We start from the raw sequence: 115,343 nt of genomic DNA, 5'->3' as shown, positions 1-115,343 counted from the left end.
CCGGCAGATCTCCCTGCAAATGCCGTTTCTATAGCGTTATTGATATCTTCTACGTTCATACCATATTGTGCGATTTTATCGCGATTCATTTTGATATTGATCTGTGGTAGTCCGGTCACTTCCTCAACATACAAATCTGCAACTCCTTCTACAGATTTTATCTTGTTGCCCACATTGCTGGCCAGATCAGAAAGAATATCAAGGTCTTCGCCATAAATTTTAATTACAACATCCTGTTTTGCACCGGTCAATAGTTCATTGAAACGCATTTGTATGGGTTGTTGAAAGCTAAAAGTAGCATTAGGGATTATTGACAGGGATTCTTTCATCTCTGCTGCCAGCTCTTCTCTTCCGCCAGCTTTAATCCATTCCGATTTTGGACTCAAAATAACCATCATATCTCCTGCTTCGATAGGCATAGGGTCCGTTGGAATTTCTCCTGAACCGATTTTGTTCACAACCTGCATTACTTCATCTGGATATTCATTTAATAAAATGGTCTGCGCTTTTTGAGAAACATCAATCATCTGGTCGATGGAACTTCCAACAGGGACTCGTGTCTCTACTGCGAAATCCCCTTCGTCAAGCTGCGGAATAAATTCACCACCCATATTTGCAAACACTATCAGCGTAATAACAAATAAGCCTGCGGCCAAGCCAAGTACCAAAAGCTTTGCGCGAAGGGCGGCTTCTATAATGGGTTGATACACACGCTGAAAGAAATCCATCATTTTATCAGAAAAATTTCGTTTCTGTTCCGTCTTACGACTGAGTGCAAGGGCAGACATCATTGGAACATAGGTTAACGATAAAATTAATGCCCCTAGAATAGCAAACATTACCGTCTGAGCCATTGGGTGGAACATTTTCCCAGCTACCCCAGTCAATGCTAAAATAGGTAGGTACACAATAAGTATAATTATTTGTCCGAATGCTGCGGAATTCATCATTTTCCCGGCAGATAATTTTACCTCGGTATCCATTTGTTCAGAAGACAGCTTTTCAACGCCGACGTACTTTTTCCTGCTGGTATGAATCCCAAACATTACAGATTCAACAATAATTACCGCCCCATCTACGATAAGGCCAAAGTCTATCGCACCCAAACTCATAAGGTTCCCCGAGACCCCAAAGAGGTTCATCATTGCGATAGCAAAAAGCATCGAAAGGGGTATGACCGAAGCCACTATCAATCCACCTCTTAAATTCCCAAGAAATAGGATTAATACAAATATTACTATCAATGCGCCTTCCGTAAGGTTTGTTGTTACCGTACCAATGGCTCGATCCACTAATTTTTGTCTATCCAGATATGGCTCAATCGTGACTCCTTCAGGTAAAGTTTCCTTAATCTGTTCAATTTTATCCTTTACAGCATCGATAACGGCGGAAGAGTTTGCTCCTTTTAGCATCATAACAATCCCCGTAACAACCTCGCCTTCTCCATTTCGGGTTGCAGCTCCATAGCGTACCCCGTGACCAAATTGTACTTTGGCAACATCCCTAACAAGAACTGGTGTGCCATTACTCACTTTGACTACTATCTTCTCCAGCTCTTGCAAATTATTCACGAGGCCTTCACTACGTATAAAATATGCATTTGGTCCTTTATCTATATAAGCCCCACCAGTATTTTGATTGTTTTTTTCTAGCGCTGTAAAAATATCTTCAATAGTAACATTCATACTTTGAAGTTTATTGGGGTCTATAGCAATTTCATATTGTTTGACTAAACCGCCAAAACCACTAACTTCTGCAACACCAGGTGTACCCAAGAGTTGTCGTTTAATGATCCAATCCTGTATTGTACGCAATTCGGTAGCATCGTATTGATCCACATAACCCTCTTCGGGGTGGATCACGTATTGATATATTTCGCCCAACCCTGTGGTAACAGGAGCCATTTCAGGTCTTCCTACTCCTTGTGGGATTTGGTCAGCCGCAGATGAAAGTCGTTCCTGCACTTGCTGCCGTGCCCAATAGAGATCGGTATCTTCTTCAAATACTATGGTTACAATAGAAAGTCCAAAACGGGAAAAAGAGCGCATATCTTTTATTCCGGGTATGCTTACCATTGTCTGTTCAACTGGGAATGTTACAAGTTGTTCCACCTCCTGAGCAGCCAGGGTAGGGGAAACGGTTATGACCATTACCTGATTATCGGTAATATCTGGTACGGCATCAATAGGTAGTTGTGTTAGGGAATAAGTTCCCCAGCCTACTAGGAACAAGGTTAATATTCCGACAACAAGCTTATTGTTGATCGAAAACTGAATGATTTTATCTAACATTAGAGTAGAAGAATTTTTAAGATGGAAACGAAAATGTGAAACACCAAGAGCTGGCCCTATAAGTCCTTTAAATAAAGTGCTTGAGTTTTTTAATGCTAAAGATGAATAATGGAAAATAGTTATGACAAAAGATTATTGCATAACTAGACAGTGATATAGTTATTTTTGAGCTTAACTGAAACTTAAATAATAAATATCACTTTAAAAAAATTAACAAGAAGGAGGGCCCCGAGGGGTTTGGGAGGATAAAGTTGTAAAATATGGAATTATAGGATAATCCCTAAAGCGCTGCTTTTCAAAGTTTGCGTGCCAAATAAATTGATTGTCAATATCAACTATTAAAGCAGAATTTTGGAGAATTTTCGTCTTAACATTTAGGTTCTTAACATCTCCAGCTACATAATTTAAAGTCCTTTCATTAGAAGAATGCTGAAAGTGTTCAAATATGTGACCTAGCTCTGAATGCTCGTGGTCTATTTGTTGAGAACTTGATGTTGAAACAGTGGAAAAAGAAATATGTTCATCATCGGATGATATATCAGTATGAGGCACGATGTCGTGACCTATCATAATGAAGGCTGCCGTAAAGAACAGTATATTTCTAAATAATTTCAAAAAATAATAATTTGGTGCGAAAATAGTTGTTTTTTTTTAAAAAAACAAAATTTTTAATTGGTATGATTTGTAATAAACATATTACTGTACAATAGTAAAATGAATAATAGCAACACGAAAATGACAATCGCGACAATAAAAAAAGGTTAACGGAAATAGTTACGCATATTTTCCATAGTTCATTATTTTTAATTGTAGTAATTTGGAAGAAACTTGAACTTCACCATTGGGCGCAATGGTTCAGCATTTGAGCACTGCCACCTATTAATTCTTCTTACATTTTTCACATATGCCTTTCAATACCAAATTTACATCTATAGTTACATAGTTTTCCGGTAAGCTTTCCTTTGATATTTGATTAGGCAAACAGATTGTTTTCTTACAAGCGTTACAATGAAAGTGCATATGCAAATCTGTTCCATAACCGGCTGTGACGTTTTCATGAGTAACTGCATATTTCGCAATGGCAGTTCCATCGTCGATTTGGTGCATCATACGTTTTTCCTCAAAGAGTTTTATTGCCCTATAAAATGTGGTTTTATTCGCTGTTTTATTTACTTCGCTCTTGATGACAAAGACTTTTTGCATCTCTTTTAAGGTTACGGCATAGGTTTTCCTTTTGAGGTATTTGTATATCTTCAACCTCATTTTTGTGGGTCGAATTCCTTTCGCCAACAATGCTTTTTCTGTCTTTGTCATTTTACGTGTGTCTCAAAAAGTGAGTACTTCAATTTATATTATATGGCTTATTATTTTTTATATGCCAAAAGTCGCAGTGCGTTAAATACCACCAGCAGGGTAGAACCTTCGTGTATCACAACGGCAATACCTATATTGGCCCAACCGAATATGGTAGCTGGAATAAGCAGGGCAACAATGCCAAGGCTTACCCATAGATTCTGCTTTATGATAGCCTTTGCCTTTCTACTCAACCCGATGGCGAATGGCAAAGTTTCCAGTTTGTCCGCCATCAGCGCAATGTCCGCAGTTTCCAGAGCGACATCGCTGCCCGCTGCCCCCATTGCGATTCCCACGGTGCTGTTTGCCATTGCTGGCGCATCGTTCACACCATCGCCTACCATTGCTACTTTCGATTCTTCCTCCTTTAATTTTTTAATTGCATCCACTTTCTCCTCTGGCAGTAAACTTCCCCAGGCATCGGTCAATCCAATTTTTTTGGCTACGGCATCGGCAACCTTTTGATTATCGCCGGTAAGCATAATCATCCGTTTGATACCCATTTCTTTCAATTTCCCAAGAGTTTCCTTTGCAGCTTCTCGAGGCGTATCCATTAAGGCGATCATACCGATGTATTCTTGGTTTCTGCGAATAAGCATCGTGGTATTTCCGCCACTTTCAAGTTCCCTGACTTTCGATGTTATTTCTTCGGAAGGTTTGGCGTCGTCGAGATCTTCGTACAGGTCAAGATTACCGACGTAAATTTTATCACCTCCCAAGGATGCTTTGATACCTTTTCCCAGAACGGCTTCCAAATCGGATGCATCGGGAATTTCAGTAGCTTCCAAACGCTTCTTACCGTCACGAACCACCGCTTTGGCTAAGGGATGGTCGCTCAAGTTTTCTACAGCAACGGCTATTTTTAGTAGTTCGTTTTCTTCAATGTTTCCAAGCGGCACGACCTTGGTAAGTTTGGGTTTTCCTTCAGTTAGTGTGCCTGTTTTATCAAAAGCAATTGCGGTCAGTTCGCCTAGATCTTCGAGTGGTCGACCACCTTTGATAAGCACCCCGCCGCGTGCGGCTCGTGCCACTCCGCTCAATACAGCACTCGGCGTCGATATTGCCAAAGCACAGGGACTTGCTGCGACCAGCACGGCCATCGCTCTGTAAAAACTTGCGCTGAAAGGTTCATCTATTACCAGAAACGCAAGGAGTAGACCACCTACCAGAATAAGTACAGATGGCACAAAATATTTTTCAAATTTATCGGTAAGCAGCTGCGTAGGCGACTTTTGTGTCTGTGCTTCGTTGACCAGTTTGACCAGTCTTGACAGTGTAGAATCCTTGGCTTCTTTAATGACCTTTATTTCCAGCGTATTATTACCGTTGATAGTTCCGGCAAAAACACGGTTTTCATCATTAATCTCATCATCTGCGGAATACTCCTTACTTATATCGTCTACGGGAACTTTATCTACGGGTACGCTTTCCCCTGTAATCGGTGCTTGGTTAACACTACTTTTTCCATTTATAACCACACCATCGGCAGATATTTTGCTATTGGGCTTGACCACAATAATATCGCCAATACTCAGTTTTTCAATCCCCACTTCTTTGGTCTTGCCATCCTTTTTTAACAAAGCTGTTTTTGGTGCGAGATCGGCAAGTGCAGCAATGGACTTTCGAGCCTTGTTCATTGCATAGTGTTCCAAGGCGTGGCCAAGGCTAAATAAGAACAACAAGAGTGCACCTTCAGCCCATTCGCCCAAAATGGCAGCACCAATAGCGGCAACCAACATTAAAAAATCAATTTCAAAGCCCCCTTTTGCCACTGTCTCAACAGCTTCTTTAGCGGTAAAGTAGCCTCCAAAGAAATACGCTCCTATATAGAGGGAAAGGCTTACCCATTCGGGAATAGATTCTACATACGAGAGCCCAAAACCTATCCCGAGAAGCGCGCCGCAGATAATGGAAAAAATAAGCTCGGTCTTTTTGCCGAAAACACCACCGTGTGGGTGGTTGTGATCTTCACCTTTATCTTGTTCTTTTTTATTGGTTTCTTTAAGAGGCTCAGTATCTTCGGAAGTCTTTTTAAGATAGCGTTCCACATCAACTTCAGTTGTGATAATATTCAGCCCCTCTTTACGTAGAAATTTCAGTATTTTTTTTTCATCAATTTTTGCTGTTTCATATTCTAAACCGATCATACCTGAAACAGCAACTGACGATTGTAAAACGCCATCAAGTCTATTAAGTGATTCTTCAACTTTTCGGGCATGTCTGGCGTGGCGAAATCCTTCCACTTCTATCAGTTTATGATCATATTTATCCAGTATTGAAGCACCAGTGCGCATTGCGATTCTCTGAATACGATCGAGCGAAATAAACTCAGGATCATAGTGAAAGCAAAGCTGTTGTACACCATTATCGTTTTCATCAGTCACAAGTATCTTTTTTATGCCTTCTTTTTCTTGCAGCTTTTGAATGAGTTTTCGTACGCACTGGTCCTTTTCATTGGGTACTTGGGGAAGTATGATTGGTATTTTAATTTGTAGTTTTTTCATTTTTGTAAGAGTTTTCTAGCCATTTTTTGGCACTTTCTTTTTCTTCGGTCTTAAAAAATTTAATATATGCCTTGGAAAAAGGTATCAACACTTCTGTGAATTGCTCCTGCCATTTAACACTTCCTACCAATGCGACCCGTTTTAAACGTTCTTCATTAGTAAGTTCCAATTCAATTCCTTTCCAATAGACGTTTGCCGTCCAGCCTTCAAAATTTTCCATCTCGATGTACCAATACACCTGTGGATAGGTTTTTATATGGTTTGTCAATTCAAGGATTAGGTTTTCATAGTCTTTCGCGTCAAGTTTATGCTGCGCCACCATATATAACATGCTTTGTTTTTTAAAAATTGATATCATTTCGATTATATTTATAAATCAATATTTTGCTTTAAATTGCTACTACATTTCTCACAAACACCTTTTACCACCAAGTTTATATCTTCCGTTATATAGCCATCGGGCAGATTGATTTGCGGGATTTTATGTTCGGTTAGGCAGACGGTTTTCTCACAGTTATTGCAATGAAAATGTAAGTGCAGGTCGTTGCCTACCTCACATTCACAATATTCCTCACATAAGGCATATTTTATAACTCCGGTCCCATCTTCAATTTGATGCACAATACCTTTTTCCTCAAATGTTTTCATAGTCCTAAAAAGAGTACTCCTTTCAGAAACTTTAAAATCCTTTTCCAAATCCCCAAGGCTAATGGCCACCTTCAATTCTGCCAGACGCTTATAGGTCATCAGGCGCATTGCCGTGGGGCGTACCCCTTTACTTTCCAATAGTTGGACTATTTCTTCCATTTGCTAAAAAGCGTTTTATAGGTCGTATTTTTTTAAAGAATCGCCTGTTTTAATTTGAAATGCATCCTCTATATTAGACAGATAAATAATGCCGTCTGCAGGTTCGTTGGTTTTACCATTTTTTAAAATTATCTCAATTGCAGTTTGGGCTTCCTCGTTTTGACAGACCAGTTCTATTTTTACTACTGGACTGTCCGTTACGTGAAAGTCCAAGGATGGCCTTGCACCTTTTGCCTTAAATGCACCTGTGCCTTCACATTGTGAGAGGGTCATACTCTTAAAACCATTTTCGGTGAGGGCATCAATTACTTTTTGAATCCTGTTTGGTTTTATAAATGCTTTTATTTCTTTCATATTTAAAGACTTAAGATTGTTGATATGTATTTAAGTTTTGAACCGAGCTCGGATTGTAAATTTTAACTAATATAAGAACGTTGCCAAACTCGGCTTCAAAACCGCTATTGTTCATTAGTGGCCGTGTTCCAATTCTCCTTTTACCATTTCTGAAGAAAGGGTATATGCTCCTTTGGTAACCAATTTAACATCCTGATTGGCATCCGCAGGAAGATTAACTTCCACAAATCCCAAATCGGTAAGGCCAATTGTTACAGCTATCATTTTAAATTTCATTTTGTTCGCTTCCTTTTTTTTATCTTCATCCAAAATGAATATGAAGGACTGTTCGCCGTTTTGAAAAATGGCCGCTTCAGGAACTGCAAACGCAGATTTTTCTCCCTGAACGATTCTGCCTTCCACGTACATTCCGGGAAGTAGATTTTTATCCTTGTTCTCTATATCGGCAAGAACCTCTAACGCTTTTGGATCTGTCTCGAATGTTTTACCAACTGAACGCACAGTAGCCTTCAACAATTCATCTGTTCGGGAAGCGGTGGAAAAATAAATTTGCTGTCCTTTCTGGATTTTTCTGATGTCTTTTTCATATACTTTGAAGTTGAGATAAATCTTGGAATTGTCGCTAATTGAGAACATCTTTGATTGTGTACCCACATAATCTCCCAAGCTAATAGTTACTTCATCCACGTAACCACTTATGGGTGTTGTGATGGGTACTGCCGAAAACAGCTCTCCTTCTGCAACTTTGTTAGGGTTGATGCCCAATAAACGCAATTTGGCCTTTAAACCGTTGACGCTGGATGTGGTAGAACGGAATTTTGACTGTGCCATTTGGAAATCCTTTCCCGAAGAAACACCTTTGTCATACAAAGTCTGTTTACGCTCAAAATCCTGTTTCAAAAAGACAAGCTCATCGTTCTTTTCCTGAAATTCTTGTTGCATCGCAATAATATCAGGATGTTCTATATATGCCAAAACTTGTCCCTTACGCACATTGTCGCCCGGTATTACCTTGATTGAGCTAACGTTTCCACCTATAAAAGGACTGATGTTTGCTTTGTCCTGTGGAAAAAGTTCCAAAGTTCCTGTTACTTTGATACTGTTGCCCAAGTTTCGTTTTTCCAAAGCTTTCATTTCAAGACCTATAGTTTCGGCCTGCTGTTCTGTAATTTCCACAACATTTTCTTCCTCTTCGTGTCCACCTTCTTCTTCACTATGGCCCTCTTCGCCGTGAGAATCCTCGCCATTTTCCGTAATTTCGGAAGTTGTTTCCTTATGACCCAATTCTCCCTTCGCGTTTTCATTACAGGAAGTGGACACCAAAGTCAAGGCTAAAAATAATGTTACTGCTATTGCTTTATTTTTCATCTCTATATTTTTTTTATTATAAATTCCCCAATTGGTATTGCACCTCAATGGTCTGTTGGTTATATTGATTAATATATTGTAAATGTGTTTGTTTAATCCTGATGGCACTATTGAGGATTGTGATATAGGTTACATAATCTATTTCGCCTTCCTTGGAAGCCAATTGTGCCGTGGTTATTTGTTCCTCCGCCAAAAGCAAAGCGCCTTCTTCATAATACTGCAATATCTTTTGCGTTTTTTCAAGGGATTTTTGTAATTGGGAAACTGTACTTTCGGTAATTGCTTTCTGTTCCAAATATTGATTTTCTGCGACCATTGCATCTGCCTTGGCTGCCTTTACCCTTGATTTCTGTGGAAAAAACCACAACGGAATACTAATCCCTGCCTGATAGGTATTGAAGCTTGAAACATCATCTACCACTTGTCGTCCATACGAAAGACTGAATTTTGGCAGGAATTCCGATTTTTCAACGCCCACATTGGCTTTGCTAACTTCCACATTTTGAAGTGAATATTGCAACATCGGGTTGTTTGCCACGGAAGTTGAATCCAACAACGTGTTCAAATTCATCGGCTCGTATGAAACTGAAACCGTTTCAACAGGTCCATCCGTTCCCAAATATTGCTTTAAGGCACGTTTGGCAATTTCAATATCATCGTAGGCCTGTTGTCGCAATACCTGAATCTGTTGGTATTCCGAAGAAGCGGAAATAAATTCCAACTTGCCTGTTTCGCCTGTGTCATATCGCAACTGTGCCGCCGTTTTAAAATTGGCATAAACACTATCCAGTTGTTCCGCAAAAAGCAATTGTGCCTTGTTGTAATTTATTTGGTCGTAGGCCTGCATCACATTTCGCACTAGCTGTTGCTCGTTGACGGCATAGAATTTTTCGCCCAGAGCCACTCGCTGTTTGTAAAACTTCGATTTTGAAAAACCCGAAAGCAAATCAATATTGCCCTGCTGAACACCAATGGTGGTTTCAATTCCGGGTAGGTTATTACCATATTCTTCTTTTCCAGTAAAAACCTGTGTGCTTCCCATGTCGAAACTTGTTCCTTTCATAGCCTGGTCACGTTCAATAAAAGCCTGACTTTCTTTAAGGGACGGATAATTTTGCTTTGCCATTGCAATGGCTTCTTCCAAAGTAATGGTTTTTGGAATTGCCGAATCTTGATTCATTTCCTGCGCAAAGCTACTTCCAGAAGTGAAAACACCACCTAATAGTAAAAGGATTGTAATTACAGTAGTGCTTTTATTGATGTAGCTTACATCGCCATCATTCCCTTTTTTCTCTTTTCGTGCTTCGAGCCAATAATATAACACAGGGATAACCACCAAGGTTAGAAATGTTGCGGTAAGCAACCCGCCAATAACTACCGTTGCCAAAGGCCGTTGTACTTCGGCACCCCCAGAGTTGGAAACCGCCATTGGGATAAAGCCCATTATGGCCGCGGTAGCGGTAAGCAAAATTGGCCGTAAACGTTCGTGCGTAGCTTCATATATACGTTTTTTAATATCTGTCATTCCACTTTCTTTTAGTTCGTTGAATTTATTTATCAGCACCAGTCCGTTCAATACTGCAACCCCAAAGAGTACGATAAACCCTACGCCCGCAGAAATACTGAAAGGCATACCACGAATCCAAAGAGCAAATACACCACCAATGGCAGCCAATGGCACAGCCATATAAATCATAATGGATTGTGAAAATGAGTTTAGCGCAAAATAGAGCAGAATGAATATCAAGAACAATGCAATTGGTACTACGATCATTAATCGGTCTGTGGCACGTTGCAGATTTTCAAATGAACCACCGTAGGTTACGTAATAACCCGCTGGCAATTTAACTTCGGTTTCCAATTTCAGCTGAATTTCTTCCACCATTGACTTTACATCCCGACCGCGGACATTAACCCCAACCGAAATTCGACGGTAGGTATTATCCCTTGAAATTTGCATAGGTCCCGGTTTGTAACTGATGTCCGCTACTTCCTTTAAAGGAACTTGCGCGCCGTTTGGCAAATCGATGTATAGATTTTTAAGGCTGTTGATGTCCGTTCTAAATTCCTCTGCCAAACGAATGACGAGATCAAATCGCTTTTCGCCTTCAAAAATGACGCCTGCTTTTTCTCCCGCAAAAGCAGCACTCACATAATCGTTCAATTTATCAACGGTTACACCGTATTGCGCCATTTTTGCACGATTGTATACCACGGTCATTTGCGGTAAACCGCTGGTGGCTTCCACATTAAGATCTACGGCTCCGGGAACGGTTCTGATGACTGCTGCGATTTCCTGAATTTTATCTGCCAGAACTCCCAAATCCTCGCCATATAATTTTATGGCAACATCTTCCCTAACGCCCGTGAGCAGTTCATTAAAACGAAGTTCCACGGGTTGGGTAAACACAAAATTGACACCGGGAACCACAGACATTTTCTCTTGGATTTTTTCTATGAGTTCTTCCTTGCTATCTGCCGAAGTCCATTTGCTTTTATCTTTTTCAAGAATGATATAGCTGTCGGCAATGTCCATTGGCATTGGGTCGGTAGGAATTTCGGCAACACCAATTCTGGAAACTACTGTTTTTACTTCTGGAAACTGCTTAACGATATTTTGAAGTTTTTTTGAAGCCTCAATGGATTCCGTGAGGCTGCTTCCCGGTTTTATCAAAGCTTGAAAGGCGATATCGCCCTCATCAAATTTTGGGATAAATTCGCCTCCCATATTGCTAAAAATAAAGCCGGCAAACAATAATAATGCTACTGCTCCAATTACGACACCTGCCTTAAAACGAAGCGCAAAATTGAGCAAGGGAAGATAGGCACGGTTTAAGCCACTCATTATTTTATCGCTGAATCTGTCAATTCGGTTTTCGAATTTAGCGAACCAACTATTTTGGTTTTTAGCTGGTTTTAAAAAGAGTGCTGAAATCATCGGAACGTAAGTAAGACAAAGGATAATAGCACCCAAAACGGCAAAACCGAATGTAAACGCCATCGGGCGAAACATTTTTCCTTCAACGCCTGTTAAAAAGAGTATGGGTGTGAAAACAATTAGAATAATCAATTGTCCGAAAAAGGCAGAATTCATCATTTTACTTGCCGAATCGTATGCTATTTCATCCATTTCAGTTTGATTAATTGCTGCTGTAGTTTTTTTCATCCGTTGATGAATGTGGAATACCATTCCTTCCACTATAATCACTGCACCATCCACGATAATCCCAAAGTCAATTGCACCCAAAGACATTAGGTTCGCCCAAACACCAAATTGTTTCATCAAAATAAATGCGAACAATAAGGATAAAGGAATTACCGAAGCTGTTATCAATCCGCCACGGAAACTACCCAAAAGAAGTACCAAAACGAATATTACAATCAAGGACCCTTCAATAAGGTTTTTCTCAACGGTACTTGTGGTTCTTTCAATGAGGTCGCTTCTGCTCAAAAAAGCATCGATATAAATGCCTTCCGGTAAGGATTTTTGAATTTCGGTTATACGTTTTTCTACATTTTTAACCACGTCACTCGGACTTTCCCCTTTCAGCATCAAAATTTGTCCACCTACAGATTCGTGCCCGTCTTGCGTAAAAGCACCATACCGCACTTGATTGCCATAGCCTACTTTTTCGGCAACATCACGAATTAATACAGGACTGCCGTTTTGTGTAATAACAACCGTATTTTCTAGATCTTCAAGACTACGTGCAAGTCCTTCACCACGAATAAAATTGGCTTGACTGTTTTTCTCAATATAAGCTCCACCCGTATTGGCATTGTTCATTTTGAGAGCCTCAAAAACCTGATTCATAGTAATGCCAAAACTTTTGAGCTTATTAGGGTTTATGGCAACTTCATATTGTTTTACATATCCTCCAAAAGCATTGACCTCGACAACTCCTGGCACTAATGCCATTTGGCGTTTTACAATCCAATCTTGGATTGTTCGAAGCTCCATTGCATCATATTTATCTTCGTAGCCTTCCTTTACTTTTAGGCTGTATTGGTAAATTTCGCCCAAACCTGTAGTAATAGGTGCCATAAAGGGTTTGCCGAATCCGTCGGGAATTTCTTCGCTTACTTCTGCAAGTTTCTCCTGCACGAGCTGTCGCGGTAAATAAGTTCCAGCTTCGTCTTTAAAAACAATGGTAACTACGGAAAGACCAAAACGTGAAACGGAACGCAACTCTATGACATCGGGCAAATTGGCCATTGCCAATTCCACCGGATAGGTTATAAATTGTTCTATGTCTTCCGTTCCTAAATTTGGTGCGACTGTAATGACTTGTACTTGGTTGTTTGTAATATCGGGAACAGACCCCAAATTTATAGTGGCCATAGAGTAAATGCCCGTGCCCACAAGTGCCACTATAAATAGCCCAATAATAAATTTATTATTAATGGAAAATGAAATGATTTTGTTAATCATATAAAATGTATTAATTCAGTTTAAAAATTTACGTTACGAAATGGCATAACGCATTTATTTAGCGATGCATAATTTGAAAAAGCATCACGTTAGGATATAGCTATCCTTAAAAAAAACTGAATTAAACCCTTGGGGGTTGGAAAAGAGATTCCAGATATCTGGAATTTAATTGGAAAGAATGATAAGTAAATTGTTGTTTCTCTTCAAACTTTAATCGATTGAATAGAGCCGAATTGGTATTTGCTATAAATACTACGGGATGACAACATTGATGATGGGAATGAACAGGTATATTTTCATTCTCTGAATTGTTATGATGCCCTTCATTATTTGCATCTTTATCGATATAATCTTCCACCACATATTCAAAGAAAGAGTCGCCATAAACTTTATGGTCTTGATAATGGGTAATAACGTTTGAAATTTCCTGAATTGGTTCGCATAAGTCCATATCTGGGCTGATTCCTTGAAAAAAGAATAAAATAGACATAGATATGGTAACAAATACTTTCATAGAAGATTGCAAATATAATAAAAATTGAATGCACAGGTTGTGCAAATAATGAATTGGTGTTCTAGAAATTGACAACACTATCCAAAGCATCATCGGTTTCTTATTCTAGATTTTGGATTCTAGATTTTGGAAGATTAATTGTAAATAAACGGTTACATAAGGTCTAGTGTGTCTCAAAAAAATATATCTTTGTTTAGAACTGTTCTAAATAACAAATGATTTTACACTGTAAATGTTGTTACAGCCATATAGATTAAGAGTCATTATTGCCAATAAAAAAGAAGTCAAGCTTCTTAAAAAATCGTGATTTGATTAAAACAGTACATATCCTAAAATATTCGTTATGAAAAGATACACACTTCCCTTTTTTTTGATGTTGCTTTTGCTTGTGCTTTCTACGTTTTTTATTTCAAGTTATAAAAATAATTCAGAAATCGTGCAGGCGGGTGGACAGGAGAAAATTGACGAAGAAAAACCCGGAAAATTGGAATATCCCGCAGAGTGGATGTACAACCAGCGTGCCTACCCAAACAATTATATCAATAAGGAAGCCTATAAAAGAGCCATCATTCAAACAAAACAAATTCTTGCCAACAGATCGCCGGAAGTAGTTGGTGAGTGGGCATTCGTAGGGCCATTAAACACTGGCGGAAGAATTACGGATGTTGCAATAGCTCCAGATAACGATGACCATCTTTATGTAGCCACCGCCACAGGTGGGATTTTTAGAAGTTATGATCGTGGCGCCAACTGGATTCCGATTTTTGATGATGAAGCAAAAATGTCCATTGGTGACATTGCCATTGCATCTTCCAACCCGCAACGGATTTATGCAGGAACTGGTGAAGCAAATGGAAGTGCGACCGACGGTGCTTATTTTGGCGACGGAATTTACAGAAGCGACAACGCAGGCGATACTTGGACAAACATAGGTTTGCCCGAAAGCAGTCATATTGGTCGAATCGTAGTGGATCCCAAAAACCCAGACCGCGTTTTTGTGGCAGCCACAGGTCAATTATACGGTAAAAATAGCGATCGAGGAATTTATAGAACTCTAAACGGAGGTGGAAGTTGGGAACAGGTTTTGTTCGTAACTGATTCCACATCTGCAATAGATGTTGCTATGAATGTAGCAAATACAAACATTATTTACGCTGCAATGTGGGAACGCACCCGTAAACCTTGGGAACGTGATTACGGCGGGTTAAGTTCCGCGATCCATCGCTCACTGGACGGGGGATTTACTTGGACACAGTTGGGCGTGGCGAACGGATTGCCGGCTCCAAATGTGGATACAGGAAGAATTGGAATCGCTGTTTCGGAATCCGATCCTTCCACAGTTTATGCGCGTTACACAACCAATAAAGTTACTAACGAATTCAATGGCTTGTACAAAAGTACCGACAATGGGAATAATTGGACGCTGGTAACTCCGGCAGCTACTCTAAGTGGCATCGATGCCAATTTTGGTTGGTATTTTGGAAATCTTCGCGTAAACCCAACCAATTCATCAGAAGTATATATTGTAGGTTTTGAGATTGCAAAATCTATCGATAGCGGTGCCTCTTGGCAGACTTTGCAAGGTATGCACGTAGATCATCATGCACTAGAATTTTCAAGAACCAACAGTAATTTTATGTTTGCCGGTAACGATGGCGGCGCTTATATTTCCAATAATGGTGGCAGCAATTGGACTAAGTTCTTGAACCTCCCCTTAACCCAATTTTACAATATTGAAGTTGACAAAACCCAACCGGAAAGACTTTATGGCGGAACACAGGACAACAATACTATTAGAACAATTACAGGTGGAGCAAGTGACTGGAACTCCATTTGGGGTGGTGATGGTTTTCACGTAAACGTTGACCCTGTGGACAATAACTACATTTACGTGGAATCTCAATATGGAAATTTGGGCCGTAGCATCAATGGTGGAAACAGTTTTGATTACGCCACCAACGGAATTAGTGGAAGCGACAGGAACAACTGGAACACACCGGTAATCATTTCACCTTTTGACCACGAAATTCTTTATTATGGAACGAATAGATTATATACTTCCAATAAGGCTTCAAACTGGTCTGTAATCAGTCCTGACTTGACGGATGGTGTTCATCCCAGCGGTTCTTTGGCATTCGGAACACTTACTGCAATCGCTTCTTCCTATAACAATCTCGACGTAATTTATACCGGTAGCGATGATGGAAATGTAAACGTAACTTTTGATGGTGGCGCCACTTGGACAAACGTAAGCACTGGCCTGCCAGATCAATATATCACTTCCATCGCGATGAGTCCAAATGATGATATGATTGCTTATGTAACTGTTTCAGGTTTTAAAAATTTAGAGTATACTCCGCACGTTTTCAAAACCATGGATGGAGGAGAAAATTGGACGGACATTTCTTCGAATTTGCCAAGCATTCCCGTTAACGATATTATTACATATTCGGAGGAAAATATACTTCTTGTGGCGACGGATTTGAACGTATGGTTTTCTATAAATGAGGGCGCAAGTTGGGATATTCTTGGTAACGGCCTCCCCCTTACCGTCATTATGGACTTGAAATTGCACGAGCCAACACAAACACTTTATGCGGGAACTTTCGGAAGGGGGATGTTCAGTATTGACAATGTGGTTAACATTTGTCTTGGTATTGACGACAACGAACTTTCGGCGAGTTCCATCATACTGTACCCTAATCCCGCGACCTTGGAATTTACAATTTCGCAAACTTTATCCTTGGAAGGAAGTATCCAGCTTTTTAATATTTCGGGAAAAATGATAAAGGAGTTGTTCCATGGGAATTTTGGAACAAACAAAAACATCAAAATAAAAACTGACGGAATTGCCTCAGGAATTTATCTGATAAGGGTGAGTAGCGGGGAAAAATCTGTTACGACGAAGCTTGTGATAAGTAATTGAATAATGTTAGCAGAGGTTTTATACTGTTTTTGAAGTTTTAAAGGATAATAAATGTTTTCATACCACTCAGCCCATTCCGCTAAATTCCGCAGAAAAAGCTCCATTTCAAGAAATGCGCTTCACTTTAAAAATCTTGGACACAACTCCAAAGATTCCATTCTCCATTCCACTTGCCCGGTTATTCCGAAAAAAGTCCGGAAGCGGTCAAACGTCATTCCATCTCCATCTTTGAAGTTAAGTCCGCTCTAAATCCTACTAAGATTCAAATACACTTCATATAACCCGTTCAGCACTTTCCCCTCCATTCCGTGAAAAGCTCCATTTCGAGAAAAGAGCTTCACTACAAATATCTTGGACACAACTCCAAAGATTGCGATTATCATTCTACTTGTCCACTTATTCCTGAAAAATACGGGAAGCGTCCAAACTCCATTCCTATCTCCATCTTTGAAGTGAAGTCCGCTTTAAATCCTACTAAGAATAAAATATAATTGTTATAACCCGTTCAGCACTTTCCCCTACATTCCGCGAAAAGCTTCATTCCGAGAAAAGAGCTTCTCTCCAAAGATCTTGGACACCGTCCCCAATTTCTACTTTCTCTTCTGTGAACCCGAGCTGCCTTGCTGGAACGGGACGCTTCATTTCAATTCGAAATTGTGAACGAAGTCCGCTTTAAATCCTGCTGAAAATCAAGTTCAGTACTTATATCCCGTTCAGCACTTTCCCTGCGTTCCGCGAAAAGCTCCATTCTGAGAAAAGAGCTTCTCTAAAAAGGTCTTGGACACCGTCCTCAATTTCTACTTTCCATTCCGCTTGCCCTTCCCGTCCCGAAACGTCGAGGCTTGGAAGCGCACTCCATTCCAATCCGAAATCGTGAACGGAGTCCGCTCGTTCTGAATTAATATTTCTGCAATTGTTTCCACTTCCCTTGATTTAGTATTTCACATACGTCTTTTAGAAACCTCCTTTACCGGCGCTGTCCCAACCCTTTTTTTGTAAGCAAAATACCAACATTCGGAAGTTAAACGGACTGCATAACCGGTCGAAAACTCCCTTTTATAAGTCCTTATCAATTCCAAATATTGAAAATGTATCAGCAACAAAAAAAGGTAACAGCGAGGGCACTATGGGAAGTAAATCTAAAATGAATCTTATGAAATCCTACAAAAACATCAAAAAGGAAGCGGCACCAAAAAAAACAAAAAGGGAAAACGCTCAAGATATAATAAGTAAATCAATTCAAAAAAATATAACAATAAATTGTCTGAATAGTTCAGATAGCAATTTTAATTAATTCTTAAATATTTTATTATGAGCACTTTAAAAAACAAAGTACAGTTGATTGGAAACGTGGGGAATGCCCCAAAAACTAAGACCCTAGAGAGCGGCAAGAAAGTCGCAAATTTTTCACTTGCAACCAATGAGTTTTATAAAAATTCTGAGGGGGAAAAAGTGCAGAACACACAATGGCACAATATTGTTGCTTGGGGTAAGATTGCCGAAATCGTAGAGAAATACGTAGGCAAAGGAAAGGAAGTTGCCATAGAGGGCAAATTGACCTCCCGTTCCTATGAAACCGAAGCCGGGGAGAAACGATACGTTACCGAAGTGGTAGCCGATGAAATCCTATTACTTGGAACCAAGGACAACGGAAACGCTGAATAACAGCGGTAAAATTTAAGAGGGCGTTTCCGTGGAAAGTACCGCCCTCTTATTCATTATTCACTACATAAAATAGAAAATTATGAAAGCACAAGTTAACGAAATCAAAGAAGGATTGCAACATTTTCACGGAACGGAAATGTTCTATCAAATCCCATTGACACGAACCCGTTTTACCGATGGAATAAGATATCTAGTGGATGCTGCAGAATGTTTTTGGTTGGTTACGGACAATTCCATCATAGCCAAAAGCCTTATGCAAAAAAGCTATTTTATAACTATTGATTTTAAAAGACTCTCGGAAGAGGAGCAAGAGAAATTAGGATGTCAGGCGACCATTACCTATGGAGATGACAATGGTACGATATTCGAAACACATAAATACAGAGCAACCGATTTTCCCTTGGATGAACTCCGATTGTATTTTATAGATAATACATTGTTGTTACCTAGTGAATATTAATATTTTTAGTCTGTAGTTGTTATGACCAGAAAGACCTTTGAAAACCTCAAGGGTCTTTTTTTTTTTGAAAGCATTTCATTGAACAATCCGCAAATGAATTGATTATTACTTGATTAAAATTTGGGTTATTAAAATTGAATTTCACAAAAAATATCAATCAATTCTAAATTTCAGATGAGACTCTTAATTTTCTGTAAAAGGTTCTAAAATTTTGTCCGCGGGTGGACAAATTGGAGAAGCAAGAGGGTAACACGCTGCGCGATGTTATACATTTTTAATTCGCTTATTATCAGTTAGTTGTGTTGTTTTTAAATAATTGAAATCATAATTTTTGACGTAAATATGCTCTTAGCCCAATGAAACCAGTGATTTTTTTATCTAAATAAAATAATATTATGAAAAATATTGACACATTTGCGACCATTCGATTCAAAAAATCCACAGCGAAACGATTTCGTGAATATTCAAAATATGTAGGAAAATCTCATTCGGAATCTATGAATATTATATTGGACTTTTTTAAGAATAATGGAATATCACCACATGAGAATGTTGGACACTATTTTAAAAGATTGGAGGGAGCCATATTAAAGAAATTGGACTCGATCATTGCCATTATAAAGAATATAGAAAAATCACAACTTAAACCCACAACTGCAATGTTGAGCTTACTTACCGAAGAAGTTTTTATGCAGAAACAACCATTATTACTTGAAAATAAAACAGGTTTCAATAATGAACTTGGAGAGAGTATGGAAGATGCCACAATTAAAATCGACACCATTAGAAAACAGAATGGTACATTAATAAAAGAACTAGAATATCATCGAAAAATGACTTCAAGGCTTCTCGATAAAACTATTTTAATAAAACCTAAATTCGGCAAGGCCTATTTCAAACTGGAAATTTCACCAGAGAATTTTGAAAACTTAAAAGAACGGTTAACGGACAATTATTAATCTTATTTATTTGACACTTCTTTATCAAGTGTTTCTTCGTTTTTTCTCTTTTCAAAAAGTGAAATCAAATTTTGCATATCCTCACCAACCTTTTTCTCTAATACTCTTGCATAAACTTGAGTTGTACTTAAGTTTGAATGTCCCAACATTTTGGAAACTGTTTCAATCGGCACCCCATTCGATAAAGTTATAGTTGTTGCGAATGTATGACGTGCTGAATGAAACGTAATATTCTTATGAATACCGCACGCTTTAGTTATATGCTTTAAATAACTGTTCACTTTTTGATTACTAAAAACCGGAAGTAATTTGCCACTAATTTTTTGGTCTACCGTATTGGAGTATTTATCAATAATTAGCTTGGCTTTAGGCAGTAAAGGAATCTTTACTGTCTCCTTTGTCTTTTCTCGTTTGGTATGTAACCAGTAATTTCTGTCAATTCCACGTACTAATTGATAGGTTTGTAATTGTTTAACATCTATATAGGATAATCCCGTATAACAGGAAAATAAAAATACATTCCGCACTTTTTCATATCCTTCACCCATAAAGATTGTTTCTTCAATAAGTCGCAACTCTCTTTCAGATAGATAACTTCGCTCGCTTTTTTGATAGTTCAGTTTATAATTTCGAAAGGGATCTTTGTCCAACCATTCCAGTCTTACCGCCAGGTTGGTCATTTTCATCAATCGCTCCAAGTGTTTCATCGTTCCGTTGTTGGAACAGGTCCTTCTCGCTTTCTTTGGTGTATAATTTCGAATATATTGTTCGAAATCTACAATGAAACGATAGTTCAATTGTTTTAAATAGATGTCGGGTGTCTTGAATTTATCTCTTAAAAATTTGTGCAGATAACGCTCAGTGGAATAATAGTTTTTCATCGTGCCATATTTCAGAACCGTAACCATATTGGTGTTGTGGTATGTGACCAATTCTTTTAGGGACTGGTTTAGCTCATCCTGTCCTAAATATCGGGCTTTCACTGCTTGTGCTGTAATTAATTTACCCTCTTGGAGCAATTGCTTATGTGCATCCATAATTTGCACGTAAGCTTCATCTAAATAACTATTAAGTAATCTTACTTTTTGGGAAGTGCCACTGACCCTTCCTTTGGAAACGTCCCAAACATTCACCGCAGTGTAACGCTTCAAACTGATTTCCGCACGTTTTCCATCTACGGTAATACGCGCATAGATTGTAAGTTTATTAGGATTATAAGTAATGTCCCTGGTAAAGATTAATACGGTTAAAGTGCTGTTATTCCTCATTATTTCGTCTTTTTGATTAAACAAATCTTTAAGAAAAGACGATCTTAAAATAGCCACTCTGACTACTTAAATTTACAACAATAAATGTATAAATCCATTAACCGAACTCTACACCAGCTATATGATATTAAACGATATTGATTGATATCATAAAAAATTAAAAGCACTGAAAATCAATAGATTAACAGTGCTTTGATGACCACTAGATAGTGGTTCGTCGGGATGACAAGATTTGAACTTGCGACCCCACGCCCCCCAGACGTGTACGCTACCAGGCTGCGCTACATCCCGAATGATGTTTTTAATTTTGCACTTTTAAATTAAGTGCAATTCCCAGTTTTATATCGGAATCTTTTCTATGGTGCAATTTATACTTTAACAGCTTGTATTTAGCGAAGCTAAATTATAAAAAACTACCTCTAGAATTCCAAAAATTGAACGGCAAAAATAATCAAATTATAAAGTTTGACAAGTTGCTTTTTTAATAAATACTTAAATATTTAAGGAGTTATCATTTCAAAAAAAGTATTAATAATTCTTTAAGGACAAAACTTTATTTGATTGTTTAATTTTGAGTAAAATCTCGAAAAGATGACTGTAAATAAAACTATCGAAAAAGAATATGATTTAATCTGCGTAGGTGGAGGAATAATGAGCGCCACCTTAGCACTTATGCTAAAATTGATAGATAAAAATCAAAAAATACTTATTCTTGAAAGATTGGATAGAGTAGCCTTGGAAAGTTCCGCTGCTTGGAACAATGCGGGAACGGGTCATTCTGCATTTTGTGAATTAAATTATACTCCCGAAAAAGAAGATGGCTCCATAGATGTTTCAAAAGCTATTAAAGTTTGTTCACAGTTTGAAAAATCGAAACAATTTTGGTCTTTTTTGGTAAATAATAATTTGATTGATGATCCAAAAGAGTTTATACATGCTGTTCCGCACCACAGTTGGGTGGAAGGAGAAGATAATGTTGAGTTTTTAAAGAAGAGGGTGGCCGAGATGCAAAAACACCCCATGTTTGAAGAAATGAAAATTACAGTAAATTTTGAGGAAATGAAACAATGGTTTCCTTTGATGATGACTGATAGAAACGATTCTGAAAAATTAGCCGCTACCCGCATGGAACTTGGCACAGAGGTAAACTATGGCGTTCTTACCCGCACTTTTTTCAAAATTTTGGAAGAAAAATTTGATACCCCAGTTTTCACGATGCACGAAGTAGAAGATGTGGATCCCACGGAAGACGAAGAGTGGTTGGTAAAAATAAAAAATCTAAAAACAAAAGAAAATATCCACTGTGATGCCGAGCATGTTTTTATTGGTGCGGGTGGGGGAGCATTACCACTGCTTCAAAAAGTGGAAATTGACGAAAAGGAAGGCTACGGAGGCTTTCCTGTTAGTGGCGAATGGCTTATTTGCAACAGGCCCGAAGTAATAAAAAAACACCACGCAAAGGTTTATGGTAAAGCCGAAGTGGGAGCGCCGCCAATGTCCATGCCACATTTAGACACACGCTATATTGATGGAAAACAAGAACTTTTATTTGGTCCTTTCGCAGGTTTCAGCACTAAGTTTTTAAAGCAAGGATCGTTTTTTGATCTTTTCAAAAGTATTAGATGGGACAATATTCCGTCTATGTGGGGAGTTTTTTGGCATAACATTCCACTTACAAAATACCTGATAGAGCAAGTAAGAATGGGGCACGAGGATAGAATGGAAGAACTCCGAAAGTTTGTAAAAGATGCTAAAAGTGATGATTGGGATTTAAAAGTTGCAGGACAACGGGTTCAAATTATAAAACGCGACGATGAAGAGGGCGGTTCATTGGAATTTGGAACCGAAGTTGTGCACAGCAAAGATGGAAAGATTACAGCGCTCTTAGGTGCTTCTCCAGGAGCTTCGGTGGCAGTGGATATAATGATTGATTTGCTGCATTTTGCCTATCCTGAAAAAGCAAAATCTGAGGAGTGGAAGCAGAAGTTTTCTGAAATGGTTCCATTTTGGAATAAAGAAATAGAAAAGAATAAAGAGGAATTCAGGAATTTGCGGTTCACGTGTTCTGAAACACTTCAAATAAATCTTCCGAAGGAAATTGATAGGCTTGATTAATATATGGATAATAATTCTTCATAACTTTTAAAGGTACATTCCTTTGAAAGTTGTTATTTTTACAATTCGAAAAAATATTGAAGAAATATATCATGAGCGAAACTATTGAAAGAATAAAATGCCTTATCATTGGCTCTGGACCCGCAGGTTATACTGCGGCCATATATGCTGCGCGCGCAGATATGAAACCAGTTATGTATACAGGTATGGAGCCTGGCGGACAATTGACAACTACAACTGAAGTTGATAATTTTCCAGGCTATCCAGAAGGAATTGATGGCCCAACTATGATGGTACAATTGCAACAACAAGCTGAACGTTTTGGAACTCAAGTGAGAATTGGGATGGTTACAAACGTTGAGTTTAGTGATGAAGTGGGTGGAATTCATAAAATAACTGTTGATAACTCTACTCAAATTGAGGCTGAGACTGTTATTATTTCAACAGGAGCAACTGCAAAATATTTAGGATTGCCAAGTGAGCAAAAGTTACGGGGAGGTGGCGTTTCTGCCTGTGCGGTATGTGATGGCTTTTTCTATAAAAATCAAGAAGTAGCAATTGTTGGAGCAGGAGATACTGCAGCGGAGGAAGCTACGTATTTGTCAAATATTTGCAGTAAAGTTACAATGCTTGTTCGCAAAGATTATATGAAGGCTTCAAAAGCGATGCAACACCGAGTTAACAATACAAAAAACTTAGAAGTACGCTATAATACTGAAGTTGACGAAGTTTTGGGAGAGCAAGTGGTGGAAGGTCTACGAATGGTAAACAACGAAACCGGGGAAAAAGAAGAGATAAAAATTACGGGTCTTTTTATTGCAATCGGTCATAAACCCAACACCGATATCTTTAAAGGACAATTAGATATGGATGAAACGGGCTACCTAATTACTAAAGGGAAAACTACCAAAACCAATAAACCGGGTGTATTTGCAAGTGGTGACGTGCAGGACAAAGAATATCGTCAAGCAGTAACCGCCGCAGGGACAGGCTGTATGGCTGCATTGGATGCTGAACGTTATTTAGCAACAATTGAAACTGAGATTACAGCTTAAGATTTTTTAAAATATAAAAAAAATGCCGCTATTTAGCGGCATTTTAATTTTAAGAATTTTTTGAAATTATAATTTCGAAAATGTCAAAAGTTCAATATCGCCATTACCACCACTAATATGTGATAATTCTATTTTTGAACTGGAAACCGAAACAATATCCCAGTCTTCGTTAATTTCATCAAAAGGAGTTGTTTCACTAAATTGTAGTTTTAATTCTTCGCTACTACTGGAAGAGTTATCATAAGACCAAGTTCCATTTTCTGTGAAAAGATCATTTTGGGCTAATACTGTACCGTCTTCATTAAAGGTGAATATAAAACTTTCAAAATCCGCCGTGTGGTCTGATTGACCTTCAATAAGTTTGCTTATTTCCCATTGGGCTAATGGCAGTGTGGTTTCTATTTGTTCAAATTCGTTTGTATTCGCATCGCCTGAATCATCTTTTGAGCTACATGCTGCAAATGCTATTATTGTAAATACAATCAATATTTTTTTCATAATGTTTTATTTTTATTCAAAGATGATAGAAAAACGAAATAGTCCTCTTAAAATTATGATAAATGTGAAAAGGCCTAACAGTATTTTAAGAAACTGTTAAGCCTTTTTGGAAATTCGGGGTTGTTAAAAATAAAAGATGTCGATAGCTTTACATTTTGTGTACATTCCCAGAATGACTTTCGTTTGAGTTTACAGAAACGGGATTTCCATAATAATTTACATCACCGCCACTGCTTACCTTTGTTTCTAAATTATCTTTCACATTTACGGTAACTTCAGCACCGCTTGATGCTTCGGCGTTACAACTTATCACTAAAAGATCTCTTGCGTTCAGTTCACTTCCGCTGGAGGCATCTGCAATTAGCGAAGATGCTTTTCCGGAAACTTCTAAATCTGCACCGCTACTGGTTTTAGCGGTTAGATTTTTGGTGAAAACTTCTACTTTTAAATCTGCGCCACTACTGCTTTTCAGTGAAATATTTTCACTTTTAATTACAGAATTACCAGTTACATCTGCGCCGCTGCTGGCCTCCACAGTGTTGATTTCTTTATAAGTTACATAAACTTTCTTGGCTTTTGATCGACCAATATTTTCGGAAGTGGTAATGTGTAGCCTTCCATTTTCCACATCGGTTTCAATGTATTGTTGCAGATTTTCATCAGCCTCTACCACAATTTTATTTTCATCACCTTGGGTAAGATAGACATCCAATCCAGCGCTACCTTTAACTTCTGTGAAATTTTCGATAACGTTCCGTTCTTGGGTTACAACGTTTCCGTTGCCATTTTCACCTGTAATAATGTTTAAATTGCAGGAACTTAGAAGTATTGCAGCGCCAATTACTGCTATGATGTTTATTGTTTTCATATAATTTGGTTTTTTGGTTATTAATCAACTGTCACTGTTATTGTTTTGCTCTGTTTTTGTGTTGAAGCAGTAGTGTTTTTGAAATCATCTTTCACTTCTTCTTCCCAATTTTGGTTTTTGTTGGTTTTGATGGTGTCCAAAATCTGTTGGGAGTTTATTATCTCTAGTGAATCACCATTTTCAATTGCTTCCTCTTTTTCTTTACAATCCAGACATTCAAATTTATTTTTCAAAATTCTGAAGTAATGCGCATCGTTATCCCAATCCGTTAATTCTGTTAAATCTGAATTAAAGCCATAATAGGATGTTGCACTTTCTTCAGAATAAACTATCGTTCCCTCTGGCACATATATGGTTATTTCAATTTGCTGATCGCGATATTTATTTAAAGTTTCAGTAATGAAAAACCCGTCAAGTATTAAACTATTGTTTTCAAACGAATAGTTATATTCAATAGCTTCCGCCCGCTTTTTTGCATCGAGATGATTGTTACCTTCAGCAGATTTTTCGAAAATTATCTTACCAAGGGAATCTTTTGAGGATTTTATATTCAGCTGGATATCATTAGAATAAATAACTTTTTTATCGTCTGCTGTATATTTAATGTTTAAACCATTATCTCTGCTCACTTCATAACTGAATTGTTTATCTGCGCGCATTGAAATATGCAATGTATCTCCAGTTTTTACGGCCAAAGTCTGCTCTTCAATATAATTTCCATCGTAAGCTTGTTCGGTTGCTTGTTTGATTCCCAAAATAGTTAAGCCGATTATAGACAATGCCCAAACTACAATTAGAAGGATCTTCATTGTTGAGCCCATGGATTTGAGATTGCTTATTAAAAGTTTTAAACCCAATACAAATAAGGCGAAAAATGGAATCCCAATAGCAAATAGTGCCAATAGAGACAGAAGCCAGATTGGAACATTGGTTGTATCAACCATTGCAATTTTTTCCATTATTTCATTATTTCCCCAAAAGTCTATGGAGCCAAAAGTGAAAAAACCAACTACGAGACCAATTATGGTAAAGAGTGAAACAATAATTATTAATATCCCGATAAACTTGGCAAACACTCTAAATAAGGTAACTATCAAGCTACTTAAGCTGTCAAAAAAACCGGAAGCTCCCGTTTTTATTCTGTTGCCGTATTTGTCATAATCAACGTTTTTTACGCGGTCGGCAACATTATCAAAACCCTCTTTAAATTTTCGCTCTATGTTTGAAATATTTACGGGCTCGCCCGTCATTCTTAACTTTTCAGAAGTTGTAAGCGCTGGTGGCACCAAAATCCACAATAATATATAGACAACTATTGGAGAACCAAAGCCTGCAACAATTAGAAGTATCCACAAAAGACGGATCCAAATGGCGTCAACACCAATATAGTGTCCTAAACCTGAGGAAACCCCCGAGATATATTTGTTGTCTACATCTCTAAAAAGCTGTTTGTGTGTAGCACTTCCTCTTGATTTTGTATAAGTTTTTGAAGAAGGGGGAACGTCATCAAAAATTTCGTCATCTACTTCATAATCTTCAGGCTGTCCCATAACAGCAATCACTTCGTCAAGATTTTTCAAGTTTATTACTTGAGATGAACTTTCAATCTTTTCAGAAAAAAGTTCGCCAATACGGGATTCTATGTCCTGCATTATTTCTTCACTTCCGTCAGCACCCTTCAGTGATCTCCTGATGGCATCCAGGTAGCGCGAAAGCTTCCCAAAGGCATCTTCGTCTATATGAAAGGAAGTGCCTGCCAAATTTATGTTTACTGTCTTGTTCATTTTGTGTTTTTTTCGCTGGTTACTTTGTTCACGGCCTGTTCAAGTTCTGCCCAGGTATCGTTCAATTCGGTTAAAAATAGTTTACCGGTTTCGGTAAGTTCATAATACTTGCGTGGTGGTCCACCGGTAGATTCTTCCCAACGGTAGGAAAGCAATCCCGCATTTTTAAGCCTTGTGAGCAGCGGATAGATCGTGCCTTCCACGACAAGCATTTTTGCGTCTTTTAGGGTCTCAAGAATGTCTGAAGTGTAAGCTTCGCCGTCTTTAAGAACGGAAAGGATGCAGAACTCCAAAACCCCTTTTCGCATCTGTGCTTTTGTGTTTTCGATTTTCATTTGTCTTAATTGTTTGTTTTTTGAATGTCAAATGGATTGCGCCTATTATAAATCTCAAGTTTATTAATTAAGATTCGTTGTTGGCGCATTTCATAATTGTTCATTTCTTGTTTTTAATTCCTGTTCGTTATTGATGATGAATGAATAAGGAAGCACGCTGGCGGTTTCTTCGCATTGTTGATGATTCAATACGCTAACAGTTTTCTGTTCCTGAGGCATGCTTGCGCCTATAAACTGCAAAATGGCTGCCAATAAGTAACTAATGAATGTGCTCATTTTGAATAGGGTTTAGATTAGTTTTTATAAATGGAATGCTAAGTGGATATTTATATAATTGTCCTTTTGAGGCGTGAATAGAAGCATTGATTACTGCATAAAGTTCGAAAACGAACAATCCTAGTAATAATAGAATAGCCAAGCCAAACAACAATATGTAACCTGAAAGATTTCTAATATTGTTCACCGAAAATTCTCCTGCACTATGATCAATTGCATCAATTAATGAAACAAAGTCTGTGGCGAAAACGATAAAAAACGGAAGGCATATTAAACCTATAGATAAAGTATAAACTAAAATGCTCAATTGAAAATTGATTGCCTGCTTACCATGTTCGTCCACAAATGCTTTTTCTTTGTTGAATGTCCAAATTAATAAAGGAGCAATATAATTTGCAAACGGAAAAAAGTACTTTAAAAACGTTGACAGATGAATGAAAGTACTTGTGTTTTTTTGGTTTTCTGAGATTGTAGTTTCCATAACTTATTATTTTCTTATACAAATATATGTCTAAAAGACAGTAGTGTGTTACGCATAGTACTATAATTAACATAAATTTAACAAGTAGGAAGTCATCGATTTATTGAATATCTTCGTAAAATATTTCGAAGAAGATGAAACTCAGCCCTAGTAAAATCAATGCTTTCTTATTGTTTAATTTGCCTTCTGCATACTTCACAGGAGTTCGTGTAAAGTCTATTTCTGAAAATACGTGTACAACCACAGTAAAACACCGGTGGATTAATCAAAATCCCTTTAAATCTGTTTTTTGGGCAGTGCAGGGGATGGCAGCAGAACTTAGTACCGGAGCAATGGTAATGGCAGCAATTAAAGTGAGTAACAAAAATATATCAATGCTTGTAGCGAACAATAAAGGTACTTTTTCTAAAAAAGCCAGAGGTAGAATAATTTTTGAGTGCAAGGATGGTCAACTTATAAAAACTGCAATTGAAACTGCCATTAATTCGGGCGAAGGACAAACCTGCTGGATGAAATCTGAAGGAAGGGATTCTTCTGGAGATTTAGTTTCTACATTTGAATTTGAATGGACTGTAAAAGTTAAATAATTTAAGCTCTATTGTTTCAAAGGATTAGAGCCATTTTCGTTTTGTTAACAAATCTTTAACAGGACATTGCAAAGGCATAAGAGAATTTAATCCATAAATAATTGTTATATTTAAATCAGATTAATTAAAAAAAATACAATTGCCTATAGAATAAAGCTACTTAATTTTTACTAAATCTCAATTAGCTATGGCAAGAGCAATGTTTGATTATACAAAAGCTGTGCTTTCAAAAGTAAGTTTTGACGTCAATTTGTTTTGCAAGGAGTTGAAAAAAGCGTTAACCAGATTGCTTCCCTACGAAGTAGAAGAGCTTAAACTCTGGATTGATTCGCTTATCAAGCAGAACCCCCAATTAAATCAATGTCTAATCTATTTAAACCCATAAAAAAATCCCTCTGAGCGATCAGAGGGATTTTTTAGTTATTTTGTAATTGGGCGGTTATAGAGTTGTATCATTTCATTAAATAATTACTTCTTGGTTGGACTTATTATTTTTACATCCTGAAAAGCAATCGCACCTCTTATTACTCCTGAAATTATGTCGTGTAGTGCATTTATAATTTGCATTTTCAGCTCACTTTTACTGTAAATAATACTTACTTCACGAGCGGGAGATGGCTCCTTAAAATATTTTATATTTTTCACTTGTGAAGGTAGTATGTCCAAAGTGTGCAAATAGGGCAGAAGAGTCATTCCCAATCCTTCGTTTGCAAGCTTTATAAGTGTTTCAAAGCTGCCGCTTTCCAATTGGAATTTTTCGGTTCCTAAATTTTTTGATGTTTTGCAAAGGTTTATAATGCCGTCTCGGAAACAATGTCCATCTTCCAAAAGCAAAATATCTTCAATATCAAGATCATTCACCTCTAGTTTTTCTTTTGAAAACAATCTGTGGCTCTCAGGAATATAACCTACAAATGGTTCGTAATATAAAACTCTTTCTTTTATTTTTTCATTTCCCAAAGGGGTAGCTGCAATTGCTGCGTCTAAATAACCATCGTTAATTTTAGTAATTATTTCGTCTGTGTTTAGCTCTTCAATTTTCAAATGCACTTTTGGGTATCGATTTGAAAAATTCTTAAGAAACATCGGCAATAAAGTAGGCATCACCGTTGGAATTATACCCAGTTTAAAAGTTCCGCCAATAAATCCTTTTTCCTGATCTACAACATCCTGCATCCGCTCAGATTCATTGACGATATTTCTTGCCTGTTCCACAATTTTTTTTCCAACGCCGGTAAGTTCAATTGGCTTTTTGCTTCTATCAAAAATCTGGATTTCAAGTTCGTCTTCCAGTTTTTGAATTTGCATGCTTAATGTGGGCTGTGTTACGAAAGTCTTTTCTGCAGCTTTTGTAAAATTTTGATGTTCAGCAACAGCCAAAACATATTTAAGTTGGGTAATTGTCATTTCAAAAATATTTACGCAAAGATAGTTTTTATATCAATAAAAACTATGTGAATATCTAATAACGAAGTTTTTGTTTATAACAAAAAGGCCCACTATTTTACAGGGGTCCTTTTTCAAATTTTATTTAGAAAACCTTACATTCTTATTTCCATTGAAATAGGTTGATCGGCAACTTCAAATTTTGCATCACTCCATTCTGGTGGCCCATAACTCATTACATTATTGGAAACACCGTAGGGCTCCAAAGGGAATCCATTTATATCAAAATCCATTTGTTTGTTACTGTTTTTATCGTGGAAAAGTATAATTGCGTACTCGCCAGAAACTACATTGTTAAAAGTCACGGTTACTTTTCCATCCTTAATAATACCTTCAGCGCTTTGTAATCCTTTCTGCATAAAATGAGCTTCGTCATCTAGCGCGACCATAATGCTTCCTTCGCTACTATTTACAGCTACTGTTACCTTTATGGTTGTTCCTTCTGGTACTGAAGCAGTGTCGTTTTGAGCGTTCAAAAAGTGAGTGAAAAATGATAGACCGATTAATGCGATGATTGTTTTCATAATAGTGAGTTTTAGTGTTTGAATTATAGATCAAATGTCCTAAAACTTCACTTTGAAAAGAAAATGCATTTCCCCAACTGTCGAATTTTTATGCTGAAGTGTTATAAAAGCCCTCTCGCTTTTATTTCTAAATATTTATTTATGGTATTCACGGTAAGATTTTCCGGAGCTGTTAGTATAGATTGAATGCCGTATTTGTGCAATTCGTTTACAATCAATTTCTTTTCATAAATGAATTTTTCCGCAATCGTTTTCTCAAAAACTTGATGGGTCGTGGTTGCTTTTTTGTCCAAAAAGGATTTTAATTCAGTATTTTCGAAAAAGATAACTACCAAAAGATGGGTTTTATTGATTGCCTGCAAATATGCCAGCTGGCGGTGCAATGCGTCCATCGTTTCAAAATTAGTGAACAGCAATAACAAACTTCTTTGTTTAATATGGCGCTTCACATCTACATATAAACGTGAAAAATCACTTTCCGAAAAATCGGTTTCCACATTGTAAAGCGTTTCCAAAATAAGATGCATTTGTGCGCTTCTACGTTGCGCAATTACCCGATCGTCTACTTTCCGTGAAAAGGTGAACATTCCTGCTTTATCGTGTTTTTTCAAAACAATATTCGAAATTACAAGCGTTGCATTAATTGCGTAATCTAGTAGACTCAGATTATTGAAAGGCATTTTCATAACCCTTCCTTTATCGATTACAGAATAAACTGGCTGCGATTTTTCATCCTGAAATTGGTTTACCATCAAACCGCTTCGTTTTGCGGTAGCTTTCCAGTTTATGTTCCGAACGTCGTCGCCCGAAGTGTACTCTTTAATTTGCTCAAACTCCATCGTATTACCAATTCTTCGGATTTTCTTTAGTCCGAAAAGTTTTAATCTATTGGTAAAAGCAATAAAATCATACTTTTTAAGCTGAAGAAAAGACGGATAGTTCGGGACCATCGCTTCTGCAGAAAATTGCTGCTTTCGAGCAATCAATCCCAAAACGGAAGAAGAAAAAATATTTAGATTTCCAAAATGATATTCTCCCCTCTCTGTCGGACGTACCTGATATGTAAATTTCTTTTCTTCGGAAGTATTTAAAACAGCTTCAATTTTAAAATCCCGAATCTGCCATTGAATGGGCAATTCATCAATAATTTTCACGGAAGTCTTAAATTGAAATCTATTTACAATTTTAATTTCAATGCAATTATCATCGCCATTTGATAATTTTTCGGGTAAAATACGTTGCGCCTGTATTCCTGTTTTGTTTCTATACAGTAATAAAACATCAAAAATAAAAGCGGCTAAAAGCAGATAAAATAAAAGCCTAGCTATCCCGAAAAATTCCTGAAAGAAGTATGAAACCACAAACATGACCGCAAGTGAGAATAGAACGATGAAAAATCGTTTTTTTAAGTATAAACTTTTCAGAAATCTTTTCAATTTTAGTTTTTCAATTTAAAACCCTTCGATTGCGCTCAGGGTGTCATTATAATATTAATTTTCTTCTCAATTCTCATTATCTAGGAATTTCGATGGTTTCAATTATTTGTTGCACCACTTTATCGGCTGTTATTCCTTCCATTTCGCGCTCTGGCGTCAACATAATTCTATGTCTTAAAACTGAGGGAGCAATTTTTTTAATATCATCTGGCGTTACAAAATCGCGACCGTTCATAGCTGCCAAAGCTTTGGAAGCATTCATAATTGCTAGCGAAGCACGTGGCGAGGCGCCCAAAAATAAGTTTGCGTTTGTTCGTGTATTATCCACAATTGCCGCGATGTATTTCAATAAATTACTTTCAATAATTATCTGTTTTATTGTGTGTTGGTACTCTGCGATTTGCTTTGCGTTTAGAACCTGAACTACACTGTCTAAAACAAAAGCATCTTTTCGATTATGTTCGTTTTCAAGAATATGTATTTCTTCTTCTAGAGTTGGGTAAGGCACATTTATTTTGAAAAGAAAACGATCCAATTGCGCTTCCGGCAGCGCGTAAGTTCCTTCCTGTTCCACAGGGTTTTGGGTTGCAAAAACCAAAAATGGAGGCTGCATTTTATATTCCGTACCGTCCATTGTTACTTGGCGTTCCTCCATGATTTCAAAAAGTGCGGCCTGTGTTTTCGCCGGAGCTCGGTTTATTTCGTCAATCAAAACTATGTTTGAAAAAACAGGACCTTTTTTGAATTCGAACTCGCTATTTTTAACGTTGAAAATTGACGTTCCCAAAATATCGCTCGGCATTAAATCTGGCGTGAATTGGATTCTGCTAAAATCTACCGCCAACGTTTTTGCCAATAATTTTGCGGTTAAGGTTTTTGCAACGCCCGGTACGCCTTCAATCAAAGAATGGCCGTCGGTTAAAATCGAAATGATTAGCATTTCCAACATATCGTGTTGCCCAACAATTACTTTCCCCAATTCAGTTTTGATTTTCTCAACCGCTTCCTGTAGATTTTTTAAATCTAATCGCGAATTGAACGCTAACGGATTTTCCTGTGTTTCTTCCATAATTTTATAGTCTGAATGCTTCTATTTGTTTATTCAGTTCATGCAAATCGGCTTCGCTGTGAACAGATTTTTCTTTTAAATGTTTTATTAAATGCATTAATTTCTGGCTTTTTTCAAAAGTGTTTCCACTTTTCAAAGCTAGTCTTTTAATGAAATCGTCAGATATGTCATTTGTGTTCAAATAGTATTTTGAGCGAAGTGATTCCAAGAAATAGGTGATTTTCTTCGCAATAATATTACTGTAATCTTTATGTTGAAAATACAAATCGCCAATGGTTTTCGTAAATTCTACCGAAGTATTTTCCAATGGCTCCATAACTTCAACAATGCGCTGTTCGCGTTTTCCTTTGAAAAGTACAAAGATTAACAATCCTCCAAGCAAAACATAATATGCCCAAGTGAGCGGGGCTTGGTTCAAAATAAATCGCATTGGCGAAGTGACTACTTTTCTGCCAGATTTTAAATATTCATCCCAATATATTTTTTCTGAATCAATATAAGAAAGAACGTTTGCCGCGTATTGTGCGTTACCTTTCAGTAAATAATAATTTGAAAATGCTTCGGGTAAATTGTGAATCAAAAAATGTCCATTTCCAAAATTTACCTTTATATAATTAAGTTCCTCAAGTTTTGGTATTTCAGAATCGTAAAAACCCAAAGCTGTTGTTTTTAATGTGTCAATTTTATCAAAAGAAGCTCTGAAAACACCTTTTTTATATGCGGGAAGTGAATCTTGGTTTAACGATGGTGAGAAAAATTTTGGTTGAAGTTCTTCCTCGAGAATATTGTAATCTGTAGAGGAATCTATTTTTAAAGAATCGCGTAAAATATTGCCGATGCTTCGCGAAGAGATAAATACGGTGTTGCCGTTTTCAACATATTTTAAGATTTCATCTGTTTGCCTTTCATCAAAGGACAATTCGTCATTGATAAAAATATATGCAGAATTTTGAGCGTAAGCATTATTCGTTAAAAATACATAGGGATCTTTATCAACTTTTTCAATTTCGGTATTTTTGAATAGGGAAGAGGCTTCCTCAAAAAGTACAAATTCGCCAAATGGAATTTTATCTGTAGAAATATAACTGGCGCGCCAATCTATTGGTTTTGGACGCACGAGCTCTGTAATCACGATACCTAGTAACACAATCCCAAAAATCCAAAGCACTCTTTTTGAACGTTTATCTAGCATTTTTCAAATTTTTGTTTAAAAGTTCGAAATCTTTTTGGGCGTTTTCAAAACCTGCTTTGTTTAATGCATATTCTCCGTACCAAATATTATCATATAGATAGGATATCTTTTTGAAGTTTTCCTTCAAAGTGACACTTTCAATTTCGCGGTAATAATCGTTGTTGGTTTTTTCAAAATGCCAATCAATGATGTTTTTCAGCGAAAGTAATTTTAAAGATTTTAAATACATATACCGAATTGCCAACCGGTAATTTTCTTCATTTAAGGCATTTTTTATGTAGCTGTCCAAATTTACATTTTCAATATGCTCCTCTTGGATATTTAGCGGCGCGACCATCTTACTTTTTTTGCTGAAAAAAGACGAAGCATTATCGCCTACTAGCAGTTTCACCAAAATATAAATTGCAAAAACTATGAGCAGTCCATAAATAATGAATTTGATAATTTGATACATTTCGGGCGAAAGATTTATTCCAAAAATTTCTCCAAGTTTATTGAAAAACCAATTTATGGCGCGACCTAAAAAGTTTTCAGCCTCGCCTTCTACAGAGTCGTAATTAAATTCATTGCCAGAATATTTATCGAATAAGTTTTCAGAAAAATGTTTTTGCACAACTTTGCTACTATCCACGGTAACAGTCAAACTGTCCTTTGCCGAAGCGGTAGCGGCTAGTGTATTCAAAAGGAAAAACAATATCAATATGAAGAGAAATTTATTCACCCGTGCCAATGTTATCAATACGTTCGCGAGTGGCTTCATTATATGTTTCTTCGTGAAGGGAATAATACAGAATGCCGTTTACAAATTGTGAAAGCGATTGGTTAATGGTATAGAGAATTAAAACTAGCGCAATAGCAAGCGTCCACACAATATTAGCCATTGGTGAATTGGCAAGATCCACACCCGTATCTAAAGAATGGAAGGCGTAAATACCTACTAAAATCCCCGGAATCATTAAAACTACCATCATTAAAATTCCAAGAAGCAATCCAATAACTAGGTTTGTAAGAACACTTTTCCAAAAGAATTTTTTCATTAGTTTCCAGCCTTCACCGAAAGCGTCTGTTACTTCTTTGTTGTCATTTATCATAGTCATAAAAGAAAGCCCCATCCAACTCATGAAAGCCAAGATCATTATATAGTATGCAATGCTGCCCAAAAGCGGAATAAACGAGATAACTACACCAACAACCATTAGTGCGATATACATAAACACGGCTAAAATGACAAAGAGAACTATTTTTCCGAGGTTTTGTTTTATTGTTTCCCAGACCTTTCTTTTTTCTACAGCTGTACCTTTATTATGTTCATATTGAATCATATAAACTGCTGCTAGACTATAATTTAGTAATGCTGTGATTAGAAATAGAATTACAAAACCCACGGTTCCGGCAATAAAAAAAGCTATGTAATTAGATGGGTCATTTTCAATTCCAAAGCCCGATTGTGCTGAGAATATACCCACAAAACCAGTAACTAACAGATAACTCACCCCCAAAAAACCTAGAATAAAAATTCCGTTGTAACTGATGAAAATATTTAAAAATGGCTTGAAATTCTGTTTAAAGAACTCGAAGTAGGTTGTTATCATTTCGCCTACATCGCGTTGCTGTTTAAGCGGTATATATTTGTGTAGCATGCTTTTTGTTGAGGATGATTGGATAAATAACGTAATAAAAAATAATAAGTGCCAAGGAACTAAAAATAATGGTCATTGCCAACCAAACTGGCATATTGCTGTAGCGGGTTATAAATCCTTCAATAAATCCAGCAATAATAAAAAAAGGAATTGTGCTAACCACAATTTTGAGGCCGTCCTTTGCACCTTTCAGAAATGAAACTTTCCGTGAATATGTTTTTGGGAAAAGGATGCTGTTGCCCATTACCATTCCCGCGCAGCCTGCAATAACGATTACCGAAATTTCAATGGTTCCGTGAAGCCAAATACTTTTTGAAGCTTCAAAAAGTAAATCGCGGTTGTAAAAAAAGGTGAAAAATGCTCCGAGCATTACACCATTACTGAACAGTAAATAAGCCGTTCCCAAAGAAGTAATCACTCCGAAAGCATATGCTAAAAATGCCACGCGAATGTTGTTGATGGTTATTCCCAAAAATGTACCAATTTCACTGCCGCTCTTGTAAATGGCGGTAGGATCGCCTTTGTCAATATTGTTTAAAGTTTCGTTTACATAATTATCACCCAAAATGAGCCGAACGAAAGAATCATCGTTATATGCAGAAATAGCACCAATAGCGGTCGCGATGGCAAATATTAAAAACGAAAAAAGCAACATACGTTGATGTTGACGGAAAAACAGCGGAAACTCATATTTCCAAAAACTTACAATTCGGTTTTTAGATTCTTTTTTATTTTTATAAATTTTTTGATGGGCCTGCGAAGCCAAAGAATTTAAATACTGAAGTGCTTTACTTTCAGGATAATAGGTTTGTGCATAGGCGAGGTCATTTGTAAGTTGGATGTAATGGTCGGCAAGCTGATCTGGACTTATTTTTGAATTAAGTGTAATTGCCTCTTCAAAAGCAATCCATTTTTCCTTATTTTGCTTGACGAATGCAGCTTCGCGCATATCCTGAAATTTTCGATAAATATAACCACTTGCTTTTACATGGCAAACTTAGAAATCAATACAACTCAAAACGTAAACCTGGACTATAAAATAGTTAGTGTTGGTGAACGGATTCTAGCTTTTTTAATAGACATCTTCCTCTTTTTTATATATTTCTATGTTGTGGAATTAGCAACTGAAGCTATGAATATGGCGTTTATTGACCATTGGACCGTTTTTGGACTACAGCAATTGTTGCTTTTGCCTGTTATGTTTTATTCGCTTTATATGCACATACTTTTCAATGGAAGAACGGTAGGAAAGATTGCGATGAAAACCCGCGTGGTGAAAGTAGATGGAAGTCCAGCACGATGGAGCGATTATATGGTTTTGTGGATGCTTCGTTTGGTGGATATTTGGATATTTTTGGGTTCCATAGGTTTACTATCTATTATTTTTTCTGATAAAAGACAACGCGTAGGCGATCATGCAGCGGGAACAGTTGTAATAAGTACTAAACGCAAAGTGAAGATTAGTCATACTATTTTAGAAGAAATCGCGGAAGATTACCAACCCAAGTTTATGAACGTAACTAAGTTGACTGATAAAGACGCTCGGCTAATTAAGGAAACCTATCTAATCGCAATAAAATCGAACGACTTTAAAACGCTGAATATGCTTCGTAAGAAAGTGGAAACTGTTTTGGAAACCTCTTCAGATTTATACGACAAGCAATATATTGATACCGTGCTGCGCGATTATAACCATTTTACACAAAACATGTGAAGCTACTATTAGTAATAGATATACTAGGAACCATTGCGTTCGCCATTTCAGGGGTGTTAACAGCGCTCAATAAACGTTTGGATCCATTTGGGATTTTGATAATCGCTTTTGTAACAGCAGTTGGAGGTGGAACTTTACGTGATGTTCTTATTGATGCAAATGTGGCTTGGATGCGCGACCTAACGTTTGTTTACGTTATTTTATGTTCTACAATTTTCGCAGTTATTTTCAGAAAAAGACTTGGATACGTTCGTCGGTCACTGTTTTTGTTTGATACTATTGGAATTGCACTTTATACCATAGTTGGTGTTGAAAAAGGTATTGCCGCAGGTTTTCATCCAATAATTTGCATTGCTTTGGGAACAATTACGGCCTGTTTTGGCGGCGTGCTCCGCGATATTTTATGTAATGAAATTCCTGTTATTTTCAGAAAAGAAATTTATGCTACAGCCTGTATTTTAGGTGCTTTAGCATACTTCTTATTACATTATTCTCCAATTTCAGAAGATTTTATTGTTATTATTTCTGGCTCTATTGTATTTATCGTTCGGCTGCTCGCCACTTATTTCAAACTTTCTTTACCGAGTATTTATACGAAGGAGGAGATGGAGGGAAATTGATGAGGTATAGCATTCTTCGCGTTAAAATTTTAAAATCACTTTTGTAAGGTAAAAGTTTTACAAAGAAATTTATAAAAGAATAATTACTCCAAAACTTTCGCAGTAATATAAATATTATTCAAAGGCCAATCGCCATCATCTGCTTTCACTTTTGAAATTTGCTCCACTACGTCCATTCCTTTGGTTACTTTCCCGAAGATGGTGTATTTTCCATTTAAGTGTGTTGTTGAGGCTTTTGGGCCGAGGAAGATGAAAAACTCGTAAGGAGCAGTTCTATTATCTGGGTTTTCGCGATATTCCTTAGCGCCGGAAACGGTTCCATATTCGTGAACACGACCGGGAATAATTTCTGCAGGAAGCAAATACTCTTTACCTAAAGTAGCGCGTTTTTTTTGGGTTGAAACCAAATCACTATTTCCAGCTTGGATTATAAAATTTGGCACCACGCGATGGAAAAAGGTTTCATCAAAATAATGATGCTTTACCAAATAGATAAAATTGGCGCGGTGTAGCGGAGTGTCTTTATAAAGTTCAATTTCAATATCTCCAAAACGGGAACTTATCAAGACCTTAGTTTCAGGGTTTTTATTGCCGTATTCAGTTAAAAAAGAGACCACATTTTCATTGGTAATTTCTGGATAACTGATTGAATCTTTCTTTTCAGCTTCAACTTCGACTTCTTTTTTTGTTTCAGCTTTGCCTTCTATTTCAGTTTCGGTTTCGGTAGCCTTTTTCTTATCTTCACAGCTTCCTAAGAAAAGAACAATTCCAAAGCAATAAATAAATAATTTTCTCATAAATGGATTTTCGCGATTTTGAAAAACGGATTGTAAAAGTAACAAAAATGGAACTTCCCGGCGAAGCAGTTCAATTTAAAATGGCGCCGATTGAACGTTTGCAGGAATTGAAAAGCATAGCCAGAGAGAAAAATAATGCAAAACAGGCTGGTGTAATGTCGCTTTTTTATCCTTCTGAAAATTTTGATACTAAGTTGATTTTGATTCTTCGGAAAACATATAAAGGTGTACATTCCGCACAGGTTGGTTTTCCCGGTGGAAAGTTGGAGCCGGAAGATGATTCTATTCAAGATGCAGCCCTTCGTGAAACGGAAGAAGAAGTTGGGGTTTCGCGCAAAACAATTTCTGTTCTTAAAAAACTGACTGAAATTTACATACCCCCGAGCAATTTTTTTGTGCAACCTTTTTTAGGCATAACAACAGAAGCACCAAAATTTATACCTCAGGAAGAAGAAGTGGAAGCACTGATAGAAGTAACTTTAAAGGATTTTATGAATGATGCAAACATTATTAACCAAACACTTTCCACATCATACGCCAACAGCATTGAAGTACCCGCCTTTAAATTGAATGGCCACATAGTTTGGGGCGCTACCGCAATGATGCTCAACGAAGTGCGCGAATTGCTTAAAATGGTACTGTAATAGCTTATTTTAGTATATTTGTCAAGAATGAATAATGATTAAAGAAACCACTCTTGCCTAAAGCAACTGGTTACTGCAACTGAATATTGAACACTGAATACTGACCACTGAAAATGAGTCTCTTTAAAAAAAACCCATTTGGGCATTATCTTTTTTTAAAACTCTGGTTAATACGGATTGCGGGTCTTATGACTCACAGACGTTTTAAGGGTTTTAACGATCTACAAATTCACGGCAGTGAAATTTTAAAAAATCTTCCCGAAAAAAATGTGCTCTTTGTGAGCAACCACCAAACTTATTTTGCCGATGTTGCTGCAATGCTCCACGTCTTTAACGCAAGTTTAAGCGGCAGGGACGACAGTATAAAAAATGTTGGCTATTTATGGCGTCCGAAGCTTAATATTTATTTTGTGGCAGCAAAGGAAACTATGAAAGCGGGATTGCTTCCTAAAATTCTTGCTTATGCAGGCTCTGTAAGCATCGAACGTACTTGGCGCGAAAAAGGTAAGGAAGTGAATAAACAAGTGAAAATGAGTGATGTTAGCAATATTACGAAAGCACTGAACGATGGTTGGGTAATTACTTTTCCACAGGGAACAACCAAACCTTGGAGACCCATTCGCAGAGGAACTGCACACATTATTAAAAAGAATAAACCTGTAGTTGTCCCCATTGTAATTGATGGTTTTAGAAGATCTTTTGATAAAAAGGGAATCCGAATTAAAAAACGTGGCATTCTTCAATCCATGGAAATAAAACCACCGCTGGATATTGATTATGAAAATGATACTATGGATGAAATTGTTGAAAAATTGGAGTATGCAATTGAACAGCATCCGTCTTTTCTAAAAGTAATACCAACTTCCGCAATTCAAAGTGAGGAAGAACTTAATAAAGAGCGGGAGTGGCGCTATTAAAAAAATAGTTTCGGTGTTATTAGCATTTACGCAAAACAGAAATACTGAATTGTGTAACTATAAATCGATATCTTTTTCAGAATTCTATTTTCTCTAACTCTTTATAATTTTTCCGAAGTCTTCGCAATAAAATTCCATACACAATTCTGTAAAAGAGCAAGACAAAACCAATCATCACAATTCCAAAAAGAATCTGAATGGCAAAGAACATTTTCATGAATCTTGCCTGAGAAATATTTGAGATGCCGTAGTCTTCTGTCATAAACCTGAAGACCATATCTTGGTTTAAATAGTAAAAAATATTAATACCCACAATAATTAAAACTGAAGTGGTTACATTATAAACCACAAAATATTTTACTGTTTTTCGCGTGCGCAAAATATTTCCCATCAATTCTTTCACTGAATCTGTTGTTGAAATTTTTCGATAGTTTCTATAAAAAAGAATTATGAAAAATCCGAATACCAAATAGTTTATCACATTAGTAATTATCAAAATATTATGCAAACCAATGTCATCGCTAAATTTGGTGCTCGATTCTGGCACTAAGAGTGCGAGTAAAGTCCAAAAGCCAATTTCTGCAATACTGATGTAGAATATCCACTTCACGATAGATGAGGATTTTTTTAGCAGCATTTTATAAATATCTCCAAAACTCAGCTTGGGAAGTTCTTGTTCCCTGCTTTGCCATTGTTTTTTTAATAGTTCCAATTGATCCATATTGGGTTACGGATTTAAAATAGTTCGTAATTTTTCCTTTATTCTGTTCATCTTCACACGTGCATTTACTTCGGTAATACCTAGAGTTTCCGAAATTTCTCTATAATTCTTATCTTCCAAATAAAGAAATACAAGGGCTTTATCAATATCGTTTAAATCTTTAACGGCGCTGTACATGAGTTTTAATTGTTGCTCGGCTGTATCGTCATACGGAATAGCAGAAATCTTAAAACTTACCCCCTCATAATCCTGTGTTTTAATGGAGCGCTTGGATTTTCTATATAGCGTTATCGCGGTGTTTAGCGCCACCCTGTACATCCATGTACTAAACTTGGAGTCGCCCCGAAACTTAGGGTACGCTCGCCAAAGCTGTATGGTTATTTCTTGAAACAGATCGTTGTGAGCGTCACTGTCATTGGTATATAACCTACAGATTTTATGTACAATGTTTTGGTTCTCCTCAAGTTGGGCAACAAAACTATGTTCCAGTTCTTTATTCAATGGTTCGTTGTTGGCTTTTTAATTAGTGTTCTTTGGAATAGCTTTGTTACAAAAATCTTAAAAAATAAGATAACTCGATGAACTAATTGTACTTTTATACTATATAAAAAAACGATGAATATTCCTGAAACCAGTGTGCCGCGAATTGTTATAATAGGTGGCGGATTTGCTGGTATTTCCTTTATAAAAAAGCTTCAAAAAGAAAAGGTGCAAATTGTACTTTTTGATAGGCATAACTACCACACTTTTCAGCCATTATTATATCAGGTTTCAACTGCTGGTCTTGAACCAGACTCTATAGCATATCCACTGCGGAAAATTTTCAGAAAGAATATGGATTTTCACTTTAGAATGGCTGAAGTGGAAAATATTGATGCCGACACCAATACTATTTCTACATCCGTTGGAAGTTTGAAATATGATTATTTGATAATTGCGACGGGAACAAGGACCAATTTTTTCGGAAACGAAAGCATTGCAGAAAATAGTATGCCAATGAAAACCATTCCTCAAGCATTGAACATACGGAGTTTGATGCTTCAGAATATTGAAAAGGCTGATATTACTTCCGATGAAACAGAAAGAAAGCGATTACTCAATTTTGTAATAGCCGGTGCAGGACCTACGGGAGTGGAGCTTGCCGGAGCTTTGGCAGAATTTAGAAAAGGAATTTTAGAAAATGATTACCCAGAACTCGAGGAAGAGGAAATGAACGTTCATCTTATTGAAGGCTTGGATAGGGTTTTGCCACCAATGAGTGAAACGGTTTCTAAAAAAGCCCAAAAATTTCTTGAAAATCTAGGAGTACAGGTCCATCTTGAAACATTCATAAGCGATTATGACGGAAAAACAGTTACCACCAAAGATGGTAAAAAGTTTGAAACCGCCACTTTTATTTGGGCCGCTGGTGTTACGGGGGCTCCCATAAAAGGTATAAGTGGTGAAGCACTGGTAGAAAAGGCTAACCGTTATAGGGTTGATGAATTTAATAAAGTTAAGGGTTTTGAAAATATATATGCTTTGGGAGACATAGCACTTATGGAAAATAAGGAATATCCTAAAGGACATCCCCAAGTAGCACAACCAGCAATCCAACAAGGAAAGCATTTAGGGAAAAATTTCAGAAAAATACTAAAAGGCGCCCCTATAGAACCTTTTAAATATTTTGATAAAGGTACCATGGCCACAGTGGGTAGAAACAAAGCCGTAGTAGATATAGGCAAGTTACATTTTGGCGGTGCCATCGCTTGGTTTTTGTGGATGTTTGTTCACCTTTGGTTTTTGGTGGGTTTTAGAAACAGGGTTGTTACTTTTTTCAATTGGACGTACAGTTACATAAATTATGATCGCGCTGCTCGGTTGATTATTCGCCCTTTCAAAAAATAATCAGTGCACTTTTACGGGAATAGGGCCGCCGTTTGAAACCCAGCCACCTCCAATTTCATCCAGATTTACATCTAGCTTATCAGTAGTTTCAATTTTTTTGATATTTACTTTTAACTCATCGTAGGTATCCACGCTTTTTAAATTAACGTTAAGTTCGTCATAGGTGTTAATATCCACCAAACGAACGTCCATAACTTCGTTTGTTGGCTTGTATTCAATCTTTTCAGCGGCATAAGCAGAAGGGAAAATATCAAAATCCTTCAACACATTTATAGTTAAACAAATTGCAATAATGGTCAGGATTGTTTTGGTGTAAGTGTCTATTTTCATGTTTAAGAAGTTTTAAATTTAAATACTGAATGCAAATTACAGTTACTTCTTTATGTAAGTAACTAACTCAATTTCTTCACTTTTACCGCGAAGTTTTTCTTTTCCCAATTCTTTTTTAGCAACTCCTTTTGGTAAAATATAGGCAATATCGGCAAATGGTTTTGATGCTAAAATTTCAACATCAAGCTCATTGCACATAGCCTGAATACGTGAGCTTGTATTTAAAACATCACCAGAAAAAGCAATATCACGCTTTATTTGTCCAATTTCACCAACCATCACAGTGCCATAGTGAAGGCCTACTTTAAATTCAGGCACAACGCCGTATTTTTTTAAATATTTGGGAGCTTTGTATTTTATGATTTTTTTCATGCTATAAAAACATTGGATTGCATTTCCTCGTTTTAGCCCCCACTTCATTTTCCATGAAACAACAACTTCATCACCTACATACTGATAAACTTCGCCTCGGGTTTGCACAATTGCTGGAGCAATATGCCTGAAGAAATCCTTCAGGAAGTTAAAGTATTTTTCTTCACCTAAACTTTCAGCAATTCCAGTTGCGTTTTTAATATCGGCAAACATAAAAATACGCCGTTCGTGCTTTGGTCTAAAATATCTTCCTATTAAATAATCTGGAAAGACTCCAGGCCCGTATTTATCATTCACCATCAAAACAATTAGTGTAACCAAAACGATAAAAAGCCAAATAATATAATTTTTAATGAAAAGCCACGAGCCAAAGAAATAAAAGGTTTCGTAAATTACTTCCCAATAATAAAAAGGGACACCCAAGTCTTCACTTGTTATGTATAGCGCACCAATGGAGCCAACTATTAGTGCCGTAAGTGTGTAAGCTATTATTAAATACAGAAGCGCTTTCCAGAAAACTAAGCGCCGTAGCCATTGTTCCATTAAATTTACCGTTATTATTCCACCAATAAGCCCTGCTGAAATTGCCACAATTAGGTTAGCCATAACTGCTGAATAAAAGTCGTAGCTGGAACTTAATACACCGTTGCTTTTCAAGGTGATAAATTCATAAAAAAACATAACGTTTGAAATAATGACCCAAGCCACCAAAATCCAAAATGCCCGCCGAGTATAAAACCATAGTTGGCGGTAGGTGTATCTTTCAAAATTCGGTTTTATAGCCATTAGCAGTTTTTATATTTATCATTAATTCCAACTCCCTGTTTTATGAGTTCTCTACATTTTTCGAGCCGGCTTTGTTGTGTTGCTTCACGTTTAGCTTCGCCAATATATTTTGTAAATTCCCTCTGTTTTCCGGGTGTTAAGCTATTAAAACTTTTCTGTAATTCTTTATCTTCAGCAAGCGCACTTTTGAAGATATTAGGAATTGGCACGTCTTTTTTAATTGCTTTTTTTAATTCTTTTCCTGCCGATGCATTTGCAATGGCTTCTTTGATATATTCCAAAACAAGATTGGAATCAATTTTATCTTCTTCTTCAAATCGCCATTGGCGCAATGCTTTTGTTACCCCTTCTTGTGCATTTATTAGTTTTTTGTGTCTGTCTTTCAAAAATACTCCTTGATGAAACCAAAGTGCCATGTGGTTTTTAAAATCTGCCATTGCTGCAACCATTTTACCGTCTAGCGTGTAGGTGGGTTTGCCCCATTTTACTTCTTCTTTTAGTTCTGTTTTTTGAAAAACAGCGCGAAGCTGTTGCAACTTTTCTTTCCACTTTGTTTGCTCAGCAATAAAAGCATCTACTTTTTGTGAATCGGTCATGTTATTCGTTTTCTTCCGAAGATACAATTTTTCCATTTTTTCCTTCAGGAAAAAATAATATTGATTTTTCATCAAGACCGATAAAACCAGATGCTTCACAAGTTATTTACTGAAAAGCAAATTATATTTATTGTTTATCAATAAATAATTATTTATATTCGTTTTATATTTCTAAATCAATTAATATGAAAACAAATGTTATAATGAAGATAATGAATATTATATTCTGGATAGTATTCATTGGTTTATGTATTAAAACTGGCGCGTTGCTCGTTTCTTTTTTTGTAACACTTTTTATAAATTCAAATGGTGCGGAAGATACTTATATGGGGCTGGACCTTTTAGATATATACAGTTTTAGCGTGGAGTATTACATTGGCGTGGCCAGCTTTTTAATTGCTATAACAGCAATGAAGGCTTACCTTGCCTATCTCGTGATAAAACTTTTTATGAAGTTCAATTTAAATTATCCCTTCAACGAAAAAACTGCTTTACTAATTACACAAATGAGCCATTTTGCTCTGAGCATTGGTGTTGTGGCTATAATTGCGGAAAATTATGGAAACAGTATAATGAGACAGGGAATTACGTTACAAATAGATTGGGGTGCGGAGCAATTCCTTTTTTTTGCGGGTATAATTTACATAATAGCATTGGTCTTTAAAAAGGGCGTAGAGATACAAAGCGAGAACGAACTAACAATTTAATTATGCCAATAGTTGTAAACTTAGACGTAATGATGGCAAAACGGAAAATGTCATTAAATGAGCTTTCAGAAAAAGTGGGATTAACGCTTTCTAATCTTTCCATTTTAAAAACTGGAAAAGCAAAAGCAGTTCGCTTTAGCACACTGGAAGCCATTTGCGAAGTATTGGAATGTCAGCCGGGAGATATTTTGGAATATGTTGATTGAGTTATGAGTGTAAATTCTATTAAAAATGAAATATTACAATTGGGTAATCCAATCTTACAATTCAGTTTGTTTTTTTCTGAAAAGATAAGCCAATATTTAACCTTTGAACTGAAAATAAAACCAACCAATCTATGAAAATTTCAGTCATTACTTTTTTTGCACTTTTTTTTCCTCTCATCATTTTTGCTCAAAACACAATAGCTGGTATAGTTACAGATAATAAAGGAACACCAATTATTGGAGCAAATGTATATATCGAGGGCTCTTATGAAGGAGCCTCTTCAGACGACAACGGTAAATTTTCTTTTGAAACTTCTGAAACTGGTACTCAAACCTTAACTATTTCCTTTGTTTCCTTTGAAGCGTTCAAACTGACCGATGACGTTTCGAAAATGAAAAACCTAAAAATTGTTCTCCGAGACGATGTTAATTCTTTGGAAACTGTAACCATTTCTGCGGGTTCATTTTCCGCAGGCGACAACAGTAAGATTTCTGTTTTAAAACCTTTGGATATTGTGACAACAGCAAGTGCATTGGGCGATTTTGTGGGTGCGTTGCAAACGCTACCCGGCACCACAACTGTTGCCGAAGATGGTCGTCTTTTTGTTCGTGGCGGCGATGCTGGTGAAACACAGATTTTTATTGACGGTATTCGTGTTTTTACGCCCTACAGTCCAACAACCGATAACATTCCGACTCGAGGAAGATACAGTCCGTTTCTTTTTGATGGAATTACTTTTTCAACTGGTGGGTATTCAGCAGAATACGGGCAGGCACTTTCCTCTGTTTTACTATTGAATACAATTGATGAACCCACACAGGAAAAGACCGATATTGCTATTATGAGCGTTGGTGGTGGCTTAGGGCATACTGAAAAGTGGGAAAAAAGCTCGTTGAGTTTAAATGCTTCTTACATAAATCTTGCGCCATATATTGCAATCCTTCCAGATAGAAATGATTGGCAAAAACCTTTTGAAACAGCTTCAGGTGAAGCGGTTTTTAGACAGAAAATAGGGGATGGGTTGTTGAAAGTTTACGGAGCTTTTGATACTTCCAACTTTGCGCTTACGCAGGAGGATGTTAACCAGCCCGACGGAGTTCGTTTTAAATTGAACAATCAAAATTTTTACACCAATGCCAGTTTCAGTGAAATGCTAAAAAATGATTGGACCATTTTCGCTGGTGGAAGTTATACTTACGGAAACACAAAAGTGGGTATTGATGAATCGGATATTAAAGATGTGGAAAATTCTGCACATTTTAAGTTGAAGTTGAAAAAACGTTTCAGCAATCGGTTTAAACTGAATTTTGGTGCAGAACAATTCGTGACCGATTTTAATGAAAATTATGATGAACCCAATTTTGCGGCGAAGCTTGGTTTCAACAATAATATTTCAGCAGCCTTTATGGAGGCTGATATTATTTTTTCTCGAAAACTTGCATTAAAACTTGGCGTTCGTGGAGAATACAGCAAAATGTTTAAAGAGTTTACGGTTTCGCCCAGAGCTTCCTTCGCTTATAAAACTGGGAAGAACAGTCAGCTTTCTTTGGCTTATGGCGATTTCTTTCAGCAACCGGAAAATGAAGTTTTGAAATTCACGAATAATTTGGAAGCACAGCACACACAACATTATATAATGAATTATCAATATTCCGCTAATAACCGAATTTTTCGTGCGGAAGTTTATAGAAAACAATACAGCAATCTAGTGACTTATAATGAAGCAATGCCCGATGTGAATAGCATATTTGATAATAGCGGTGATGGGTATGCGCAAGGATTGGATATATTTTGGCGCGATAATGAAACCCTTAAGAATATAGATTATTGGGTAAGTTATTCCTATTTGGATACGGAGCGGAAATATAAAAACTTCCCGATTGAAGCCACCCCGAGCTTCGCGAACACTCACAATCTTTCTGTTGTCGCAAAATACTGGATCAACGATTGGAAAAGCCAGATTGGCTTCAGCTATCAGTACGGCAGTGGGAGAACGTATACAGATTTAAATGAACCAGGGTTTCTTCAGAAAAAAACAAAAGGGTATAACAGTGTGAGTTTGAATTGGGCGTATTTACTATCACAACAAAAGATTCTCTATTTTTCAATAAACAATGCTTTCGCCTTTAAAAATGTGAACGGATATCAATATGCAAATACACCAGATTCTAATGGAAATTTTGCAAGGAGAGAATTAAGACCAGCAGCAGATCAGTTCTTTTTTGTAGGTTTCTTTTGGACCATTAGCGATGATAAAAAGGATAACCAACTTGATAATTTATAATAATTACATTTCAGTCATTAAATTCAACAATTGGGTATTTTCCATTTTTGAAAAGGCTGATTTTTAAAGAAATTTGAATTCATTAATAACCAATTAAAAAAACTACCATGCAAAACGTAATCACTTATTTAACGCTGTTTTTTACAGCTTTGGTAATGCAAGCCCAAACCGAAACAACTGGAACTGCGAATGCAACACCTACAAAATATCAGCAAGGAATGAATAAGGCTTTTCAATTGTGGCAGGAAGATAAATCTTGGGATGCTGCAAACGTCTTTGAAAGAATTGCAACTGCAGAACCCGATAATTGGCTGCCACCGTATTATGTTGCCCAAATAAATGTAATCAACAGTTTTACAGAAAAAGATCCAGCAAAATTAAAAGCACAATTAGACAAAGCACAGAATTTCATTAATGATGCCACTGCTATTTCCAAAGACAATCCAGATTTATTGGTTTTGCAAGCGCAATTATATACAGCGTGGATAGTTTTTGACGGCCAACAATATGGAATGACCTACTCCGCAAAAGCGTCTGAGCTTTATAATAAAGCCTTAGCGCTAGCTCCCGATAATCCACGGATTATTTTAGCAAAGGCAGAATGGGATATGGGCGGCGCAAAATATTTTGGACAATCCATTGAGCCCTATTGCAAAGACATACAACGAGCCATAGATCTTTTTGCTACCTTTAAACCTGTAGGTGAATTTTACCCAACGTATGGCGAAGAGCGTGCGAAACAAATTCAGGCGGAAAGCTGTAAATAATTAAAATAATCTCAATGCGTATTTTAAAAGACCTCGGTAAAGCTTTTTTTGTTGGAACGCTGGTATTCATTATTATAGGGATTATTGAATACATTAATGGCCATACCTATAGCAGCGGTAAGGAATTGCTTATCGGCTTCTTATACAATCAAATGTATTCCGTGGTTCTTTATATTGTAAACGCACAATATTTTGGGTTTTTACTGAAACAATTTCCCAACCAGGTTTTTAAGATAAGAAACCTTTTTAGAGGAGTTTTGGGAGGAATTTCAATTACGCTTTTAAGTCTTTTTTTACTACGGGTTTTTACTGAGGTCGTTATTGATGGAAGGAAGTTTTCGGAATTCATTTCAGCGGAACTAATTCGATATTATTATATTTCCTTCGTCATATCAGTAGTTGTTACTGGTATTTTTTATGTAGCCTATTACTATAGGAACAAGCAGGAAAAAAGAGTTACTGAACAGAAAATAATTGCAGGAACGGCTTCAGCAAAATTTGATGCCTTAAAAAACCAGCTTGATCCGCATTTTCTTTTTAATAGCTTGAACGTCCTTACCAGTCTGATTGAAGAAAACCCAGAAGCTGCAACACGTTTCACAACATCACTTTCAAAAGTATATCGTTATGTTTTGGAACAAAAAAGCAAGGAATTGGTTACGTTGGAAGAGGAATTGAAATTTGCCAAATTATATATGTCTTTATTGGCAGTTCGTTTTGAAGACAGCATTGTTTTTACTTCACCTTCAAAATTAGAGAACCCACAGGCGAAAGTAGTTCCGTTGTCGCTTCAACTTTTATTGGAAAATGCAGTGAAACACAATCAAGTAATGCCTTCCAAGAAACTTTATATAACTATTTCTGAAGAAAACGGAAATCTGGTTGTAACCAATAATAGCCAACCAAAACAGGTTTTAAAAGAAAGTACGGGCGTAGGGCTGCGAAACATTCGCGATAGGTATTCGTTTTTAACAAAGCGTCCTGTAATTATTAATGAGAACGCAAAAGAATTCAGTATTGCGATTCCTATTTTGGGAGAAAATATTCAAATAATGAATACGCCAGATACATTTATTTCAGAAAAAAAATATAAGCTTGCCCAAAAGCGGGTTGAGAAACTGAAGGGTTTTTACATTCACTTGGTGATTTATATACTTTTTGCCCCTGTTTTTATTTACTTAAATTACATTTCACAAGCAGGCTTTCCATGGGCGCTCTTTCCTATTGTAGGTTGGGGTATTGGTGTTATGGGTCACGCTGCTGAAACCTTTAACTACAATCCTTTCTTCGGAAAAAATTGGGAAGAGCGAAAAATACGTGAGTTAATGGATAAGGACGAATAAATTACGGTTCATCCTATAAATACTACGATTGGGAATGATCTATTTTATTTTGGTCTTCAGCTGCTTTACTTTTATACTATTATTTAAAACAACTATTATGGAAATTGAAAATAATAAAGACAGTAAATATTTTAAAGCGAAAAGACGTGTTGCCGAAATAAAGAAATTTTACAGCAGTTTAATGTTTTATGTCATCTTTATTGCTGCGCTGGCAGGATTGAACTATTATGTGAATGAACTGCGTCATCCTTGGTTTTTATGGGCGGCATTTGGATGGGGAATTGGCATTTTCTTTCAGGCAATAAAAGTATTTCAATGGACACCTTTTATAGGGAAAGATTGGGAAGATAGAAAAATGAAGCAATTTATGGAAGAAGAAGAAAGAAACAACAACAATCCGAACTAAAAATGAATTATTCTGAAAGCATAAAACTGAGAAAAGCTCAAAAAAAAATAGAGATACTAAAAGGATTATATAAGCATTTGCTTGTTTATGTTGTTGTGAACATTGCCCTATTTATTGTAAGAAGCCACATGTTGGAATTTTTCAAGAACGAATCACCAGATAAAAATTTCATAGAATGGATAGATTGGAATATTCTAATAGTTCCTATTTTTTGGGGTATTGGCCTACTATTTCACGCATCGAAAACTTTTCAATACAAATTGAAGTTTATAAAGAATTGGGAAGAAAAACAAATGGAAAAATTTCTTAAATAAAAAATTGAAATGGAAGCCAAAAGCAGCATCGCTTATTTAAGAGCAAAGAAAAAAGTGGAAACACTGAAAGGTTTTTACAGCCACTTTACCGTATATATCCTTGTGAACACTGGAATAATACTTGTTTCAGCAAATGTTTTTAATGATAAACCAATAGATTTTGCAGATTGGGGCAATTATGTTACCGCGTTTTTCTGGGGCTTTGGCATAGTGTTTCACGCGCTTTATGTTTTTTATGTAATGAATATTGAAAACAATATTTTTAAACGCTGGGAAGAAAAAAAAATAAAACAGTTTTTAGAAGAAGACTAATTGCAAAATATAAATACAAAGTTGAAAAAAATTAATTCAACCATCAACCATCAACCATCAGTTAACAGATGAACGTACTAATCATTGAAGACGAAAAACCATCTGCTCGCTACCTTCAGCGTATGCTTGAAAAGCAGGATGTAAACGTAAGCCAAATGCTTCACAGTGTGGAAGAAGCGGTAAATTGGTTCCAAAACAATCCACATCCAGATCTTATTTTTTTAGACATTCAGCTGAGCGATGGGCTTTCCTTTGAAATTTTTGATGCGGTTGAAGTGAACAGCGCCATCATTTTCACAACTGCTTTTGACGAATATGCATTGCAGGCCTTCAAATTGAACAGTATAGATTATCTGCTGAAACCTATTGACGAAGAAGAGTTGCAAGCCGCCGTTAAAAAGTATAAATCATTAAAACCAGCAGCCCAAAACGTACAATTCAATTTTGAGGATATTAAAAAATTGCTTGTAAATTCTGTGGAACGTGAATACAAAAAACGTTTTATTACAAAAATTGGACAGCACATAAAAATGATTTCTGTAGATGAAATTGAATGTTTCTATTCTGAAAATAAAGGAACATACGCACACACAGAGGATGGTCGCGATTATCTTTTGGAAACGACTTTAGAACAGTTAGAGCAGGAACTTTCGCCAGAAACCTTTTTTAGAATTAGCCGAAAATTCTATATTAATATTAATTCCATAAAAGACATAATTTCCTATACCAATTCGCGGCTTCAGTTAAAACTGAACAGTTATAAAGATCAAGAAGTAATTGTTGCCCGGGAGCGTGTGAAGGATTTTAAACTTTGGTTGGAATAATGCTATTTTTTCTTTCTATCAATTTGTATTCTATTTTCCTGAAATGAAGAAGGCAAAAGCTTTGGAATAAATTTCACTAATAGGGGTAAAAGCACGGTTCCGCCAGGCAAGAGAAATATGGTGAGTGACGGAATGCTTTTACATATATCTAATAACTGCTCCTTTACCTTTGTTTTTTCATCCGGAGAAAGATCCCGAACTGTAGATTGTCCTAATAGTACCATTAATTCGCCACTTTCTTCCAACTCCCGCGCCAACCGGTCTTTGTTGCGAATAATCAATAATTTTACAGTGGATGAAGATTGCTTATAAAATTGCTTCACCGGATGTGAATATTCAAAAAGAAGAATTTTTTTTGTGTATTTTTCTGAAAAAATATCTAGCCCTTGAAGGCTGTTTCTTAGCTCTTCTTGAGTGAAATCTAGCGTAACCAACATTTGCTGTAAAAACTGATGCTCGGTTTCGTCAAGCTTTAAGTCTTCCCAAACCGTGAGGCAACAAAGATCTAGCATATATCTTTTTTCAAGCGAATCTTCGCTGTTGTTCAAATAGTTTATGCTTTCCAAAAAAGTAGCTCCCCCGCCATTGGCATCATCAATTATATATCCCGATGAAGTTTCAAATAATTCAATTAAAAGCTTGTCGTATTTAGACTTTTTCTTTTTTGACTTTAGGGTATAAAAACAACCCGTTAGCACAACTGTTTCAAGTTGTTTGTAATAGTTTTTGGCGATAGTTGGATCATCCTGCCATTGTTTATAAGCTAAAACGTCCAAAAACAGCAAAGCATGTGTAAGCAGGGAAACGGTATTTTTCTTTAATAAAGTATTTGCATCCTGCAATCGTGTGGAAAGTGTATACTCCAAATTATTTGCAGGACTTTGCGAAAGTGAAAATCTTTGAAAGAAACCCGCCTTTCTTTTTTCCAGTTGTTGGTAAAAAGAAAGGATGTCTGCAATAGCTTCTTCATTTGTTCCATTTAAATTTTTTTTATAAAACTGAAAAAGCAAAGCGTGGAACAGATTTACTTTTGTGTATTCCTCTTCAGTTAGTTTTAGGCTTCCGAGTGTTTTATTTGGAACTGCCGCAACTGAAACTCCATATATAAAACCAGTTTGTTTAAGTGCCTCATAAAATATGGAGCTATTTTCAAACGGGTCTATAAGGTCCTTTCGTTCAAAATGGTTTAAAAATTTTAAAATCCAATCGGGCGCAGAAGGGTTCATTGTATTTTTTATAATTATTTTAGGGCGCTCAAACAGTGATTTTTCACGTTAACAAAAGATTAACGAGCTTTTAAAAACCATAAGTTACATTTAAGCGTAAGTATAAGCGAACAAGTAAAAATAAATAATAAAAACCAACAAAAAAGATGAAAAAATCAAAATTTTTTGCAGTAATCGGTGGACTAGGCATAGCCGCACTATCGGTATTTTTAATCTCCGCAGATCACATTGATGCGCCCGCGGTTGCAGGCACCACTGCGGATATTACAGACTTTTACGCCTTTCAAGGTGAGAACAACAGCAACTTTGTATTTGCTGCTAATGTTCAAGGGTTATTGGCTCCTGGACAATCAACAACACAAGCTGTGTTTGATGAAACAGTGTTAGTGGAAATTAATATAGACACGGATAATGATCTTAAGGAAGACCTAGTAATTCAAGCTATAAAGCGTGGAGATTCTATGTACTTCTTTGGACCAACTGCTCCTGCTATGCAAGGTTTGGAGAGCACTATTGCAACTTCAGCACGAAGAAGTGTAAAAATCTCTACTAAAGATGATGTTCAAATTGCTGAAAAAGACGGAATGAAGTTTTTTGCAGGACCACGTGAAGATCCTTTCTTCTTTGACTTTAACCAATACAACGCAGTATTGGCTGGCACAGCAACAAGTTTTAACAATCCTGGCGCCGATACCTTTGCTGGAACAAACGTACTAAGTATTGTTGTTGAGGTTCCTAAATCTATGATTCCTGGTGGAGTTGCAGGTGTAAATCCTTTTGCTCCTAATACACCTATCTATAATGTATGGGTTGAAGCCAAAAGAAAAATATAATAATTGCTAACCTTGAAAAAATTTAAAAAGATGAAAACATTAAAATATATAACCCTTTTTGCTGCAATATCAACATCATTATTGTTTGTGCAGTGTAAAGATGACGATGATAACGTAATAGTACAGGAAACTTGTACTGATGGAATTATGAACGGTGATGAAACCGGAGTTGACTGCGGTGGAACTGCTTGTGAGCCTTGTGGGCTAGTTCTTGACTTTAGCGGAACTTACAGACAGGAAGACCAAATGGGGCGTCCAGGTATAAATACCGTTTTTGGTAGTACAGGATTTAAAGATGCTTTTAACGTTACGGTACCTTCCGAAATGCAAGTTGCTTTTCAAACAAAGTTTCAAGATAAATTGCTTGCGTTAAATGCAGGATATACAACTAATGCACTCGGTCTTGATGCTGCAACTTTTACCACTGTACTTTCTAACGATGTATTATGGTTAGGTAAAACAGGCATCACTACTTACTTTAACGGTACAGAGATTTTGACTGGTAGAGCTTTGAGTGATGATGTGATAGATGTATCATTATTATTAGTATTCGGTGGGCCAATGGGTGATGAAAATCCAGGCTTGACCAGTGATGGTGTGCCAACAAACGATGTTGCTTTTTCTAGTAGCTTCCCATATTTGGCTGGACCGTTTTAATGAAAGCTGTTTAAATCCAGAAAAGAGAACCATCTGTGTTCTCTTTTTTGGTTTAAATACTTTTTTAAAATACAACTAACAAAAATAAATTTACAATGAAAAAAATAATAACAATACTCACAATAGTAGTTCTTTGTGGGTGTCAAGAAAAGCCAAAAGGTGTAACTGATAATAAGGATTATGATCAATATTTAGCTACTAATAAAACACCTGGAAATGATGCAATCCATAAAGATTTAGAGTTTTGGCAGGCACGGTTTAATAATGATTCAACCCATTTAATGGAGATGAGTCGTCTATCTGGAATACATGCAGCCCTTTTTGGAAGCACAGGAGATATTTCAGAATTGAAAACTTCTGAAATGCTAATTAGAAAGTCGCATGATGTTTCTGCTAGAAATAAGGATTCTTATTTACGCAGTTTGGCACACAATTATATTTCGCAACATCGTTTTAAAGAAGCTCAAGTTTTGTTGGATAGTGCATATACCTATCCCGATAACCACAAAGAAACTGAAATGATGCTCTTTGATGTAGCGATGGAATTAGGCGAGTACAACAGAGCTGATACACTTTTAGGAAGCATAAAAGACCCGAAAGATTTCAATTATTTAATTCGATTGGCAAAATGGAGCGACCATAATGGAAACCTTGATGCTGCCATAAAATATATGGAACAGGCAAAACAAATTGCAGAAGAACGCGATAGTAAAGGCCTAAAATTATGGGTTTACAGCAATATTGGTGATTTTTACGGTCATGCAGGAAGAATTAAGGATTCATACGATAGTTATTTAAAAACGTTGGCTATTGAACCAGATAATCATTATGTAAAAAAACAACTAGCTTGGATGGTTTATTCATCTGAAAAGAACACCAAAGAAGCAAACCGTATTTTGGATTCTGTAATGGTAAATCATAAAGCACCGGATTATTATCTTTTTAAAGGCGAAATGGCGGAATTTGAAGGAAACACTTCCGAAGCAAAGAAACAATACGATAAGTTTTTAAGTGCAACCGATAATCCAAGTTACGGAGGAATGTATAATACCTATCTTATAAATCTTTATGCTGAAACTGATCCAGAAAAAGCATTAAAGTTAGCAGCCAAGGAAATAACCAATCGCGCCACTCCTGAAACGTATCAATTGTTGGCTTATTCCCAATTGAAATCTGGAGATAAGGAAAGTGCTCTTAAAACGATTGAAGAATATGTGGAAGGTAAAACTTCGGAACCTAAAGCACTTTTCCATTCCACTTTAATTTATAAAGCCAATGGAATGGAAGATAAAGTAGCATCACTAAAAGAAGAACTTATGGGCGCTTTTTATGAATTGGGACCATTAAAGGCAAAAGAAATTGAAAAATTATAAAAAATTGAAAACCAAGTCTTCAAATTTTCCGTAAGTATGGTTGAGGTTGGTTATCTATCAAGAAATTGATAGATTTTACAAAACCGGTTAATCCCGGTTTTTCAGAGTTTTTTTGTTAGTTGAAGCGCCCGCAAATTGTGGGCGCTTCGTATATATAACTATTTTGAATTTACTAACCCTTTAAGAATAAAAAAGCCTGTATTTGAATTGAGTACAGGCTTTTTTTATGAAAATGGTTTTTATTTAAATTGTAATCATTCCTAAAGTATACAGTTGAGATAGGGTAGGAGTTTCACTTCCGCCTTCAGGCTCAAGAGTTATTCCGAATGCTTCAGGGTCTGGGAAGTTTACGAACTTGTAAATTCCTTCACTCGTTTTATTTTCCACAGAAATTAGGCCTACACTAGTTGGTGTAAGCGGTTCCATTTTAAGAGACCACACTTGATATACTTTTCCGCGTGGAGGCGTGGGTAAGCCTTTAATGTCTATATAGGCTACATTGTCAGTTTTGTTCAAATATACTTTAGCAAATGCTTCTGGCGCAACAGCCTGGTTTCCGGGAAGTGTATATGACTGATAATTTTTTGATCTTAAAACTTCCAAGATCTCGTTGTTTTCAGCAAGCTGATTTTCAGCGTTGGTTTTATCTTCTTTTAAAATAATATTCTCGGTAGTAGTAACTTGAAGTGAATCGTTCAAATCATTCGTTTGTTTCAACATCCACATAATTCCGCCCATAAACAAAATTGCTGCAGCCCAACCTGTTATTGCTGGCCAGTTTAAACTTCTTACTTTGGAGTCATTTGTATCGGTAAGATTTCTTATTGAATTTAAAATATTAGTCCAAGTCATTGCCTGCAATGGGGGAGCAACGGTTTCGGCCAAATGCACTAACGATTCCTCGATAAGCTCTACTTCGCGCTTTACTTCAGGATAAGTTGCAATTGCTTTTTCTATCTCAAGTGCTTCCGCTGGTGGCAATGCACCACACACATACATCTCTAAATTTCCTGATGCTATAATTTCTTCGGGTTCCATATTGTTTTTATCCTAAGACCATTACCCGTAAATCATTGATACAGGTTCGGTTTCTTGTTTTTATTGTTCCTAATGGTATGTCCAATGTTTTCGATGCTTCCGCTTGCGTAAAGCCTTTAAAATACAGCAAGTCTATTATTTTAATACACGCTGGTTTAAGGGCATCTACAAACTTTTTTAAGCCTATCGCATTGGTCTTCTTATTTAAACTATCTGAGGATGATAGTATATCTACGAAGTTTGTGGTACTTAGGTTTTTTTTAGAATTTTTAAATGCTTTTGAACGGGTTTCATCGATAGCTGTATTTCTTGCAATGTTTAGCAGCCAAGTGAAAAAGCGACCTTTGTTGACGGAATAGGATGCAGCATTGTTCCACACTTTTATAAAAACGTCCTGTAATACTTCTTCTGCAGTACCTTCATCCAAAACGATACTATAAATAATACCGTATATAGCTTCGCTGTACATAGTATATAAACGGGAGAATGCCTTTTCACTTCCGTTTTGCATCTCTAGAATGAGATCATTGGGTTGTTCCATAGAACTTTTTTTGAAGGTAAATGTAATAAATTTATTAATTACGTTTTAAAAGAAGTTTTTGAATCTTAAAAAACAAAGAACTTTTAATTAATTAATATGTTAAATTTATTGTGTATTTTAAGAAAAAGTTGTGAAAAATATATTTTTTAATAGCTTTACAGAAACTTAATCTGCTTAAACTAGTATTAATCTAAAAAAAATTAAAAATGAAAAAAGTTACCCGGAGTTTTTTCCTGGCAATTATGTGCATTTTTTCAGGCACTATGATTGCACAAAACTTTTCAGGAGCAATCGACAAACAATTGAATCATTTTGTAGAACAAAATGAATTATTGTCGCAAGATGTTCAATGGCAAGTAACAAGTGAAACTGTTAGTAGAAGCAGTGGTATTCAACACGTATATTACAGACAGCTATTTAACGGAATTGAAATTTATGGAACTGAATCCAGTATCCATCTTTTGGCCAATGGGCAAGTAATTTCAAAAGACAGTAGGTTTATTAAAAACACTACTCAAAAATTGATAGGTTCCCAAACTCCTGCACTTACTGCTACACAAGCAATTCAAGCGGCTGCAGCACAATTAAATTATTCTATTTCTCAACCGCTTTCAATTTTAGAAGGTGCTCGTGGAGTAGACAAAAAAACATTGTTTAGCGATGGTGGAATTTCATTGAGCCCAATCCCTGCAAAATTGATGTATACCCTTACTGAAACTAATGAGATGGTTTTAGCTTGGGATATTTCAATTCAAGAAAAAAGTCAACAAGATTGGTGGAGTTTAAGAGTAAACGCTAATACAGGTGACATTGTAAACAGAGCAAACTGGATGGTAAGTTGTGCAACACATCACGATCACAGTAATGATGTTAGAGAAATGAATTTCAATGCAAATTTGTATGATGTTCCAAATTATGCTGAGCTAAATGCAAATAAGCCACAAGCGTGTATTGAATGCTACGAAGCTTTTAAGTTACCTCTTGAAAGTCCTTATTACGGAGCACGTTCAATAGAAGTTTTACCAGCAAATGCAATTGCTTCTCCATTTGGATGGCATGATACTAATGGAGTAGCTGGAGCTGAGTTTACAACTACTCGCGGAAATAATGCAAATGCTTATGAAGATGGAAATAATCCGGGGTATCAACCAGATGGAGGTGCAGATTTAGATTTTTCAGGATTTCCTTTCAGCCAGATATACACCAATGCAAACCAATATGAAGATGCTGCAATCACAAACCTTTTTTACATGAACAACACTTTCCATGATATTATGTATCAATATGGATTTGATGAAGTGGGCGGTAACTTTCAAGAAAATAATTATGGAAACGGAGGCGCAGGTAGCGATTCTGTAAATGCAGAAGCTCAAGATGGATCTGGAACATGTAATGCTAACTTCGGAACACCTCCAGATGGAAGCAACCCAACAATGCAAATGTATATTTGTAGTGACAAAGATGGAGATTTTGACAACTTGGTAATTTTACACGAATACGGTCATGGTATATCAAACCGTTTAACTGGTGGTCCTAATGCATCAAGCTGTCTGCAAAACCAAGAGCAGATGGGAGAAGGATGGAGTGACTTTTTTGGAGCAATATTAACCATTGAGCCAGGAGACAGTGGTACAGATTCTCGTGCAGTTGGAACTTATCTTTTTGGCCAAGGTCAAGGAGGTGGAGGAATCCGTGATTATCCATACAGTACAGACATGGGGGTTAACCCACAAACTTATGATTTTATCAAAACAGCAGCCGTACCTCACGGTGTAGGTTCAGTTTGGGCTGAAATGCTTTGGGAAGTAACGTGGGCTCTTATTGATGAGCACGGTTTTGATGCTGATGTCTATAACTTTACAGGAGATGTAAACCAAGATGCAGGTAACATTATGGCATTAGCCATTGTTACTGAAGGTATGAAATTACAGCCTTGTAGTCCTGGTTTTATTGATGGTCGTGATGCAATTATGGCTGCAGATCAAGCTATTTATGGTGGTGCAAACCAGTGTCTTCTTTGGGATGCATTTGCAAAAAGAGGTTTAGGTTTTAGCGCAAGTCAAGGTTCTTCTGGAAGCAGAGGTGACGGAACACAAGCATTTGACACACCTTCTCAAACTGCAACGCTATCTGTTCTTGAAGAGGTTTGTGCTTCTTCTGAAATACTAACAGATTTAGGCGGTGGAACTCCAAGTGGTGGTACATACAGCGGACCAGGCGTTACTGATAACGGAAACGGTTCAACATTCACTTTTGATCCTGCTACTGCAGGAGTTGGTGTGCACACTATAACTTATAATATTCAAGCTAGTGCTTGCGCTGTAGCATCTTCTGATACTGATACAATTGAAGTACTTGCAGTTCCTGCTGGACCAACTACTACAGGAGTGAACGACTTTTGTGTAGGCGATGAAATAACAGTTACAGCAACGTTAAACGATCCTACAAATATTATTAGATGGTTTGATGCACCAACAGGTGGAAACTTCCTTTTTGAAGGTGCTTCATATACATTTACTCCAACAGGAACCATAAATGTGTATGCACAAGAAAGTGCGCCAGGACCATTATCACAATTGGTTATTTCAGAAATAAACTTGGAAACTCCTGATAGATTTGAAATTCAAAATGTAGGAGTCGCTACAGATTATAGTGGATACAAAGTAGCTGCAAGTGATACTCCTTATAATGATATTAATTCTGTAAACTCAGTTGTAAAAACATTAGGTAGTATGGCTGCAAACTCTGTAGTTGACTATAATGATGACGGTGGAGCTGGATATTGGGGTAGTAACCTATTCTGGGATAATACTGGCTCAGGATGGATTGTTATCATAGACGCAAGCGGAAATGTGGTAGATTCAGTATTCTGGAATTTCACCGCTGCTGAAATAGCTGGATTCAATATTACGATTGGTGGATTTAATGTTACTGCTGCTGACCTTGACTGGTCAGGGGTTGGCGCTAACTTGACTGGTGATTGTCCATCTGGTTCTTTTAGAAGAGTTGGTGATACAAACATGGCCGCAGATTGGAGCGGAACTTGTGAAACTGCAGATTTCGGTACACCAAACAGCGATATCAATCTTGGAACTCCAGGGTGTGCAGGAGAACGCACGCTAACTGAGGTGAATGCTGAAACTGAAGCTCCAGTAATCACCTGCCCAGCAGATGTAACAGTACAAGTAAATGTAGGCGATCAATATACATTGCCAGATTATACAGGCGACGCTTCAGCAACTGACAATTGCACTCCAGACGCAGTGATCACTCAAGATCCTGCAGCAGGAACTATGGTTGGAGCGGGTGTTACAACAATGACAATGACTGCAACTGATGCTGCTGGAAACGCTGACACTTGTACCTTTGATGTTACAGTAGATGAAGTTTTAGGTCTTGAGAATAGCGAATTCTATAACAATATTTCGCTTTATCCAAACCCAACAACTGGTCAGATTACGTTGATGAATAAAACAACAGCACAATTAGAAAATGCAGTTATTACTGATGTAAATGGTAGAACAATTAAGATAATAGATTTATCTGAAGCTGGAATTGAAACCAACTTCACATTGGAAAGCCTTGCAACAGGAATGTATTTCATTAAAATAAATGCTGAAAACACAAGTATTGTTAAACGTGTTGTGAAACAATAATTAGTTAATTTTAAATACTTTTTTAGAACCCGCGTCAAATTGTTTGACGCGGGTTTTTTTACATCTTGCTTTTCAATAACTTTGACATATGAAAAAAATTCTATTCTTTGCTGGCAGTAACAGTAGTAAATCGATCAATCATAAACTCGTCAGTTTTGCATCATCACAAATTGCTGGGCACGAGGCTGAATTAATTAAATTAACAGATTATGAGCTTCCCCTATTTGGAGAAGACATTGAGCGTGAAAAAGGCTATTCGGTAGATTTAAAGATGCTCTATAATAAAATAAAAGAGGCTGATGCATTGGTTGTTTCTGTTAATGAGCACAACGGAATGGTTTCAGCATATTTTAAAAATATCTTGGATTGGCTTTCACGCCTTGATCGAAATTTTTTAGAAGGAAAAAAAGTCTTGCTTATGAGCACCTCCAACGGAAAGCGTGGCGCAGCATTAGCTTTGGAATATACTAAAAATATACTTCCTAGATTTGGAGCCACAGTGGTTGAAAGTTTCAGCATTCCATCTTATTCTGAAAACTTTTCTGAAGAAACCAACTCAATTTCCAATGAAGTTTTACTACTAGGATTTACAGACGTTCTTCAGAATTTTGTCCATCAAATTGAACAATAATGCGCACTGTAAAGAAATATACTTTTTCTTTAACCGAAGACGCTAAATCACGTTTCCTCCATTGGGCACAGCAATTTGAAGAAGTTGTTTGGCTGGACAGCAACCGTTATTCACAAAAACACGAAACCTATCAAGCTATTTTGGCTGTTGATGCTTTCACTGCACTAAAAACAGACTATCACAAAGCTTTTGACAATTTAAAAGAATATCAAGCCACCACCGCAGATTGGATTTTTGGATACCTTACTTATGATTTGAAAAACGATGTGGAAAAGTTAAAGTCCACTAATTTTGATGGCCTAGGTTTTCCCGATTTGTATTTTTTTCAACCTAAAAAACTTTTCCTTTTTTCTGAAAATAATGTTGAGGTGCATTATTTGAATATGGTTGCAGATGAAATAGAGAAAGATTGGGAATTAATTTCTGAAACTCTCCAACAGCCCGATATTTCTGAAGTCTCAAAAGTTTTAAACATAAGTATTCGAACCCCAAAAGATAGCTATATTCAGAAAGTAGAGGAGGTGCTTGAACACATTAAACGGGGTGATATATACGAAGTGAATATCTGTCAGGAATTTTATTCAGAAGTTGCTGAAATAAATCCATTGGAAAAATTTCTTCAACTTAATAAAATTTCAAAACCGCCTTTTTCAGTTTTTCTGAAATTGAATACCCTTTTTGCACTTTCAGCTTCCCCGGAGCGCTACCTCAAAAGAACGGGAAATACTGTAATTTCCCAGCCCATTAAAGGTACAGCAAAGCGTTTAGATAATAAACAAAAAGATTTGGAGATGGCGCAGCAATTGGCCAAAGATCCCAAAGAACGCAGCGAAAACATTATGATTACAGATTTAGTGCGCAATGATCTGTCCCGTATTGCCGAAAAAGGCAGCGTTGCAATTGATGAGCTCTGCGCTATTTATACTTTTGAACAGGTACATCAAATGATTTCAACTATTAGTTGTACCGTTCCGAAGGATCTTTCCAGTGTTGATATTTTGAGAAATACATACCCGATGGGAAGTATGACAGGCGCTCCAAAAATTTCTGCAATGCAAATTATTGAAAATACTGAAGATGCCAAGCGTGGATTATATAGTGGTGCCGTGGGCTATTTTTCACCTTCGGGCGATTTTGATTTTAATGTGGTTATCAGGAGTATTCTTTATAATTCATCCAAAAAATATGTCAGCTTTTCTGTAGGCAGTGCAATCACTATAAACTCTACTCCTGAAAAAGAATATGAAGAATGCTTGCTTAAAGCAAAGGCAATGCGTGAAGTGTTGAATGTGTTTTTATGAGTTTCTGAACTTATAAACATCTTTTATTAGTGTTAAGGCTTATAAAATTGATTTATTAGTGTTTAAGCTTATAAATACTATTTATTAGTGTATAAGCTAATAAATTTATATATTTGAATAAATTGATAATAAATGAACTATTCCGTTATATCTGGAGATATTGTTTCATCAACAAGTTTAAATGTTGAAGACAGTAGGTTTGTTGAGGAAAACTTAAAGAGCTTGCTCAATAATTTAAAGCAAGAATTTAATGTCTATGGGCGTATCATAAAAGGAGACTATTTAGAATGTGTTGTGCCCGATGCGGCTGAGGGTCTTCAAGTAGCTCTGGCAATTAAAAGTTTTGTGAAAGCCATCCCTATAGATACAAAAAAATATACAAAAGACGATAACCGTGTAAAACAGTTTAAAATCCACGGAATAAGGCTGGCAATTGGTTATGGTGAATTGAGTCGTTACAACCCTGAAGAAGGTGTAATAGATGGGGAGGCAATTTATTTTTCAGGTCGCGAAATTAGCGGTGAAACAACATACAACAAAGAACGAATCGTGATAAAGAACACTTTGTTTTTTGTTTCAAAAAACGAAGATTTAAATAAAAATTTCCAACCTTTACTGGCGCTGCTGGATGTTTTGTTGAGCAAAGCAACCTCCCGCCAATGCGAAGTTTTATATTTAAAACTAATGAACAACCAAGAAGATGAAATAGCCAAGAAGCTTGGTATTGGCCAATCTGCAGTTAATCAACACTCAACAAGTGTGGGTTGGAACGCCATCGAAGATGCGGTTAACTATTTTAAAATGATAATTTCAAAATAGAAGTTATGGATTTAAAAGAATTATTACTACTCCAATTCATTGCACATCTGTGTTTGGATTACTTTTTTCAAACCGATAAATTGGCGCAGCAAAAGAACACAATAGGCTTTAAAAGCTCTTTTTTGTATTGGCACGCCCTAGCGTGTTTTGCGCTATCTTGGTTATTTTCGTTACAGGTAAGTTTTGCTTTAGCTGCTGCAATAATTGCATTAACTCATTTTTTGATGGATGGTTTTAAACGTCATCTCAACAATAGTAGGTATTTTGGAAAATATGCTTTTTTCATAGATCAAGCAATTCACTTAATGATCCTGACAGTTGTTGTAGTTTTGTTTGATAAATGGTACGGAATAAATCCTTCAATTGAAGTTTCTCTTAATTTTAAATATCTTTTAATAATTGCTGGATATTTAGTGTGCCTAAAGCCCGCAAATATTTTTATAAAAGAAGTATTTCAAGCAACCGGGATACAAGTATCTAGCGATAACGAAATGCCTAATGCTGGTAAGGTAATCGGTGTTTTGGAAAGAATTTTAACGCTCACCTTCATCATTATTTCTCAATATTCAGCGGTAGGTTTTTTAATTGCAGCCAAATCTATTTTGCGTTATAGAAATGATGAAACTCTAAAAACGGAGTACGTACTCATTGGTACAATGCTTAGTTTCGGAATTGCCGTTATTGCTGGAATTATTATTAATTTTTTCTAAAATTAAAAAAACAATTGCTCGCTCGCTTCAAAAAAAATATTGAAACCAATTTTTCTTATTTAATAGGAAAAAAACTTCTCGTCGCCTGCAGTGGAGGTTTAGATAGTTTGGTTTTGACACATTTGATGAAAAATTTAAATTTTGAAATTGCATTAGCACATTGCAATTTTTCGCTACGAGGAAAAGAAAGTGATGGCGATGAAATGTTCGTGATTGGTTTGGCTAAAAACCTGGAAATTCCAGTTTTTGCAGAAACTTTTGACACTAAAAAATTTTCCAAAGAACAAAAGGTTTCAACCCAAATGGCAGCTCGCGATCTTCGTTACCATTGGTTTTCTGAAATCTTAAAAGATTTTAAATACAACTATTTATTAACCGCGCATCATTTGGACGATGATATGGAAACGTTTTTCATCAATCTTTCCCGGGGCACTGGTTTAAATGGACTAACAGGAATTCCAAAAGAAAATAACAAAGTAATAAGACCACTTTTGAATTTTTCACGCGATGAAATTTTTAAATATGCAGAAGCAAATAATTTGAAATGGCGTGAAGACAGCAGCAACAAAAAAGCAGACTACCTTCGAAATAAGCTACGTTTGGAAGTGTTGCCACAATTCAAAGAAATAAATGAGTCGGTCCTAAAAAACTTTCAGAAAACCCAACAGAATCTGCAAGCTTCACAAAATCTTATTGAAGATTATATGGCGTTGGTTTACAAACTTGTTATTTCTGAAGAGATTGATTCTTATAAAATAAACATTCAGAAAATTAAAGAATTACCAAATACCGATGCATTACTTTATGAATTGTTGAATGGTTTCGGATTTACGGAATGGGAAGATGTTTCAAATTTATTGAATGCACAAACGGGCAAACAGCTTCTTTCAAAAACGCACCGACTTTTGAAAAATCGGGAAGAATTGTTATTGACAGAAATTGATTCAGAAAAAGAGAATAAAGAATTTTTGGTTTACGAAAAAGGAATTATTTCGCCAATCAATTTAAAAGTAGAGGATTCAGAATATATTGGTGAAACTGAGAAAAACTTAATTTATGTTGCCTCCGAAAAATTATCTTTCCCCTTAAAACTTAGAAAGTGGAGTAATGGAGACACTTTTCAACCTTTAGGAATGAAGGGAAAAAAGAAACTGAGTAAATTTTTTAAAGACGAAAAAATTCCTTTGACCGATAAAGATAAAATCTGGCTACTATTAAGTGATGACAAGATAGTTTGGATAATAGGTCATCGCATGGATGATCGTTTTAAGGTCACTGACAGCACAAAAAAAAATATCAAAATAACTTATTTTTCAGAATAGAGAGTAATTAAAAACCTATGAAAGCATTAAAAATACTACTAGTTTTATTATTTATCAGTTTCGTTTCCTTCGCACAGGAAGGAAATTATGTAAAGGAAAATTACAACAAAACGGAAACCACAATTACTATGCGGGATGGAGCGAAGCTTTATACTGTAATTTATTCTCCAAAAGACAGTTCAAAAAAATACCCCATACTTTTCCAAAGAACACCTTACAGTTGCCAACCTTATGGCAAGGATCAATTTCGATTAAAAATTTCTCCCAATGAATTTTTAATGAAAGAAGGGAATATTGTGGTTTATCAAGATGTTCGCGGCCGCTGGATGAGCGAGGGTGTTTATGATAATATGCGCGCATACATCCCAAACAAAAAAGGAACACAAATAGACGAATCTAGCGATACGTATGACAGTATTGATTGGATGGTTAAAAACATTCCAAACAATAATGGAAACGTTGGTGTTTGGGGAATTAGTTACCCTGGTTTTTACGCAACTTGCTCTTTATTAGATTCGCACCCAGCCTTAAAAGCCGTTTCGCCCCAAGCCTGTATTGCAGATTTCTTTTTTGATGATTTTCACCACAATGGTGCCTACTTATTGAGTTATTGGCGGGCAACTGCATTATTTGGTTATGAAAAAACACAACCTACTGATAAGCCTTGGTATAGCTTTCCGGAGTTGGAATCAAAAGATCAATATCAATTTTTCTTGGATGCAGGACCATTAAGCAATCTCGATAAATATTATAAAGAAGACAATGCGTTTTGGCAGCAACTTAAAAAACATTCCAGTTATGATGAATTCTGGAAATCGCGTGGCATTCTTCAGCATTTAAAAAATGTAAAACCGGCCGTAATGTTTGTCGGCGGTCTTTTTGACGCAGAAGATCTTTACGGACCTTTTAACAGTTATGAAGCGGTAGAAAAGAACAGTTCCAATTACAATACCATTGTTTACGGCCCATGGAGCCATGGCGATTGGGCTCGCACCAACGAACGTCAAGCTATTGGAAATGTATATTTTGGGGATAATATCTCGAGAGATTATCAAAGGGATGTTGAAACAAATTTTTTCAATCATTTTCTGAAAGAGAATGATAAAGTAAATAATTTGCCTGAGGCATATATGTTTGACACAGGTAGAAACCAATGGCAATCTTACAAACAATGGCCACCAAAAAATACAGAAAAGAAAACTTATTATTTGCAAAGTAACCAACGGTTGAATGATAAGGCCGAAAAAAGTTTCACTTTTGAAGAATTTATCAGCGATCCGAAAAAGCCAGTGCCATATTCTGAAGCCATAAAAATGGTCTTTACGCCAAGAAAATATATGACTGACGATCAGCGTTTCGCCGCGCGCCGTCCCGATGTATTGGTTTTTGAAACCCCCGAACTTGCAGAAGATGTTACGATGGCCGGTCCAATTTTTGCCAAGCTTAACGTTTCAACCACAGGAACAGATGCCGATTGGGTTGTTAAAGTGATTGATGTTTTTCCCGCTGATGCAGAAGATTATTCCGAAACACAGGAATATTTAAAAATGAGCAATTATTTTATGATGGTTCGAAGCGAAGTGATGCGTGGTCGTTTCAGGAATAGTTTCAGTAATCCAGAGCCTTTCATTCCAAATGAAAAGACAGCCGTAAATATAAAGCTTCAAGATATAAATCACACCTTTAAAAAAGGTCACAAAATCCAAATACAGGTTCAAAGTACTTGGTTTCCTTTGATTGATTTAAACCCGCAAACATTTGTGCCAAATATCTTTGAAGCCAAAGCTGAAGATTTTAAAAAACAAACACATAAAGTTTTTAATGATTCTTCAATAGAATTTACGATTCTGAATAATTGAGAAGGTAGAGAGGATACATATAAAAACAAGTTTCCCGACCATTGGCCGGGAAACTTTAACAAACCTAACTTAGTAAACTTTAAAGTGCACTAAGAATATTTTCTATCCCCACAAAAAATATTGCTTTGTGCATTATCCACTAATTCTATGATTCAAATATAAGGAAGGAATTCATTCTGCACTATACGTACATACACGTATTTTTTTTTGATTAAAATCATTTTGAATTGAAAACAATAATAGTAACTTTCCAAATATGAAATTACCAAGGAAAATTGGCATACTAACAAGTGGAGGAGATGCCCCAGGAATGAATGCCGCAATAAGAGCTGTAGTAAGAGCCAGTACTTATTACAACTTAGAATCTGTTGGCATATATCGCGGTTTTGAAGGTTTAATTGAAGGCGATTTTAAGGACCTCGACGCTCGCTCTGTAAAAAACATTATCAACCGCGGTGGTACTTTTCTTAAAACCGCTAGATCAAAAGATTTTATGACTGTTGAAGGCAGAAAAAAAGCTTTTGACAATCTTAAAAAAGCAAACATTGATGCTTTGGTAGTTATTGGTGGCGACGGAACTTTTGCGGGAGCTTCTGTATTTATAAAAGAATTCAATTTCCCAATTGTTGGTCTTCCAGGAACTATTGACAATGATATTAACGGCACTGATTATTCCATTGGTTACGATACGGCCTTAAATACGGTGGTAGAAGCAATTGATAAGATTCGCGATACGGCAAACTCACACAATCGTCTTTTTTTGGTAGAAGTTATGGGCCGGGATGCCGGCGATATTGCTTTAAACGCGGGCATTGGTGCAGGAGCGGAGGAAATCCTGATTCCTGAACAGAATATGGGTCGTGAGCGTTTGTTGGAATCTTTAAGTAGAAGTAAAAAATCAGGCAAGACTTCTAGCATTGTGGTGATTTCTGAGGGTGATCAGATAGGGAAAAACATTTTTCAACTTGCAAAATACATTGAAGAAAATTTAAAAGAATATGAAGTTAGGGTTACTGTTCTCGGACACATTCAACGAGGTGGTGCGCCAAGTTGCTATGACCGTGTGCTTGCCAGTCGTTTGGGTGTTGGCGCTGTTGATGCACTATTGCGAGGAGAAACAAATGTTATGATTGGTATAATTCACAACAGAGTAACCTCGGTCCCCTTCTCTGAAGCAATAAAAGGAAGCAATGAAATTGACGAAGAATTGATACGTGTTGCGGATATAATTTCAATTTAAAATTAAATAAAAACGAAAAGTAGGAATGAAAACGAAGATAGGAATTAACGGTTTTGGTAGAATAGGACGAATAGCATTCAGAATAGCCGCCCAAAGAAAAGATATAGAAATTGTCGCAATTAATGATTTACTGGAAGTAGATCACCTTGCATATTTATTAGAATATGATTCCGTCCACGGAAAATATTCTGGAATTATAGAAGTAAAGGATGGAAATTTAATTGTTGACGGAAAGAAAATTAGGGTTACTTCCGAAAAAAATCCTGAAAATTTAGAATGGGACAAAGTTGGCGCAGAAATCATTATTGATTGTACAGGTATTTTTAAAGAAGTTGATTCTGCTTCGGCCCACTTAAAAGCAGGAGCAAAAAAGGTAATACTTTCTGCACCATCCAAAACAGCGCCAATGTTTGTGATGGGCGTAAACCACAAAGAAATAAAAGCAACAGACACTATAATATCAAACGCCTCTTGTACCACAAATTGTCTTGCGCCGATGGCAAAAATAATTAATGATGAATACGGTATTGTTGAAGCTTTAATGACAACCATACATTCAGTAACAGCTACTCAGTCCACGGTAGACCAACCTTCAAAGAAAAACTATCGTTTGGGCAGAAGTGCACTGAGCAATATAATACCAACCACTACTGGTGCTGCCGTAGCGGTAACCAAAGTAATTCCGGAGTTAAAAGGGAAGTTAACGGGAATGGCTTTTAGAGTACCTACAACTGATGTTTCAGTTGTAGATTTAACGGTTCGCACTAAAAAACCTGCGAAATATGAAGAAATAAAAGCGCTGTTCAAAAAAGCTTCAGAAAACAATTATAAGGGAATTGTAAATTACACCGAAGCCGAAGTGGTTTCACAAGATTTCGTTTCAGACCCACACATTTGCACTTTTGATGCCAATGCAGGCATTGCGCTTAATGATAATTTTTTTAAGTTAGTGGCTTGGTATGATAATGAATACGGCTATTCCGCAAAACTTGTAGATTTGGCCGCTCACGTTGCAACATTATAAATTATGACCCTAATAACCGATGGCGGTTCTACCAAATGTGATTGGGTATTACTGGATAATTCTGGTAAAATCATTTTTAAAACAGATACTTCTGGGTTGAATCCCACAGTGATTTCGAAAGAGGAATTAATACTTCGCATCACATCAAATGAAATTTTGAAAAATGTTTTTAGTAGTGTTGAAATCCTTGATTTTTATGGTGCTGGTTGTGGAACTTCAACACCGAGAAATATTTTAAAAGAAATTTTGAAAGAACTGTTTTCAAAAGCCGAAGTAAACGTTTTCGAAGATATGTCCGCCGCTGTTTTTGCAGCGACTACAGCACCTGGAATTGTGTGTATTTTAGGGACGGGAAGTAACAGCTGCTATTTTGATGGAACTAAAATCTACGCACCAATTCCAGCATTAGGTTATATTTTAATGGACGAGGCCAGCGGAAATTATTTCGGAAAAAGATTGATTCGCGATTTTTATTACCATCGCATGCCCAAGGAAATTGCTTCAGAATTTGAAAATAGTTTTAATCTTGAAGCCGATGAAATAAAAATGAATTTATACAAAAAGCCCAATCCAAATGCATATTTGGCCTCTTTTGCGCAATTCATTTTTACACAGAAAGAAATAAACCCATACTTTTACGCGCTGATTAAAGAAGGCATTTCCAATTTTATTGAATGTCGTATTCTTTGTTTTGAAAAAGCGCACGAAGTTCCAATTCATTTTATTGGTTCCATCGCACATTTTTCAGAAAAAATAATCAGGGAGTGTTTTGAAGAACACAATCTTGAACTCGGAAATATCGTTCAACGTCCTATTGACGGATTGATTGAATATTATAAAAAAAGATAACTTAAAAATGTCATTACCCTCAATAAATCCTACCAAAACTGAAGCTTGGAAAATGCTTGAAAAACATTTTGAAGAAATGAAAGAGCTTCAGATGCAGGATGTTTTTTCAGAAGACCTGAATCGCGCTGAACGGTTTAAGATTGAATGGCAGAGTTTCTATGTAGATTATTCGAAAAATCGAATTACCGAGAAAACCATTTCACTTCTATCTAAACTTGCCAAAGAAGTAAAACTGAAAGAAGCCATAACTCAACAATTTTCGGGAGAAAAGATAAACGAGACAGAAAATCGGGCCGTATTGCACACTGCGCTCCGCGATTTCGACAACATGAAACCAGAAGTGGAGTCCACACTTCAAAAAATGAAACTTTTTTCTGAAAAAATAATCAGCGGTAGTCATAAAGGTTTTACAGGAAAAGCAATTACTGATGTTGTGAACATTGGCATTGGCGGAAGCCATCTAGGGCCAGAAATGGTAACGGAAGCACTTCAATTTTATAAAAACCATTTAAAAATTCAATTCATCGCAAATATTGATGGAGATGATGTAGCGGAAAAACTTAAAAAACTAAATCCCGAAACAACGCTTTTTATAATTGTATCTAAAAGTTTCACTACGCAGGAAACCATTGCAAATGCTTGTTTTGTGAAAAATTGGTTTTTCAAAAATGCTACAGAAGAAGACATTCAAAAACATTTTGTAGCTGTTTCAGCGAATGAACATGGTGCAAACGAATTTGGCGTTTCAAAAAATAATATTTTTCCCATGCAAAATTGGGTTGGTGGCAGATTTTCACTTTGGAGTTCCGTTGGACTTTCTATTTGCTGTGCCGTTGGTTTCAAGAATTTTGAAGAGCTGCTGAAAGGCGCATTTGAAATGGATAATCATTTCAAAAATGAAGATTTTGAAAAAAACATGCCTGTTGTACTTGCTTTACTTTCAATTTGGTATAACAATTTTTTTAAAGCCGAAAGTGAAGCGGTTGTCGCATATTCACAATATCTAAACAAACTGGTTCCGTATCTTCAGCAAGCCGTGATGGAAAGTAACGGAAAAAGCATTGATAGAAATGGGAAAAAAATAAACTATCAAACGGGAACGATTGTTTGGGGAAATGTGGGTAGTAATTCGCAACACGCTTATTTTCAACTTTTACATCAAGGAACAAAATTGATTCCAACAGATTTTATTGGTTTCAGCGAATCGCTTCACGGCAATATTAAAAATCATAATATTTTAATGGCGAATTTCTTCGCCCAAACTGAAGCACTTTGGGAAGGAACCCATAACAAAAAGATTGAAAATTCTTTCAAAAATTTTGAAGGTAACAAACCTTCCAATTCCATTTTAATAAAAAAACTGAACCCTCAAACACTCGGTAGCCTTATCGCTCTTTATGAACATAAACTTTTTGTGCAGGGAATAATCTGGAATATTTTTAGCTATGATCAGTGGGGAGTAGAGTTAGGGAAAACTGTTGCCAAAGAAAATTTAAATGCCATTGAAAATGATGATATTTCGAATTTGAAAAATGATTCAACCAAAAAATTGATCAAGCAGTTTTCTTTTTTCCAAAAATAAAAAATTAAAAAGATTTTCTTCTTAAATTTTTTTCATTCAGTTTACATTGCGTGATGCATTTTGCTATCATGCTATATCTATTTGTAATAAATTAATTTGCAAACAAATAGAAATTATTCAATATATTAGCGACCATTCAAACATCCCAGAACTTCACAATAACCAAGCTCAACATCTGTTTTTGGATATTAAAAACTTGTAAAAATATGAAAAACAGTACTTTAAGTTTGCTTCAAAAGTATTCAATAATTGCTTTTTGTATTCTTCCCTTTGTAAAAATAACAGCACAACAATCAAATAATAATTTAGTTTGTTTACCTGAAACAGCTCCATACACTACTTCATTTGATTCAGGCGGAACCTTGGAAGAATGTTGGTCCAAAATTACCACTGGAACCAACGTTGATATAGTTGCGCAACAAATTATTCAAATTGGAGGGGGTGGTACCGATTATTCAATTTATCCAGCTTCTGGCAGCCATTTTATTCGCTTTAAAAATCTGTATGATCAATTAAACAATCCTCCTGATGATATGTATTTCATTTCGCCTGAAATTGCTGATATAGATAATCAAAAAAGGGTGAAATTTAAATTGATATCCCGCGTGGTTGTACCCTCTGATTATTATAATAAGGCGAACCTCCATATTGGAACAATGACCGATCCTTTAGATATTAGCACTTTCACATTAATTGAAACCATTACACCTGCTAATATGAATGAGCATATAGTGGATGGAAGACCCAATGTTCCTTGGAAAGAGCATACTATTTATTTTAACGGGTATTCCGAAAACGACACTTATATAGCTATTATTCATGGCGATGAGTATTTTGGAAGTGAGATGTACTTAGATGATTTTATATATGAGGAAATACCAAGCTGTCCCGAACCCTATTATCCTGAGGTTACAGATGTTCGTTATAATGAAGTAGATATTAAGTGGGAAACGTATGTAAATTCAAATCCTTCTTCTTGGGAAATAGAATATGGACCAACTGGCTTTATCCAAGGTTCAGGAATAGTAGTGACGGCAAATTCCTCTCCGTTTACAATTACTAATTTGATGGATGATACGGATTTTGATTTTTATATTCGTGCAAATTGCGGGGGAACCTATAGTGAATGGTCGACAAAACAGATTTTTAAAACAAAATGCGAAGGATTTCCAACTCCTTATTTAGCAAATTTTGACAGTCAGTCTGAAGGGGCACTTGAAAGTTGTTGGACGGCTCTTATGCCAGAAATTGGTTCGAGCTATTGGGATGAAATTAATTTTATTAGAGTTGTAGATAATGCTCCCCCCGCAGCGGTTACCCCTGTTAGTACACCTAATTGCGTTTATTTATTTAATGAAACAAACCACCCAAACGGAAATGCTACTTCAGATCAAATTGTTTTAGTTTCGCCTAGATTAATTGGGCTTGATAATACCAAGAAAATTTCTTTTTGGATGAAAAGCAAACCAAATGTATACGCAAATCCCGAACAAGTGATAATTGGAAGTTTATCAGATTCTGATGATGCTACCACATTTACTCCTTTTTATACCATTACAGATGCTTCAACCAATGAAGGAACTTGGCGTTTTTATGAAATTGAACTTTCTAATTATTATTTAACAGATGAATATATAGGTATTAAGCAAGCGAGTGTTAACGAACGCCAGCTTATATATTTTGATGATTTTAGTTATGAAGATATTTCCTGTGTTATTCCCACTAATTTGGCCGCAACGCAGTCTGGTAATGGCACGGTCACTTTTTCTTGGCAGGATAATAATCCTTCGGGAACTAACCCAACTTGGGAAATTGAATATGGACCAAAAGGATTTACACAAGGAACCGGGACAGTTGTAGCGGCACCCACTAATCCATTTGAAATTTCAGGTCTGGACCTTTCTGAACGTTATGATTATTATGTGCGTTCCAATTGCAATAATTTAGGCGATTTTAGTAATTGGAGTACGCCTTATTCCTTTAGGGTTGTTTGTGCATTTACGGCTCCTTTTTATGAAGGCTTTGACCAATATGATGCAAGCTTAAATAATCTTCCCGATGGTATTCCAGATTTTTGTTGGACCCAATCTAACATACAGGTTTCTGGAGTTATTAATCCAGAAGGGTGGTATTCAAGACCTATTTCTTTACCAAATGGCGGTTTTGTAAATTATTATGGCTCTTCACAAACCCCCGATCCTGGATTTTTGGTGTCTCCATATTTTTCCGATTTTGACAATAATAAAACAATTAAAATCTGGTTGAAGAACGATTTTGATGGTGCGCCCGGGAATCGTAGTGGTATTATTGTTGGCACAATGTCCAATCCCTTAGATTTTGACACTTTCACCCCTTTTACTTCCATTGACGGACAATCAATACCTATTTATGGGAAAGAATTTATGATAGATTTTGAGGGTTATACAGGAAATGATCACCACATCGCCATATTGCACGATCAAGCGTATGACCTTTCACTTTTTATTTTTGATGATGTTTATTACAAAAATAAGCCCAGCTGTATTGAACCTGTAGATATAAGAATTTCTGAAATTACAAGTACTACTGCTTTCGTGGAATGGGATAATTTCAGTACTGCTAATTCCTTTGAACTGGAATATGGTTTGGAAGGTTTTACGCAAGGCGCAGGAACTACTATTACTATAAATGACACTTCAACAATTATTGATAACCTTACGGAAGAAACTGCATATGAATTTTATATAAGAACAGATTGCGGAAGTGGAAATTTGAGTGAATGGATGGGGCCAAAGAAATTTACAACTTCATGTACCCCGCTAACCGCAACATGGATTGAGAATTTTGACAATATGACTGTTTATGGTCCAGATATTCTGCCCGACTGTTTTAAAGTTGTGGGAAATTGGGTTTCAAGTAATGTTCCCCTTTCCTCATATCAACAAGGAGATGGTGATAATGAATATCTCTTTATAAATCCAATTCCACAATTGGCAAAAACATCAATTATTACCCCTATGCTGCAATTGACAGCTGGAACAACCTATAATTTTACATTCAAGGTATTGAAAGATGATACTGATTATACATTCCAAGGATTTACTGTAAAAACGGGCACAGGTAATACCCACGAAATGATGATTAACCGACTTAATTATTTTTCTGATTTTGAGTATGGAAATGGCAGCTATTTCCCTATAGAAACAATCTTCACACCCGTGGTTTCAGGAGATTATTCATTTGCAGTTTATTTTAGCTCAAGTGATAACACGATAGTTTCTGTGGACAGTTTTAGTGTAGCATCCTATTATCCAAATCCAATTGTAGTTCCAGAAAACAATCCCGTTTTATTTGATTTTGAATCTAATAATGCACAACTTATTTTGGAAGAAACAGACTTTAGTGAATGCTCACGTATTTTTGATACTTCAAATTATGTATTAAAAATGGGTGGACATCAAACTGCCCAAGCTTGGATGGAAACTAATGATGACACGGAAAACTGGACGCATAACCAAAGCGCAATCAGTAAATTGAATTATCAGATAAACGCAACTGCAATAGCTGAATTAACCATGAGTTTTGATCTAAAGCAAAATTTTGTCAGAAATGCAAACGAATCAATTTTCAGGGTTGTGGTAAATGGTGAAATTGTTTTAGATAATACGTTCGCCACTACGTCAGGTTCGGATCAATTTACAAATATTGAACTTGATCTTTCTGCATTTGCAGGTGGCCCAATTAATATTTCGATGCAGCACATAGGAAGATATGGTGCAGATTTTGGTGAAATTGGAGACAATGCATTTGTAGATAATATTATACTTATAAATGAAGAAGTTCTAGGGTTGGACAATTTTAAGAAGTCAAGCTTAGTTTATTTTCCGAATCCAGTTAAAAATTCACTTTATTTAAAAAGTAATTCAAATATTAATAAAACCCGTATTCTAAATATTTTGGGGCAAAATATTCTATCGTATACAATTAAAAGCCCAGAAGCTCTTTTGGATTTATCAACTTTACAATCAGGTATTTATTTAATAGAGGTTGAAATTGATGGTGAAATAGAGTTTCTTAAAATTGTTAAGGAATAGTAATTTATATTTAAAATAGAAAGCTTCGTAAATTTTTAGTACCTTCATAATTAGTTCTCCCCAGTTGTAAAAATGAAAAACCATGCTTACGAAAGTTTATGGAAGCGCCGTTTTTGGGGTTGAAGCCACTACAATTACTGTTGAAGTAAATGTTGATAGTGGAATAGGATACCATTTGGTTGGTCTGCCCGATAACGCCATTCGCGAAAGCAATTTCCGTATTGCCGCTGCCCTGCAAAACAACGGCTACAAAATTCCCGGAAAAAAATTAATTCTCAATATGTCGCCAGCTGATCTTCGGAAAGAAGGCTCTGCTTATGATCTTACTTTAGCAATGGGAATTTTAATTGCAACAGAACAGATTGAAGAAAAAAATCCGCTTTCAGAATATATAATTATGGGTGAATTGTCTTTAGATGGAAATCTTCAGCCAATACGTGGCGCTTTGCCCATTTCACTTAAAGCAAAAGAAGAAGGTTTTAAAGGTTTCATTCTCCCAAAACAAAATGCTAAGGAAGCAGCAATTGTTGAAGGAATTGACGTTTTTGGGATTGAGAATATAAAAGAGGTAATCGATTTTTTCAATGAAAACATTCCACTCGTAAAAACCATAGTAGATATGGAAGCGGAATTCTACGACCACCTCGAACATCCGGAATTTGATTTTGCAGATGTAAAAGGTCAAGAATCCATAAAACGCTGTATGGAAATTGCCGCAGCTGGCGGACACAATATTATTTTGATTGGTCCACCAGGTTCAGGAAAAACCATGCTTGCGAAAAGATTACCAAGTATTTTACCGCCAATGACTTTACAGGAAAGTCTGGAAACTACAAAAATCCACAGCGTTGCTGGACGAACTATGGAAAAAGGAGGGGTCATGACTTCGCGACCGTTCCGAAGTCCGCATCATACAATTAGTGATGTTGCATTGGTTGGCGGCGGACAATATCCTCAGCCAGGTGAAATAAGTTTAGCCCATAACGGCGTTTTATTTTTAGATGAACTTCCCGAATTTAAACGCGGTGTTTTGGAAGTTATGCGACAACCGTTGGAAGATCGCGATGTAACCATTTCGCGGGCAAAATTTACCGTAACTTATCCCTCCAGCTTTATGTTGGTAGCAAGTATGAACCCAAGTCCCGGTGGCTATTTCAACGATCCCGATGCGCCAGTTATGTCATCACCTGCGGAAATGCAGCGGTACTTGAGTAAAATTTCAGGACCGTTATTAGACAGGATTGATATTCATATAGAAGTAACGCCCGTTCCTTTTGAAAAACTAAGTGATGAACGCCGTGGTGAATCAAGCATTGTTATTCGTGAGCGGGTTACTAATGCCAGAAAAATCCAGTCCGAACGGTTTCTAGAATTTGAAAAAGTACACTACAATGCGCAAATGGGAGTAAAGCAAATCCGCCAATTCTGCAAGCTGGATGAAGCTTCACTCCAACTTTTAAAAACAGCTATGGAACGTTTGAATCTTTCTGCTCGAGCCTACGACCGGATTTTAAAAGTTGCAAGAACTATTGCAGATTTGGAAAATTCTGAAGCAATAAATGGCAACCATATTTCCGAAGCAATTCAATATAGAAGTTTGGATAGGGATGGGTGGTTTGGGTAGCCCTTGATTTTCAAGAAATATTAGTTTCGTTTTAACTTATTTTTAAGATTTAAACACTCATCACGTAGTATCTTTAAAACTTTCTTAAAAAAAATAATCTATTATGTTTAAAACTTCCTTTAAAGTGAGTGTTATAGCTTTGGCTTCAGTCGCTCTTTTTACTATTTCCTGTAAAAATGAAAAAGCTGCTACTGCAGATGAGAGTGTAAAACTCTCCGTGCCATTTGAAAAATATGAATTGGAAAACGGTCTCGATGTAATTCTTCACCAAGACAAAAGTGATCCTATCGTTTCACTTGCAATTCAATATGGCGTAGGTTCCAATCGCGAAAAAACAGGACGCACAGGTTTTGCCCACTTGTTTGAGCATATGCTTTTTCAGGAATCTGAAAATGTACCCCAGGATCAATTCTTTAAAACTATCCAAGATGCCGGAGGAACATTAAACGGTGGAACTTGGAAGGATGGGACAGTTTATTATGAAATAGTCCCAAAAAACGCCATGGAAACCGTGATGTGGTTGGAAAGCGACCGAATGGGCTATTTAATAAACACGGTCACTGAGTCTGCTTTTGAAAATCAGCAGGAAGTGGTCCAAAACGAAAAACGCCAACGTGTAGACAACAATCCTTACGGACACACTAGTTGGGTAATTGATAAAAATTTATACCCAGAAGGACATCCATATAATTGGCAAGTAATTGGTGAATTGGAAGATCTTCAAAATGCAACAGTTGACGATGTAAAGGAATTTTACGATCGTTTTTATGGCCCGAACAACGCAACTTTAGTTTTGGCTGGTGATTTTGATACTGCCGAAGCAAAAAAAATGATAGAAAAATATTTTGGTGAAATAAAGCGTCGTCAAGAGGTTGAACCTTTAAAGCCACAACCAGTAACCATTTCGGAAACCAAAAGACTTTATCACGAAGATAATTTTGCTACTGCACCACAGCTGAATATGGTTTGGCCAACTTTAGAACAATATACTGAAGATGCCTACGCATTGGACTTTTTGGGTGAAATTCTTTCTCAAGGAAAAAAGGCACCGCTCTATAAAGTATTAGTGAAAGAAAAAGATTTAACGTCAAGAACAACAGCTTATAATAGCTCGAATGAGTTGGCAGGAGATTTTCAAATTTCAATAACTGCGAATAATGGTGTGGATTTAGATTCTGTTGAAAGTGGAATTAATGAAGCCTTTGTACTTTTTGAAAAAGAAGGAGTTACAGATCGTGATATTGAAAGAATTAAAGCAGGCTTAGAAACTCAGTTTTACAATGGAATCAGCAGCGTTTTAGGAAAATCTTTTCAACTTGCCAGATACAATGTTTTTACTGGTGATCCTGGTTTTATAACTCAAGATATTGAAAACATCAAAAAAGTTACTAAAGAAGATGTAATGCGTGTTTACAACAAATACATTAAAGATAAACCTTATGTAATGACCAGCTTTGTCCCAAAAGGGCAACTCAACCTGATTGCAGAAAATTCGGAAAAAGCAAAAATTGTTGAAGAAGAAATTAAAGAAAATGTTACCAAAAAAGTGGAAGAATTAAATACTGAAATTGTAAAAACACCTTCCAATTTTGACCGGTCAAAACCACCAGTTCAAGGAGCTGTACCTGAACTCAATGTTCCTGAAATGTGGACAACAAATTTGGAAAACGGTATGAAAGTTTCAGGAATTGAGCAAAACGAAATCCCAACAGTAAACTTCAGTTTGGTAATTGAAGGTGGACATTTGCTGGATGATATGAAAAAGAACGGCGTAGCAAATTTGATGAGCGATATAATGATGGAAGGCACGGCCAATAAAACCCCTGAACAATTGGAAGAGGAGATAGACCTTTTGGGCGCAAGCATCAGAATATACACTACTGATGAATCTATCGTAATTCGTGGAAACACATTGACCCGTAATTTTGATAAAACAATGGATTTGGTTACCGAAATACTTTTGGAACCACGCTGGGATGAAGAGGAATTAACACGTATCAAAACCAAAACTATCAACGAAATTGAACGCTCTGACGCAAATCCAAATGTGGTTGCGAGCCGAGTTTACAACAAAGTGCTTTATGGTGATGACCACATTTTTAGTTATCCAACAGTTGGAAATGTAGAATCTGTGAAAGCAATTACAATGAATGATTTGAAAGCGTATTATACCAAGAATTTTTCACCTTCAATAAGCACATTCCAAGTAGTTGGGAAAATTGACAAAGATGCTGTGTTGAAAGATTTGAAAGGTTTGGAAGAGCGTTGGCCTTCTAAAGAAGTAACTATTCCTGAATATCCAATTGCGAACAATAGAGATAAGGCTTCACTTTACTTTGTTGATATGCCAAATGCCAAACAATCGGTTATTAATATAGGGTATATCGCTTTGCCAAGAACCGACAAGGATTTTTATTCTGCGGAAGTAATGAATTATAAATTGGGTGGTTCTTTCTCAGGAAATGTGAACTTAATACTTCGCGAAGAAAAAGGGTATACTTATGGAGCGCGAACTAATTTCAGCGGCAGTAAAATTCCTGGAACATTTACCGCTTCGTCAAGCGTTAGAACCAACACTACAGGCGAATCTGTTCAGATTTTCAGAGATGAAATTTCAAAATACAAAGAAGGAATTTCCCCCGAAGATCTCGAATTTACTAAAAATGCACTTGTAAAGTCAAACGCTCGCCGTTTTGAGACACAAGGTTCATTATTGGGAATGTTGCAGGAAATAAATGAGTATAATTTACCAGTCAATTATATTGAAAAAGAAGAAGCAACAATCAAAAATATGACATTAGAGCAGCACAAAGCGTTGGCTAATAAGTATTTGGATGCTTCCAAAATGGCCTATTTAGTAGTTGGAGATGCTGCTACTCAGTTTGCTCAGTTCAAAAAAATGGGCTTTGATGAAGTGAAGCTTCTTGATAAAAATGGGAAAGAAGTAAAACTAGAAGATGTAAAACTGTAAAAACTTCTATCGAAATTATAATTGCCACGAATGCATGAATTCTTTTTTTATTCGTGCATTCGTGGTTTTTATATTTAATTATCTTTATGTAAATTCTTTATTTATGAATAAATCCTACATTCTTTGTTTCTCCTTAGTCCTTCTTTTTGGTTGTAAAAAGAATCAAAATGAAAGTGTGAAAATTTCAAAAAAAGAAGAAATTTCAGTTCAAAAATTTCCCCAACCAACTTTCACTTTAGCTCAAGCCAATAAATTGATTGAGCTTCCTTTACATTGTGTTGGTGCCGAATATCCTTATAAACCAGGTGAAACATTGGAAAGTGAAAAAGATTTGGTAGCACCCATTTCAGTGCACCCTATTTTTTACGGTTGTTTTGATTGGCATAGCGCCGTACACGGCTATTGGTCAATGGTTACCCTAATAAAGCAATTTCCCGAAATAGACAGAGCTGCAGATGTTCGAAAACTACTGAAAGATAAAATTACAGTTGAAAACGTAAAAACTGAAGTAGCATTTTTTGAAAAATCCATAAATAAATCTTTTGAAAGGACTTATGGCTGGGCTTGGCTTTTAAAGCTTTCTGAAGAGTTGCACAACTGGAACGACCCGATGGCGGAGGAGCTGGAACAAAATCTAAAACCATTGGCTGATATTATTGTGCTTCGCTATAAAGAATTTCTTCCAAAGTTAAATTACCCGATTCGAGTAGGGGAGCATACAAATACTGCGTTCGGGCTTACTTTGGCTTATGATTATGCAGAAACGATGAACGATTTGGAATTAAAACAACTTATTGAAAAAAGAGCAAAAGATTTTTATTTTAATGATGAAAACTGCCCAATTACTTGGGAACCTAGCGGCTATGATTTTTTTTCACCTTGTTTGGAAGAAGTAGATATTATGCAGCGCGTGCTTTCTTCAGAAGATTTTATGGGTTGGATGGATACTTTTTTGCCACAACTAGCTAATCAAAACTATCATTTAAAAGTAGGTGAGGTAAGTGACCGAACTGATGGAAAACTAGTACATTTAGATGGGTTGAATTTTAGTAGAGCTTGGGTTTTTTACGGTTTAGCGAAAGAGTTTACAAAATACAAACACCTTCAAAATCTTGCTAATGAACATATAGCATATTCATATCCAAATTTGGTGGGAGATAGTTATGAAGGCGGCCACTGGCTGGGAAGTTTCGCGATATATGCATTAAATATGTTGCACGAAAAATGATTTAGTGCGTACGATTTTCTTTTAAAAACTCACGTTTTATTCCGTGTAATAAAATTTCGGATGTTAGTATTTCGCTCTTTTCACTTAGCACTTTTAAGCAACAGAAGTGAATAATATTCAAAATATTTGAACCTGTAAGTTCATATTTTTTAGCCACTTCTTCCCAATCAATTTGAGGATCTATTTTAAGTTTTTGTGGAAGATTGGTTTTCCATATTATGCTACGTTCCTTTGATCCAGGCATTTCAAAAGCGATAATGGATTGAAACCTCCGTGTGAAAGCCTCATCAATATTATCTCTAAAATTAGAAGCCAATATAATAAGTCCTGAATACGATTCAACACGCTGCAACAAATAGGAAACCTCTTGGTTTGCATATTTATCGTGGGCGTCGCGCACATTAGTGCGTTTTCCAAAGATTGCATCAGCCTCATCAAAAAACAGTATCCAATCTTTATGGGCTGCTTTATTGAAAAGGTTTGAAAGGTTTTTTTCAGTCTCGCCAATATATTTGGAAACTACGGTTGAAAGGTCAATTCTATAAACTGGTTTCTGGGTATATTTACCCAAAAGACTTGCAGTAAGTGTTTTCCCCGTTCCGGCTGGTCCGTGAAAAAGTACTCTATAACCAGCCTTTAATCTTTTTTCCATTCTCCAATTTTTGAACAAATGTTCATTGTGCTGCAGCCACATTTCGAGCTCTTTAATTTGCTGCATTGTTTTTTCACTCAAAATTAAATCGTTCCAATCTAATTGGGTTTCTAACTTTTCAGCGGGAAATTGGGTACTTAATTTTGGTGGCGGCACTTTGCCCGTAGTAATCTTGTAAATAATATCAGGGAAAAGAATAAGTTTTCCGCTCATCAAGGGTTCTGCTAAAGAAACCTTTTCTAAATAAAGAATATCTTTTTTATTGAAGAAATGCGTTCCAGAAAAGTAAGCTACACATTCAATTCTTTTTGTAAAATTTGCCCCGCCAATTATAAATTGTGCAGTTTCACCAGTAGGAAGAATTCCACGATGAGTTTGCCCTTTCACACCACCAAACTGAACAAAATCTGCTCCTGACGGAAATTCCTTCGTAACGGCATCAACCAGCATAGCAGGAGAAAACGATGGCGCTAACGCCAAAAGAAGTATTACTATTTCTGCTTGTGAAAAGTTTTCTTCTTTCAAAAAAATCCCCAATTTAGATTTCCCCAATTTCTTTAAATCTAACTTTGGCGCATCGGTATCAAAATCGGTAGTTGGATTTTCAATTCGCCAGGCAATTAAATTTTCTAAATAATCAAATATTTTATTGAATTCTACTTCTTGTTGGTTTTTCATTATTCATTAATTTGATAGATTTCTAAAAAACAAGTGCACTCAAAATTATCATAAGTTACCTCATATTTACTTTAAAACAGATTTATTAATATGAAGTCATAATTCAATATGCTTTTACTTTCTATCATTTTGTAATTGTTGAATATGATTTTAGGTTTACATCAACCGGATTATCTACTACAATTTTATTTATTAGTGTTTTATTCTTAACCCATTTCTTGCCTTGTTGTTTTATTAAATCTGCATTCAATGTTAATGAGACAGGGACATTTTTTTCAGCATTTCTTAACGATTTCACATTTTCTCTTTCAATTAGCGGGATTGCAGCATCGTCGAGTTGCTTGTTCGATTTTATAGGTTCAACATTTCTACCATAATTGGCGGTAACATTATAACGAACTACAGAACCTGAGTTAACTGCTATTTTGGCTAGTTTCTCCGCAAATTTCAAATGATTTTTGTTTCCTTTTTGAGATAGTGGAGTCATATTCCTCCATTCGCCTGGGCCGTGTAATTTTTCATTTAGCATGTGGCCACGCACATAATATGTGCGACCCCCCTCTTTTCGCAATCTTAGAATATCATAAAGTTCATTATTTTCTTTAGGAGCCGAACCTGGATCGCCGATAGAGGAAAGGACATTTGCTTCCATAGTAGACCCTACGGTACAATTTCCTTGTAATGTTGTACCAAATTTTATTTCACTTTTAGGCAAAGGCCCTTTCAATCCTAAAAGTAATGCAGTTTTTGGGGCTAAATTATTCAATAAATCTTGAAGGTCTTTCTTTTTAGCTTCCTCCTTTATCTTTCTTTCCTCGTCAGAAACTGTACCTATACGTTCCTTAATTTTTTTATCAATATTTTTTGCAAATTGAACTGCTTGTATTTTTGCAGTCACCAATTCTTGATTTTCAATATCAATTTCAAGACTTGCGATAAATGCTGCATAAGTAGTTGGCGTGCTCGCCAACATTAAATGGGCATTATCTTCTGTGCCTTCCAAGAATAATTCGTGGTTTTTATCGTCATCTCCCTTAAATTTCTTTCGGGCTTTCCACCACTGTACAATAGCTAGTATGGCACCTTTTACAGAGGCTTTTCCTTTACTCACTAATTTTAAAAACGCTTTTTTGGCTTTCAATAATAATTTGGTTATCGCTCTGTCAATTCGTTTACGAATTTTCATGATAATTTTTTGAACTTTTGCTACCAAACCATTAAGTCCTATAATTTTTGCAAAAAGCTTAATAACCAATGGAATTAAAGAAGCCAAACCTTTTTCAATAGCATCTGCAACCAAACTTATACTTCCCGCTGCCATTGCACGTATTGCTTGAATTAACGAAGGAATTAGCATTAAAGCAGATTCTACAAAGAAAACTATGAAATCTTTAATTGCCATTATTGCTTTAATAAAGCCTGCGCCCGGAATTAGGAGATTGAGCAACCATTTTATTCCCGCTTCAATAACCTGTGTTACGAGTAGGTTTTGAATGGAATCTATAATTGTTTCCTTTAAATCTGTAAATTCATCTTGTATTAATTCCCAAACGCCGTCAATTCCTTTATCACGTAATAGTTTAAACATTTCTAAACCAGTTTCCATTGCATTTACTACGGGTTCTCCCAAAAGACTAACCGCTTTTTCACGAACATAATCCCAAGTTAGTCCTAATACTTGCATAACTAAACTAAATATGCCCTTTAAACTAAATATATCTTCCGGAATGGTTATGCCTATTGGTCCTAAAGAGCCTGTTAGCCATTGTACAAAACCAGCCATCAAATGGGTTAAAATGTTGGTTTTAAAATTGTCGAAACCTTGTTTTATTCCCGTAAAAAGATTGGATACAAACCCGATAGGATCATTCAAGATTATGGAAAGAACAGAACTTATTTCTGAAAGCAAATCTGAAATAAGCTGTTTTAATTTCTTAATAGTTTCAATAATTCCATTTATTGCATCCAAAGCCTTATCAATCAAACCTCTGTTTTCGGCTTTCATTTCCTCTATACGCGCGTCCACTTCATTAAGACTGTCCATATATTGTTGCGCCAATGTGTCTATGATTTCGTCTTGTTTACTATCAATCGTACCTTCCAAATCTTCAAATTTGCCGGCAATATCTGCTGCTGCATCTACGCCTAATTGTTTTAAATTTTTTGGTAAGTTTTCTACATAATCCTTAACTTTTATATTACCCAATACTATTTGAGCTTTTGCGAGTTTAAGCATACCTGCCACCAAATTGGCAATTTTGATAATCACTTTATCCATGTGGTCTATGTAGACTTTTCTGCCCTCTTCAAAGAACTTGTTCACCTCATCGGGAAGACCAGCCAATTTATCATATACCCACTTTCCTTTTCCTATTATTCCACTATATCGTCTGGATTTATAGGCACTCATTTTACGTTTTACCTCGGCTTCAAATAAATCTTTTGCCTCCTTCGCACCGTCCGTAAATAATTTTTCAACGCTAGTGTCAAGTGCTTCTAAAATTGCTTCTACACCCTTTTTGGTATTTTCATATATAGCATTAATGTCTGTTGATACGCTTTCCCTTTTAGAAGTTTCATTTGTTGCCGTATCACCTTGTTTGCCAAAAACTTCATTGAGCGATGCGGTTCTATCATTGTACATACCTCGAAGTCCTTTTTCTCCAGTTTGTCCAGCATTCTTTTTTGTGTTTTCCAATAAACCCTGCTCATCTTGCCTAAATGCCTGCGGTGCCGTTTCTGTATGCGCTCTTGCTTGCCCAGCAGTGGATAATCCTTCCAAAAAGGTTGGCTCGTTGGAGATTGATAATTGATATTCTGTTACTTCGTTTTCCACCATTTGCTGGTCCACTTCCCCTATATTGTTTTGAAGTGGTTGTGTAACTTCAGCATTTCCTCTTGCCAATGGCATTGCTTGTGCAGACTTGAGATTCGCTGGATTTTTTCCTATTACAGGATCCACAAGCGGTTTCACTTCACGTTCGCTAACGGACGCTGTATTTGGCTCGCCTTTCGTGGTCTGTGTTATTGGTTGTGCGGAGTTTGTCTTTTGCGCGGCTACATCTGCTTTAGAAGCAGTATTTATTTCCTGTACATTATTGTTTTTATCAAAATTGAGTGCTTGCTCTTGGGTTTTTGGAAGCTGCATGCTGTCAAGCTTCTTCTTTAGATTGGCTATAAAAATATCAGCATTAAATTCTACCACTTTGGCATCTTCCATTTGTGATACTTGAGTTGCTTGTGCAACACCCAAACGCTCGTTTGTTGGTGGTTTAGCTGAAAGTTGGGCGGCACTTGAAGCATCATCAGCTTTTTCGTGGGCTTGCTGTTTTTCCGTTGTATTGTCCAATCTTTCGGTTAAATTTTGGAAATTTGGATCTTCCTCCGGCGATCTTGGGGTTATAGTTTCTGTCTCTTCGAATTTTACTTCATCATTTTCTACAATTGGTTCATTTTCACCACTTTTTCTGTTTTCCAAAGAAATTGGTTGATTAGTTTGTACTAAATTTGAACTATTTTCAGCTTTATTTTTGTCACTATTTTCGGCTAAATCTGTTTCTTGAAAAGCAGTTACATTTTCTGTATTTTTATTTGGAATTTTTAAAATTTCAGTTGAAGAAGATTCAGCACTAGAATTAATATTTCCAGCGTCTACATTTTCAATTAATGGTTTTTCAACAATAGTTGCTGGCGCCGAAGCTCCTTGCTGAATAGTATGTGTAAGTTCGTGGGCCAATAATTGCTGACCTTCTAAAGTATTGGGCTGAAAAAGATTGTTGTTAAAATAAATTTCGTTTCCAACCGTAAATGCTTTCGCTCCCAACATATTATTTAATGAAACTGCCTTTAAATTTGTATGGATTCTTACACCATTAAAATTGGCTTGAAAACCGTGTTCCATCTTGTTTTTTGTAGCTAATGGAAGCGGAATTCCAAGACCTTTTGTACTTTGTAAACCTTGAATTAAATTAATTGAGGTATCAAGAAAACCAAAGCTTTTAGCTTGAATTTTCTCGTCTTTTTCTTTTGATATTTCGTCAGTCTTTTTCTTTTGAATATTTAATTTTTCATTGTCCTCAACATTACTTTTCTTTTGAATATTTTTCTTTTCATTTTCCAGCTCCGGCATTTCTTTTCTATGAAGCTTTTCTTCCTTTTTATCTATTATTTTATTCGAATCTATTTCAGAATTTAGTTTTGTAACAGGAGTAATGGTTTTAGATAATACCTGTTTATCAGCATCTTTATCAGTTTCTTTCTTTTGAATTTTAGGTGTGTTATTTACAAATTTTCTATTTGTTTTTGAACCAGGAAAGAAGGTTTCTGAGTGAAGAAAAGATTGCTGTTTATTATTTTTGGAGACTACTTTTTCAGCAACCGAATCTGCTTCTTTTTCATAGGCATCATCAGCTTTTCCAACGGATAGTTTTGTTTGAGCGGCAAAAAATGCTGAATTACCTCCAAATTGCTGAAATGCATTCGGTTTTCCGTTTTGGGCTCTATGTGTTGAAAATGCGGTCATTATTTTACCATTCCACAAAAAGGATTTTTTTCTTCCAAGGAATTTTTATTAAATGAATATTCCAAGGCAATTTGTCCAATAAAATATCCTGTGTTTTACGTTGAATATATAGTGTTTGCTTTTCATTTGTAACAGTAAGTTTTCCTTCGCGTTGTAAAAACTCATTTTGAAGAATTTGTGTAGAATTGCTTTTGAGTGCTTTCCAATGGACAAGTACTGATTCCAACAATACTTCACAAGCCATTTTTCTTTCTTTAGATAAGACGATATTTCTACTTATGGGCTGGTGAATAGGAACATTACAAAGGAATTTTTCGAAAATTAATTCGTGTTCATAAGCTTGTTCTTTGCCTGTGGCTAAATAGTGAAGCAAATGTATTGCTTCATCAATTTTCCCTGGTTTAATAAGTTTTTCCTCAAGGAAATCCATTTTATCAAAAAACATTTCTAAGAATGGATGAAGCAATATAAATCCTGCGTTTTTTATTAAAATACCTTCTTCTCCAAAATTAAAATCAACTACTTTTTGTTTTTTTTCATCTTTAAATAAAATTGTATGATTGGCATTTTTCTTTTGAACCTTTTTTGCATAAAAAGGAATATTTAATCTGAAAATATTCTTTGAAATTTCTAGTATTCTCGCAATATCCTTAGAAGGAATATTTCGAAATATTTTTTCAATTTCTTTCTCATTTTTAAAAAGTGAGTAATGAAGAATAGATTCCCAAAATTGAAATCTATATTCTTTAATAATATTCGTATTAAAAGTTTCAATTTTTACATTCAATACTTCGGAAACCAGTTTAGATAACTGTTTATCATTAAACTGAAAGACTAATCTTTTGCGAGTTTCTGTGTATAATAAAAGCCGTTTAAACTTTTCTGAAACTTCATTTTGATATTCAAAATTTTCAAAAAACTCATCCCAGAAGTTAGGTTTTGGTTCAAACCACCAGGGTAGGTGTCCATTTTCTAAAAAGAAAAAGAATGCTTCGGTTTCATTTTGTTTGAAAGAAATAATCTTAACATGTCCCAGTTCTTCTATCGAAATATTTTCATCTTTAATTTTGTTTTTTAACTCCTTAATAATTAAAAACTTTAAATCTTCCATAGAATCATTTTCCTTTAAGGAAATTTCTATTGAGATATTTTCAATTCGATAAATTTTTGTACTATTATTTTGAAGTGATTTAAAATAGATGTCCATTTCCGGAAAGATTTCTTCTTTAAAAAAAGAATCTAATCCATCCTTAAATTGCAAACCATTTTCAAGTGAAGAAGTATTTACTCCAATTTTCACTTTTTTAATGATATTCTTTTGTGCAATCATTTGTTATTTAGTTTTTTAGGCTTATATTTACTTTTCGATTCAGAGATGAATTACTGGGTTGTTATAGTGTAGTTTTAGTTCTTTTATAGTTTGTGCTTTAGTTCTTTCGATTGTTATTTACATTCGTTCCTTTTGTTCAATCTTGTTAGTCCTTTTTCTTATCTTGTTTACCCATAGGGGTATCATTCGGATTGTACAATTTTACCGACTGATACCCTTCTTTTTTTGCGATATTTAGAACTATTCCTTTCATAGTGTTATAAAATTTTCTCCCGTTGGTTGTGCTCCAAAATAGAAATCGGCTACAGTTTTGTATTTCGCTATTGAAGCATCTAAAATTTGCGAATAATCAAAATTTGGAATATAAATAGACAGTTTTGTAACCCCAGTTTCGTTGTGAAGGAATTTCCTCAAGTTTACAAACAAAACAATATCATCGTGGGTGTTTTTCTTGTTAGCTCTGTGATGATCCAACATAAACTTATTTACCCAAGTACCATTCACCCAATCACCATCCAATCGGAATTGAAGATTTATGCCCGTTCCCGAAGCTTGGAAATCTCTTTTTATAGTTTGAACCAATGTTCGGATTTCTGGTGGCAATTGTGTAGATGTAGAAATCATCCGTGTTAAACCAGCTTGTCTAATAACTGCATTGTTTATTAAACGTTCAGTCAAATAACTCCATTTTGCCCATTTCTCATCAAATGTTCCATAATCATCATCTTTATTCACGGGTGCAATTTTTGCATGTAATTTTTGGTAAAAAGTTTCACGATAGCTTTTTAAATCGCGGCAACGCATTGCATCTGGACGGAAAATTTTATTATTTCGAAACAATCCACTGTTGCTATATGTATAAATCGCATTATTATTTGCCTGTGAAATCTCGCGCAGGCGAATTGTGTATGTATCTTCTTTAGCACGTGTGATGACAAGCCTTTTCTGACTTTCATTATAATCGAAAACAACTCCTTTATCAAATTTTTTGTTCAGTGCTTCGGTTACGGCGTGAATTCTTCGAAGGAAAATTTGTTCTAAAGGAATTGTTATCGTCGTAGTTGTATTTATAAGCGGTTCGCCGTTTATTCTGTATTCAATAATTTGAAGAATATAATTTTTCGGCATCGGGCTTCTTCGGCTTTGCGTTCCTTTTAAACTTCGTGAAAGATTGTTCATATATTTCAGCGAACTAATCCATGGATAGGTACATTCCATCAACGAACAACAACCATCGGAAGAAGCGCTAATTTTATTTGAAATACAAAAATCTGCCACCACGTTTTCCCTTTCAGAAACCAAAACAAAGGTTCCGCCTTTTTGAACGCCGCCTTTGTGGCTTATTGAAGGATTTTCCTTTAAAAACGAAGTAAATGCTTGTTGGTCTTTTTGAAGGTCGAAAAGCAAACAGTCAAAATCCAAAGCATGGTCATTCTTTAAACCATTGATAGCATTTCGGCTGTCCTGCGCAGGATGCCCAAAATGCCCTTCAATTCTATAAAAATCGTTGCAATCCAATTCAAAATTCAGTGGATTTTGCACCCAACTATTCGGCGCAAGATTTTCTTTGTGAAAGCTTACATTATATCGCTGTTTGTAGTTTTCTGTTTTATTGAAATCCCACGCAGTTAGTATTTCATTGTCAACTTCGTAATAAACTGGGATGGCTTTTTCGCCTAAATTCCCACAAGTTTTGGAAGGTGTAATATCTATTTGATTTTCATTGGAAAGATTGAAATTGTCTAAAACCAAAATCAAACGCTGAACCAAACTTTTCGCCATTTTAAGGTATTTTGCGTATTCATTATTTGTGGGCGAATTGTAAAAATCGTGTCGCAATTCTGGATAAATTTCTTCGGAAGAAAGTGCGCCAAGCAATAAATGCTTCGGAAATGCTTCAATATTTGGGCAACATTCAGTTTTTAATTTTAGAAGAATGTCGGCCAATTCATTGTATGTGTCAGTTAAATCTTTTACCAAATTATAGCGATATTGAACTTTTTCATTTGTATTGAAATCATCCAAATTTGTTATTTGGTTCAACATCGTATTTGAAGTGCCGTCCAAAATACCGAGTATTTCGGAAAAACCTTGAAACATTTCTGTAAACGCAGAATGCAAATTGTTTTTTGAGGAAGTTATCGCTGATTTATAAGCGGCAGCTAATTTTGTATAGGAACTCGTATTGTTCCCATTCAAAATTACTTTTGGAACAGCAGTTTGCGGAAGATTCGTAAATGCTTCGTAAACATTGTGCTTCGTGAAAATTCCATCTTCTGTATTTACTATATTTTTAACGTCTTCTTTATCTATTAACAGTATTCTTAAATTTTGAACATTTGGCTGACCTTGATTATCGCAATTTGTTGTTGTGCAGATATCTGGTTCTTTCGGAAAACATTCCAAATAAAGAACGACAACTTTTTCATTGAGCAATTCTGAATTAATTGAAAGGTGACCAGCTTCCAAATCTACTTTTTCCTGCGGAATCAATTCCCAAAGATCAATGGTTGCATTTCCATTTTTGAAGTGTTTGTATTTCGCTTTATCATCCTCAAAATCCCGAAAATGTGAATATTTAATGCTTTCCAAAACAATGGAAGTATCGGAAGAATCCTTAATACTTTTTTGAAGTTTAAGCAAGTCACCATCGGTCGTAACGCCACAACCCTGCGTAATAGTTATTAACGAATTTTGATTATTCACTGAAACCTTAAAACCACAAGCTACGCCAACGCCCACAAGGCATACACGCGTCAACCGGTCTTGATCTTCAAAATATTCAATAAATTCGTTTAGCTGCCCGGAGGTCAGTACTTGGTCGTCCACGAAGGAGCGGTATTGTGGAGTAATCTCCATTAATTTAGTGCTCATAACTTTGGTATTTAAAGTTTGCCTAGGTTGGTCCTGCCCAGGATAATATCTTGTTGTTCTTCGTCATCATCACAATCGTGAAGCTTTCCTTGTGTATAAATTGTGTGGAGCGTGCTCATTATTTTTATGAGACGTTTAAGTTTTGTGGTAGGTTGTTTTTGGTCTATATCAGTTTTTGCAAGGAGCCAAGCTTTGTAGGCTTCTTCCAATTCCACCATTTCATTTTCGTCGCCTTTGGTGTCATAACTTTTTGGATAACCAATCCAACAGATTTTTGCCAAAATGTGTGATGGCAATTCCTTTTGAATCATTTCCTCCAAAAATCTTCTAAAATCCACATTGCTGTAACGTTCGGTCCAACCAGGCAAAACGATGGAAACCCTAAAAGAATACGGGTCAATGCCTTCACAGTCTTCACAATTGTCCGTGCAGATAGGCAAAAATGTATTTTCCGGCGCTGTATCGGTTGTTACGTCGGGACGAAGCAGAATGTGTTCAATAACGTACATTCCTTCGTTAAAATCGAGCGTGTTTACAAATGCAACGGTTTTCACAATTGCAGTTTCAGCCGCCGACTGTGTTGCATAGCTTGAAATTTTTCTAGCAATTACGTGATCTTCATCTGTAGTAATAGAAATGTTCGGATTGGTAAGGTTGAAATAAAATTTACCAGCGACATTTACCTTTATTTCATAGTTTTCGGCAAAACGTCCGTAATTTTTCACATCTAAAATTTCCTTGTAAAGCGAAGCCAAATTGTGGTAATGCTTGCTGGAAGATGATAGTATTTCCTTGTTTTTGCTTCGGAAACGAAAACGATATTCAATAATTCCATCGGTATCGATTTCTTCATAAATTTCCAAAGGATCGTCAGAAAAATTTCTTCGGAAATAATTTGGGTTGCCGCTTAAAAGCGCAATCCGTTTTTGAAAGGCCGAAACATTTCCCGTATCCCACAAATCGGCATCTTCTTGTTCGTAATAATTAAAACTCAAAGGCCGCTCGCAACCTATCATTCCATATTGTTGAAGAAAACGTTCCTTCGTTTTAATTACTGCTTCATCGGTATTGCTGCCGTACAACTGCTTCATCAAAAAAGCATATTCACTGAAATTTTCTGCAAAACGCGAAAGCAAATGGTCTAGCATTTTGTTTCTGCGCACAACTTTGTCATCAAGATCTGAAAACAAAATATCTGTAATATTTTCATCCGAAGAATAATTGGCAGAAACCAATTCCGAAAGATCTTTTACATTTTCAACCATTTGCGTGAAGTAACTTTTGTCAAGTTCTCCATTGATTGAAAAAATGTCTTTTACGTTTTTTAAGTGTGCGAAATAGCTTGCGAAGATCTGATCAAAAAATAAAAGGTAAGATTTCAATTGTTTCACTTTTGCTCTGTCCGCAATAGTTGCTGTGCTTTTTACGCCAAGTTCTCCAACGCCGTAAACTTCGGGAAAATCGTTTTGGATAGTACTGTAATCGCCAATGCCTGAATAACTTCCATGGGGCAATTCCAACGTTTTTTTTTGTGAAGCGATGTCGAGAATATTAGCTTCAATTTCATCGTAAATTGCATCCAGATAATCCTCAACCGCCTTTTTATTTATGTTCAGCGGAAGAAATCCTTTATAATAACTGAACGAACTTTTATCGCAACGTTTCGGCTTTTTACCAGCGGGAATGCAGAGATTCCATATTTTTTTGGTCTCATTTTTTCCATCGCAATTATTGATTGTTATATCCCGAATAAGATCAACGCCCTCGATTTTTTGGATTAAATCAATCAAATCAGTCAACCGAACTTCTTTACGAAGTTCTGTTTTTCGAAGTTCAGAATTATCAATAAATCCATTATTCAAAAGCGGACCGTTAAAAATTTCATCGGAAGCATAACCTTTTTCCAGCATTTCTTTCAGCGAATAGAAGCGGAGGGAAGGCGATAAATATTCGTCAATAGTATATAAAATTTCAGCGTGTACTTTGTCTTCATCAACTTCGGGCTTAAGTTCTACGATAGCGCAAACAGCAATGGGATGGTTTTCGACTTCTTCAATTTCAACAATATCTTCGCAAAGATTCCTATTTGCGTGATAGACTGTTCGAATTTCTTCTTTTAGGCGTTTTATTTCTTTATTCTGTTTCGTTTCAGTGTTAAAAATCTCTGGGTCGAGCGCATCCAATTCAATCAAAACATCATACAATCCATTTAAATTGAATTCCTTTTTATATTTTTCTTTTATTTCAAAAGGTCTGTATGAAAGCTTATTTTCCTTGCAATTGGCATACACTTTCTTTTCGTGTTTTTTCAGCCACGCATTTTTTACACCTTCAATATCTATAAACAGTTTTCGATAATCCAGCGCAGCTACAGGCTTTATTGGAAGAGCATTTTCAGCGGTCAGAAATTGGTCGTTTAAAAAACTTGGATTGTTTTCTTCAGCTAAAATATTTTCCAGCGGAAGGGAAAGCCGCGCCCCCAAATCGGTAATCGCGTAGCACAAAACTTCTAAAATTGTGATTCCCGGATCGTGCGCGTTGTAGTCTGTCCACAAACCACTTCCCAAAGACTCGATGTATTCAATTCCTTTTTTTCGAAGGAATTCATAATCAAGATCGTCCTGCGTGGACGTATTCTTTGCAATGGTGCTGTATGTTTTTACGGAAGACATACCACAGGTTTTTTAGGAGTTTGTACACTGCATTTTGATTGGACCGCTGTTATAAAATGCTTTTTTGCCGAAACTAAAATCGCTTTCGGACTCGATGGAATTACATTAGTTTTTTCAATATAAACAGCTGTTTCAGAAGTTCTGTGTTTCACAATTACATTATCCAAAAAATCAACATACGGTTGATTTTCCATATAGGAAATCAATTTATTTTTGTGAAAGGCAACGCCGAAATTTAATATTGAAGTTTCAGAATATGCCCAAGGTGAAAGGTATTTTTTGATGTCTTCCTCCAATTGTTTGGTATAAAAATTTTCATCAAAACCAACATTAAATTTTACGCCGAGGGTAACCTCAACTTCTTCGTAATCGGGATTTATAATTTCTCCCGAAACGAAAAATGTGTTCAGTTCATTGATATAATTTTGAACTTCGTTACGCTTTGCTGTACTCAAGCGAGGTTGAAAAACATCAAAAGCGTTGTTATTTTGAATATCGGGAATTACAACAACAGTAACACTTCCGGTTGAATGATAGTCATTGTCTTTTGTATGATTTAGACATTTTACTTTATAAACTTCTGGAAATTTTTCAAGAATTAAATGCTCGTAATCCCATAATGATATAGCGCGATCGCGATGGCGAATCCGTTCGCTCACACGGCGATAGTAGCTTTCATCGCTTTCCTCGGATTTTCCGCCGAAGGAATTGTAGGGCTGCAAAACTTTTTTTATTGCTGAATCTCGCTCGGTAAGTTTGCTGATTGTTTCCGCAGGCAATCCGTTTTCAAGATGCGAAAGTTCATTGCCGTTATCGACGAAAGTTGATGTAATAACTTGTGCGTGAATATTTATAAATCTACAAACCGCATCAAAATTTTTCGGGCTTTTCGCACGTAGCCAAACCAAACCTGAATTCAGCAGTGTATTATTATTTGTTGCTTCCCGTGGAATTGTAATGGTTACGATTCCTGTTTTAAGGAAATTATCGGTCGTATTTCCCAATAGATAATCGCTCGAAAGTTCCATCCAGGAATTTTTTGAAAGAACAGCCCAAGAAATTTTTTCCGAAGAAGAAAAAGGTTCTGCCAATGGATTTTCTGTTCCTTCCAATAATTGAAACAAAAGCTGGACTTGCTGTAAAGCTTCAGTATTTTCGAGCCCAATATAAAGTTCGCCGCCCGCGCAATAGGTTGGGAACAAAGTTTCGGAAGTTTCCGCCTGCCCAAAAGGATGTTCGTGAAAAAGTTGGATTTTTTCAAGATTTGGAGTTTGTGAAATACCAAAATCTACTTCTTGACTTGCAGTATAAGAAAGCTCCATTTTTTCAATTATTGGAGTATAAGGCTCGTTTGGCAATACTGTATCTTCTTCCGTGGAAAGAGCAAGTGCATAAACTTTTGGAAACAAAGCATGCAAAAACGATTGGTTTAAGGAAAGTTTTATTGGGCCATTTTCCACAGTTGTATAATTTGCATTATTTATTGCTAGATTGCTTTCAAATATTTCCCCATTTTTTGTGAAAAGTTTAGAAGCGTCATTTACTGTTACCAAATTTTCATTGTTTTCAATGGAAACCTTTACTTTAAAATAATCGTTTCCTGTTACGTAAAGATTGCTCGGACTTGAGGTTGGCCCAAATTTCGATCCGCTTGGTTCTAAATACTTTTTTGTTGTTGCATTAAAACCGAAATAAACGGTTTGATAATATAGTTTGGGTGAAAGATTGAAATTAGTATCGTCCTTTCTATAGGCAATATAATGTTGTTTAAAATCTGCGGGTGTGTTTAACCACGAAGCGTGAAGCGAAACTGTATCCCACTTTTTACTGAACATTTCGGGATAATCAATATAAAACGCCGAACGTTCCATCGGCTGCGTTCCGAAGGGAAAGAAAGGTTTGTCAGCAGCAAGACTTCCAAAATCATTTTTTAACTCCAATTTTTCAGCTTCCGAAACCGAAACTTTTACGGTTACTTTTTTTATTTTTTTCTGAAGCAGTTCAGTATATAATTTATAACCTATGCTGAATTCTGGTTGTTTTGTTTTCAGAAGAAAACGAAATACAGGTTGTTCGGTTTCAAAATTTTCTTTGTGAATTTCTTTATTATAGGAAACGATTGCTTTTTCGGTTTTATCGATTTTTAAACAAAGTTGAATTGTTTTATTACCAATGGAAGATGTAAAACCATTGACAGAAGCTGAAATTTTAAACGGTCCCAACCATCCGTTTTCGCCCGTTGCAAAAACATCAATACATTCAATAATATTTGAAATATTAAAAACCGGAATTGATTTTTCAAGATTGAAAATAAATTGAACAGTACGTTCTCCTTCTGCTAAATTTAAAGTAGGAGCAGCAATTGCAAAACCCAAATTGGGCGTTACCAAAGGAACTGTAGGTTTAAAATGCGTTGGGTAACCAAAAGGCAACCAATATGCATTGGTTTTAAATGGATCACCTTTGCCATCTGCAGAATTTACTATTGGAGCGGAGAAAAGCCCATTGAATTCATTTGGGTTTAAATTATATGTTTTTCTGTGATGGTAAATACTTTTTATTGCAGCGACACTTGCTTTGTTAATTACTACTTCTTTGTCAGTTGCATATTGAAGGCGTTTTCCCAAAGCATCTTTTCCGGCTTCCAGTAGCGTGTGTTCATCTATTTTGGATTCAGTAAAATTCTTGGCCAATTCAAAAATTAGATGAACACTATCGGCAACCGGAGCTTTTTTGTCAATTTGAAGAATTTCGTTATAATAGAAATCTAAATGTCTTTTCGTAAGTGCATTAAAATGTGCTTTTGAAATTTCAAGCAATTTCAGAAAACAAACAAAAAGCGTTAGGTGCGGGGAGAGGCTATTGGAGTTTTCAGCTTTTGAAAGAAAATTTTTGATTTTATCTTTTTCAATAAAAAATGATTCCCAATTTCCTGAAGGAATTGTTGCATTTTCAACTGAAAAATAATTCACTTCTGAAGCAAAATTGTAAGCAAATTTCATCCAGTCTTCCGTTGAAAAATCGTTCAAATTCAGATTCTCAGGAAGCATGGCGCTGATTGATCTTTGGGTTTGTTCAGTACCCTTATGGTTTATCAGGAATTTATTTTCGCAATTTTTTGCCATGATTTTTATACTTCAGTGCCTTCGGTTTTATAGAATGGGAATACCATATTTGCCCGTGAATTTGTAATTCGAACTACGTATTCAATATTTATTAAAATTTCGCCGCTCAGTTCATTCGTTGTATCCAATGTTACAGTTTGGGTATCTATTCTGGGTTCGTAATATAGAATTGCGGTTTTTATGAGTTCAATTATATATGTCTTTAAGGTTACATCAAGCGGCTGAAATAATAGTTCTTCCAAATTGCAACCATAGTTTGGAAGCATAATCCGTTCGCCCAAACGGGTTGATAAAAGAATCTCAAGACTTTTATTGATATCTGTTATACCAACTGTTGTAACAAGTTCGCCAGTTTTTTTATCAAAATGTGGCGGAAAACTCCATCCTTCCCCTAAAAATATTTCTGATGTATTCATAATTATCCTCCTATTAATACTGTGAATTCTCCTAAAACAATACTTCCGCCGTGTGCTGTGCTATCTCCTAATCGCGCCGCTGGCATTCCTCCGATAAATACCGATGTAGAACCCATAATTATTGAATCTGGTGGGCCTGCGCATGTTGCCATATCGCCAACTCTCGCAGCTGGCATTCCGCCAATCAAAACGGTTGGTTCTCCTGCCGGCAATATTGGCCCTCCAACGTGTGGACTACCGCCTGGATTTAAAATTGGGCAAATGTGCATATCGTTTACTCTGGCTGCTGGAGGCATTTTGGTTGCTGGTTTATAGTTAATGGTTGATTGTTTTTTTAATTTAATTTATTTGAACTAATGATCCTTTTAAAACCGCGATGGCGCTGGTTGAAATTTCGGCACCTGCGCTGCCTTCAGCTTTAAATTGGGCATTGGCTTTTACATTTATATTCATTGCTTCAATATTGCAATCTCCAGTTGCTTTTATACTAAAATCTTTTGCACTTTCTATAGCAATTCCGTCGCTGTCCATTGTTATTACATTTCTATTTTCATCTTCAATTTTAATAACTCCCGAATCCTCATCGATTGTTACTTTTTTTCCACCTGGAGTTTCTATTATTATGGATTTTTTATCATCGTTGAAAAGTAATTTCATTTCACTTCGGGTTATAAAACCTTTTTCGTGATTGTCATCAGAAGCTTGTAGGGGAGCAGGTTTCGCGCTGCTGTGAAGCATTCCAAGAATTATGGCATGATTCGGGTCATCATTTATAAATCCTATAATTACTTCGTCTCCAATTTCCGGTAAGAAGAACGAACCTCGATTGTTGCCCGCATCTAAAGTGGCAACTCTTGTCCAAATGCCTTGTTCGTCTTTATTGATGATTGGAATTTTCACTAAAATTCTATCTTCGCCATCGGGATCTGATTCTAATTGTGAAACTACTCCAATTTGCAAACCACTTACTGAGGGAATAATTCCGGCAGCTGGTAATTCTGAAATGTCATATGTTTCGCTGAACCATTTTGGATTCATTCCAAACTCAGCATCTACAGTCCAATTGCCCTCTGCTATTTCGTGACGCACCGCACTTATAAATATTTTTCCATTGAAACGGTCACCCACGCCTTCCAGCTTTAGCATCGTTCCGGGTTTTACTGTTGGAATGCCTTGAAATTTTAAGCGTCCGCGAGTTTTTGATAATTGTTGAAAAAGATTTTTAGCATCACTCCAATTTTGTAATTGAGTTGAATTGTAATTTCCTCCGTGCTTCAATTCAAGATTGTCGAGTTCCATTACTTCTGCTAAATCTGATGTTGAAATATTTCCGTTCAAAGAAATTCCCGGATCAGTAGCTTCAGCTTCAATAATTTCCTGTTCGGAAGGGTTCCATCCATAAGCAGTAATTGTGTTGAATTGGTTTCGGGCATCCATTTCGGCGTCAAAATCAAGTAAAGTTGAACCGAAGGCAACTGTTTCAATTTCTGTTTGTGAAAAGTCTGGTTTTGAAATTTTTATTTTTCCGTCATCAACGGTGCAAATCTGTCCATTTATTTGGGCTCGTGTCATTATAAAATCCCAGTCGGAAGTGCGATATTGAACTATTTCTTTGTTCGAAAATGAAGTGGCTTCAATTTCGTTTTCGAGAGTATATTTGCCAATGATTTCTTCAATAATATCGCTGTCCTTACTTTCGTAATAAAAATTACTTTTTCTGCCAATCGTCATTTTTACTGCTTCATCCCTGCATTCCACAATTAAAATAGAATTACTTTCGCGAATTTTAATACTGTGTTTTATAATAATTCCTTTGAAAATAGTTTCTTCATCACTGTGATAGCCTGCTTTTATTTCAATTTTTTTTCCCGGAATAAGTAAATCTTCATTGCTCAAATTGAAATCTTGCGAAGAAGCTTCACCATCAATAAAAACGAGTTGTGCGAAGGGAATACGATTAATTTCTTTTTCCACAGAAATATTTTTTACTTGATACGCGGCAGAAATTTCACTTCCTTCAATTAATATTTTGAAGGTCACCAAATCTGTGCTTCGAGAGGTTTCTATGGTTCTGCTATTTGGCATATTATGATACTTTTTCTATGGGTGGAAATTTAATTTGTTGTCCAGGTTTTAATCTTCTAAAATTGGTCAGATTATTAGCTTCGGCAACCTGTAAATAATATTTTGAATCGCCATAAATTCTGAAAGTCATTAATGGCAGTGTATCGCCTTCCTTTACAACCCGTATGTGTGTGAGATCTGGGGAATTGTTATTTTCTTTTGCTAATCTCAAGAGTTCGTCCACAACTCCTTTAAAACTTGCTGTAACTGTAGCACGAAGGGGAACCCCTTCTGACGAGAAGAGCTTGTATTCTATGGACATTTCTGCTAAAATCCCTTTGAAAAGTAGCGTGCCCCAACCAATTAATAGATAATTTGGTTTGTGTTCGTCGCCATTGTAATCGAAAACAATTCTTTTAAATCTTTCTATATCTACAACTATTCCTACGCCCAAATCGTTACTATGGCCTTTAATTATTCCCGTTCTATCAAAAAGGAATTCGAGATTTAAATCCTCAGGCAAGGAACGAACGTATTTTGGTTGTGTTGCACTGGTTCCTTGCCCTTGTGCTTCGGTGTACTCTACCTTGTAGTTGAGCGCATACTTTTCTGGATTTAACAAAGAAGAAAAAATGCCATCACCCACTAATTGGGTGAATTTGTTATCGCGAAACGCTATAATTTTCAGCTTTGTAAGTTCGCCTTTCATTATCGTTCTTTTTTTCTGGATTCAATATTAAACACTTCTTCCACGCAAGCTTTTATAAAATGATCCATTTTGTCTTCCGGTTTTTTATTTTGGGAGATATTAGATTGTTCGTTACCGTTCACATTTATTTTTATGTGAAGTTCTTTGATTTCTATGGGCATTTTATAAGAGTGTAAAATAGTTATACGCCAATTCTATAGTTTCGATGGTGATTTTGCTTTCCTCTGCATTAAGTTCGGCTACATCCCATTTTATTGGATATGCGTGAACCACGTTCCAGGTTACAAGCGGTTCGTGATTTTCATTCAACAATTTTACCGTGAGGTCCACTGGTTCAAACTGAAAACTTTCAATGGCGTTTCGGCACCATTTTATAAGTTCAGAATCTGTAACCATGCCTCGTTTCAAAACAAGGTTTGGAAATGTGGATCGTACGGGAAATTTATGTTTAAACCTGTTTTCACCTCCTTCGGCAAATTCTTCAGTTTCAATATCTACGGAAAGTCCTGAAACCGATTGGAATTGGATGTCTTTTTCTTGAGAGGAAATTCCATTGAACTCCACCTTAAAATGAAAACTCACCGGAGGATAAGCAGTAGCCATTAATCGCCGTTTTGGATTGTTAAGCCTTCGTGGGCAATTTCTAAGGATTCAATAGCGGTTTCGTTGCCATCGCCTTTTAGATCTGTTGATTGCATTTTTAATGGAAAAGCATTTTTCACCTTCCAAACAATCACGGGTTCGTGTTCCTCGTTCAACAATGAGATGGTAATATCCCGACGCTCAATTGTGTTGAGACTAACAGTATTCCACCATTTGTAAAACTCGTTATCGTTTGCAAACGAACCGCGTTTTAAAGTAATGTTGCTGTATTTCTGCATCCCAGGCATTTTTATTTTGCTGTATTCTGGGCTCGCACCGTGACGGTATTCAATCATTTCAGTTTCTACATCTAGTCCGCTGACTTCAGTAAAACCTATGTTTGTTCCTCCCCAGTCTACTGAGAAATGAAACTTTACTAATGGATATGTATTGGCCATTTTTTCTGTTTTTTTATGTTATTTTTTTTATAAGGTATTATGATAATTGACTGTACATTTTTACGGAAAACACTCAGATAAAATTAGGCTTCCTGCATTTTGTGTGAGAATTTTAAAACGATGAATTCTGCTGGTCGGACTGCTGCCATTCCTATTTCGATGTTCATTATTCCGTTAAGGATATCATCTGCAGTCATTGTTTCACCTAAACCAACACGCACGTAAAATGCTTGTTCTGGTTTGGCTCCGGCGAGTGCTCCGGCTCGCCATTGAAGAATTAGAAAATTCTCTATCATCGCGCGTACTTTTACCCAAGTATTAGCATCATTTGGTTCAAAAACAAATTGTGCAGTTGCCTTTTCAACAGACTCTTCAACCATATTGAAAAAACGGCGAACAGGTACATATTTCCATTCGTTGTCGTTACCCGCAAGCGTCCGTGCTCCCCAAACTAAAATACCTTTTCCAGTGAAGGAGCGAATTGCATTGATAGATTTTCCAGAAGTATGAATGTTTAAATCCTGCTGTGCTTCGTGGGTAATTTTAATTGTTGGTTCTACGGCTGCACTTACAGATTCGTTGGCAGGTGCTTTCCAGACGCCACGATTGCTGTCAACACGGGCATAGATACCTGCCATTGCGCTGCTGGGCGGAAGTGTAACGTACTGCTTCTCCAATTCCGTTTTTATTTTGTTGTAAAGGATTAAGTTGAAATCACTACCACTGCTATCAGCAAGCTCACTTAAAGCTTTCCCATCATAAACCCCAGTTGCGGTTGTATTTGTTTCGTCGGTTACATTGTGTACTAATGTTATATCTGCATCATTATATGCATAGCTGTAAACAGTTTTTAGGAAGGGATGATAGGCAGCGCCATATTTCAACAAGTCCACTCCATTGCCCAATGAAGCTGTATTGCGAATGTTATCACTGTTGTTTGCAAATGCGTCAATAATAACAAAACGATCTTTGAGTTTTTGCGCTTGCATTAGTGCTCTATTAATAAGTGAATAATAGCTAGACGCTGTAGAAACTGCCATTGCATCCGGAAATATATAAAGCGTAGGTTCATCAAATTTTTCAAATTCATCCAATCCCGCTGAAAGTAATGGCTGGCTTACACTGCCACTGGTATAATCTCCAACAGAGTTGATATAGCAAGGTCCTCCGCCATTATCAAAATAAATACGCAAGGCATAATACATTACATAAGGGCTTGGCGTAGCTACTACCGTACTGAATTTTTGATCCAAAAGCTGAACTGGCGGACCGTTATTTATGGTGTCATTTACTGTTACTGTTATGTTGGATTCATTTTGAGCTTTGCCAAAATAGGTTTCATATTCCAAAAGTGAAACGATACGTTTTGGTTTGTTTTGAACCGTAGTATCACTGATTTGCGTATAGCCTATAAAAGCTGGAATTGCTGTCTCCACTTGTGCCACCGATGGCGGAAACTTCGATATTTCCTCCACATAGACCCCGGGTGTTTTGTACGTAGTTGCCATAGTTTTTGTTATTGATTAATATATATTTCTGAAAAAGTTTTAATAATATTTCCACCGCTGTCCTTTTCGAACAATATCCTTGAAGGAAATGCAGAAGGACGCACTTCACCGTTAAAACTATAACCTATGATGCCATTTTTTGTAAGCGGAAGTTCAATAGGATCTGTGGTGTGAAGTAATACGCTATCGCTAGCATCTCGATAGTTCCAAATGGTGCTACGGTTTTTTATCTGTAGTTTGAAATTCTTTGTGTTTACCTGCAACGTTCCATTCACATTTAAAATATTTCTGGCGTTACCGTCAAAAGGAACTGTATTGTCACCGGCCATTTCCAGGGAAATGATTCCAAAGAGCCCAATTTTTTCTTTTTTGGAAAGCGTTTTACCTATTTCATCATAACTATCCTGCTGTATGGTGAAATTATCAATGGGTAGAGTAGTGGTTTCCAGATCGATATATTTAAAGGAAGCGCCTTCGGAAACTGGTTTTTTGTTTGAAAAGAAATAGGGAATAAAAGGTTTTGAATTCACAGTTGAATAATTTTCGAAAAGTGAATCTTTCATATAAATCAGAAAATTAAAAACCGAGGTTTGGGAAAGACTGACGAAAGGTTTATAAGTTCCAGAATTTGGGGCAGTTTCTTCCGCTTTTGCACAAATAATGAAACCAGTGGGAATGGTTTTAAAAACGAGCTTGTTGCCTTTAAAAATTTCCTTTGTTTCTTCGGAAGGAATTATTTCGCAGAAATCCTCAAAATTGTATTTGTTGAGCTGTTCTTCTTTTAAAATAGGATTCGCATCAAAAGCAACACTGCCATCATCCAAAAAATAGTGGTGGTAAAGATTCATACCAAACAGAATTTTATATGTAGAGGTAAAGCTCATTTAGGTTATATTATTTAAAACTCCCGAAATTTCAGTAATTGGCGTTCCCTTTTCAGTAAGCGTGTCGCTTTCTATTTTCACAACACTTATTTTATATAGTACACTGGGCAGGGCTTTTCCGCCCAATGTGCCCCAGATGTAGTTTAATTGTTCAAATGTTGGCGTGTAGAGTTCAGCGATGAAGCGAAATTCTTTTATATTTTCCAAAGCTGGAATAGAAGGATTCAACGTTGTATTATTCTGTGTGAAAATTTTTTTTGACTGAAAGAACTCTATAATATAAGAAACTGCTGTTAGCGAGCGGGTATAGGTATTTCTATTGACAGAAAAAAGTGCAAAGACATTAAGGTTTACGGGTGTGTTTTTATAAATAGTTTCCCCGTTTTTAAATTTTACATTTGGATTGTTTTTCAGTGCAATTTCTTCTTCAATGTTTAAAAGTGTAAGAACCACTTTATCATTCATTGTATTGATTTCTGGATCATCGTGTTTGGACACATTTTCCAGCACCACTAGATTACTGTCCGCAGTTTTAAGTTCCAAATATTTTGAAACTTGATCTTTTATTATTTCAAGTGTTTCATAAATCATTTGAGGAACTCTAAAGGATGAAATTCAAATATACTAATTTATAATACACTATACAACAGTGTTTTACCTTAATATTTTAAAGGTTTTACACTATTTTTTTAATAGGGAAAACCCTCAAAAATCTATAGGAAAAACCCCTTTTTTGAAGGGGTTTTTCCCTAATTATTTAGTTTATAAAATGCTTATTTAATTGTTTTTGCTACATTCGTGCCAACTAAACCAATAAATTACAATCAATTATGTCAAAACCATCAAATTATATTACTGTAGCAGAAGCAAGACAAATGCAAGATAATTGGGTAGCAACACGCGCTGTCGATATTGAACAAGCTATGGGGTCTGCTGATGCACGAGAATTTTTATTTACCGTTGATGAGCTTCAAGAGTTTTTGGACTATATTAAAGCTAGTCCAAGTATGGGTACACAACAAGGCGTGCGTATCTATTTTGCTGCTTATGATAATGACACTTCAGACAAAGCAACAGTGTTTTTAGCGCCCACATTAGGTGTTACTGCAAGTTCACCTAATAATTATAATTTGAAACCTTTAAATAAAGGCATTACTGGATTTCCTCCTACAAACTATTGATTCAGTGATAGCGGGATTATTAATAAACTTTTTTGAAATTTTAGCATTTCTTACCGGAGTATTTTACTATCAAAAAAATAAAACCAAACCTACTTTGTATTTAGTTTGGTTTTTAGGCATTACGGTATTTTCTGAACTTTTTAGTTGGTATACATTTTTTGTGAAGAATGGATTTTTACATTTTTTAAAAGACACTGTTTTCGAAGCAAATTACTGGTCAGGAAATATTTATTCAGTGATAAGTTATTTGTTCTATATAAATTACTTTAAATGGTATTTATCAAATAAACTGTCAATAACGGTTATAAACTGGGTTTCTATTGTATTTCTGGGGGCGAGTATTTTTGAAATTATTTTTTCAGGAAGTTTCTTTGTAAAATTTATACCAATTTCTAGTATTTTTGGGACTTTATTCGTTTTCTTAAGCATCTCTTTTTACTATTTGGAATTGCTGAAAAGCGACCAAATATTGCAGGTTCAAAAAAGTTTACCTTTCTATATTTCAGTTGGGGCATTGATATTTCATCTTTGTACAACTCCCTTATTTCTCTATAGCTCTTATTTAAGTAATTCTATTGATCCGAGCTTTGTCATTTTGTACAGACGGGTTATCTTTGGATCTAACTATTTGCTGTATTCCATCTATACTGCTGGATTTTTAATATGCTTACGGAAAAAGGACCCTTACTCCCTCAGGAAAAACTTTTAATAGTATACTTTATTGCAGTACTGTTGTTTATAACAATTTTTGCAATTGTTTTTGTAGTCACTTTTCAACGCCGAAAAAATAAATTTTTAAAAGAGCGCTATGAAGCAGAACAACGTTACCAGCGTGAACTTGCAGATTCAAAAATAGAAATTCAGGAACAAACACTTAAAAACATTGCTTGGGAACTTCACGACAATGTTGGGCAATTACTATCTGTTGCCAATATTCAATTAAATATTTTAATGAATTCGGTGCCAACGTCTTTTTACGATCAAATAGGTGAAACAAAAAGTGTTATTCAGGAAACAGTACAGGAAATACGTACACTTTCAAAAGTACTCAATAACGATGTGGTTCTTAAAAATGGATTATTAGGATCCCTACAAGTAGAGCTTGATCGATTTACCCGTTTGGGCTATTTAGATGCTTCATTAAAGGTAACCGGCGACATAATACCAATAAATAGTGCTAGCGAGATTATTATTTTCCGAATTCTTCAAGAATTTCTCTCAAACGTTATGAAACATGCACGAGCTTCAAAATTATTCGTACATTTAGATTATAAAGAAAAATCATTAGATATATCAGCAATTGATGACGGTGTAGGTTTTGATACTTCTCTAAAAACAGACAGTTCGGGTATGGAAACCATGGGCAGTCGGGCCGCACTTTTAAATGCGGATTTTTCCATTTTTTCAGAAATTGGAAAAGGCACAAAACTTTTGTTAAGCTATCCATATAAAAATACAAAATGAACAAAGAGGGTAAATATACTGTTGCAATAATTGATGATCATTCCCTTTTTGCACGTTCATTGGAAAAACTAATCAATTCTTTTTCAAATTTCAAGGTTCTTTTTCACGCAAATAACGGTTTAGACTTGCAAGACCATATTATTGAAGGAGGAGCGTTGCCAGATATAATTTTGTTGGATATAAATATGCCCGTTATGAATGGTTTTGAAACGGCAGAGTGGATTATGCAAAATCATCCGAAAATAAAAATACTGGCGCTTTCTATGGAAGATGATGAACAAACAATCCTTAAAATGCTTCGAAAAGGCGCAAAAGGTTATCTGTTGAAAGATATACATCCAGAAATTTTAAACACTGCATTGAAAGAATTAATGGAAAAAGGATTTTATCATTCAGAGAAAGTTTCTGAAACTTTACTCCATTCCATAAGCCCCGATGAAGAAGGAATAGTTTTAGATTTTAAAGAAAATGAGCTGATTTTTCTACAATTAGCCTGTTCGGAAATGACGTATAAAGAAATAGCAGATGTAATGGACTTAAGCCCCAAAACCATTGATGGCTATCGTCAAGATCTTTTTAAACGCCTCAAAATAAAAAATAGGGTAGGTTTGGTAATTTTTGCTTTGAAGAAAAATTTGATAAAACTTTAATTGCAAGCATTCCAAATAGCATCATCTGGTGTGGGTGCCTCAATAATAATTTCTTCCTTTTGAACCGGATGCATTAATGTCAACTTTTTAGCGTGAAGATGAATGCTTCCATCTGCATTGCTTCTATCAAAACCATATTTTAAATCGCCTTTTATGGAACATCCAATGGCCGAAAGTTGAGAACGGATTTGATGGTGTCTTCCCGTTTCTAAAACAATTTCCAGTAAATAATAATTGTCTAGTTTTTTCTGAATTTTATAGTGTAGCACCGCTTTTTTACTTTCCGGCACTTCTTTTATGTGGGCGTAAGATTTGTTTTGCTTTGGGTTTCTTTTTAAATAGTGCGTCAGCGTATCTTCAGTTTCAGGCGGAGTATTTTTAACGATTGCCCAATATATCTTCTCTGTTTCCCTTTCGGAAAACATTTTGTTTAAACGTGCCAATGCTTTTGAAGTTCTTGCAAAAACCACAACCCCACTCGTGGGGCGATCTAATCTATGTACTACACCCAAAAATACAGCGCCAGGTTTGTTGTATTTTTCTGCAATATATTCTTTTACAACTTCGGAAAGAGGGGCGTCGCCTGTTTTGTCACCTTGCACAATATCACCGGGTCGTTTGTTGACTACAATCAAGTGATTGTCTTCAAACAAAACCTGAAGGTTGTCTTTAGTGCTATGTAAATTGGATTTTTGGATTATCGGTTTGTTGAATTATTCTAATAATCTAATACTGTTCATTATCGTTAGGGAAATCACCGCTTTTCACATCTGCGCTGTACTGGCTGAAAGCATTTTTCATTTCAGTATATAGGTCCAAATATCTACGTAGAAAACGTGGGTTGAATTCATGTGTCATTCCAAGCATATCGTGCGTTACCAAAACTTGTCCATCTACACCATTTCCTGCGCCAATACCAATTACGGGAATGCTTATTCTTTCAGCAACTTCTTTGGCTAATTTTGCTGGGACCTTTTCCAAAACAATTGCAAAGCAACCTGCTTTTTCTAATAAAATAGCGTCTTCAAGTAATTTTTCAGCTTCTTCTTCTTCTTTTGCACGAACTGTATATGTTCCAAATTTGTAAATTGATTGCGGTGTTAAACCTAAATGGCCCATTACTGGAATACCCGCATTCAAAATTCGTTTTACAGATTCTTTTATTTCTTTTCCGCCTTCAAGTTTTACGGCATGGCCACCACTTTCCTTCATAATTCTGATAGCTGACCGAAGTGCCTCTTTTGGATCACTTTGATAACTTCCAAAGGGTAAATCCACTACAACCAAACTCCGTTCAATAGCACGAACAACAGAAGCTGCGTGATAAATCATTTGGTCTAGAGTTATTGGCAATGTTGTTTCGTGCCCAGCCATTACATTACTGGCAGAATCGCCCACCAAGATTACATCTATGCCGGCGCTGTCCACAATTTTAGCCATCGTAAAATCATAAGCGGTGAGCATTGAGATTTTTTCACCTTTCTTTTTCATATCCACCAAAGTTTTAGTGGTTATACGCTTGTATTCTTTTTTGGCTGTTGACATATTTTTAAAAAATAAATATATTAAAGTGTAAAAATACTACTTTTGAGTAGTAACCAATTAAAATTTTGAATATGAAATCTGTATTATTTCTTTTTTCAGTCTTTATAAGTACTATCTGTTTTTCTCAAGAAGCTCTCTCCACAGCAAATGGAAAAATTATAGTCGATATTTTCATGAACGGTTATCAAGTTGGCGATACCCTAAAAATGAAATCTGTTATGCATCCCAATATGACTATGCAGCGCGCATACCTTAGCAATGAACAGGAAAATGTTTTATTATACATTAAATCTTCAGAGTTGCTTAAATATGCTGCAACTACAGGAAAGGCGCAAGTATGGGAAGAAAAACTTACCGATTATATTGTTAACAGTGATGGCAACTTGGCTCACGTGTGGGCTTCATATGAATTTTATAAAGATGGAAAATTCAGTCATTGTGGCGCAAATTCTTATACATTAGTATATACTGATGAAAGTTGGAAAATTTTGAATATTATAGATTCTGTACGCATAGGAAGTTGTCACAAAGAATAACTTTTCAGTTTTAGCAATCACTAATGTTTACTTGTACCGCTAAACCACCTTCACTGGTTTCTTTATATTTTGAAGTCATATCCTTTGCGGTTTCCCACATAGTTGCAATCACTTTATCTAACGGTACTTTAGCTTTGCTTGGGTCACTGTCTAGTGCCATTTCACAAGCATTTATGGCTTTTATGGCGCCCATTGCATTGCGCTCAATGCATGGAATTTGAACCAAACCTGCAATGGGATCGCAAGTCAATCCAAGGTGATGTTCCATTGCAATTTCACTTGCCATTAAACATTGTTCTGGCGTTCCGCCCATCAATTCACATAAAGCGCCCGCTGCCATTGATGATGAAACCCCTATCTCTGCTTGGCAACCGCCCATAGCTGCAGAAATGGTGGAGCCTTTTTTGAAAATACTTCCAATCTCGCCTGCGGTAAGCAAAAATTTTCGAACATCTTCAAAATTGGCATCGTGGTTTTCAATTACCAAATAATACATCATTACCGCGGGAATTACACCCGCACTTCCATTTGTTGGGGCGGTTACTACGCGTCCTAATGAAGCATTTACTTCATTCACGGCGAGCGCAAAACATGAAACCCATTTCAAAATTTGTCTAAATTTTACTTCCGTATTTCTTATCGCTGCAATCCAATCCTCCGCATTTGTGTATTTATTATCTCCAATTAGGTTCTTGTTCATTTCAAACGCGCGTCTCGTAACGTTAAGTCCGCCAGGTAAGATTCCCTCGGTATGGGCGCCAACGTACATAGAATCTAGCATCACATCCCAAATTTTCTTTAAGCCGTTATTTATTTCAACCTCGCTTCGTAGTGATTTTTCGTTTTCGAGAACTAATTCTGAAATCGACATACCTTCGGCTTTGCAGTAGGCAAGAAGCTCAAATCCTTTTTCAACGGGAAAAGGAAACTGTGCAAATTTTGCCATTTTAATCTTTTTGCGTTTTCGTTCTTTTTTCACTGTAAATCCCCCACCAATGGAGTAGAATGATGAAGATTTTTTGGAGCCATCTTTTAACGTGGCCCTAAACGTCATACCATTTGGGTGAAATTCTAAAAACTTGCGGTTAAAGATGATATTTTGCTTCGGAAAAAAAGGAACTTCCAATTCGCCGTTTAATTTCAATTTATTTTCAGAATTGATAAAATCAATCTCACGCTCAATGTTTTCAATAGGAAAAGTAACAGGATCGAATCCTGAAAGGCCCAACATCACTGCAATATCTGTAGCGTGGCCTTTTCCAGTGAGCGATAAAGAACCGTACAGATCTATCGAAATTGCTGATACTTCATCAAACTGATTTTTCTCTTTCAGTTCACCAACCCAGCGCAGCGCAGCGCGCCACGGTCCCAATGTATGTGAGCTAGAGGGGCCAACCCCTATTTTTAACATATCGAAAACACTAATACTTTCCATAAATTTAATCTTGATTCAAACCTAAGAAATTTTAAGATAACCACTAAATGGAAAGTTATTAATTGTTCATAATAATTATTGGAAATAATCCATAAAATAGGAAATATTCCTATTTTTGAACTATGGAAATATTCACTTCAGGAAAACTAACAAAAGTAAAAAGCAGACACGAACCGGGAGTTTCAAAACAAACTGGTTTTGCAAGTCCCGCTACCCATTATTTAGAGCCCACTATAGATTTGAACCAAGAATTAGTGACCAATCGCGACGCTACTTTTTTTGTGCGGGTTGATGGAGACACTTTTAAAGAACACAATATTCTCCATAAAGATGTTTTGATTATTGATCGTTCCTTATCCAGAAATTTTAATGATTTAGCACTGGTAATTCAAGATGGTGAATTTAAAATAAAGCATATTCCTTTTGGTTTTTCCGAAGAAGAATTAACCGTTTGGGGAATTATTACTTATATAATCCATTACGCAAGATGATAGCTTTAGTAGATTGCAACAGCTTTTATGCCTGCTGCGAACAGGTTTTTAGACCCGATCTTTTAGGAAAGCCAGTTGTGGTGCTCAGTAATAACGATGGCTGTGTGATTGCAGCTAATAAAGAAGCTAAGGCTATTACGGACATTCCCATGTTTGAACCGGTTTTCAAAATTAAAGACCAATTGATCGCGCGAAAAGTGAACTTTTTTTCTTCAAATTATACACTCTACGGCGAAATGTCGCAACGGGTCATGAATATTCTTGGAACCTTTTCTCCAAATGTAGAAGTGTATAGTATTGATGAAGCTTTTGCAGATCTTTCGGGAATGAAAAATGTTTCGTTGAATAAATACGGACATGAGATAAAAGACACCATTTTTAAGAACACAGGATTGCCGGTGGGCGTAGGGATTGCACCTAGTAAAGGCCTGGCTAAGTTGGCCAACAAAATGTCAAAAAAAATTGCAGATAACAACCACGTTTGTGTAATTGATTCTGAAGAAAAAAGGATTGAGGCATTGAAATGGTGCAAGATTGGTGATGTTTGGGGCATTGGCAGAAAACATGCGGAACGGCTAAAGAACATTGGTGTTTTTGATGCTTTTCAGTTTACGGAATTACCCATCCAATGGGTGCGGAAAGAAATGACCGTGGTAGGTGAACGCACCTGGCGCGAGCTAAGAGGCGAACCGTGCAAAGAATTTGTAATCCAGCCGCCGCCTAAAAAGGGGATTGGTACCGCAAAATCTTTCGGTATTAAACTGCCCGATTTGGAACGTATTGAAGAAGCATGCGCCTATTACATAAGCGAAGTGAGCGAGATTTTGCGCGCCCAAAAATCCTGCGCTACCTATGTGCAAGTTTTTATCATTACCAACTATCACAGTGATGTGGATAAGCAATACTCTAACAGTCGCACTGTAACGTTGGATATTCCCACAAATGATACATTTAAACTTATTATTGCCGCGCGAAAAGCCTTAGTAGAAATTTATAAGCCAGGCTATCGCTATAAGAAAGTAGGAGTTAATCTTACTGGAATCATTCCGCAGGATTATGTGCAGGGCAATCTTTTTCATCAGCCATCAACGCTGAATAATGAAAAACTCATCAAGACTTTTGACGCCATCAACAGGAAATTCGGGAAAGCCACTATTTCATCAGGTTTGGTGGGAACCCGCGTTAGTGAATGGGAACTAATAAAAAAAGAAAGAAGTCCGCGTTATACAACGCAATGGCGCGAATTGTTGAAAGTTAAAAGTGCAACGACCGAATTTAAAGGGACAAATTCTTAAAAACGAATTTCCCATTTCCATCAATTACTTTATAAACCCCAAAGGGTGCATCTTCACCTACAATTAAGAAGCTTTCATCCTTTTCAATAGAATTAAGGTATATATCGTTTTCTGCGAGATATGAAAATAAAATTCTGAATAGATTGACATTAGTTTTTAGTTCATTATCAAATTCTGGAATTTCATTGTTAGGCCATCGTATGGCAAGTGTGGCAGCAAAAATAGAGTTTATGAGTTTTGGATCTGTTATTTTTTTATAACGTTCTCCCGTATAATTTAAACCTACAAATCCGCCGTGGTCGGCAACGATTACTATTAGGGCAGAAGGATCTTTTTTAGTTATTAACGCAATCATTTCGCGCATCCAAACATTTGCTTTCTCAAGATCTTCAATATACATTTTTCTTTCTTCCTCTTTGCCTTTGGATTGGGTTTTTGTAACAGCAATATGTCCAGGAATTATCTTTTCTATAAAATAAAAATTAGCTTGATTTTTATTCTCTTCCATTATTTTCTCCATTTCGTTAAGACTATTTACGGCCATATCAAACCCACGCGACAAAAAGGAAAGTTCTTTATAGGAAATGGAACAATAATCATAACCCAACGTGGGCCTATTTATAATAACATACGGCGACTCAATAATTAATGAAGTCCTGTAATCATTTTTATTAAAGATAGATACAACGGCATTATTGCTAGCAATGCTTTTTCGCAATCCATAGGGTTCATTTGTGTTTGGCTTTGGCTTTTTGTAAAAGTGATGTTTCATTGCAAACATGGAGCTGTTTGAAGCTATTGTATTGGTGTAATTACTTCGGAAATTAGGATAAATTTTAAAATTGTTTTCAGTTAAAAAATATTCAAATTCGCTATTGTTAATATTATAAGGTTTCTTTTTTAAAGCGTTGGAATTGGCATAGCCATCAGGTTGAATAATATAAACATTTGGTTTTTTCT

At 36.2% G+C, this 115,343-nt stretch carries 100 protein-coding genes and 1 tRNA gene (2 of these 101 running past the window's edge); 46 read left to right on the top strand and 55 right to left on the bottom strand.

What is annotated here, in order from left to right; translation table 11 throughout:
- The 10 genes from AEQU1_RS10255 to AEQU1_RS10210 all read right to left on the bottom strand — a co-directional run.
- Nucleotides 1-2,291 carry the 5' portion of a CusA/CzcA family heavy metal efflux RND transporter gene (locus tag AEQU1_RS10255; protein ID WP_111880891.1) on the bottom strand. It extends 2,110 nt beyond the left edge of the window, so only the first 2,291 of its 4,401 coding nucleotides appear in the window; it begins with the start codon at nt 2,289-2,291; the stop codon falls past the left edge of the window.
- A 210-nt stretch (nt 2,292-2,501) separates the two neighbouring features.
- Nucleotides 2,502-2,906, bottom strand: coding sequence for a hypothetical protein (locus AEQU1_RS10250; protein ID WP_258455272.1), 405 nt, complete (start codon nt 2,904-2,906; stop codon nt 2,502-2,504).
- A gap of 264 nt (nt 2,907-3,170) precedes the next feature.
- Nucleotides 3,171-3,605, bottom strand: a complete 435-nt coding sequence (locus AEQU1_RS10245) for a Fur family transcriptional regulator (RefSeq protein ID WP_111880888.1) — start codon at nt 3,603-3,605, stop codon at nt 3,171-3,173.
- A gap of 50 nt (nt 3,606-3,655) precedes the next feature.
- Nucleotides 3,656-5,938, bottom strand: coding sequence for a heavy metal translocating P-type ATPase (locus tag AEQU1_RS10240; RefSeq protein ID WP_408730903.1), 2,283 nt, complete (start codon nt 5,936-5,938; stop codon nt 3,656-3,658).
- A gap of 190 nt (nt 5,939-6,128) precedes the next feature.
- Nucleotides 6,129-6,506: an STAS/SEC14 domain-containing protein gene (locus AEQU1_RS10235; protein WP_111880885.1), complete on the bottom strand. Its 378-nt coding sequence runs from the start codon at nt 6,504-6,506 to the stop codon at nt 6,129-6,131.
- An 11-nt stretch (nt 6,507-6,517) separates the two neighbouring features.
- Nucleotides 6,518-6,955: a Fur family transcriptional regulator gene (locus tag AEQU1_RS10230; protein ID WP_111880883.1), complete on the bottom strand. Its 438-nt coding sequence runs from the start codon at nt 6,953-6,955 to the stop codon at nt 6,518-6,520.
- A 15-nt stretch (nt 6,956-6,970) separates the two neighbouring features.
- On the bottom strand, nt 6,971-7,309 hold the full coding sequence (locus tag AEQU1_RS10225) for a P-II family nitrogen regulator (protein WP_111880882.1): 339 nt from the start codon (nt 7,307-7,309) through the stop codon (nt 6,971-6,973).
- A 114-nt stretch (nt 7,310-7,423) separates the two neighbouring features.
- Nucleotides 7,424-8,677, bottom strand: coding sequence for an efflux RND transporter periplasmic adaptor subunit (locus AEQU1_RS10220; RefSeq protein WP_181566750.1), 1,254 nt, complete (start codon nt 8,675-8,677; stop codon nt 7,424-7,426).
- A gap of 16 nt (nt 8,678-8,693) precedes the next feature.
- A complete protein-coding gene (locus AEQU1_RS10215) occupies nt 8,694-13,109 on the bottom strand; it encodes a CusA/CzcA family heavy metal efflux RND transporter (protein ID WP_111880880.1) in 4,416 nt (1,471 codons plus the stop codon).
- Between the two features lie 121 nt (nt 13,110-13,230).
- A complete protein-coding gene (locus tag AEQU1_RS10210; protein ID WP_258455271.1) occupies nt 13,231-13,560 on the bottom strand; it encodes a hypothetical protein in 330 nt (109 codons plus the stop codon).
- 406 nt (nt 13,561-13,966) lie between these two features.
- Here AEQU1_RS10210 and AEQU1_RS10205 point away from each other — a divergent pair, with 406 nt between their 5' ends.
- From AEQU1_RS10205 to AEQU1_RS10190, 4 genes are all read left to right on the top strand, one after another.
- The gene (locus AEQU1_RS10205) at nt 13,967-16,549 is read left to right on the top strand and encodes a T9SS type A sorting domain-containing protein (RefSeq protein WP_111880878.1); all 2,583 of its coding nucleotides are present in this window, start codon (nt 13,967-13,969) and stop codon (nt 16,547-16,549) included.
- A gap of 1,311 nt (nt 16,550-17,860) precedes the next feature.
- Entirely contained in the window at nt 17,861-18,214 is a 354-nt protein-coding gene (locus tag AEQU1_RS10200) for a single-stranded DNA-binding protein (RefSeq protein WP_111880877.1), read from the top strand.
- Between the two features lie 79 nt (nt 18,215-18,293).
- Nucleotides 18,294-18,674: a DUF6876 family protein gene (locus AEQU1_RS10195; protein ID WP_111880875.1), complete on the top strand. Its 381-nt coding sequence runs from the start codon at nt 18,294-18,296 to the stop codon at nt 18,672-18,674.
- A 395-nt stretch (nt 18,675-19,069) separates the two neighbouring features.
- Nucleotides 19,070-19,633 (top strand): BfmA/BtgA family mobilization protein, encoded by a 564-nt coding sequence (locus AEQU1_RS10190; RefSeq protein WP_111880874.1) that lies wholly within the window; start codon nt 19,070-19,072, stop codon nt 19,631-19,633.
- 2 nt (nt 19,634-19,635) lie between these two features.
- Here the strand turns inward: AEQU1_RS10190 and AEQU1_RS10185 are convergent, their stop codons facing one another.
- Entirely contained in the window at nt 19,636-20,901 is a 1,266-nt protein-coding gene (locus AEQU1_RS10185) for a site-specific integrase (protein ID WP_111881390.1), read from the bottom strand.
- 217 nt (nt 20,902-21,118) lie between these two features.
- A tRNA-Pro gene (locus AEQU1_RS10180) sits at nt 21,119-21,192 on the bottom strand.
- A gap of 300 nt (nt 21,193-21,492) precedes the next feature.
- On the opposite strand from AEQU1_RS10180, the gene mqo reads away from it, so the two are divergent.
- Both mqo and trxB read left to right on the top strand, forming a co-directional pair.
- Complete coding sequence (gene mqo / locus AEQU1_RS10175; protein ID WP_111880872.1) at nt 21,493-23,016, top strand: malate dehydrogenase (quinone); 1,524 nt, start codon at nt 21,493-21,495, stop codon at nt 23,014-23,016.
- Between the two features lie 92 nt (nt 23,017-23,108).
- Nucleotides 23,109-24,071, top strand: coding sequence for a thioredoxin-disulfide reductase (gene trxB, locus AEQU1_RS10170; protein ID WP_111880871.1), 963 nt, complete (start codon nt 23,109-23,111; stop codon nt 24,069-24,071).
- 66 nt (nt 24,072-24,137) lie between these two features.
- On the opposite strand, the gene AEQU1_RS10165 is transcribed toward trxB, so the two are convergent.
- From AEQU1_RS10165 to AEQU1_RS10140, 6 genes are all read right to left on the bottom strand, one after another.
- Complete coding sequence (locus AEQU1_RS10165; RefSeq protein ID WP_111880869.1) at nt 24,138-24,569, bottom strand: hypothetical protein; 432 nt, start codon at nt 24,567-24,569, stop codon at nt 24,138-24,140.
- Between the two features lie 148 nt (nt 24,570-24,717).
- Nucleotides 24,718-25,437 (bottom strand): head GIN domain-containing protein, encoded by a 720-nt coding sequence (locus AEQU1_RS10160; protein ID WP_111880868.1) that lies wholly within the window; start codon nt 25,435-25,437, stop codon nt 24,718-24,720.
- A gap of 20 nt (nt 25,438-25,457) precedes the next feature.
- Nucleotides 25,458-27,221, bottom strand: coding sequence for a PspC domain-containing protein (locus AEQU1_RS10155; protein WP_111880866.1), 1,764 nt, complete (start codon nt 27,219-27,221; stop codon nt 25,458-25,460).
- On the bottom strand, nt 27,218-27,556 hold the full coding sequence (locus AEQU1_RS10150; protein ID WP_111880864.1) for a PadR family transcriptional regulator: 339 nt from the start codon (nt 27,554-27,556) through the stop codon (nt 27,218-27,220). The genes AEQU1_RS10155 and AEQU1_RS10150 overlap by 4 nt, the downstream gene beginning before the upstream one ends.
- A 90-nt stretch (nt 27,557-27,646) precedes the next feature.
- On the bottom strand, nt 27,647-27,832 hold the full coding sequence (locus AEQU1_RS10145) for a hypothetical protein (protein ID WP_111880863.1): 186 nt from the start codon (nt 27,830-27,832) through the stop codon (nt 27,647-27,649).
- Nucleotides 27,816-28,313, bottom strand: a complete 498-nt coding sequence (locus AEQU1_RS10140; RefSeq protein ID WP_111880861.1) for a DUF4870 domain-containing protein — start codon at nt 28,311-28,313, stop codon at nt 27,816-27,818. The genes AEQU1_RS10145 and AEQU1_RS10140 overlap by 17 nt, the downstream gene beginning before the upstream one ends.
- 134 nt (nt 28,314-28,447) lie before the next feature.
- Here AEQU1_RS10140 and AEQU1_RS10135 point away from each other — a divergent pair, with 134 nt between their 5' ends.
- Both AEQU1_RS10135 and AEQU1_RS10130 read left to right on the top strand, forming a co-directional pair.
- Nucleotides 28,448-28,900 carry a DUF4442 domain-containing protein gene (locus AEQU1_RS10135; RefSeq protein ID WP_111880859.1) on the top strand — a complete coding sequence of 151 codons (453 nt, stop codon included), beginning with the start codon at nt 28,448-28,450 and terminating at the stop codon, nt 28,898-28,900.
- Nucleotides 28,901-29,087: 187 nt separating this feature from the next.
- Nucleotides 29,088-29,285, top strand: a complete 198-nt coding sequence (locus AEQU1_RS10130) for a hypothetical protein (RefSeq protein ID WP_068762636.1) — start codon at nt 29,088-29,090, stop codon at nt 29,283-29,285.
- 83 nt (nt 29,286-29,368) lie between these two features.
- Here the strand turns inward: AEQU1_RS10130 and AEQU1_RS10125 are convergent, their stop codons facing one another.
- The 8 genes from AEQU1_RS10125 to AEQU1_RS10090 all read right to left on the bottom strand — a co-directional run bounded on the left by AEQU1_RS10125 (nt 29,369) and on the right by AEQU1_RS10090 (nt 37,156).
- Nucleotides 29,369-30,307, bottom strand: a complete 939-nt coding sequence (locus AEQU1_RS10125; protein WP_111880858.1) for a hydrogen peroxide-inducible genes activator — start codon at nt 30,305-30,307, stop codon at nt 29,369-29,371.
- A gap of 134 nt (nt 30,308-30,441) precedes the next feature.
- The gene (locus AEQU1_RS10120) at nt 30,442-30,870 is read right to left on the bottom strand and encodes a DUF2141 domain-containing protein (RefSeq protein WP_111880856.1); all 429 of its coding nucleotides are present in this window, start codon (nt 30,868-30,870) and stop codon (nt 30,442-30,444) included.
- 101 nt (nt 30,871-30,971) lie between these two features.
- Entirely contained in the window at nt 30,972-32,306 is a 1,335-nt protein-coding gene (locus AEQU1_RS10115; RefSeq protein ID WP_258455270.1) for a DUF58 domain-containing protein, read from the bottom strand.
- 76 nt (nt 32,307-32,382) lie between these two features.
- The gene (locus AEQU1_RS10110; protein ID WP_111880853.1) at nt 32,383-33,375 is read right to left on the bottom strand and encodes a MoxR family ATPase; all 993 of its coding nucleotides are present in this window, start codon (nt 33,373-33,375) and stop codon (nt 32,383-32,385) included.
- A 4-nt stretch (nt 33,376-33,379) separates the two neighbouring features.
- Nucleotides 33,380-34,567: a DUF4350 domain-containing protein gene (locus AEQU1_RS10105; RefSeq protein WP_111880851.1), complete on the bottom strand. Its 1,188-nt coding sequence runs from the start codon at nt 34,565-34,567 to the stop codon at nt 33,380-33,382.
- Nucleotides 34,557-35,327, bottom strand: coding sequence for a hypothetical protein (locus tag AEQU1_RS10100; protein ID WP_181566749.1), 771 nt, complete (start codon nt 35,325-35,327; stop codon nt 34,557-34,559). Before AEQU1_RS10100 ends, AEQU1_RS10105 begins: the two co-directional genes overlap by 11 nt.
- Nucleotides 35,281-36,207: a hypothetical protein gene (locus AEQU1_RS10095; RefSeq protein WP_111880848.1), complete on the bottom strand. Its 927-nt coding sequence runs from the start codon at nt 36,205-36,207 to the stop codon at nt 35,281-35,283. Before AEQU1_RS10095 ends, AEQU1_RS10100 begins: the two co-directional genes overlap by 47 nt.
- A complete protein-coding gene (locus AEQU1_RS10090) occupies nt 36,182-37,156 on the bottom strand; it encodes a stage II sporulation protein M (RefSeq protein ID WP_111880846.1) in 975 nt (324 codons plus the stop codon). Before AEQU1_RS10090 ends, AEQU1_RS10095 begins: the two co-directional genes overlap by 26 nt.
- A gap of 39 nt (nt 37,157-37,195) precedes the next feature.
- Here AEQU1_RS10090 and AEQU1_RS10085 point away from each other — a divergent pair, with 39 nt between their 5' ends.
- Nucleotides 37,196-37,921, top strand: a complete 726-nt coding sequence (locus tag AEQU1_RS10085; RefSeq protein ID WP_111880844.1) for an RDD family protein — start codon at nt 37,196-37,198, stop codon at nt 37,919-37,921.
- Nucleotides 37,918-38,541: a trimeric intracellular cation channel family protein gene (locus AEQU1_RS10080; RefSeq protein ID WP_111880843.1), complete on the top strand. Its 624-nt coding sequence runs from the start codon at nt 37,918-37,920 to the stop codon at nt 38,539-38,541. The genes AEQU1_RS10085 and AEQU1_RS10080 overlap by 4 nt, the downstream gene beginning before the upstream one ends.
- Before the next feature lie 83 nt (nt 38,542-38,624).
- On the opposite strand, the gene AEQU1_RS10075 is transcribed toward AEQU1_RS10080, so the two are convergent.
- Nucleotides 38,625-39,338, bottom strand: a complete 714-nt coding sequence (locus AEQU1_RS10075) for a peptidylprolyl isomerase (protein WP_111880841.1) — start codon at nt 39,336-39,338, stop codon at nt 38,625-38,627.
- Between the two features lie 2 nt (nt 39,339-39,340).
- Between AEQU1_RS10075 and AEQU1_RS10070 the strand changes: the two genes are divergently transcribed.
- Nucleotides 39,341-39,982, top strand: coding sequence for a CoA pyrophosphatase (locus AEQU1_RS10070; protein ID WP_111880839.1), 642 nt, complete (start codon nt 39,341-39,343; stop codon nt 39,980-39,982).
- A 113-nt stretch (nt 39,983-40,095) separates the two neighbouring features.
- Complete coding sequence (locus AEQU1_RS10065; RefSeq protein ID WP_111880838.1) at nt 40,096-40,899, top strand: 1-acyl-sn-glycerol-3-phosphate acyltransferase; 804 nt, start codon at nt 40,096-40,098, stop codon at nt 40,897-40,899.
- 76 nt (nt 40,900-40,975) lie between these two features.
- Here the strand turns inward: AEQU1_RS10065 and AEQU1_RS10060 are convergent, their stop codons facing one another.
- Together AEQU1_RS10060 and AEQU1_RS10055 are read right to left on the bottom strand one after the other, a co-directional pair.
- The gene (locus tag AEQU1_RS10060) at nt 40,976-41,620 is read right to left on the bottom strand and encodes a hypothetical protein (RefSeq protein ID WP_111880836.1); all 645 of its coding nucleotides are present in this window, start codon (nt 41,618-41,620) and stop codon (nt 40,976-40,978) included.
- Nucleotides 41,621-41,626: 6 nt separating this feature from the next.
- Nucleotides 41,627-42,121, bottom strand: a complete 495-nt coding sequence (locus AEQU1_RS10055; protein ID WP_111880834.1) for an RNA polymerase sigma factor — start codon at nt 42,119-42,121, stop codon at nt 41,627-41,629.
- Between the two features lie 114 nt (nt 42,122-42,235).
- Here AEQU1_RS10055 and AEQU1_RS10050 point away from each other — a divergent pair, with 114 nt between their 5' ends.
- A complete protein-coding gene (locus AEQU1_RS10050; RefSeq protein ID WP_111880832.1) occupies nt 42,236-43,507 on the top strand; it encodes an NAD(P)/FAD-dependent oxidoreductase in 1,272 nt (423 codons plus the stop codon).
- On the opposite strand, the gene AEQU1_RS10045 is transcribed toward AEQU1_RS10050, so the two are convergent.
- From AEQU1_RS10045 to AEQU1_RS10035, 3 genes are read right to left on the bottom strand one after another with little or no spacing between them, the layout of a single operon-like run.
- The gene (locus tag AEQU1_RS10045; RefSeq protein WP_111880831.1) at nt 43,508-43,837 is read right to left on the bottom strand and encodes a hypothetical protein; all 330 of its coding nucleotides are present in this window, start codon (nt 43,835-43,837) and stop codon (nt 43,508-43,510) included.
- 42 nt (nt 43,838-43,879) lie between these two features.
- Nucleotides 43,880-44,995, bottom strand: a complete 1,116-nt coding sequence (locus AEQU1_RS10040) for an adenylate/guanylate cyclase domain-containing protein (protein ID WP_111880829.1) — start codon at nt 44,993-44,995, stop codon at nt 43,880-43,882.
- Nucleotides 44,995-45,627, bottom strand: coding sequence for a YdeI family protein (locus AEQU1_RS10035; protein ID WP_258455269.1), 633 nt, complete (start codon nt 45,625-45,627; stop codon nt 44,995-44,997). Before AEQU1_RS10035 ends, AEQU1_RS10040 begins: the two co-directional genes overlap by 1 nt.
- 149 nt (nt 45,628-45,776) lie before the next feature.
- Here AEQU1_RS10035 and AEQU1_RS10030 point away from each other — a divergent pair, with 149 nt between their 5' ends.
- The 9 genes from AEQU1_RS10030 to AEQU1_RS09990 all read left to right on the top strand — a co-directional run bounded on the left by AEQU1_RS10030 (nt 45,777) and on the right by AEQU1_RS09990 (nt 52,755).
- On the top strand, nt 45,777-46,298 hold the full coding sequence (locus AEQU1_RS10030; protein WP_111880827.1) for a DUF2975 domain-containing protein: 522 nt from the start codon (nt 45,777-45,779) through the stop codon (nt 46,296-46,298).
- A gap of 2 nt (nt 46,299-46,300) precedes the next feature.
- Nucleotides 46,301-46,504 (top strand): helix-turn-helix transcriptional regulator, encoded by a 204-nt coding sequence (locus tag AEQU1_RS10025; RefSeq protein WP_111880825.1) that lies wholly within the window; start codon nt 46,301-46,303, stop codon nt 46,502-46,504.
- A 131-nt stretch (nt 46,505-46,635) separates the two neighbouring features.
- Nucleotides 46,636-48,789 (top strand): TonB-dependent receptor, encoded by a 2,154-nt coding sequence (locus tag AEQU1_RS10020; RefSeq protein WP_111880824.1) that lies wholly within the window; start codon nt 46,636-46,638, stop codon nt 48,787-48,789.
- Between the two features lie 107 nt (nt 48,790-48,896).
- Entirely contained in the window at nt 48,897-49,556 is a 660-nt protein-coding gene (locus AEQU1_RS10015) for a M48 family metallopeptidase (protein ID WP_111880822.1), read from the top strand.
- A 14-nt stretch (nt 49,557-49,570) separates the two neighbouring features.
- On the top strand, nt 49,571-50,899 hold the full coding sequence (locus AEQU1_RS10010; RefSeq protein WP_111880820.1) for a 2TM domain-containing protein: 1,329 nt from the start codon (nt 49,571-49,573) through the stop codon (nt 50,897-50,899).
- Nucleotides 50,900-50,996: 97 nt separating this feature from the next.
- Nucleotides 50,997-51,305: a 2TM domain-containing protein gene (locus AEQU1_RS10005; protein ID WP_111880819.1), complete on the top strand. Its 309-nt coding sequence runs from the start codon at nt 50,997-50,999 to the stop codon at nt 51,303-51,305.
- A gap of 2 nt (nt 51,306-51,307) precedes the next feature.
- A complete protein-coding gene (locus AEQU1_RS10000; protein ID WP_111880817.1) occupies nt 51,308-51,619 on the top strand; it encodes a 2TM domain-containing protein in 312 nt (103 codons plus the stop codon).
- 9 nt (nt 51,620-51,628) lie between these two features.
- The gene (locus AEQU1_RS09995) at nt 51,629-51,931 is read left to right on the top strand and encodes a 2TM domain-containing protein (protein ID WP_111880816.1); all 303 of its coding nucleotides are present in this window, start codon (nt 51,629-51,631) and stop codon (nt 51,929-51,931) included.
- 68 nt (nt 51,932-51,999) lie between these two features.
- A complete protein-coding gene (locus AEQU1_RS09990; RefSeq protein WP_111880815.1) occupies nt 52,000-52,755 on the top strand; it encodes a LytTR family DNA-binding domain-containing protein in 756 nt (251 codons plus the stop codon).
- 2 nt (nt 52,756-52,757) lie between these two features.
- Here AEQU1_RS09990 and AEQU1_RS09985 read toward each other — a convergent pair whose 3' ends face one another.
- Nucleotides 52,758-53,981, bottom strand: a complete 1,224-nt coding sequence (locus AEQU1_RS09985; RefSeq protein WP_111880814.1) for an LETM1-related biofilm-associated protein — start codon at nt 53,979-53,981, stop codon at nt 52,758-52,760.
- A gap of 146 nt (nt 53,982-54,127) precedes the next feature.
- Here AEQU1_RS09985 and AEQU1_RS09980 point away from each other — a divergent pair, with 146 nt between their 5' ends.
- The 3 genes from AEQU1_RS09980 to AEQU1_RS09970 all read left to right on the top strand — a co-directional run bounded on the left by AEQU1_RS09980 (nt 54,128) and on the right by AEQU1_RS09970 (nt 56,844).
- On the top strand, nt 54,128-54,814 hold the full coding sequence (locus AEQU1_RS09980) for a DUF4331 family protein (protein ID WP_111880812.1): 687 nt from the start codon (nt 54,128-54,130) through the stop codon (nt 54,812-54,814).
- A 30-nt stretch (nt 54,815-54,844) separates the two neighbouring features.
- Nucleotides 54,845-55,471 (top strand): DUF4331 domain-containing protein, encoded by a 627-nt coding sequence (locus tag AEQU1_RS09975; protein WP_258455268.1) that lies wholly within the window; start codon nt 54,845-54,847, stop codon nt 55,469-55,471.
- A gap of 95 nt (nt 55,472-55,566) precedes the next feature.
- Nucleotides 55,567-56,844 carry a lipopolysaccharide assembly protein LapB gene (locus AEQU1_RS09970; protein WP_111880811.1) on the top strand — a complete coding sequence of 426 codons (1,278 nt, stop codon included), beginning with the start codon at nt 55,567-55,569 and terminating at the stop codon, nt 56,842-56,844.
- Between the two features lie 243 nt (nt 56,845-57,087).
- Here the strand turns inward: AEQU1_RS09970 and AEQU1_RS09965 are convergent, their stop codons facing one another.
- Nucleotides 57,088-57,882 (bottom strand): anti-sigma factor domain-containing protein, encoded by a 795-nt coding sequence (locus AEQU1_RS09965; protein ID WP_111880810.1) that lies wholly within the window; start codon nt 57,880-57,882, stop codon nt 57,088-57,090.
- Nucleotides 57,883-57,889: 7 nt separating this feature from the next.
- Entirely contained in the window at nt 57,890-58,423 is a 534-nt protein-coding gene (locus AEQU1_RS09960; RefSeq protein ID WP_111880808.1) for an RNA polymerase sigma factor, read from the bottom strand.
- Between the two features lie 206 nt (nt 58,424-58,629).
- Here AEQU1_RS09960 and AEQU1_RS09955 point away from each other — a divergent pair, with 206 nt between their 5' ends.
- From AEQU1_RS09955 to AEQU1_RS09885, 15 genes are all read left to right on the top strand, one after another.
- A complete protein-coding gene (locus AEQU1_RS09955; protein ID WP_111880806.1) occupies nt 58,630-62,079 on the top strand; it encodes a M36 family metallopeptidase in 3,450 nt (1,149 codons plus the stop codon).
- An 88-nt stretch (nt 62,080-62,167) separates the two neighbouring features.
- Complete coding sequence (locus AEQU1_RS09950) at nt 62,168-62,710, top strand: NADPH-dependent FMN reductase (RefSeq protein WP_111880805.1); 543 nt, start codon at nt 62,168-62,170, stop codon at nt 62,708-62,710.
- Nucleotides 62,710-64,011 carry an anthranilate synthase component I family protein gene (locus AEQU1_RS09945; protein ID WP_111880803.1) on the top strand — a complete coding sequence of 434 codons (1,302 nt, stop codon included), beginning with the start codon at nt 62,710-62,712 and terminating at the stop codon, nt 64,009-64,011. The genes AEQU1_RS09950 and AEQU1_RS09945 overlap by 1 nt, the downstream gene beginning before the upstream one ends.
- A gap of 132 nt (nt 64,012-64,143) precedes the next feature.
- Nucleotides 64,144-64,830, top strand: coding sequence for a fumarate hydratase (locus tag AEQU1_RS09940; protein ID WP_111880801.1), 687 nt, complete (start codon nt 64,144-64,146; stop codon nt 64,828-64,830).
- Between the two features lie 5 nt (nt 64,831-64,835).
- Nucleotides 64,836-65,540, top strand: coding sequence for a DUF3307 domain-containing protein (locus AEQU1_RS09935; protein WP_111880799.1), 705 nt, complete (start codon nt 64,836-64,838; stop codon nt 65,538-65,540).
- 14 nt (nt 65,541-65,554) lie between these two features.
- Complete coding sequence (gene tilS, locus AEQU1_RS09930; RefSeq protein ID WP_111880797.1) at nt 65,555-66,862, top strand: tRNA lysidine(34) synthetase TilS; 1,308 nt, start codon at nt 65,555-65,557, stop codon at nt 66,860-66,862.
- Between the two features lie 17 nt (nt 66,863-66,879).
- On the top strand, nt 66,880-68,721 hold the full coding sequence (locus AEQU1_RS09925) for a CocE/NonD family hydrolase (RefSeq protein ID WP_111880795.1): 1,842 nt from the start codon (nt 66,880-66,882) through the stop codon (nt 68,719-68,721).
- 256 nt (nt 68,722-68,977) lie between these two features.
- Nucleotides 68,978-69,961, top strand: a complete 984-nt coding sequence (gene pfkA, locus AEQU1_RS09920; RefSeq protein ID WP_111880793.1) for a 6-phosphofructokinase — start codon at nt 68,978-68,980, stop codon at nt 69,959-69,961.
- 25 nt (nt 69,962-69,986) lie between these two features.
- Nucleotides 69,987-70,985 carry a type I glyceraldehyde-3-phosphate dehydrogenase gene (gene gap, locus AEQU1_RS09915; RefSeq protein WP_111880792.1) on the top strand — a complete coding sequence of 333 codons (999 nt, stop codon included), beginning with the start codon at nt 69,987-69,989 and terminating at the stop codon, nt 70,983-70,985.
- Between the two features lie 3 nt (nt 70,986-70,988).
- Nucleotides 70,989-71,834, top strand: a complete 846-nt coding sequence (locus tag AEQU1_RS09910; protein ID WP_111880790.1) for an N-acetylglucosamine kinase — start codon at nt 70,989-70,991, stop codon at nt 71,832-71,834.
- A 7-nt stretch (nt 71,835-71,841) separates the two neighbouring features.
- Nucleotides 71,842-73,416: a glucose-6-phosphate isomerase gene (pgi, locus tag AEQU1_RS09905; RefSeq protein WP_111881385.1), complete on the top strand. Its 1,575-nt coding sequence runs from the start codon at nt 71,842-71,844 to the stop codon at nt 73,414-73,416.
- Between the two features lie 206 nt (nt 73,417-73,622).
- Nucleotides 73,623-77,489 carry a T9SS type A sorting domain-containing protein gene (locus AEQU1_RS09900; protein ID WP_111880789.1) on the top strand — a complete coding sequence of 1,289 codons (3,867 nt, stop codon included), beginning with the start codon at nt 73,623-73,625 and terminating at the stop codon, nt 77,487-77,489.
- 82 nt (nt 77,490-77,571) lie between these two features.
- A complete protein-coding gene (locus AEQU1_RS09895; protein WP_111880787.1) occupies nt 77,572-79,113 on the top strand; it encodes a YifB family Mg chelatase-like AAA ATPase in 1,542 nt (513 codons plus the stop codon).
- Nucleotides 79,114-79,216: 103 nt separating this feature from the next.
- Complete coding sequence (locus AEQU1_RS09890; RefSeq protein ID WP_111880786.1) at nt 79,217-82,084, top strand: pitrilysin family protein; 2,868 nt, start codon at nt 79,217-79,219, stop codon at nt 82,082-82,084.
- Nucleotides 82,085-82,187: 103 nt separating this feature from the next.
- Nucleotides 82,188-83,312, top strand: a complete 1,125-nt coding sequence (locus tag AEQU1_RS09885) for a DUF2891 domain-containing protein (RefSeq protein ID WP_111881384.1) — start codon at nt 82,188-82,190, stop codon at nt 83,310-83,312.
- A 1-nt stretch (nt 83,313) separates the two neighbouring features.
- Here the strand turns inward: AEQU1_RS09885 and AEQU1_RS09880 are convergent, their stop codons facing one another.
- From AEQU1_RS09880 to AEQU1_RS09805, 16 genes are all read right to left on the bottom strand, one after another.
- Entirely contained in the window at nt 83,314-84,642 is a 1,329-nt protein-coding gene (locus AEQU1_RS09880) for an ATP-binding protein (protein ID WP_111880784.1), read from the bottom strand.
- Between the two features lie 124 nt (nt 84,643-84,766).
- Nucleotides 84,767-89,164 (bottom strand): DUF4157 domain-containing protein, encoded by a 4,398-nt coding sequence (locus tag AEQU1_RS09875; RefSeq protein ID WP_111880782.1) that lies wholly within the window; start codon nt 89,162-89,164, stop codon nt 84,767-84,769.
- Between the two features lie 4 nt (nt 89,165-89,168).
- Nucleotides 89,169-90,494 (bottom strand): contractile injection system tape measure protein, encoded by a 1,326-nt coding sequence (locus AEQU1_RS09870; RefSeq protein WP_111880781.1) that lies wholly within the window; start codon nt 90,492-90,494, stop codon nt 89,169-89,171.
- Between the two features lie 249 nt (nt 90,495-90,743).
- The gene (locus AEQU1_RS09865; RefSeq protein ID WP_146743742.1) at nt 90,744-93,368 is read right to left on the bottom strand and encodes a hypothetical protein; all 2,625 of its coding nucleotides are present in this window, start codon (nt 93,366-93,368) and stop codon (nt 90,744-90,746) included.
- Between the two features lie 11 nt (nt 93,369-93,379).
- Complete coding sequence (locus tag AEQU1_RS09860; protein ID WP_111880778.1) at nt 93,380-96,040, bottom strand: hypothetical protein; 2,661 nt, start codon at nt 96,038-96,040, stop codon at nt 93,380-93,382.
- Nucleotides 96,028-99,165, bottom strand: a complete 3,138-nt coding sequence (locus AEQU1_RS09855) for a baseplate J/gp47 family protein (RefSeq protein ID WP_111880776.1) — start codon at nt 99,163-99,165, stop codon at nt 96,028-96,030. The genes AEQU1_RS09860 and AEQU1_RS09855 overlap by 13 nt, the downstream gene beginning before the upstream one ends.
- A 5-nt stretch (nt 99,166-99,170) precedes the next feature.
- Nucleotides 99,171-99,581, bottom strand: a complete 411-nt coding sequence (locus AEQU1_RS09850) for a GPW/gp25 family protein (protein WP_111880774.1) — start codon at nt 99,579-99,581, stop codon at nt 99,171-99,173.
- A 2-nt stretch (nt 99,582-99,583) separates the two neighbouring features.
- Nucleotides 99,584-99,877 carry a PAAR domain-containing protein gene (locus AEQU1_RS09845; protein ID WP_111880773.1) on the bottom strand — a complete coding sequence of 98 codons (294 nt, stop codon included), beginning with the start codon at nt 99,875-99,877 and terminating at the stop codon, nt 99,584-99,586.
- A 43-nt stretch (nt 99,878-99,920) separates the two neighbouring features.
- A complete protein-coding gene (vgrG, locus tag AEQU1_RS09840; protein ID WP_111880771.1) occupies nt 99,921-101,666 on the bottom strand; it encodes a type VI secretion system tip protein VgrG in 1,746 nt (581 codons plus the stop codon).
- A 1-nt stretch (nt 101,667) separates the two neighbouring features.
- Nucleotides 101,668-102,354, bottom strand: coding sequence for a LysM peptidoglycan-binding domain-containing protein (locus AEQU1_RS09835; protein WP_258455267.1), 687 nt, complete (start codon nt 102,352-102,354; stop codon nt 101,668-101,670).
- Nucleotides 102,354-102,515, bottom strand: coding sequence for a DUF5908 family protein (locus AEQU1_RS09830; RefSeq protein WP_181566748.1), 162 nt, complete (start codon nt 102,513-102,515; stop codon nt 102,354-102,356). The genes AEQU1_RS09835 and AEQU1_RS09830 overlap by 1 nt, the downstream gene beginning before the upstream one ends.
- Nucleotide 102,516: 1 nt before the next feature.
- On the bottom strand, nt 102,517-102,957 hold the full coding sequence (locus AEQU1_RS09825; protein WP_111880768.1) for a phage tail protein: 441 nt from the start codon (nt 102,955-102,957) through the stop codon (nt 102,517-102,519).
- The gene (locus AEQU1_RS09820; protein ID WP_111880766.1) at nt 102,957-103,394 is read right to left on the bottom strand and encodes a phage tail protein; all 438 of its coding nucleotides are present in this window, start codon (nt 103,392-103,394) and stop codon (nt 102,957-102,959) included. The genes AEQU1_RS09825 and AEQU1_RS09820 overlap by 1 nt, the downstream gene beginning before the upstream one ends.
- 83 nt (nt 103,395-103,477) lie before the next feature.
- Nucleotides 103,478-104,902, bottom strand: coding sequence for a phage tail sheath C-terminal domain-containing protein (locus tag AEQU1_RS09815; RefSeq protein ID WP_111880764.1), 1,425 nt, complete (start codon nt 104,900-104,902; stop codon nt 103,478-103,480).
- 8 nt (nt 104,903-104,910) lie between these two features.
- Entirely contained in the window at nt 104,911-105,750 is an 840-nt protein-coding gene (locus AEQU1_RS09810; RefSeq protein ID WP_146743741.1) for a hypothetical protein, read from the bottom strand.
- 36 nt (nt 105,751-105,786) lie between these two features.
- The gene (locus AEQU1_RS09805) at nt 105,787-106,377 is read right to left on the bottom strand and encodes a DUF4255 domain-containing protein (RefSeq protein ID WP_111880761.1); all 591 of its coding nucleotides are present in this window, start codon (nt 106,375-106,377) and stop codon (nt 105,787-105,789) included.
- Between the two features lie 239 nt (nt 106,378-106,616).
- Between AEQU1_RS09805 and AEQU1_RS09800 the strand changes: the two genes are divergently transcribed.
- From AEQU1_RS09800 to AEQU1_RS09790, 3 genes are all read left to right on the top strand, one after another.
- Complete coding sequence (locus AEQU1_RS09800) at nt 106,617-106,967, top strand: hypothetical protein (protein WP_111880759.1); 351 nt, start codon at nt 106,617-106,619, stop codon at nt 106,965-106,967.
- A gap of 663 nt (nt 106,968-107,630) precedes the next feature.
- Nucleotides 107,631-108,431, top strand: coding sequence for a sensor histidine kinase (locus AEQU1_RS09795; protein WP_111880757.1), 801 nt, complete (start codon nt 107,631-107,633; stop codon nt 108,429-108,431).
- Entirely contained in the window at nt 108,428-109,081 is a 654-nt protein-coding gene (locus AEQU1_RS09790) for a response regulator transcription factor (RefSeq protein WP_111880756.1), read from the top strand. The genes AEQU1_RS09795 and AEQU1_RS09790 overlap by 4 nt, the downstream gene beginning before the upstream one ends.
- Here the strand turns inward: AEQU1_RS09790 and AEQU1_RS09785 are convergent.
- Nucleotides 109,078-109,734, bottom strand: a complete 657-nt coding sequence (locus tag AEQU1_RS09785) for an RluA family pseudouridine synthase (protein ID WP_258455266.1) — start codon at nt 109,732-109,734, stop codon at nt 109,078-109,080. The genes AEQU1_RS09790 and AEQU1_RS09785 overlap by 4 nt on opposite strands.
- Nucleotides 109,735-109,807: 73 nt before the next feature.
- On the bottom strand, nt 109,808-110,626 hold the full coding sequence (panB, locus tag AEQU1_RS09780) for a 3-methyl-2-oxobutanoate hydroxymethyltransferase (protein ID WP_111880752.1): 819 nt from the start codon (nt 110,624-110,626) through the stop codon (nt 109,808-109,810).
- Between the two features lie 71 nt (nt 110,627-110,697).
- Between panB and AEQU1_RS09775 the strand changes: the two genes are divergently transcribed.
- Nucleotides 110,698-111,162, top strand: coding sequence for a hypothetical protein (locus tag AEQU1_RS09775; protein WP_111880751.1), 465 nt, complete (start codon nt 110,698-110,700; stop codon nt 111,160-111,162).
- Between the two features lie 10 nt (nt 111,163-111,172).
- Here AEQU1_RS09775 and AEQU1_RS09770 read toward each other — a convergent pair whose 3' ends face one another.
- On the bottom strand, nt 111,173-112,597 hold the full coding sequence (locus AEQU1_RS09770; RefSeq protein ID WP_111880749.1) for an L-serine ammonia-lyase: 1,425 nt from the start codon (nt 112,595-112,597) through the stop codon (nt 111,173-111,175).
- Nucleotides 112,598-112,719: 122 nt separating this feature from the next.
- Between AEQU1_RS09770 and AEQU1_RS09765 the strand changes: the two genes are divergently transcribed.
- Both AEQU1_RS09765 and AEQU1_RS09760 read left to right on the top strand, forming a co-directional pair.
- Entirely contained in the window at nt 112,720-113,088 is a 369-nt protein-coding gene (locus AEQU1_RS09765) for a S24 family peptidase (protein ID WP_111880747.1), read from the top strand.
- Nucleotides 113,085-114,383, top strand: coding sequence for a Y-family DNA polymerase (locus AEQU1_RS09760; RefSeq protein WP_111880746.1), 1,299 nt, complete (start codon nt 113,085-113,087; stop codon nt 114,381-114,383). The genes AEQU1_RS09765 and AEQU1_RS09760 overlap by 4 nt, the downstream gene beginning before the upstream one ends.
- On the opposite strand, the gene AEQU1_RS09755 is transcribed toward AEQU1_RS09760, so the two are convergent.
- A protein-coding gene (locus AEQU1_RS09755) for a hypothetical protein (protein ID WP_220092317.1) crosses the window boundary here: on the bottom strand, nt 114,364-115,343 show its 3' portion. The gene runs 508 nt beyond the window's last position; 980 of the gene's 1,488 nt are visible here — the last part of the coding sequence; the start codon falls outside the window, past its right edge — the gene reads right to left on this strand; it ends in the stop codon at nt 114,364-114,366. The genes AEQU1_RS09760 and AEQU1_RS09755 overlap by 20 nt on opposite strands.

This window comes from Aequorivita sp. CIP111184, from assembly GCF_900489465.1.
GTDB lineage: Bacteria > Bacteroidota > Bacteroidia > Flavobacteriales > Flavobacteriaceae > Aequorivita.
This window is presented reverse-complemented; position numbering and strand designations above follow the sequence as displayed.

Coding starts and splice junctions, on each gene's coding strand:
- AEQU1_RS10245 (WP_111880888.1), bottom strand. CDS start 3,605: ATGACAAAGACAGAAAAAGCATTGTTGGCGAAAGGAATTCGACCCACA.
- AEQU1_RS10240 (WP_408730903.1), bottom strand. CDS start 5,938: ATGCGCACTGGTGCTTCAATACTGGATAAATATGATCATAAACTGATA.
- AEQU1_RS10235 (WP_111880885.1), bottom strand. CDS start 6,506: ATGATATCAATTTTTAAAAAACAAAGCATGTTATATATGGTGGCGCAG.
- AEQU1_RS10230 (WP_111880883.1), bottom strand. CDS start 6,955: ATGGAAGAAATAGTCCAACTATTGGAAAGTAAAGGGGTACGCCCCACG.
- AEQU1_RS10225 (WP_111880882.1), bottom strand. CDS start 7,309: ATGAAAGAAATAAAAGCATTTATAAAACCAAACAGGATTCAAAAAGTA.
- AEQU1_RS10220 (WP_181566750.1), bottom strand. CDS start 8,677: ATGAAAAATAAAGCAATAGCAGTAACATTATTTTTAGCCTTGACTTTG.
- AEQU1_RS10215 (WP_111880880.1), bottom strand. CDS start 13,109: ATGATTAACAAAATCATTTCATTTTCCATTAATAATAAATTTATTATT.
- AEQU1_RS10210 (WP_258455271.1), bottom strand. CDS start 13,560: ATGGACTTATGCGAACCAATTCAGGAAATTTCAAACGTTATTACCCAT.
- AEQU1_RS10205 (WP_111880878.1), top strand. CDS start 13,967: ATGAAAAGATACACACTTCCCTTTTTTTTGATGTTGCTTTTGCTTGTG.
- AEQU1_RS10200 (WP_111880877.1), top strand. CDS start 17,861: ATGAGCACTTTAAAAAACAAAGTACAGTTGATTGGAAACGTGGGGAAT.
- AEQU1_RS10195 (WP_111880875.1), top strand. CDS start 18,294: ATGAAAGCACAAGTTAACGAAATCAAAGAAGGATTGCAACATTTTCAC.
- AEQU1_RS10190 (WP_111880874.1), top strand. CDS start 19,070: ATGAAAAATATTGACACATTTGCGACCATTCGATTCAAAAAATCCACA.
- AEQU1_RS10185 (WP_111881390.1), bottom strand. CDS start 20,901: ATGAGGAATAACAGCACTTTAACCGTATTAATCTTTACCAGGGACATT.
- mqo (WP_111880872.1), top strand. CDS start 21,493: ATGACTGTAAATAAAACTATCGAAAAAGAATATGATTTAATCTGCGTA.
- trxB (WP_111880871.1), top strand. CDS start 23,109: ATGAGCGAAACTATTGAAAGAATAAAATGCCTTATCATTGGCTCTGGA.
- AEQU1_RS10165 (WP_111880869.1), bottom strand. CDS start 24,569: ATGAAAAAAATATTGATTGTATTTACAATAATAGCATTTGCAGCATGT.
- AEQU1_RS10160 (WP_111880868.1), bottom strand. CDS start 25,437: ATGAAAACAATAAACATCATAGCAGTAATTGGCGCTGCAATACTTCTA.
- AEQU1_RS10155 (WP_111880866.1), bottom strand. CDS start 27,221: ATGAACAAGACAGTAAACATAAATTTGGCAGGCACTTCCTTTCATATA.
- AEQU1_RS10150 (WP_111880864.1), bottom strand. CDS start 27,556: ATGAAAATCGAAAACACAAAAGCACAGATGCGAAAAGGGGTTTTGGAG.
- AEQU1_RS10145 (WP_111880863.1), bottom strand. CDS start 27,832: ATGAGCACATTCATTAGTTACTTATTGGCAGCCATTTTGCAGTTTATA.
- AEQU1_RS10140 (WP_111880861.1), bottom strand. CDS start 28,313: ATGGAAACTACAATCTCAGAAAACCAAAAAAACACAAGTACTTTCATT.
- AEQU1_RS10135 (WP_111880859.1), top strand. CDS start 28,448: ATGAAACTCAGCCCTAGTAAAATCAATGCTTTCTTATTGTTTAATTTG.
- AEQU1_RS10130 (WP_068762636.1), top strand. CDS start 29,088: ATGGCAAGAGCAATGTTTGATTATACAAAAGCTGTGCTTTCAAAAGTA.
- AEQU1_RS10125 (WP_111880858.1), bottom strand. CDS start 30,307: ATGACAATTACCCAACTTAAATATGTTTTGGCTGTTGCTGAACATCAA.
- AEQU1_RS10120 (WP_111880856.1), bottom strand. CDS start 30,870: ATGAAAACAATCATCGCATTAATCGGTCTATCATTTTTCACTCACTTT.
- AEQU1_RS10110 (WP_111880853.1), bottom strand. CDS start 33,375: ATGGAAGAAACACAGGAAAATCCGTTAGCGTTCAATTCGCGATTAGAT.
- AEQU1_RS10105 (WP_111880851.1), bottom strand. CDS start 34,567: ATGCTAGATAAACGTTCAAAAAGAGTGCTTTGGATTTTTGGGATTGTG.
- AEQU1_RS10100 (WP_181566749.1), bottom strand. CDS start 35,327: ATGAAGCCACTCGCGAACGTATTGATAACATTGGCACGGGTGAATAAA.
- AEQU1_RS10095 (WP_111880848.1), bottom strand. CDS start 36,207: ATGCTACACAAATATATACCGCTTAAACAGCAACGCGATGTAGGCGAA.
- AEQU1_RS10090 (WP_111880846.1), bottom strand. CDS start 37,156: ATGCGCGAAGCTGCATTCGTCAAGCAAAATAAGGAAAAATGGATTGCT.
- AEQU1_RS10085 (WP_111880844.1), top strand. CDS start 37,196: ATGGCAAACTTAGAAATCAATACAACTCAAAACGTAAACCTGGACTAT.
- AEQU1_RS10075 (WP_111880841.1), bottom strand. CDS start 39,338: ATGAGAAAATTATTTATTTATTGCTTTGGAATTGTTCTTTTCTTAGGA.
- AEQU1_RS10070 (WP_111880839.1), top strand. CDS start 39,341: ATGGATTTTCGCGATTTTGAAAAACGGATTGTAAAAGTAACAAAAATG.
- AEQU1_RS10065 (WP_111880838.1), top strand. CDS start 40,096: ATGAGTCTCTTTAAAAAAAACCCATTTGGGCATTATCTTTTTTTAAAA.
- AEQU1_RS10060 (WP_111880836.1), bottom strand. CDS start 41,620: ATGGATCAATTGGAACTATTAAAAAAACAATGGCAAAGCAGGGAACAA.
- AEQU1_RS10050 (WP_111880832.1), top strand. CDS start 42,236: ATGAATATTCCTGAAACCAGTGTGCCGCGAATTGTTATAATAGGTGGC.
- AEQU1_RS10045 (WP_111880831.1), bottom strand. CDS start 43,837: ATGAAAATAGACACTTACACCAAAACAATCCTGACCATTATTGCAATT.
- AEQU1_RS10040 (WP_111880829.1), bottom strand. CDS start 44,995: ATGGCTATAAAACCGAATTTTGAAAGATACACCTACCGCCAACTATGG.
- AEQU1_RS10035 (WP_258455269.1), bottom strand. CDS start 45,627: ATGGAAAAATTGTATCTTCGGAAGAAAACGAATAACATGACCGATTCA.
- AEQU1_RS10030 (WP_111880827.1), top strand. CDS start 45,777: ATGAAAACAAATGTTATAATGAAGATAATGAATATTATATTCTGGATA.
- AEQU1_RS10025 (WP_111880825.1), top strand. CDS start 46,301: ATGCCAATAGTTGTAAACTTAGACGTAATGATGGCAAAACGGAAAATG.
- AEQU1_RS10020 (WP_111880824.1), top strand. CDS start 46,636: ATGAAAATTTCAGTCATTACTTTTTTTGCACTTTTTTTTCCTCTCATC.
- AEQU1_RS10015 (WP_111880822.1), top strand. CDS start 48,897: ATGCAAAACGTAATCACTTATTTAACGCTGTTTTTTACAGCTTTGGTA.
- AEQU1_RS10010 (WP_111880820.1), top strand. CDS start 49,571: ATGCGTATTTTAAAAGACCTCGGTAAAGCTTTTTTTGTTGGAACGCTG.
- AEQU1_RS10005 (WP_111880819.1), top strand. CDS start 50,997: ATGGAAATTGAAAATAATAAAGACAGTAAATATTTTAAAGCGAAAAGA.
- AEQU1_RS10000 (WP_111880817.1), top strand. CDS start 51,308: ATGAATTATTCTGAAAGCATAAAACTGAGAAAAGCTCAAAAAAAAATA.
- AEQU1_RS09995 (WP_111880816.1), top strand. CDS start 51,629: ATGGAAGCCAAAAGCAGCATCGCTTATTTAAGAGCAAAGAAAAAAGTG.
- AEQU1_RS09990 (WP_111880815.1), top strand. CDS start 52,000: ATGAACGTACTAATCATTGAAGACGAAAAACCATCTGCTCGCTACCTT.
- AEQU1_RS09985 (WP_111880814.1), bottom strand. CDS start 53,981: ATGAACCCTTCTGCGCCCGATTGGATTTTAAAATTTTTAAACCATTTT.
- AEQU1_RS09980 (WP_111880812.1), top strand. CDS start 54,128: ATGAAAAAATCAAAATTTTTTGCAGTAATCGGTGGACTAGGCATAGCC.
- AEQU1_RS09975 (WP_258455268.1), top strand. CDS start 54,845: ATGAAAACATTAAAATATATAACCCTTTTTGCTGCAATATCAACATCA.
- AEQU1_RS09970 (WP_111880811.1), top strand. CDS start 55,567: ATGAAAAAAATAATAACAATACTCACAATAGTAGTTCTTTGTGGGTGT.
- AEQU1_RS09965 (WP_111880810.1), bottom strand. CDS start 57,882: ATGGAACCCGAAGAAATTATAGCATCAGGAAATTTAGAGATGTATGTG.
- AEQU1_RS09960 (WP_111880808.1), bottom strand. CDS start 58,423: ATGGAACAACCCAATGATCTCATTCTAGAGATGCAAAACGGAAGTGAA.
- AEQU1_RS09955 (WP_111880806.1), top strand. CDS start 58,630: ATGAAAAAAGTTACCCGGAGTTTTTTCCTGGCAATTATGTGCATTTTT.
- AEQU1_RS09950 (WP_111880805.1), top strand. CDS start 62,168: ATGAAAAAAATTCTATTCTTTGCTGGCAGTAACAGTAGTAAATCGATC.
- AEQU1_RS09945 (WP_111880803.1), top strand. CDS start 62,710: ATGCGCACTGTAAAGAAATATACTTTTTCTTTAACCGAAGACGCTAAA.
- AEQU1_RS09940 (WP_111880801.1), top strand. CDS start 64,144: ATGAACTATTCCGTTATATCTGGAGATATTGTTTCATCAACAAGTTTA.
- AEQU1_RS09935 (WP_111880799.1), top strand. CDS start 64,836: ATGGATTTAAAAGAATTATTACTACTCCAATTCATTGCACATCTGTGT.
- AEQU1_RS09925 (WP_111880795.1), top strand. CDS start 66,880: ATGAAAGCATTAAAAATACTACTAGTTTTATTATTTATCAGTTTCGTT.
- pfkA (WP_111880793.1), top strand. CDS start 68,978: ATGAAATTACCAAGGAAAATTGGCATACTAACAAGTGGAGGAGATGCC.
- gap (WP_111880792.1), top strand. CDS start 69,987: ATGAAAACGAAGATAGGAATTAACGGTTTTGGTAGAATAGGACGAATA.
- AEQU1_RS09910 (WP_111880790.1), top strand. CDS start 70,989: ATGACCCTAATAACCGATGGCGGTTCTACCAAATGTGATTGGGTATTA.
- pgi (WP_111881385.1), top strand. CDS start 71,842: ATGTCATTACCCTCAATAAATCCTACCAAAACTGAAGCTTGGAAAATG.
- AEQU1_RS09900 (WP_111880789.1), top strand. CDS start 73,623: ATGAAAAACAGTACTTTAAGTTTGCTTCAAAAGTATTCAATAATTGCT.
- AEQU1_RS09895 (WP_111880787.1), top strand. CDS start 77,572: ATGCTTACGAAAGTTTATGGAAGCGCCGTTTTTGGGGTTGAAGCCACT.
- AEQU1_RS09890 (WP_111880786.1), top strand. CDS start 79,217: ATGTTTAAAACTTCCTTTAAAGTGAGTGTTATAGCTTTGGCTTCAGTC.
- AEQU1_RS09885 (WP_111881384.1), top strand. CDS start 82,188: ATGAATAAATCCTACATTCTTTGTTTCTCCTTAGTCCTTCTTTTTGGT.
- AEQU1_RS09880 (WP_111880784.1), bottom strand. CDS start 84,642: ATGAAAAACCAACAAGAAGTAGAATTCAATAAAATATTTGATTATTTA.
- AEQU1_RS09875 (WP_111880782.1), bottom strand. CDS start 89,164: ATGACCGCATTTTCAACACATAGAGCCCAAAACGGAAAACCGAATGCA.
- AEQU1_RS09870 (WP_111880781.1), bottom strand. CDS start 90,494: ATGATTGCACAAAAGAATATCATTAAAAAAGTGAAAATTGGAGTAAAT.
- AEQU1_RS09865 (WP_146743742.1), bottom strand. CDS start 93,368: ATGAGCACTAAATTAATGGAGATTACTCCACAATACCGCTCCTTCGTG.
- AEQU1_RS09860 (WP_111880778.1), bottom strand. CDS start 96,040: ATGTCTTCCGTAAAAACATACAGCACCATTGCAAAGAATACGTCCACG.
- AEQU1_RS09855 (WP_111880776.1), bottom strand. CDS start 99,165: ATGGCAAAAAATTGCGAAAATAAATTCCTGATAAACCATAAGGGTACT.
- AEQU1_RS09850 (WP_111880774.1), bottom strand. CDS start 99,581: ATGAATACATCAGAAATATTTTTAGGGGAAGGATGGAGTTTTCCGCCA.
- AEQU1_RS09845 (WP_111880773.1), bottom strand. CDS start 99,877: ATGCCTCCAGCAGCCAGAGTAAACGATATGCACATTTGCCCAATTTTA.
- vgrG (WP_111880771.1), bottom strand. CDS start 101,666: ATGCCAAATAGCAGAACCATAGAAACCTCTCGAAGCACAGATTTGGTG.
- AEQU1_RS09835 (WP_258455267.1), bottom strand. CDS start 102,354: ATGAAAGGCGAACTTACAAAGCTGAAAATTATAGCGTTTCGCGATAAC.
- AEQU1_RS09830 (WP_181566748.1), bottom strand. CDS start 102,515: ATGCCCATAGAAATCAAAGAACTTCACATAAAAATAAATGTGAACGGT.
- AEQU1_RS09825 (WP_111880768.1), bottom strand. CDS start 102,957: ATGGCTACTGCTTATCCTCCGGTGAGTTTTCATTTTAAGGTGGAGTTC.
- AEQU1_RS09820 (WP_111880766.1), bottom strand. CDS start 103,394: ATGGCCAATACATATCCATTAGTAAAGTTTCATTTCTCAGTAGACTGG.
- AEQU1_RS09815 (WP_111880764.1), bottom strand. CDS start 104,902: ATGGCAACTACGTACAAAACACCCGGGGTCTATGTGGAGGAAATATCG.
- AEQU1_RS09810 (WP_146743741.1), bottom strand. CDS start 105,750: ATGAATCTTTACCACCACTATTTTTTGGATGATGGCAGTGTTGCTTTT.
- AEQU1_RS09805 (WP_111880761.1), bottom strand. CDS start 106,377: ATGATTTATGAAACACTTGAAATAATAAAAGATCAAGTTTCAAAATAT.
- AEQU1_RS09800 (WP_111880759.1), top strand. CDS start 106,617: ATGTCAAAACCATCAAATTATATTACTGTAGCAGAAGCAAGACAAATG.
- AEQU1_RS09795 (WP_111880757.1), top strand. CDS start 107,631: ATGCTTACGGAAAAAGGACCCTTACTCCCTCAGGAAAAACTTTTAATA.
- AEQU1_RS09790 (WP_111880756.1), top strand. CDS start 108,428: ATGAACAAAGAGGGTAAATATACTGTTGCAATAATTGATGATCATTCC.
- panB (WP_111880752.1), bottom strand. CDS start 110,626: ATGTCAACAGCCAAAAAAGAATACAAGCGTATAACCACTAAAACTTTG.
- AEQU1_RS09775 (WP_111880751.1), top strand. CDS start 110,698: ATGAAATCTGTATTATTTCTTTTTTCAGTCTTTATAAGTACTATCTGT.
- AEQU1_RS09770 (WP_111880749.1), bottom strand. CDS start 112,597: ATGGAAAGTATTAGTGTTTTCGATATGTTAAAAATAGGGGTTGGCCCC.
- AEQU1_RS09765 (WP_111880747.1), top strand. CDS start 112,720: ATGGAAATATTCACTTCAGGAAAACTAACAAAAGTAAAAAGCAGACAC.
- AEQU1_RS09760 (WP_111880746.1), top strand. CDS start 113,085: ATGATAGCTTTAGTAGATTGCAACAGCTTTTATGCCTGCTGCGAACAG.